The organism is Agromyces sp. Marseille-P2726, assembly GCF_902809835.1.
GTDB lineage: Bacteria > Actinomycetota > Actinomycetes > Actinomycetales > Microbacteriaceae > Agromyces.
On the sequence record NZ_CADDWM010000015.1, the window covers coordinates 684030 to 797226 of the forward strand.

The window sequence follows — 113197 nt, forward strand, 5'->3', positions numbered from 1 at the left end:
GCCCTGCGACCGAGCGACCTCCCGCGACGAAGTCGGCGACCAGCGACTCCATGGCGTCGATCGCCGGCTCGATCGCGGCCTCGAGCAGCGCCTCCTTCGACGCGTAGTGGTACAAGACGCTCGATTTCGAGTAGCCGGCGTGGTCGGCGATCTGCTGCAGGGAGCTCGCGGCGAAGCCGACGGTGGCGAACTGTTCGAGGGCGACCTGCCGCAACTCCTCGCTGGCGTGCACGCGCGTGTGCATCGGGGCATCGGTGGGCATGCCTACGACGGTATTCGACCGATCGGTCAGGTCCTGCACGATCGGTCAGATTCACGGACGACTTCCAGCCCGGTCGCGCCTCCGCCGTGACATCCTGCACCTCGACCCGCCCGCGCAACCCCTCTGCGGGCGGTCGCCGATCCGATAGCGTGGCGGCATGCGCAAGTACCTCTTCAGCGGAGCCGTGCTCAGTTCTCTCTTCGGAGCGGTGGGGGTCATCCGGGCCACCGCAGCCGGCCCGCGCGACTGGCGCCTGCTGCTCATGTGGGTGGCGTGGGCGGCGAGTCTCGCGATCGCGATCGGCACGGTCGCCGATGAGTCGAAGCGAGCAGAACTGATCGAATAGGCGGTTCTCACCGCCGTCGGCCTTGCGCATCGATCGGCCGGCGCAAGCTGGCGCGCGCGGCGTGTCACGCCCGATCGAGAGCTCGAGGCCCGAAACTGAATTGAGACCGTCCGTGCGTCCCGAACCGCACGGCCCGCACACCACGAGAGGGGCACCCGATGTTCCGCCGCTGGCGCAGAGCAAGGCTCGCAGCGCAAGCCTCTGCCCACGCCGCCCCGTCGCCGCGCCCCACCGCGGCAGATCTGCGTGGCGAACACCTCTTCGACCTGCTCAACGCGAAGCTCTCGGAGTTCATCGGACCCACTGGCACCTGGTCGCTCGTGCGCCGCACGCCCGACGACACCGACCAGATCTTCCACGCGATGCTGACCCACCAGATCGCGGCCGACCTCACCCGCAGTGTGCTCGACGAGCGTGACGCGGTCGCGGTCGTCGTACCCGCCGAGAACGAGCCGCTCGCCCTGAGTTGGGAGCCCGCGCCGCTCGTCGTCTGGGCCGAGCCGGTGGTCGTCGACGAGGCCCAGTCGGATGCCGCGGCGGTTCCGTCGATCGCATCGCCGTCGGAGCTTGAGGCCCGCGCCGCCTGACGTCCGGCGCTGCGGTCTCTGCGGGTTGAGGAGGCCGCCCAGCAGCCGTCTCGAAACCGACCCGCCGCGGCCCCCGTCGTCCAAATTCGAGGCGCGTTTCTTGTACGCCCCCCCCGAGCGGCCGCCCCCCCGACTTTCGTAGCGTGAATTCCGGCAGCCACCCGGCTCCGACCGCCACGACCAGGGGGAACGATGTCCGTCGCCCAGACTCCGGCCGCGCGCACGAGAGCGCGCAGCTCCGCCCGCGACCTCGCGCAGATCGCCGTCTTCGCGGCACTCATCGCGGCGCTCACGCTGCCCGGTGCCATCCCGATCGGCATCGGCGTGCCGATCACCCTGCAGACGCTCGGCGTCATGCTGGCCGGGGCGATCCTCGGGGCGCGCAAGGGCGCGCTCGCGGTCACCGTCTACGTGGCGCTCGGGCTCGCAGGGCTGCCGATCCTCTCGAGCGGCGCGGGCGGCCTCGGTGTGCTCGTCGGCCCCACCGGCGGATACCTGCTCGGGTTCATCCTCGGCGCCTTCGTCATCGGGTGGCTCGCCGAGCGCCTCACCCCGCGGCTGAGGTTCTGGACGCTGCTCGTGGCGACCTCGGTCGGCGGCATCCTCGCGGTCTACCTCGTGGGCATCCCGTGGCTCGCCGCGGTGACCGGCATGCCCGTGGGGGCGGCGATCGCGGCCGGCAGCCTGCCCTTCCTCATCGGCGACGCGATCAAGGCCATCGTCGCCGCGCTCGTGGCCGCAGGGGTGCACCGCTCCTGGCCGGGCCTCATCGCCGAGAAGTCCTGGCCCTGGCGTCGGGAGCGTGCCGCCTCGCCGGCCGACCGCCCAGCTTCCCTGTCGACCGAGGCGACGACGACCGAATCCTGATGAGCGAGATCGTCTTCGAGCACGTCACGCATCGCTACGACGGCGATGACGTGCTCAGCGACGTTTCGCTGCGCCTGACCGAGCGCCGCATCGGCGTGATCGGGGCGAACGGCTCGGGCAAGTCGACCCTGGCACGGCTCGTGAACGGGCTGGTCACGCCGACCTCGGGTCGCGTCCTCGTCGACGGACTCGACGTCGCTCGCCGTGGGCGAGAAGTGCGGCGTCGCGTGGGGTTCGTGTTCACGAACCCCGACAACCAGATCGTGATGCCCACGGTGCGCGAGGACGTTGCGTTCTCCCTCCGCCGGCTCAGCCTCGATGCAGCGGATGCCGCAGCCCGCGTCGAGCGCGCGCTCGACCGCTTCGGACTCACCGAGCTCGCCGACCGGCCCGCGCATCGACTCTCGGGCGGGCAGAAGCAGTTGCTCGCGCTGGCGGCCGTGCTCGTCGCGGAGCCCGCGGTGATCGTCGCCGACGAGCCGACCACGCTGCTCGACGCCCGCAACACGCAGCTCGTCGAACGGCATATCGCCGAGCTCGACGAGCAGCTGCTGCTCGTCACGCATCGGCTCGAGGCGGTCGAGTCGTTCGACCGCGTGCTCGTCGTCGAGAGTGGCCGGATCGTCGCCGACAGCAGGCCCGACTCGGCGCTCGGCGTGTACCGGAGCCTCGTCGGATGATCGGGTCGGAGCGGTGATCGGGGCGTACCGGCCGGGCTCGTCGGTGCTGCACCGGCTCGGTGCCGGTGCGAAGCTCGTCGGGCTCGCGCCATCCGTCATCGTGGTGGCCCTGCTGCCCGAGTGGTGGATGCTGCTCATCGCTCTCGGGGTCGCGCTGCTCGGCTTCGCGGTGGCGGCGATTCCTCCGCGAGCCGTCGTGGTCCAGCTCGTGCCGGTGCTGTGGATCCTGCTCATCGCGGCACCGCTGAACGCGCTGTTCTCGGGGTGGGAGTCGGCGCTCGTCATGTCACTTCGAATCACCGTGTGCGTCGCGCTCGCGGCACTCGTGACGCTCACGACGAGGGTGTCGGCGATCCTCGACGCCGTGCGCGCGGGCCTCCGGCCGTTCGGACGCCGGGTCGATTCCGAGCGCGTCGGCATCGTGCTCGCCATGACGATCCGTGCCGTGCCGCTCATGGCCGAGATCGTGCGCGCCGTGCTCGACGCCCGGCGAGCGCGCGGCGCCGAAGGGTCGCTTCGGGCGGTGGCCGTGCCCGTCGTGGTGCGGTCGTTGCAGACGGCCGACGCGATGGGCGAGGCGCTCGTCGCCCGCGGCTTCGACGACTGACGGGCGTTGGGGCGTGGGCAGGCCCGAGGCGAGCGACCGTCAGAATGGGACGGTGAACACCTCGCCGGTCACCGCGCTCGAGCTCGGCGTCGAGCCCGTCGCGTCCGCCGACGACGCGGAGCTCGTCGCCGCGATCGCCGACTTGGTCAACCTGGTGTACGACGATGCGGAAGCGGGCCTCTGGTTCGCCGGTGCGCGCCGCACGGGCCCGCAGGAGATCGCCGAGCTGATCCGCCGCCGGGAACTCGTGACGGCGCGGTCGGGAGGCCGAGTGGTCGGTACCGTGCGTGTGCAGCAGCTCGACGATCGGCTCGCCGAGTTCGGGATGCTCACCGCCGATCCACAGCTCCGAGGCGTCGGGATCGGCCGCGAACTCGTCGCCTTCGCGGAGCGCCGGGCCCGCGAACTGGGGTGCACCGAGATGCAACTCGAACTCCTCGTGCCGAACACGTGGAGCCATCCGTCGAAGGTGTTCCTCCGCGACTGGTACGCACGCATCGGCTACCGACACGTGCGGACGACCCGACTCGACGAGCTCTACCCCGAATTGGCCCCGCTGCTGGCGACCGCCTGCGATCTCGTGATCTCGCGGAAGGATCTCGAGGAGTTCGATCGCTGATCGTCGGCAGTCCGTGGAAGGATCGCCCTGTGGCCGACCGACTGATGCTCCTCGACACCGCCTCGCTGTACTGGAGCCACCAACTACCCGCCGGATCGCCCGGCTCGGTGTGGCGTTGCCGACTACGTCCGACCCACGGTGCACGGTGAACCATGGGCGCTGAGACACCAAGACTTCTGAGTGGTTTGTCTGCCGAGCAGTGGGGACGGCCGCTCAAGTTTCTATCCACGTCACTCGTGGTAATCGCGAGTGCGTTCGGTGCCGGATACTTCCTTTCGGGCGCCACCGCTGAGAGCATCCCCGCGTGGCTCTTCTTGCTCTTCGTTGTCATGGGTGTCAACTTCGCCGCCGTCATCGTTGTAAGCCTGTCGGGGATGATCAAGGCGGTCCGCGAGTCGCGAGCCGGGTATTCAACTACTGCCGGACTGTATCCGGAGCTTCCTCAACTCGACTCAAGAACGGGCGAATTGCTGAAAACACCGGAGGAGCGCGCGAAGCACTTGGCGAATGGGAGATAGGCCCCGTGAGCGACGGTCGAGCCGAAGCCCATACGCTCGCCACCATCGGGCCAGATGGACCAGATGGACCAGATGGACCAGATGGACCAGCGTGCCACCACTCCGCAAGTTCGTTAAGACAGCCATCCCTATGCGAGCCGTAGGCTGACCATCATGTCTACCGCCCGTCGCGAGAAGTTGCTATTACTCGATACCGCCTCGCTCTACTTCCGTGCGTTCTACGGTGTGCCCGATTCGCTGAAGCGCGCCGACGGCACACCCGTGAATGCGGTTCGTGGGCTGCTCGACATGATCGCGCGTCTGGTCACCGACTTCGAGCCCACGCATCTGGTGGCGTGTTGGGACGATGACTGGCGGCCGCAGTGGCGTGTCGACCTCATCCCGAGCTACAAGGCGCACCGCGTCGCCGAGGTGGTCCCCGGCCCTGCTCCCGATGTCGAGGTCGTGCCCGACCCGCTCGAGGTGCAGGTCCCCCTCATCCGTGAGATCCTCGCCCTCCTCGACGTCGCGGTCGTCGGCGCCGCCGAGCACGAGGCCGACGACGTGATCGGCAGCCTCGCGACCCAGGCGCAGATGCCGGTCGATGTCGTCACCGGCGACCGCGACCTCTTCCAGCTCGTCGATGACTCCCGCGACGTGCGGGTCATCTACACCGCGCGCGGCATGAGCAAGCTCGAGGTGCTCACCGACGTTTCGGTCGTCGGCAAGTACGGCGTGCTGCCATCGCAGTACGCCGACTTCGCCGTGCTGCGCGGCGACACCTCCGACGGCCTTCCGGGGGTTGCCGGCATCGGCGAGAAGACGGCGGCCAGCCTGCTGCAGCAGTTCGGCGACCTCGATTCGCTCATCGCCGCTGCCGACGACCCCGCTGCGCCGCTCTCGGCGACGATGCGGGCGAAGATCCGTACTGCCGCCGAGTACCTCGCCGTCGCGCCCACCGTGGTGGAGGTGGTGCGCGACCTCGACCTGGGCGACGTCGATGGTGAGATCAGGCCGCTCGACGCGGCATCCGTCGCCGAAGTGCAGCGCCTCGCAGCCGAGTGGAACCTCGGCGGATCGGCGCAGCGGGTGCTCCAGGCGCTGGGCAACGAGGCCGGCGGATGACCCGATACGTCGTCGATTGCAGCGCCGTGCTGCGGCTGGCCGCCGAGGGCTTCGAAGATCCCGGCGAGCACGAATTGCTCGCGCCGACGCTCATCCGATCCCAGGTGCTCAGCACGCTGCACGAGATGGTCCATCGCGGCGAGCTGCCGGCCGAGATCGCCACAGACCGCCTTGCCCGCGTGGCGCGCATCCCGATGCGGCTCCTCGGCGACTCAGTGCAGCGACGGACGGCGTGGAAGCTGGCCGACGAGCATGAATGGGCGTCGACCTACGACGCTGAGTACCTTGCGCTCACCAAGCTGCAGGGCGACGCGCTGATCACCCTCGATGACGAGCTCACCCGCAAGGCGAGGGGTGTGGTCGCCGTCGCCTCTCTCGATGAGCTGCTCGCCGCGGGGCGGCCATCCACCGGCCGCTGACCGCACGAAAAGCCCCGAACCCCACTGCGCGAGAGGACGCTACTTCGCACCCGTGAGGGCCAGAAGGCTACGCAGACCGACGTTCGTTCCCGGCCAGTGTCGTTCAATTGCTGCCATGCCCGCGTGCCTCACTGCGAATCGCAGAACGATCGCCACGATGATCGCGTCGTCGGCGTACCCGAGCACCGGTATGAAGTCAGGGATCAAGTCGACCGGTATCACGAGATACGCGAGGAGGACGAACAGCCAGATGCGAGGGGCTGGCGGCACGGACGGGTCAGATGCAAGGCGCTTTACTAGCCGGACGACGTCAGGCATGAGCCGAAGGATGTCACGCCATTCGATCTTCTCCCCGAGGTCTCGCTGTTGCATCCATAGCAGCAGGACGAGAGTGACCCAGAGGAGAAGCACCCCACCGACAACACTCAGCACTACGACGAGCCAATCCTGCACGGCCACCCTCCTTCCCCGAGGAATGATAAGCGCGTCAGTGTGCTGAAGACTGAGCCCCTGCCCAGCGCTCCAAGACAGCATTGGCGATCTTCGAGCTCGTCGACGACCGCCTCTCACGCCTTCACCTCCGGGTGGACAGGCGACGAGGATCTCGACGAGCCCGGGGCCCGGCGCTTCGCGCTCCAGCGCCGAGGAGGAGCGCCAACTATGCACGACGCGTGGAGATGCAACCCATCTGGGAGACCACTCGTACTGGGTGCACCCCCAGGGACTTGAACCCTGAACCCACTGATTAAGAGTCAGTTGCTCTGCCGATTGAGCTAGAGGTGCGCGATTCGCGGTGTCTTCGACAACCTGAACCGAGGGACCACGTTAGCAGGAGAACGACTGCCAGCGCGAATCGATTCCCAATCGAGTCGGACATGGGTGATGCGTCCGCCGCCACGACCGGTTGCGCGGTGGAGGACGCGTGCATGAGGTCGTCGGCCCGCAAATGGTCGTGGCGCGATCATCGTCGCCCTCGAGCCCGGCTGACCGTGCGGCGATAGCCTGAATCGGTGACTTCCGCGTACGACGAAGACCTCAGCCTCGCCATCGAACTCGCCGATCTCGCGGATGCCGCGTCGCTCGCGCGCTTCCGTGCCGTCGACCTCGAGGTGCACACGAAGCCCGACCGCACACCCGTGACCGAGGCCGACCTGACGGTCGAGCGGGCGATCCGCGATCGTCTGGCGCAGTCGCGACCGGACGACGGCATCCTCGGTGAGGAATTCGGCACCGCCGGCGACAGCACGCGCCAGTGGATCATCGACCCGATCGACGGCACCTCCAACTTCCTCCGCGGCGTCCCCGTGTGGGGCACCCTCATCGCGCTCGCGGTCGATGGCATCCCGGTGGTGGGCGTCGCATCATCGCCGGCAATGGGTCGTCGGTGGTGGGCGGCCGCCGGCGGTGGGGCATGGACGGATGACGCGAGCGGTGAACCCCGGCGTATCTCGGTCTCGCAGGTCGCCGACCTCGCGGATGCCTCGCTGAGCTTCCAGAGCCTCGCGCAATGGCGGGGCGCGGGATACCTGGATCGCCTGCTGCAACTGTCCGAGCGTGTGTGGCGCGACCGCGCGTACGGCGACCTCTGGTCGTACATGCTGCTCGCTGAGGGCCTCATCGACATCACCGCCGAGTTCGACGTGAAGCCGTACGACCTGGCAGCACTCATCCCGATCGTCGAGGAGGCCGGCGGCCGGTTCACCTCGGTCGACGGGGAGCCGGGCCCCTGGCACGGCAGCTCGCTGGCCACGAACGGTCGCCTGCACGACGCTGTGCTCGCCGCCCTCGACGGGGAGCGCTGAGGTGGAGGTCTGCATCTTCACCGAGCCGCAGCAGGGTGCGAGCTACGACGACCAGCTCGCCCAGGCCAACGCCACCGAACGTCTCGGATTCGACGGATGGTTCCGATCCGACCACTTCCTGCGCATGGGCGCCGGCGATCCATTTCCGGGACCGACGGATGCCTGGACCACCCTCGCGGGGCTCGCACGCGAGACATCGCGCATCCGGATCGGCACGCTGGTCTCGTCGGTCACGTTCCGCCACCCCTCGCTGCTCGCGATCCAGGTCGCGCAGGTCGACGCGATGTCGGAGGGCCGTGTCGAGCTCGGCCTCGGCACGGGGTGGTTCGCCGAGGAGCACGCCGCCTACGGCATCCCGTTCCCTGCGAAGCGGTTCGGGATCCTCGAGGAACAGCTCGAGGTCATCACCGGGCTCTGGTCGACCCCGATCGGGGAGCACTTCGACTACCACGGCGAGCACTACTCGCTCGACGGCGCCCCAGCCCTCCCCAAACCGTTGCATCCCGAGGTGCCGATCATCGTCGGCGGCGCCGGCCCGAAGCGCACGCCCGAGATCGCGGCGCGCTTCGCGTCCGAGTTCAACATCGGCTTCCGCTCCGAGGACACGGTTGCGCGCACCTTCGACGGCGTCCGGCGAGCCTGCGACGCAATGGACCGTGACCCCTCCGACCTGCGTCGTTCGGTCGCACTGACGACGGTCGTGGCATCCGACGACGCCACCTATCTGCGTCGCCTCGAGGCGATCGGGGCCGACCCCGACACGTTCGCCGAAGTGAGCATCGCGGGAACACCGGATTCCGCGATCGAGAAGATCCTCCGCCTGCGTGAGCTCGGCGCAGACCGGGTCTACCTGCAGCTCATCGACCTTCGCGACCTCGAACACCTCGAGCTCATCGCGGCCGAGGTGCTTCCCCACATCCGCTGACCCTGGGCACTGGCCGGAGCAACTTCGGCGATGGGGCGCAGTCCCCATCGCACGGCGTGTCGCGCAGCCGATAGGCTGACGCCGCCGCATGCCGCTCCGGCATCCGCAGCATCCCGACACCCCCTCTCGGAAGGTTCCGCATGCCCGCACTCCGCTCCCACGCCCGCCTGCTCGTCGCTGCTGCCGCACTGGCCGCAGCACTGCCCCTCACCGGATGCAGCGCGCTGGGCAGCCTGCTGTCCGCTCCCGAGCCGCAGCGCGACGAGGTCACCCAGGAGGTCGTCGAGGAAGGACAGGCCGACGTGTTCGCGCTGCGCGTCGGCGACTGCCTGACCATGGTGGAGGGAACGGAGGTGGACGCCGTTCCGGTGGTGCCATGCGGCGAACCGCACAGCGACGAGATCTTCCACGACTTCCAGCTCGACGAGGGCGAGTTTCCTGGCGACGAGGCGGTCGCGACAGCCGCGCAAGACGGGTGCCTCGCCGAGTTCGACGCGTTCGTGGGCCTGGCCTACGAGTCGTCAGCCCTCGACATCGGATGGTACGTGCCCACGGCGGACTCCTGGGAGCACCTCGACGACCGCATCGTGTCGTGCACGATCTACGATCCGGCCGGCGACGTGACGGGCTCGCTCGCCGGAGCAGGGTACTGACCCTTCGCGTCGTTGGTCCCGCCGGCTATGACAGCCCGACGATGCGCCCCTCGTCGTCGACGTCGAATCGCTCGCTCGCGGGCACCCTCGGCAGTCCGGGCATCGTCATGATGGTGCCCGTGAGCGCGACGACGAATCCGGCACCCGTGCGTGGCACGAGATCACGGACTCGGATGGTGAAGCCCTCTGGCACGCCGAGCCTCGTCGCGTCATCCGAGAACGAGTACTGCGTCTTCGCCATGCAGACGGGCAGGTCGGTCCAGCCGTTCCGTTCGATCTCCGCCATCCTGCGCCATGCCGCCGGTGTGAATTCGACGTCCTCTGCGCCGTAGATCCGGCGCGTGATGGTGCGGATCTGCTGCTCGATCGTCGCCGCGTGGTCATTGAGGGGCGCGAACGACATCGACGATGTCGACCGGTCGATCACTTCGAGCACGGCCGCCGCGAGCTCGTCACCGCCGTCTCCCCCACCACCTCGGGCCCAGATGTCGGCCACCGCCGCCGGAACACCGGCGCTGCGAGCCCAGGCGAGCACGCGCTCACGCTCCTCGTCGGTGTCAGTCGGGAAGGTGTTGATCGCGACGACCGGCTCGAGTCCGAAGGCGCGCACGTTCTCGACGTGCCGTTCGAGGTTGGGCAGACCGGCCTCGACCGCGTCGGGATCGGGACGCTCGATGTCGGCGAGCGCGACACCGCCGTGCATCTTGAGTGCCCGCAGGGTCGCCACGACGACCACCGCGTCGGGCACCGTGTCGGCCACGCGGGTCGTGATGTGGAGGTACTTCTCCATTCCGAGGTCGGTACCGAACCCCGCCTCCGTGACCACGACGTCGGCGATCGAGCGAGCAGCACTGGTGGCGATCACCGAACTGCAGCCATGGGCGATGTTGCCGAAGGGGCCGCCGTGCACGAACGCCGCCGTACCCGCAACGGTCTGCACGAGGTTCGGCTTCACCGCATGCACCAACAGGGCTGTGAGCGCGCCCTCGGCGTTGAGGTCACCGGCCGTGACGGGCTGCTTGTCGTACGTGAACCCGACCGTGATGGCCGCGAGGCGGCGCTTGAGGTCGGCCAGATCGGTGGCGAGGCACAGCACGGCCATGATCTCGGATGCCGCCGTGATGTCGAACCCGGCCTCGCGCGGCACGCCCTCGGTCGGCCCACCGAGCCCGATCACGATGCTTCGGAGCGCTCGGTCATTGACGTCGAGCACACGGCGGAACGTCACGCGGCGCGGGTCGATGCCCAGCGGGTTGCCGTGGTGCAGGTGGTTGTCGATGAGCGCGACGAGCGTGTTGTTCGCGGTCGTGATCGCGTGGAAGTCTCCCGTGAAGTGCAGGTTGATGTCCTCCATGGGCAGCACCTGCGACAGACCGCCGCCTGCGCCGGTGCCCTTCATGCCCAGCATCGGCCCGATCGAGGGCTCGCGGAGCGCGACGATCGTGCGGCGTCCGGCCCGGGCGAGTGCGTCGGCGAGTCCGATCGACATCGTCGTCTTTCCCTCGCCGGCGGGCGTGGGGCTCATCCCGCTGACGAGCACGAGCCTGCCACGTCCACCCGAAGTCAACTTCGTGACGTCGACCTTCGCGATGTGCCGGCCGTACGGTTCGATCGCTTCGGGAGGGATGCCGACCTGCTCGGCGACCTGCTGAATGGGCCGCAGTTCCGCGGCACGGGCGAATGCGAGGTCGTCCAATCCCACTCCTTCTGTCGTACGCGACGGGCAACGCGTCACCGAGAGACTGCTCGCCACGCTATCGACCGCACGCGAGAACCCGCAATGTCGAAGGCCCGGCATCACGCAGCAGCTTCCGCATGATTCCGGGCCTTCGGGCCACGACGTGCGACAACGGCTCGACTGCCGGAGGCGGTGCTCCGACGGCATTGTGGAGATGGGGGGAATTGAACCCCCGTCCATCGCTGTGATTCCACGCCTTCTCCGGGCGCAGCCTGTGCAAGCGTTCTGCTCGGCCCCGACCTTTGCCACAGGCACCCAAGTCGACAGGCCCAGCCTGAAGAAAGTCCCGCACGTCGCTCAGGCGACGACGTGCAGCAAGTTCCCTAGATGACGCCAGCGACCGGGGCGGGAACGGACCCGGGCTGACGGACTATCGGGCTCGCTTAGGCAGCGAGGGCGAAGTCAGACTGCTTCTTATTGGCAGTTATTGTTTCGCAGAGATCGTTAACGAGATAACCCTGCATCCTCGGCCCGCTTCTCGTGGTTTCGCAGGCGATGTCGAAACCGATCATCCCCGTGATTCGCCGCGCTGATCGAGTCAGCCTGGCGGGCCGTTGTCGCACGCTGTGGAGTTTCCAACCCGCGCACCACCAAGGTGGGCGCGGCATCACAGACTACAACATACGACCTGCCCCCGTCATTCCCTGCACGCGGATGCCGCGTGGGCACCGACACGGATGCCGCGAGGGCACGCCGTATGCTGTGCACATGCCGACCACCATCGCCGTCACCGGCCGCGCCGAGGAGCGCATCGATCCCGAGCTCGGAGCCGTCACGCTCTCGGTCGGCGCGCAGGGCGCGACCCGCGATGAGGTGTTCACGCGCACCACGGTCGCGCACGAGCGACTCCTCAACGAGGTGCGCGGGCTGGAGGCATCCGGAGCGCTCGACACCTGGTCGGCCGGGCAGCTGCGCGTGTGGTCGTACCGGCCGTGGAACAGCGAGGGCCGGCAGCTGCCACTCGTGCATCAGGCAAGCGCCGAGGTCGAGGTGATCTTCAAGGATCTCGCACGGCTCGGTGACTGGCTCGGTGAGGCCGCGGGAGTGCCCGAGCTCTCGGTCAACGGGGTCGACTGGCGGTTGACGGATGCCACGCGGCGAACGGTGCAGGAGGCGGCGCAGCGCGGGGCCGTCGCCGACGCGCTCACGAAGGCGCGCATCTACGCATCGGCCCTCGGACTCGGGGTGCCGACGCCGATCGAGCTCGCCGACCACGGCCTGCTGAGCGTGCAGCCGCTTCCGGGGGGCGCCCCGAAGATGCTGATGATGCGCACGGCCGCAGAGGTCGGCGGCGGCGGAACCCCGACGGCCGAGTTCGCGCCCGCGCAGCTCGTGATCGAGGCATCCGTTGACGCCCGCTTCACCGCCGAGGCCGCCTGAGCCGGATCAGTCGGCGATCAGCAGGCGTTCGAGCGCCGCGAGATCGGAGAGCTCGAGCCCGGCCGCCAAGAGGTAGTCGCGGGTCGATCCGTAGGTGCGCTCGACGTCGTCGAGCACGCCCTCGATGGCCTCTGGCGGACTGCCGCCCATGAGCACGCGGAGCTCGGGGGAATCGGGTACGCCGTAGCGGCCCACGAGCTCGACCATGCCCTCGAGCCACTCGCCGGCGAGATTCGCCTCGGTGCGCGCATAGTCTTCGACCACGGCGTCGCGGTGCACCCCGACCGCGCTCAGCGCGAGCGCCACGACGACGCCCGTTCGGTCTTTCCCCGCGGTGCAGTGCACGACGACGGACTGGTCGCGGGCGCCGGCGATCTCGCGCAGCGCGCCCACGACGACCGACGTGTGCTGCGTGACGATGCGGTGGTAGAGCGCATCGAGCGAGATGCCGCGGGCACCCTGCGACGCACCGCCCCCCTCGAACACCGGAAGGCGCAGCACCTCGACATCGAGTCCGTCGAGGTCGTCGGGCATGAGGGACGCCTCGTTGTCGTCGCGAAGGTCGATGACCCGGCCGACGCCCAGCCGGCGCAGCTCGGCACGCCCCGCCTCGCCGAGCCGGTGCAATCCGTCGGAGCGGAAGAGCACGCCCTCGCGCACCCGCCCCGTGAGCGCCGGAAGACCGCCGACGTCGCGGAAGTTGTACGTGCCCGGAACCGGGATGCGGGTCGAGGTCTTCATCGCGACGAGCCTACCGGCGTCCGCCGACCGCCCGGCTGGGAGGCTACCGAGTCTTGGTGTCCTCAGGCCGGCGCCGGCTCGCGCTCGGCGATCCGTTCCTCGAGCCATCTCGCGACGCCGGCCGCGCCCTCCGAAGCCCGGATCTCGCGGCCGATGCGCTGCGCTGCTTGGCGGTACGACGGGTCGGCGAGGATGCGATCGACGGCGACGGCGATTCGCCGCTCCTCGGGAATCCGCCTGCCCAAGTCGATCCCCACCCCCGACCACGCCACCCTCGCAGCGGTTTCGACCTGATCGCCGAAGCCGGATCCGACCACGATCGGCACGCCGTAGCCGAGTGCCTCATTGACCGTTCCGAACCCGCCGTTGGTCACGAGCACCGCTGTGCGTTCGAAGAGGCGGTCGTAGGGCAGGTACTCGGCGGCGAACGCGTTCGGCGGGAGCGCCGGAAGCTCGTCGAGCGGTCGCCCGGCGGTCGCGACGACCACCTGCACGGGACGGTCGGCGAGCGCCCGCAAGGTCGGGGCGACCAGGCGCTCGAAGTCGTCGTTGAAGCTGGTGCCCTGGGTCACATGGACCACCGGGCGCTCGTCGAGCCGATCCCACCAGTCGGGCAACGGCGCGAGCGACGGCAGCGAGGGTGCCGGCGGTCCGAAGAACCGCAGGCTCGCCGGCGCGTCGGGCCTCGGATACTCGAAGCTCGTGACCGAGAACTGGGCGAGAAGGTCGGCGTCGGCGATCGCGTCCATGAACAGCCGCCCGTCGAGACCGGGCGCTCCGATCGAGGCGAGGAGCTTCTCGGCAGATCGGTGTATGGGTCGAAGTGCGACGTGCTTCGTGAAGGCGGTGAGCAACCGATACCGGCCTCGACGGGCGGCGGTTGTGGCCGGCGGCAGCCCCGGGCCGAACGGCGCGGTGTCGGGGCCGCTGAGCATGAGGGGGAACACCGAGCAGGAGACGACGATCGGGCGACGCTCAGGCGGGTCGCTCAGCAGCACTCGGGTGCCGATGAAGGCGAGTTCGTTCACGACGGCGTCGGCCGGCTCTTCGGCGAGCAGCCCGCGAAGCAGCCGCACCTGCGCCGGCACCGCACCGAAGAACACGTGGCGTGTGTGATTGAGGCTGGCCCGGCCGTTCTCGGGCGGGGTGAGCACGGTGTCGTACTCGGGGGTGAGCGGCACGAACTCAACGCCGATCTTGCGGACGTCGTCGGCGAACGGGATGCCGGTCACGAATCGAACGCGCCATCCTCGATCTCGGAGGGCCGAGGCGACGGCGAGCATCGGCCGTACGTGGCCGTATGCCGGAACACTGCAGACGATGGCCGATGGCATGATGACCCCCGATGAATATTTGATCTGTATAGAGTAGTATTCACCTGTATAGCGCACCAGTCAATAGAGAAGTGAGCATTCTTCGTGACCTCTCGCCCCTACGACTCCACCCTCCGCCGCCGACAAGCCGCCGCGACGAGACAGCGGGTCATCGAGGCCGCGCTGGAGCTCTTCTCGCGCGACGGCTACGGCGCCACTTCGGTCGCCCGTATCGCGGAGGTCGCGGGCGTCTCCACTGAGACCGTTCGCACGATCGGCCCGAAGCGCCTGCTGCTCGAGGAGGCGACCGTGCTGGCCACCTTCGGCACGACCGAGCATCTCGACCTGGGCGACATCACGACCAGTTCCGAAGCGATGGGCGTCGACGTGCACGACGCCGAGAGCTGGCTCACGGGCATGAGCTCGATCATCGCGCGCCTGAACGCGCAGGCGGCCGGCATCTTCCGTGCCTTCGCCTCCGCGGCGGCAGACGATCCCGAGATCGCGGAAAGCTGGGCCGCCCAGCAGCGAACCGTGCGCAGCGCCTGGGTCGAGTTCATCGCCTGGCTCGACCGTCAGGGGTGGATCACCTCATCGGCCGACCGAGACGACCTCGCGACGACCGTCTGGCTGCTCACGCTCGCCGACACCTATTCCCGGATCGTGGTCACCGGTGTCGATGACGACCGCTACCGACGCTGGCTCGAGGCGTCCTTGCGCGACCTGCTCTTCCCGAGCTGAATGCGCTCACTCGCCGAGGTGCCGGCGGCTCGCGATCGCGCGATCGGCCTCGCGCTTGTCCTGCCGCTCGCGCAGCGCCTGGCGCTTGTCGTACTCGCGCTTGCCCTTTGCGACCGCGATCTCGACCTTGGCGCGACCGTCGACGAAGTAGATCTGCAGGGGGACGATGGTGTAGCCGCCCTCCTTGGTCTTGTGGCTGATCTTCACGATCTCCTGCTTGTGCAGCAGCAGCTTGCGCTTGCGCCTCGGAGCGTGGTTGTTCCACGTTCCCTCGGTGTACTCGGGGATGTGCACGGCATCGAGCCACATCTCGCCGCCGTCGACGAACGCGTACCCGTCGACGAGCGACGCACGCCCCTCACGCAGCGACTTCACCTCGGTGCCCGTCAGCACGAGGCCCGCCTCATAGGTGTCCTCGATGAGGTAGTCGTGCCGCGCCTTGCGGTTGGTCGCGACGACCTTCTGACCGCGTTCCTTGGGCACGGCTCGCTCCTTGCGTTCTCGTGGCGATGACGGATGCCCCGGGGCATCCGGAGCAGCCGTTCAGTCTAGCTCACAGAGCCCGCCCGGGTGGCCCGGGAGCGGCAGCGGGCAGCAGGCACTCAGACCTTCAGGTAGCGGGTGATGGCGATGCCCGCGGAGATCGCGGCGAGCAGCACGCCCACGGCGAGGAGCAGCGGGGCCACGATGAGCGCGTCGCCGAGGTCGACGAACGTGAACGACAGGCTCTCGGCGAGGTATCCCTGCACGAAGAACTGCACGATGGCCACGACGGCCGCAGCCGCGAGGAGCGACCCGAGCAATCCGGCGAACACGCCCTCGAGCACGAACGGCGTCTGGATGAACCGGTTGGATGCCCCGACGAGGCGCATGATGCCGAGCTCGCGTCGTCGAGAGAATGCCGACAGGCGGATCGTCGTCGCGATGAGCAGGGCCGCTGCGACGAGCATGATGGCGGCGATGGCGATGGCGGTGTAGCTCGCCGCGTTCAGCACGTCGAAGATCTGGTCGAGGTACCGGCGTTGGTCGACGACCTGTTCGACGCCGGCGAGCCCGGCGAGGCTCTCGACGAGCACCGCGGCCTGCGACGGATCGACCAGGTTGACCCAGAACGTCTCGTTCAGCACCTCGGGTGTGACGTACTCGGCGGCGGGCGTGCCCTCGAACTGCTCCTGGAAGTTCTCGTACGCCTGCTGGTGATCCTCGAAGTAGAACTCGTCGATGAACGGCTCCAGCGTGTCGGAGGAGAGCTGCGTCTCGACGGCGGCCTTCTGCTCCTCGGTCGCCTCGCCGTCGGTGCAGCCGGCCGCGGTCGACACGGTGGTGCAGAGGTAGACGGCGACCTGGGCGCGGTCGTACCAGTAGTTCTTCATCTGGGCGATCTGGAGCTGCATCAGCGCGGCGGTGCCGACGAACGTCAGCGAGATGAACGTCACCAGCACGACGGACACGACCATCGAGGCGTTGCGACGCAGCCCATTCGCCGCCTCGGCGAGCACCAGCCCGAGTCTCATTTCGTCGGACCCACTTCCTGGTCGTCGTCGCCCTCACGTGGCCCGCTCGGGGCTCGGAGTCCCAGTCGCTGTGCGAGGGTGAGGTGTTCGGATGCCGCACCCTCGTGCCGGCCCGCGGCCGTCGCGTCGTCCCCGCTGTGCCCTGCCGCCGCGCCGTCGGGCATGACGGGCACCGACGCGGTCGCTGCCGCGGTGATGGCGGCCGCGGCATCCGTCACCTCGTCGCGTTCCTCGGGCTCGACGTACAGCGGTTGCTTCTCCTCCATCAACTTCTTGCCGACCTTCGGCGCCGCCGCGGGCTTCTTGCGGGGCTTCGCCGGCGTGGTGCCGCCCGACTCGGGGCCGCGCTTCGCCGCTGCTGCCGTCGTCGACGCGGCCGCGACGGTCGCACCGGCGGGCGACGACGCGGCGTCGGCGATCACGGCCGCGACACCATCGGACGGGATCTCCTCGGCTGCGGGTTCGGCCTCGCCGGACACCCCCGCGACCGGCTCGGACATCTCACCCGGCTCGGGCTCGTCGACCCCGGCGTCGTCGAGCGCCGCGCCGTACCCCGACCCGCGCTCGTCACGCACCACCTCGCCGGCAGAGAGCTCGATCACGCGGCGCTGCATCTCGTCGACGATGCCCGCCTCGTGCGTGGCCATGACGACGGTCGTGCCACCGGCGTTGATGCGTTCGAGGAGGGTCATGATGCCGGCACTCGTGACGGGATCGAGGTTGCCGGTGGGCTCGTCGGCGAGCAGGATCTGCGGCTTGTTCACGATGGCCCGCGCGATGGCGACCCGCTGCTGTTCGCCGCCCGAGAGCTCATGCGGCATCCGCTTGCCCTTGCCGTCGAGGCCGACGAGCCGCAGGGTCTCGGGGACCGCTGACTGGATGAATCCGCGGGACTTGCCGATCACCCGCAGCGTGAACGCCACGTTCTCGTACGCGTTCTTGTTGGGCAGGAGGCGGAAGTCCTGGAAGACGACTCCGAGGTCGCGCCGGAAGTACGGCACCTTGCGGCTCGAGATGCGCCCGAGGTCCTGTCCGAGCACGTGGATCTTGCCCGTGCTCGGCTTCTCCTCCTTCAGGATCAGCCGGAGGAAGCTCGACTTGCCGGATCCGGAGGCGCCCACCAGGAACACGAACTCGCCGCGGAGGATCTCGACATCGATGTCGTGAAGGGCGGGCCGGGACTGACCGGGGTAGGTCTTGGTGACGGAGTCGAATCGGATCATTTCGGATCGAGCCTAAGCAGCCTGCCGCCGATCGTCGCCTGCGACTCGCCCAACTCTCAGGTTGGGCGAGCGCCCCTGGCTGGCGGGATCCCGCGACGCGGCGCGAAACACGTGCGCGAAGCGCGCGGCATCCGTAAGTTGGATCTCGGAGCGACCACGACCGGAGGAGGCGTGATGACCGTTCCCTTCATCGGTATCGTGGCCGATCGCAAGTCCGCGAGTTCGGGCGCCTGGGTCGACATCCCGACCGACGGGATTCCGCACGCGTATGTCGCGGCGATCGAGGAGGCGGGCGGGGCGCCGTTGCTGTTTCCCAGCATCGACGTGCACCTGGACGACCTCGCACGGCTGCTCGACCTCGTCGACGGACTGTTCCTTCCCGGCGGGCGCGACCTCGACGCCGCGCTCTACGGGAGCGAGGCGCACCCGTCGAACGACCCGCCGCTGCGGGTGCGTGATGAGCTCGAGATCGCCCTCACCCGGCTCGCACGCGACCGTGGGATGCCGGTGCTCGGCGCGTGTCGGGGAATGCAGGTCATCAACGTCGCCCTCGGGGGCACGCTCGAGCAACACCTCGGCGACCGGCTCGACCTCACCCCGCACCGCGACGTGTACGGCACACACACCTCCCACCCGGTCTCGATCGCCCCTGGCACGCTGCTCAGCGGCATCACGCACGAGCTCGAGTTCGACATCTCCTCGCATCACCACCAGGGCGTCGACCGGCTCGGCGAGGGCCTCATCGCGTCGGCGAACGCGCCCGACGGGGTCATCGAGGCGATCGAGGCGACGGATGGCGCGTTCTGCCTCGGGGTGCAGTGGCATCCCGAAGAACGCCTCGATCCCGAGGGCATCGCACTCATCCGGGCGTTCATCGCGGCCGCGCGTACGCGGTCGCGCGCGAAGTACGCGATGGTGTCGTAGGGCGGAACTGAGGCCAGCCCCAAGCCGGTCTCGGCGGTGCTGACCTCACCTAGTCGTGCTTCTGCTTGCGCCACTTGATGCCGGCGGCGATGAACCCGTCGAGGTCGCCGTCGAACACTTGACTCGGGTTGCCGACCTCGTACTCGGTGCGCAGGTCTTTCACCATCTGGTAGGGCGCGAGCACGTAGGAGCGCATCTGGTCGCCCCAGCTCGCGGTGATGTTGCCGGCGAGCTCCTTCTTCTGCGCGGCCTCCTGCTCCTTCTGCAGCAGAAGCAGGCGTGACTGCAGCACACGCATCGCAGCGGCTCGGTTCTGGATCTGCGACTTCTCGTTCTGCATCGAGACGACGATGCCGGTGGGCAGGTGCGTGATGCGCACGGCGGAGTCGGTCGTGTTGACCGACTGCCCACCGGGGCCCGACGAACGGAAGACGTCGACCCGGATGTCGCTCTCGGGGATGTCGACCTCCTGCGCCTCCTCCATGAGCGGGATGACCTCGACGGCCGCGAAGCTCGTCTGCCGCTTGCCCGCCGCACCGAACGGGCTCATGCGTACCAGGCGATGCGTGCCGGCCTCGACGCTCAGCGTTCCGAACGCGTACGGCGCGTCGATCTCGAAGGTGGCCGACTTGATGCCCGCCTCCTCGGCGTAGCTCGTGTCCATGACCGTGGCGCTGTGGCCGTGCTTCTCGGCCCAACGCAGGTACATGCGCATGAGCATCTCGGCGAAGTCGGCGGCGTCGACACCGCCCGCGCCTGCGCGGATCGTCACGACGGCCGGGCGGTCGTCCCACTCGCCGTCGAGGAGCGTCTGCACCTCGAGGTCGCCGATGGTCTTCTGCAGTGCAGCGAGCTCATTCCGTGCCTCGGCGGCGGTCTCCTCGTCGCCGGCCTCCTGGGCGAGCTCGACGAGCACCTCGAGGTCGTCGAGGCGGGCGTCGATGCTCTTGACCCGGGCGAGTTCGGACTGCCGGTGGCTCAGCGCACTGGTCACCTTCTGCGCGTTCTCGGGGTCGTCCCACAGGTCGGGGGCACCGGCAAGCTCTGAGAGCCGGGCGATCTCGGCCTCGAGGGCGTCGACGTCGACGACGGCACGGATGTCGCGGAAGGTGGAGCGCAGCGACGCGATGTCCTGCGAGAGATCAAGATCCAACATGGCCTCCCCAGCCTAGTCGCGCAGCATCCGCCGCAGGGCCGGTGAAGCACCCGGCGGCTGGCGCCCGGTGTCAGGGTGACCGCCACGTCGGTGTAGTTTCGACGTGATGACCGACGCGACGCCTGCATTCACCTGGCGTTCGATCATCCTCCCGGCGTACCTGCCGACGTTCCTCTTCTCACTCGGCGAAGGGGCCATGATCCCGGTCATCCCCATCGTCGCGACCGACCGGGGCGCGTCGCTCGCGATCGCGGGTCTCATCGCGGCAATGCTCATGGTCGGCCAGCTCATCGGCGACCTCCCTGCCGGGGCACTCGTCGCGCGCATCGGCGAGCGGAACGCGATGATCGGCGCGGCCATGCTCGCGGTCGTGGGCATCCTCATCGCCCTCGTGTCGGTGACCCTGCTCGCACTCGGCGTCGGCGTGCTCCTGCTCGGGCTCGCGACGGCGGTGTTCGGGCTCGCTCGCCACGCGTTCCTCACGAGCTACGTGCCGGTGCGCGTTCGCGCCCGCGCGCTGTCGACGCTCGGCGGAGTGTTCCGAGGCGGCTGGGCTCTCGGTCCGTTCGCCGCCGCGGCGCTGATCGCGTGGACGGGCTCGTCCGAGGTCGTGTTCTGGATGCTCGTCGCGTCGTGCTTCGCCGTCGTCGCCGTGCTGCTGCTGTTGCCCGACCCCGAACGGGTGTTCGGGGCCGCGCGGCTCGCACGAGCGGCATCCGTCAGCGATGGCGCGCGCACCGTCGGTGAGGCCGAGGCGGATGCCGCGTCGCACGGCGTGTTCCGGGCGATCGTGCGCCATCGCGCTGTGCTGCTGCGCGTCGGCAGCGGAGTCGGGGTGCTCGCCGCGATCCGCGCGAGCCGCACCGTGATCCTGCCGCTGTGGGCGGTGTCGATCGGGATGGCCCCCGAAGCGGCGGCGCTCGTCATCGGCCTGTCGGCGGCGATCGACTTCGCGCTGTTCTACGTGAGCGGTCAGGTCATGGACCGGTTCGGCCGACTCTGGGGCGCGATTCCGGGACTGGTCGGCCTCGGCGCCGGGCACCTGGTGCTCGCGTTCACGCACGACGTGCCCGGGAACGAGATCTGGTTCACGGCGGTCGCGGTGGTGTTCGGCCTGGCGAACGGCCTGACGAGCGGCGTCATCCTCACGCTCGGCGCCGACCTCGCACCGAAGGCGAATCCGGCGCCGTTCCTCGGCGCGTTCCGCACGATCGCCGATGCCGGCGGCGCGGCGGCGCCGCTCATCATCGCCGGACTGACCTCTGCCCTGTCCATCATGGTCGCTACGGGTGCGATGGGCGTGCTTGCGTTCGTCGGCGCCGGAATCCTGTGGCGCTACGTGCCCCGGTTCGTGCCGCCGCGGCCGCGGCGTCCGCGACGGCCCGGGCCTGCGTCTGCACCGCCGGCATGATTCCAGCGGCTCAGCCGAGCCGATCGAGGGCGGCTTCGGCGGCCTCGACGTCATCGCGGGCGCGATCGACGGCGACGGCCGCCTTCGCGCGTACCCGCTCGGCGTCACGCTCGTCGCGCTCGGCGGCGGCGATCTCGGTGCGAAGCTCCTTCAGGCGCGCCTCGAGGTCGTGGCGTTCGTCGCGAAGCTCGTCGGCGTTCCACTCGGCGGCGTGCAGCAGGTCCTCCGCCTCGGCGAGTGCACGATCGGCCGCCTCGGCACGGTCTCGTGCGTCGCGCAGGTCGGCCTCCGCCTGCTCGCGAGCAGCCCGCGCCGCGGCATCCCGCTCCTTCTCTGCGGCGCGCTCAGCCGCTTCGCGATCTTCGTCGCTCTCGCCCTTACGCGCAGCCGGCTTCTTCCCCGACGCCTTGCCGCGCGCGGCCGGTCGCCGCTTCGTGGGGCCCGCAACGGATGCCTCGCCCGCCACCGCCCCGTCGAGGTCGACCTCCTCGAACCCGACGGCCTGGAGGCTCCGAACGAGGCGGCCGGAACGCACCGCGGCCTCGGCGGCCTCGTCGACGGTACCGGCGATCAGGGTCTGCTCGACCTCGTCGAGCACGGCGCGCGAGGGCGAGCGGTCGGCGGCATCCGCCAGCTCGGTCGCGAGGGCGAGCAGCGCCGACACCAGCTTGCGGCGCTGCGAGCCGAGGGTCGTGAGCGCCCGGCCGTCGCCGTGCGCCTGCGCCTCCCGCAGTTCCGCGCCGAGGTCGAACAGCTCGTCGACCTGCGCGGCGTGCTCGCGCACGAGGCGGTTCACGATCCAGGCGGCCGGGGAGGGCTTCTTCAGCTGCGTGATGCGGTCGGACAGTTCGCGGTCGTCGTCCTTCGCCGCCTTGGCGCGGGCGTTGCGCGCCGCCGTGAACTCGTCGGGCACGAGGTCGTAGAGCTCGTCGGCCACAGCGGTGAGCGCGTCGGTCGCCATGGGTTCCATCATGGCGCGGCTCGTTCACCTCCTGAAGAGGAACGCTCCGAGCAGCACCGCCTGACTCAGGGCGACGAACGCGCCGATGACGATGGCGGTGAGCGACACCCACGATGGGCCGGTGCTCGGGTCCTGCTTCAGCTTGCGCCGCGCGAGCACGCCGAGCACGACCGCGGCAGCACCGAGCACGATGGCGCCGACAGCGGGGAGGAAGAACGCGCCGACGGCGAGGATCAGGCCGATGATCGCGAGCAGCGACGTGCGACGCGGCGACGCGCTGCCGAACCGGTCGGTGCTCACCGTCAACGCCCCGCGATCTTCTCGATCTGCATCACGAGGATGACCCGGTCGGCCTTGTCGGCGGGTGCCTGCTGCTCGGCGTTGCCGTACCGGCGCCCGAGATGCACGTAGAACGCGCCTTCGGGGTCGGGGATCACCTCGACGAGTCGGCCGCGCACCTCGACGTAGCGCAGCGGGTTCTCGGGATCGAGCGCCTCGAGCGTCATCCGCGGATCGTCCTGCAGGTTCTTGAACTTGCGGCGCTTGGACGTGTGGGTGAAGCGGATGGTGCCGGATGCCTCGTCGAACTCGAACCACATCGGATTCACCTGGATCGCGCCGTGGCGTCGCATGGTGGCGAGGTGGCCGAAGACGGGCGCGGAGAGGATTCGGCGGAAGTGGTCGGTGAGCTCGGAGGTCATGCCTCCAGTCAACCGCACGGCCGAGGTCGTCGCGGGCCGTGCGCCCGTCGCCGTTCCCGGGGTGGCCGCGCGACGTATGGTGAGCGCATGAGTTCGCCCGAACCGGATGCCGCACCACCGAGTGACGCGACGAATCCGCCCGCTCCCCCGCCCCCTCCCTCGCCGGCGCAGCGCGTCGACACCCGAGGACCTGGAGCGCGCTCGACAGGTGCTCACGACGGAGTACACGGTGCTGATGTCGGCGCTGAGCGCCGCCTGGTCGGCCTCGCTGACCCGAACCAGCCTGTTCCTCGGAGTGCTCTCGGCCGCCGGTGTGGCGTTCGGGTTCGCCTCGGTCGGCGGCCTCGACTCGACCACGGCACTCGTCGTGGCGTTCCTGGTGCTGTTGCTCGTGCTGTTCCTGGGGATCGCGACCTTCGTTCGGCTCGTTGAGGTGCAGCGGGAGTCGATGGTCTACGTGACCGGCATGAATCGGATCCGTCGGTTCATGCAGGAGGCGGCGCCCGCCGCCGGCCCGTATCTCGTGCTGCCCGTCAGCGACGACGAGACGGCGCTCTACCGCAGCATCGGGACCGGCATGCGAGGAAGACCGCCGAGGCTCCGGCTGCTGCACCTCACCGTGCAGACGCAGGGCATCGTCGGCGTGGTCACGGCGGTGGTGGCCGGCGGCTGCGGTGGGCTCGCCGGTGCGGCAGGCGGAGGCGTCGTGGCATGGTCGCTCGCCTCGCTCGCGTTCCTGGTGACGCTCGTGCTGCTCTACGTCTACTGGCACCGGTCGCTGGCCGACATTCGGGCCACCCTCGCTCCGCACTACCCGACGCCGGACGAACCGCACGGCCGGCCTTCGGCCGGGGTCAGTGGAACACCGACCGCGCCGTGACGGTGACCTCGATCGGCACCACGACTGGGAGCAGATCGGTGTGGATCGGCGCCTCCCAGGTCGTGCGCAGCGTGACGGTGGCACTTCGTCCGTCGTCGGATGCCGCGTCCACGAGTCGTACGTCGTCGAGCTCGGTGACCGCGGCCGCCAGGTAGGCCATGGCTGCGCCGCGTACCTCGCCGTCGTCGAGTGCGATGTCGAGCCGGTCGCCGTCGACGCGGACGGAATCGAGGCTCCACGCCTCGGCGGCGGCGAGTGCCGCGCCATCGGCGACGTTGAGCAGGCGCTTCCGTTCGAGGTAGAGCGTCGTCGCCGAGACCACGACCAAGACCAGTGAGAGTCCGAGGAAGCAGTAGAAGATGGTCAGCAGGAGCGTCGAACCGTCGTCGTCGGCGGCATGTCGTCGAGTCATCCGACTCACGGTGCGCTCCCCGCGAAGCGCGAGACGGTCTGGGTCGCCTTCGCCTCGACCGGCACGCTTCCGGCGGCGGTGAGCGCGAGGAAGTCGGGTACCAGGGGCAGCTGAACCTGCGCGCGCACGGTGACGACGATGCGGGTGCCCCGGGCGTGGCAGTCGGCACGGTCGCATTCGACGATCACGGATGCCGTGGTCTCGTCGATCCCGTAGTCGGCGAACGTCGTGCGCACCGCCCGGTCGATGGCGGCATCCGACGCCTCGTCATCGGCAGCAAGCACGGCGATCCGCGCAGCGTGCCGGGCCGCGCCCTCCACACCGAGCGCGCCCGCCTGGATCGCAGCGACCGCGAGCACGAGATAGACGAGGGGCACGAGCAGCACGATGCCGACGGTGAGGAACTCCAGCGACGCCGACCCACGTTCGGCCTCAGCGAGGGATGTCGCCGCGCTACGCCACGCGGCGCATGATCGATCAACCGACCGTCTCGACCACGGCATGGCCCGTGACCTCCAGTCCGCGTTCGACGCCGAGCAGTCCGATGACGGGAAGCGTCGCGCGCACGGTCACCTCGATGGTCGGGCGGCCGCCGACGGTCGAGACGCTCGAGCTCACATCTCGTGCGTACTCCGATGAGACGGCGGCGCCGATCAGATCGACGGTGCGCGCCACGCCGTCGGCGGCCGACGATCCTGCGAGGGCCGCGTGCCGAGCGCCCTCGGCCGCCGCATCGAGCAACGTGTTCCGCACGTGAAGGGCGAGGGCGAGTTGCACCACCGCGAGCGCGAGCACCGTGAGCAGGATGCCGACGAGCGTGAACTCCGCCACGGCGGAGCCGCGTTCGTCGCGAAGCCGGGCTACGACCGACCGCGCACCCGCCCCGATCGGAACGAGATTCAGAATCCCAGCACGCGGCTGATCGCCTGGTCGAACACGCCGCTCAACGCCGGGCCGGCCAGCCCCCAGATCAGGATCACCAACCCTGCCGTCATGAGCGTGATGAGCACCCAGCCCGGAACGTCGCCACGCTCGTCGCGCAGCCGCTGGCCGAATCGTGTTCGCACCCGAACTCCTCGCATCCCTTGCATTCCTCTCGTCGGAGCACCTCTCGGTGCATCGCCGTCGTCGTGCGGCCATCAGAATCCCGCCTGCAGCACCAGGTATCCGGGAAACAGCGCGAAGGCGACCGTGACCGGCAGGATCAGGAAGATCAACGGCACCAGCATGGCGATCTCTTTGCGCCCGGCGAGCTCGATGATCGTGCGCTTCGCTTCCTCGCGGGCGTCTCCGGCCTGAGCCCTGAGTACGGATGCGAGTGGTGCTCCACGCTCGAGCGCACCGAGCACCTGGTCGATTGCTCGAGAAAGGGCGGGATGGTCGAGTCCGTCGCGGAGCTCCACGAGGGCACGGCCGAACGGCACACCGGTGCCAACCGCAGCGACGACGCCTGCGAATTCCCGAGGAAGCACTCCGGAACCGGCGTTCGCCACCCGGCGGATCGCGTCGAGCATTCCCTCGCCGGCGGTGAGGCTCAGCGTGAGGAACTCCAGGACCGTCGGGAGCTCGGCCGAGATGCGAGCGAGCCGACGACGCGCGCGCCGTTGCAGGATCCAGTCGCACAGGGCGGCGCCGATCGCCGCCGCGATGAGCGGCATTGCGAAGCGCACCATGGTCGGAAGGGCGACGAACGTGGGCACGGTCAGTGCTGATGCCGCGGCGATCACCCCTGCGGCTGCCGCCCACGCGAGCTGCTCGCCGCGGAACCGTTCGACGGTCGACGACGATCCCGCCTGCCGAAGGCGCCTCGCGATCACCTCGTGTCCGCCGAGCCAGTCGAAGACCATCTTGCGAACCGCTCCCGCCAGTGGTGCCATGGCGAGGCCGAGCACCGGTGACGGGTCGGCCGGGCGGCGCGCGAGCATGGACCGGGCCTCGGCGGAGAGATCGGCGACGTACGGCGCGACGCGTTCCACCAGGCGGGGTCGCCCGATCCTGGGAACCGCGGCGAGAACCAACCACAGCCCCAGCCCGAGCGTGACGCCCAGGATGACCGCGACGGGAACAGTGGCGCTCAACGGAACCATCGGCGCTCCTCTGGCAGTCGGCCGAGGGTGATCATGGTGCGGTAGGCGACGACCGTCACGACGGCGCCGACCACGATGAGCACGGTGCCTGCCGCCGAGTCATAGGCCGCGAGCGTCTCGTGACGGGATGCGAGCACCAGGAGGAGGAGCCACGGGGCTGCGACGCCGAGACGCGCGGCATTGCGGATCCAGGACTGGCGGGCGACCACCTCCGCGCGGAGCGCTGCGTCTTCGCGAAGGTACCCCGCGAGACCGCGGAGTACCGCCGTCAGATCGCTGCCGCCGACCTCTCGCGCCATGCGGAGCGTCTCGAGGATGCGGTCGGCCACGGGGTCGGCGAGTTCCTCCTTCAATCGGTCGAGGCTGACCGAGAAGTTGCCGGTGCGTCGGTAGTCCGCGTCGAAAGCAGCGAACGCACCGCGTGTCGCGGCCGGGCCGAGTTCGGCCAACGCACCGACACTGTCTGGAAGCGCCATTCCGGAGCGGACCGACGCCACGAGGTGGTCGACGACGTCGGGCCAGACCGCACGATTCGCCGCACGGCGACGGGTCGAGCGGGCCTTCACGAGCACGGGAACGACCGCGCCACCGAGTACCGAACCGATGAGGGTCAGCGCGGCGATTCCGAGCGTCGCCTGTGCCAGCGCTCCGCCGAGGACGGCCAGCACCGCGCTCACGACGACGATGACGGGCACCGGTACGTTGCCGAGCCCGGCGAGGGCGAGCTCGTCGCGAACCCGTTGGAACAGGGGCGGCGAGGTGCGGACACCTCGTGTACCGGGCCAGAGCAGTGGGGAGACGACGAGCATCAGGCCGAGCCCGAAGGCGCCACCGAGGACGATGCTCATGCGGCCTCCGGTGCGAGGACGAGCTCGGGGTCGAGGCCGGCTGCTGCGTACTTCTCGAGGCGCGTCGGCCGCACGCCGGTCGGCTCGAGCGTGGCTGCGCGTCTCACGAAGATCACCTCGAGGTCGACCGCGCCATCCGTCGTCGAACCGGTGGTGGCGGCGATCTCGGCGACCCTGCGGGTGCCCGCGCGGTCGATCTCGAGATGCACGACGAGGTCGACGCAGCTCGCGACCGTCGGCACTACGAATGACGAGTCGATGTTGCGCCCGGCCAGGAGCGGGAGCGTGCACAGCTTCACCAGCGCGTCGCGGGCGGAGTTCGCGTGGATGGTGCACATGCCGGGAAGCCCCGAATTGAGCGCGATCAGCAGGTCGAGGCTCTCGGCCTCGCGCACCTCGCCGACGATCAGCCGGTCGGGCCGCATGCGGAGCGCCTCCTTGATGAGCCGCCGCAACGTGATCTCGCCGGTGCCCTCGAGGCTCGGCTGTCGGCATTGCATCGCCACGAGATCGCGCACGTCGAGGTCGAGTTCGAACGTCTCCTCGACGGTGACGACGCGATCCTCGTCGCGAGCCGCCGACATCAGGGCATTCAGCATCGTGGTCTTGCCCGTGTGGGTGGCCCCCGATACGAGGATGTTGGCGCCGGCGAGCACGGCCATGCGCAGGAACTCCGATGCCTGATGAGTGAGGGAACCGAGTTCGACGAGCTGTGGCAGCGCCCGGATGCGCCGCTGGAACTTGCGGATGTTCACCGCCCAGTGCGCGCGCGTGACATCGGGAATCACCACATGCAGGCGCGACCCGTCGGGCAGCGACGCGTCGACGAAGGGCGACGAGAGGTCGACGCGCCGACCCGAGTGCTGCAGCATCCGCTCGACGAGCTCACGCACCTCACGGTCGGAGAGTACGACGGTCGTGAGCTCGGGCACACCGTCTCGCGCCACGAAGACCCGGGTCGGCCCATTGATCCAGATCTCCTCGACATGCGGATCGTCGAAGAACGGCTGCAGCGGCCCGTACCCGGTGATGGCCGCGACCACGTCGCGCGCGGTGCTGTGCTCGTCTCGGAGTTGGGCATGGGCGCCGGCGAGCGCGCGCTCGCTGTACCGACGCACCTCCTCGTTCGCGTATCTCGCTGCGACGCCGCTGTCGCCCGAGAGGTCGATGCCCTCGCGCAGAACCCTCGTGCGCACGCGGTCGGCGATCGTGCGCACGGGGTCGGTCATGGGTCCATCCTGCGGTCTCCCGGGTGCGGAGCCCGGAACTTATCCACAGCCGCGCACGGGGCTCTCCGGGGTGATCGCCGGCCGAACGACCGGACCGGGCGCCGGTATCGGCTGCTCCCGGCTACTCGACGGGATCTGCGGCGTCAACCCCGACGCTGGGCGGGCGAGTACCCAGTACCGTGGGCACGGCCGGGGGTCAACGCGATCGGAAGGAGAAGACCGTGGGTGCGAGTACGGAAGGGCACGTCGCGAACGTCGCCGATCAGCTCACCGATCGAGCCGCCGCCGGGCTGCTGTTGGCATTCCTGACGGCCGTCATCGTCGTCCTCGGTGTCGGGACCTTTCCGATGAGCGCCAGCGGACCGGATCGAGCCGACGAGAGCGTCGCCACGAGCCACAGCTTCTGACGTCAGAGCCAGGGTCGGCGCCATCCGCCGTGGTCGGCGACGAGCGCGTCGGCCTCGGGTGGCCCCCACGTGCCGGGAGCATACGGGTGCACCGGGCCCGGGTCGTCGATGATCGGCTGCATCACGCGCCAGGCCGCCTCCACGGTGTCCTGCCGGGTGAAGCGGGGCCGGATGCCGCGCACCGCGGCGAGCAGGAGCACCTCGTACGGGGTCGGCCCCTCGCCGCCCTTCGCGGCGAACTCCATGTCGAGCTCGACGGAACGCGGCTTCGGGGCATCCGCTCGCTTGGCATTCAGCACGATGCGCACGCCCGTCGCCGGGTCGAGCCGGATGACGAGCTCGTCGGGCCGGCTGGCCGCGTCGCGCAGGCCGAACCCGAGCCTGGGCGGCTCCTTGAACACGAGTCGCACCTCGGTGGCGGTCACGGGCAGGAGCTTGCCGGTGCGGATGAAGAACGGCACCCCCGACCAGCGCCAGTTCTCGATCTCGAGCCGCAGCGCGCAGAACGTCTCGGTGGTCGAGTCGCATGCCACACCGTCGACGTCGTGGTAGCCGTCGAACTGTCCGCGCACGTAGTGAGCCGGGTCGGCGTCGACCATCGCCCGGAACAGCAGGGTCTGCATCTCGGTGATCGTGCCCGGATCCCCGTGCGCCGGCGCCTCCATCGCCACCGCCGCCACCACCTGCATCAGGTGGTTCACGACCACGTCGCGAAGTGCGCCGACCGGGTCGTAGAAGTGCCCGCGGCCCGGGATGCCGAACTCCTCGGCCATCGTGATCTGCACCGAGTCGACGAAGTTGCGGTTCCACACCGGTTCGAGCATCGTGTTCGAGAACCGCAGGTAGATGATCTCCTCGAGGCCCATCTTGCCCAGGTAGTGGTCGATGCGGAACAGCTGCGACTCGTCGATGTACCGGTGCAGCTCGGCGGCCAGTTCGCGGGCCGACGCGAGGTCGCGTCCGAACGGCTTCTCGACGACGACGCGTCCCTGCTCGGTGAGGCCCGCCCCGGCCAGGCCCTTCACGACCGTCGCGAAGAGGCTCGGCGGGATCTCGAGGTAGAACACCGGCGAACTGGCCCCACCGATGGCCGCGGCCACGCGTGCGTATGTCGCATCGTCGGCGAAGTCGCCGTGCACGTAGCTGAGCCGCGACGCGAGGCGACCGAAGACGGCCTCGTCGAGCGATTCACCGGTGCCGACGATCGAGGTGCGCGCTCGTTCGACGAGCTGGTCGATCGTCCAGTCGTCGAACGCCACGCCGACGATCGGGCACGCCAGGAGGCCGCGCGCCTCGAGCCGGTAGAGCGATCGGAACGTCATCACGCGCGCGAGGTCGCCGGTGATCCCGAAGATCACCAGCACGTCGGCGTTCGCACCGACGCCGGCTGCGGCATCCGTCTGTGCCGCGATACCCGCCCGGGCTGCGGCATCCGTCGTGGTCGCGGCATCCGTGCTCATGTGGCCCGCCGTCCCCTCGTCAGCACCGGATCGACGAAACCCGACCCGTGATCGAGCTGGTAATCGAGGTTCACGGCAGCGTTGATGAGCGAGAGGTGGCTGAACGCCTGCGGGAAGTTACCGAGCTGTTCCCCCGTGAGCCCGATCTCCTCGGCGTACAGCCCGAGGTGGTTGGCGTAGGTCAGCATCTTCTCGAACGTGAGCTGCGCCTCGTCGAGACGTCCCGAGCGCGCCAAGGCGTCGACGTACCAGAAGGAGCAGAGCGTGAACGTACCCTCCGAGCCGCGCAGCCCGTCGGGCGAGGCGCTCGGGTTGTACCGGTAGACGAGGCTGTCGGAGACGAGCTCGGTGTCCATCTCGTCGAGCGTCGAAAGCCACATCGGATCGCGCGGCGCCACGAACCCCATGAGCGGCATCACGAGCAGCGAGGCATCCAGCACCTCGGTGCGGTCGTGTTGCACGAACGCGCCGCGGTCGGCGTTCCAGCCCGTCGCCATGATCTGCTCGTAGATCGCGTCGCGGGTCTCGGTCCAGCGCTCGATCGCCGCGGGCCTGCCTCGGAGCCTGGCGATCCGGATGCCGCGATCCAGGGCCACCCAGCACATGAAGCGCCCGTACGTGAAGTGCTGTCGACCCCCGCGCGTCTCCCAGATGCCCTCCTCAGGCGTGTCCCAGTTGTCGCAGACCCAGTCGAGCATCTCGGCGATCTGGGTCCAGCCGATGTGCGGCAGCTGGAGCCCGTGCGTGTCGGCGAGATGGATCGAGTCCATGGCCTCCCCGTAGATATCGAGCTGTAGCTGGTCGGCCGCGCCGTTGCCGATGCGCACCGGGGCGGAGTCGCGATACCCGGTGAGGTGGTCCAGCGTCTCCTCCACGAGATCCGACGATCCGTCGACCCGGTACATGATCTTCAGCGGACCCGAGCCCGTGCCGACGCTCTCGTGGATCCGGTCCATCAGCCACTGGACGAAGGCCTCGGCCTCCTCGGTGTAGCCGAGGCCGAGCAGGGCGTAGACCGAGAACGACGCGTCGCGGATCCAGGTGTACCGGTAGTCCCAGTTCCGTTCACCGCCCACCTGCTCGGGCAGCCCGGCCGTCGGAGCCGCGACGAGGGCACCGGATGGCGCGTAGGTCATGAGCTTCAGGGTCATCGCCGAGCGGGCGACCATCTCACGCCAGCGCCCGCGATACGTCGAGCGGTTGTTCCAGTCCCGCCAGTAGCGGCGGGTCTGCTGGAACATCTCGAACAGCTCGTCCTCCGAGATCTTCGTCGGCGGCACGCCGCCCGACTCGAGCATCACGCCGCTGATCTCACCGGCGTTCAGGCTGCCGGTGACTCGCAGACCCTGCCCGGCGACCTCGATACGCCCCGCGCGCTGCGAGCCGTGGATGACCGGCTCGCCGACGCGGTGCACCGTGAGCGCAAGGTCGCCGGCCCTGAACATCACGCCGGCATCGGGCACCGGCTCGATCGTGTGCGGCCTGCGCCCGTAGTCGAATCGCGGCTGGATCTCGGCCTCGAAGCTCATCGTTCCACGCACCACACGCACCAGGCGCACCAGGCGGTGCCGATCGGTCGCCTCTCCGTCGGTCACCGGCATGAAGTCGATGACCTCGCCCACACCCGCTTCGGTCATGAAGCGCGTGACGAGGATCGCCGTGTTCGGCAGGTACAGCTGCCGCGTCACGTACTCCGCGTCGGTCGGCCGGATACTGCAGTACCCGCCGTGTTCGGCGTCGAGCAGCGACGCGAAGATGCTCGGGGAATCGAAGCGCGGCGCACAGAACCAGTCGATGGTGCCGTTCACATCCACGAGTGCTGCGGTCTGCAGGTCGCCGATCAGCCCGTGATCGGCGATGTTCGGGTATTCGTCGGCCATGCGAGCGCCCCCCAGTTCTCTCGTGCATCGTCGCACGTCACGGCGTTTCGCGGTAGGTCCCGGGACCCTTCGCGACCGAAGCGCCCGGACGGCGTCGCTCGGAGCACACCGCCTAGACTGTTCGAGCACTCGCGGGAGTGGTGAAACTGGCAGACACGCAGGATTTAGGTTCCTGTGCCTTCGGGCGTGTGGGTTCAAGTCCCACCTTCCGCACGCATCTCACGACCCCTTCTTGGCGGGGCGTTCTCGTCGACGCGAGGCCGTCCGCGGCTCGATCGACCGGGATCGCGGCGCGACGGCGAACCCCGAGGCGTGTGCGGCGCAAGCCTCTGCCGGTGCCTCGGCCTTCGCGCTACCGTCGCAGTCCGATGCCGGCGAAGAGCGCCGGCGCCCTGAGAGGAGCCGATCGTGACCGATTCCAATGGCGGCATGCTGAACCCCGATCGCGACCCCGATGCTCCGCTCGACCCAGACGCCGACGACAACCAGCTGGACTCGGCGGAGGCCGATCGCCGGGCGGCCGAAGAAGGTACGAAGGTGACGAGCGCGAGCGAGGGCGACCCGATGGACGAGGAAACCCCGGTCGACAACCTCGAGTGACCCCAGCGGCTCGGATGCCGCGGCAGCACGGACCGCACCGGATCACCGCAGCGGCGGCCCGGCCGTGATGCGGGCACGTGCGTACGCGGCGACCTCATCGGCCGGCACCTGCCAGTCGGACTCGAGCCACCACGTGACACCCGCATCGGCCCACGGGCGCACCACCGCGGCATCCGCAGCCGGATCGGTGCCGCCCGTCGTGCCCTCCTGCACCACATCGAAGGCGCGGTCGGCGAGGCCGAGTCGCTCGCGTTCGGTGCGGATCCACGCGATCGCCTCGCCGGTGATCTCGGGGGTGTACGTGCGCTGCTGTTCGAGCGGGTCGATGCCGCTTGCGCTCGGCGGTGCATAGTTCGGGATCCACCCGTCGTAGCGCGCGACACGACGCATGGATTTCATTCGCGGCCACACGCCCACGACCCAAGTGGTGATGCGCGGCCGCTGCACGATCGCCGGCGGCAGCATCGTGTCGGTGCGGTGGGCGCGGAAGTGCTCGCCCTCGTACTCGAACGGCTCGCCCTGCCAGAGCCGCTGCATCAGCTCGAGCCCCTCGTCGAGCAACTCGGCACGCACCCTGCGGCCGGGGTCGTCTTCGAAGATCCAGAAGCGCTGTTCGACGTCTTGCGGCACGCCCAGCCCCGCCGAGAGGATGACGCGCCCCTTCGACAGACGGTCGACGGTCATGGTCTGCCCGGCGAGCTCCCACGGCCGCCGCCGTGGCACCGGCGTGAGCATGGTGCCGAGTCGGATGCGCTCGGTCAGCATCGCGGCGGCCGCGAGCGTCGCCCAGGGATCGGTCGCCCAGATGCCCTCCCACACGAAGAACGCGTGCCACCCGGAGGCTTCGGCGAGCGGGGCGAGCTCGACCGCGAGTTCGGGGTCTGTGCCGGTGAAGATGAACCCGTGCTGCATGCGCGCGACGCTATCGCGCACCGCCGACACCCGGCCGAACCGGGATCGCGCGCGCCGGTAGCCTGAGCACACCATGCGCTTCGGAATCCTCGACTTCACGCCCGCCCTTCAGTCGCCCGAGCTGCTCGCCCCGCCGACGGCCGCCGCGCTCAGCGCTGCAGGCGCGATCGGGGCGCCCGACGTGCTCGTCGCGGCGATCGACCCGGCCCTCGCCGACACCGCGGCGTTCTGCGAGCACTACGAGATCTCCATGGATGACGGCGCAAACTGCGTCATCGTGCAGGCGCGCCGAGGCGAGCGCACCTGGTACGCAGCCTGCCTGGTGCGGGGCGCCGATCGGCTCGACGTCAACGGCATCGTGCGGCGCCACCTCGACGCCCGCAGGCTCTCGTTCGCTCCGATGGACGTGGCGGTCGAGCTCACCGGCATGGAGTACGGCGGCATCACGCCGGTCGGCCTCCCCTCCGACTGGCCGATCCTCGTCGACGCGTCCGTCGCGACCCGCGATCGCCTCATCATCGGCAGCGGCATCCGTGGGTCGAAGCTGCTCGCGACTGGCGGATTCCTCGCCGATCTTCCAGGTGCCGAGGTGCTGACGATCGCGCAAGGCAGCTGACCGGCTGGATGATCGGCTGGCCGACGCCCTTCCCTTCGGGCCGCGCAGCCCGTAGCTTGTGAGGTAAGGATTACCTAACTTCGATGGAAGGCCCGCCATGCCCATCGCTCCCCCGCTGGATGCGCCAGCCCCGGTCACCGAACCGCTCGACGTCGCCGCGCTCGTTCGCACCGCGTCCGCCGACGACCATCGCGCGGCCGAGAGCCGCGGATTCGTCACCGCGCTCATGGGGGGCGAGCTCTCGCTCGACGACTACACGGGATACCTCGCACAGCTCGCCTGGGTGTACGACGCGCTCGAGTCGCGCACGGCCCGCTCCGACGATCCGGCCGTCTTCGACCCGGCGCTGGCGCGCATGAGTGCGATCGAGGCCGACCTGCGCGCGCTCGGTGCGCCTGACTGGCGCGAGACGCACGCACCGTTGCCCGAGACCCGCGACTACGCCGATCACCTCAGGGCCATCGCGAGCGACGACGTGCGGTACCTTGCCCACCACTACACCCGCTACCTCGGCGACCTGTCGGGCGGGCAGGCGATCGCCGCACTCGTCACACGGCACTACGGCGCGACGCCCGACCAGCTCACCTTCTACCGTTTCGACGTGGAAGCCGACGGCGTCGTCGGCATCAAGCGCCGTTACCGCCAGTCGATGAACGCCCTGGCGCTCTCGCCTGCCGACGTCGACGTGCTCGTCGACGAGGTGCGGGTGTCCTTCCGCATGAACAGTGCGATCTTCGAGGCGCTCGCGCGCTGAGATCGACGGATGCCGCATGGTCGCGCCGCGGCATCCGATCATTCTCGCGGATGATTTCCGAGCCGCGCCCGGCGCGCCGGTGGCGTCGATCGATAGACTGCAACGACACCCCGCCGCACGTTGACCCGGCATCCGCTGTGTCCCACCACTGGAGCTCTTCCGCATGATCAACACGGCCCTGATCCCATGGCTCGACCCCGAGACCATCATCGCCGGCGCCGGGCCGTGGGCGCTCCTGGTGGTGTGCTTCATCGTCTTCGCCGAGACGGGCCTGCTCGTCGGGTTCCTCCTGCCGGGCGACACCCTGCTCGTGATCTCGGGCCTGCTCTCGCATTCGACGCCGGCCGCACCGAACGGCGTCTTCGGCGTGAGCGTCTGGATCGTCGCCCTGCTCATCGGGCTCTCCGCCTTCATCGGCGGCGAGGTCGGTTACGAGATCGGCCATCGCGGCGGTCCGAAGGTGTTCGAACGAAAAGAGAGCGGGCTCTTCAGCGTCAAGAACGTCGAGCGCACGAACGCGTTCTTCGAGCGGTTCGGCGGCCTCACGATCATCCTCGCCCGCTTCGTGCCGATCGTGCGCACCTTCGCTCCGGTCGCGGCCGGCGTCGGCCACATGAAGCGCGCCCGGTACACGCTCTACAACTTCACCGGCGCCGTCATCTGGGGCTTCGGCCTCACGATGTTCGGCTACCTCATCGGGTTCATCCCGCCCGTCGCGTACCTCGTGCGCGAGTACATCGACGTCATCCTGCTCATCGCCGTCGGCGGCACGGCGGCCGTGACCGCGTGGCACTACTTCCGCGAGCGGGCCAAGGCCAAGCGCGCCGAGCGCGCCGGGGCCGACGTCGTCACCGACCACGACGAGGCCGAGGAGCTCGTGCTCGACCCCGACGTGTTCGAGCGTCCGCCGCACCTCGACGGCGACGACCGGGGTCCCGAGCAGCGCTGAGTCCGCGCCTCTCGAGGCGTCGCCTCCGGCGTGTCGGAGGGCGGGACTACACTCGGCGCCATGGGCTTCCTCTATGAGGAGAAGGCTTCATCGTCCCGATTCGTCGACATCGTCTGGCGTACCGTCGACGTCAGCGACGGCACCTACCTCGCGTCGGCCGACGCGTGCTTCGACCTGATATTCACCCGCATGCCGGTCGGGTCGCGTGTGCTGTTCAGCGGGCCGTCGTCACGGCCGACCGTCGTGCCATACCGTGCCGGCAACCGACACGTCGGCGTGCGGTTCACGCAGGGCACCTTCTTCACCCATGTCGAACCACGCTCGATGTGCGACCGCACCGTGCCCTTGACGATGCCCGACGACGACCACTTCGTACTCGGCGACCGCACCTGGACGATGCCCGACTACGAAACCGTCGACGCACTGCTCGCCGCACTCGAAGACGACGGCCTGCTCGCGCACGACGACGTGATCGATGCCGCGCTGCAGGGAAGTGAACCGCCGGTGTCGCCGCGCACGGTCGAGCGGCACTTCACCCGGGTCACCGGCCGCAGCCTGCGGCAGGTTCGCCAGATCACACGCGCGCGTGAGGCCGCGGCCCGGCTCCGCACGGGCGAGGCGATCGCCGACGTCGCCTACGCGCTCGGATACGCCGACCAGTCGCACCTCACCCGCGACGTGAAGCAGCTCACCGGGTACACGCCCGCGCAGTCGCAGCACCGCGACGAGCCGGTGTAGGGGGCGCGGCCCGCGGCGCCACCACGTGGAAAGTGTCGTTCCGGTTCAAGACAGCGCCCGCGGCATCCGCTTCACTCGACGCGTCGAACCATCGAGAGGATGCCGCCATGGACATCAGGCCGTACACGATCGCGATTCCCGACGCCGACCTCGCCGACCTTCGCGAACGCCTCGAGCGCACGCGATGGCCCGCCGCGCTGAGCGACGACTGGGCGCGAGGCACGCCCGTGCCGTACGCCCGACGGCTCGCGCGGTACTGGTTGGAGGCGTACGACTGGCGAGCACAGGAGGCGCGCCTCAACCGGCTTCCCCAGTTCCACACCGAGGTCGACGGTCAGCCGATCCACGGCCTGCACGTGCGCGCCGCGGACGACGCGGCCGTGCCCCTGCTGCTCCTGCACGGCTACCCGTCGTGCTTCGTCGAGTTCGCAGGAATCGCGCCGATGCTCGCCGAGCGACCCGGCCCGATGTCGGGCGTGGGACCGGCACCCTCGTTCCACGTCGTCGCCCCGTCGATGCCGGGGTTCGGATTCTCGACCCCGCTCACAAGCCACGGCTGGGACATCGTGCGCACGGCCCGAGCGTTCGACGAGCTCATGCAGGCGCTCGGCTACGACCGCTACGCGGTCTTCGGTGAGGACGTCGGCGCCGGCGTCAGTGAGCAGCTCTGCCTCGACGCGGGCGACCGCGTGCTCGGTTCGATCGCCGCCACCGATCCCGGTGCGATCGCCACCCAGTACACGCCGCCGACCGACCACCTCACGCCCGAGGAGCACGAGCGCCACGAGCAGCTGAAGGACGCCCGCACCGAGGACTTCGGCTACTTGGCGCTGCAGACGACGCGTCCGCTGAGTATCGCGTACGGACTGACCGACTCCCCCATGGCGCAGGCGACGTGGATCCTCGAGAAGTTCCAGGAGTGGACCGACCCCACGCCGACCTCCCGGAGGACGCCGTCGCCCTCGATGCACTCCTCACCCTGGTGACGGTCTCGTGGTTCGGGCGAGCCGGTGACGGCGCCGCGAACATGCTCTACGAGGCGGCGCACGCCCAGGCCGCCTGGGGGCGCCACCACGATCGGCCGCAGGGCATGGCGGCTTTCGGCAAGGAGCCGCTCATGCAGCGCATCCTCAACCCCGACGGGCGCCTCGCGTTCTGGAACGAGCATCGTCGCGGGGGCCACTTCCCGGCCATGGAGGCGCCCGACGAACTCGTCGGCGACATCAGGGCCTACTTCGCGAGGCTGCTCGCCGTGTGAGCGCGGTGTGGACGCGGCATCCGACGGTCACGGATGCCACGGCAGCTCGTGTCCCGCACGGCCCGCCGGTTCCAGCTGGAATGTCGAGTGCTCGACATCGAAGTGATCGGAGAGGCATCCGCCGAGCTCATCGAGCAGCTCCCCGGTGCGCCCGGACTCGAACACCTCGGTCTCGACCTCCACGTGGGCGCTGAAGACCGGGGATCCGGAGGTGATCTGCCACACGTGCACGTCGTGCACCGCGACGACGCCGACCGTGCCGAGCAGGTGCTCCCGGATCTCGGCGACATCGGTTTCGACCGGCGCCGACTCGAACAGCACGCGCACCACGTCGCGAAGCAGCGACAGCGCCCGCGGCACGATCAGCGCCGCGATCGCGAGCGACGCGATGGGGTCGGCGGCGTTGAAACCGGTCGTCACGATGACCACGGCCGCGACGATGACCAGCGCTGACCCGATCAGGTCGCCGAGCACCTCGAGGTACGCCCCGCGCATGTTGATCGAGTCCTTCGCGCCGCCGCGCAGCACGAGCAGCGCCGCGAGGTTCGCGATCATGCCGAGCAGCGCGACGACGAGCATCGGCACGCCCTGCACCTCGTGGGCCTCGCCCTCGCCGCCCGTGACGAGCCGGCCGACGGCCGCGACCGCGACCGACACGGCCACCACGACGAGGATGACGCCGTTCACGAGCGCCCCGAGCACCTCGGCACGACGGTAGCCGTACGTCTGCCGGTCGGTCGCCGGGCGGGCCGCGACCATGGCCGCGATGAGGGCGATGACGAGGCCGATGAGATCGCTCGCCATGTGGCCGGCGTCGGCGAGCAGCGCCAGCGAACCGCTCAGCACACCGCCCACGACCTGCACCACGAGGAACGCGCCGATGATCGCGGTGGCGGCGATGAGGCGGGCTCGGTTCGCGGTCGCCCCGTGGGCGTGCGCGTCGTCGAATGAGCAGGTCATGTCCCTTCCAGCGTAGGCTCGGATACCGGAGCTCGGTCGTGTTGGGAATGATCCGCGTTCTCATCGCTCGCCGTCTCGCCGCGGCCCACTCATCCGAGCCCGGTGCGGAATCCCTCCCGCCAGCTCGGGTACGCGAGCTCCCACCCGAGTTCGCGCTTCGCCTTCGCGTTCGATGATCCTCGCACCGTCGTCATCATGGCGACACCGTGCTCGCCGATAAGCGGGCGCGCGGCCCAGGCGGGCAGGTGCCGAGGCGGTTTGGCCCCGATGGCCCGCGCGAGATCGGGCAGCCACTCCGACACCGGTGCCGGGTCATCGTCGACGATGTTGTAGACACCGGGCGCCCCGCGAGTCAACGCGAGCGCGGTGGCGGATGCCGCGTCGTCGATGTGCACGAGCGACCAGACGCCGGTGCCGCCGCCGACGATCGGGAACCGTCGCGCCCGAGCCATGGCGAGGATCTCGCCGTCGCGCGACCCGTCTCGTCCAAGCAGGTTGCCGGGTCCGTACAGGCCGCCGTAGCGCAGGGCGAGCCCGCCCGCCTCGGTGGTCGCCCGCTCGAGGTAGCGGATCGCGGCCAGGGTCTCGCGCGACGGCCCCGTGGGCGACGAATCGAGCGGATCCTCTTCGGTCTTGACCGGGCCGCCGGTGCGTTCATTGGGCCAGCCGGTGAAGCTCTGCGCCACGAGCCGAGGCGAGTCCAGCTCGGCCGCCGCCGCCAGGAGGTGGTCGGTTCCCCGAGTGCGGAGCTCGTTCGTGACGGCGAACCCCCCGTCGAAGTGCTTGAGTTCGAGACCGCCTGCGAGGGCCGTCAGTTGGTGCACGATCGCCTCGGGGCGAGCGGCGACGACAGCACGGCGAACGGATGCCGCATCGAGCCCGTCCATGACCACGCCGGTCGCGCCCGCCCGTTCGATCGCGGCGAGGCGTTCCTCGCTCCTCGACGTTCCGGTCACCTCGTGGCCCTCGGCCACGAGCAGCGGCACCAGGCGTGATCCCACGGCGCCCGTGGCGCCCGCGATGAAGACTCGCATGTCGGTTCTTCCCTTCTCTCACCCCCTCCGACGGATGGGCCGCGGTCGCTGTGACAGCGGAAGGTCACGAATCGCGTCGTCCACGCCGCGGAATCCAGCTCGTGCGCGTGAATCCCCACCGGCGAGGACTCCTGCGCGCGAACGGGATTCCGCCATGGCAGGCACGACGACCATTACCTGTGCGAGGCTCGGAGCATGCCCGCCTCCACCGCGGAGCTCGGCGAACTCCGCCCCCTGATGTTCTCCATCGCCTACCGCATGCTCGGCAGCGTCACCGAGGCCGAAGATGTCGTGCAGGAGGCCTACCTGCGCCTGCACGAGCGTTCGCTCGGCAGCGAACCGATCGAACGGCCCGAGGCGTTCGCGGCGACGGTCGCCACACGCCTTGCGATCGATGCACTGCGTTCTGCTCGACGCACCCGCGAGCTCTACACGGGCACGTGGCTGCCCGAGCCGTTGCCCGACGACGACGCCGATCCGGCGCACCGGATCGAACGCGACGAGACGCTGTCGTTCGCCTTCCTCGCCGTGCTCGAGCGACTGGGGCCGGTCGAGCGCGCTGTGTTCATCCTCCGCGAAGTGTTCGACGTCGACTACGAGGTCATCGCCGACATCCTCGAACGCGACCAGGCAGCCTGCCGCCAGATCATGCACCGTGCGCGGATCCGCATCGCCGCCGGCCGGCCCCGATTCGAGGCGGACGCCGCACGCGACGCCGCCCTCATCGACGTGTTCTTCACCGCGCTCCGCGCCGGCGATGTCGAGGCGCTCGCAGGCGTCCTCGCCGACGATGTCGTCTTCTACGGCGACGGCGGCGGCAAGGCGCCCGCCATCGCGCATCCGATCCATGGCGCGGTGGCCGTGGCACGATTCCTTGCGGGGCTCGTACGCCGCGGCGCCGCCATGGGGGTACGGATGGAACCCACTCGGGTGAACGGCGAACCGGCCGTGCGCGTCGCGACGCCGGCCGGCGAGGCGCTCAGCGTGCTCATGGTGCACGTCGCCGACGGACGCATCGCCGTGATCGGGAACCAGTTGAACCCCGACAAGCTCCGTCATCTCGGCGCGGTCGGCGACCTGAACGCCCTCGTCGCCCGCGAGCGCTGAGCTACGCCCGAATCCCGCTCGATCACTGGAATCCCCATGGATCAGGACTCCAGCGCGATCGGGATTCCTGCGCGGATCGAGCTACGCCGACGTGCCGAGTCGCGCCGCGACCCACTCGAGCTCTGGCAGGAGGGTGGCGAACGCGCGCGCCCGGTGACTTCGGGCGTCCTTCTCCTCGGGAAGCAGCTCGGCCGACGTCACCTCGAGCCCCTCGGGCTCGAAGATCGGGTCGTAGCCGAATCCGTGCGAGCCGCGCGGCTCGTATGCGAGCGCGCCGCGCCAGACGCCGTCGGTCACGAACTCGTGCCCGCCCGACATCACGGCCTCGGGCACGACGAGTGCGATGGTGCAGTGGAAGGACGCACCGCGATTCGGGCGACGGATGTCGGCGAGCTGGTTGAGGAGGAGCCGCACATTCGCCTGGTCTCCAGCGCCGTGCCCCGCCCATCGAGCGGAGAAGATGCCGGGCGCCGCGCCGAGCACATCGACCACGATTCCCGAGTCATCGGCGAGGGCGATGCGCCCGGTGTGCTGGGCCGCGGTGCGTGCCTTGATCAGGGCGTTGTCGGCGAAGCTGAGGCCGTCTTCAACGGGCTCGGGTCCGTCGTACGGATGCACGACCGCCTGCGGCATCCGCTCACCGATGATGCGCTGGAACTCGCGCAGCTTCTTCGGGTTATGACTGGCGACGACGAGGTCGAGGCTCATGAGCCGACCGCCGCTTCCGTCTGGGCGAGCGCCGCCTGCTGCAGGTTCGTCAGGTCGGTGGTGCCGGCGAGCGCGAGGTCGAGCAGTGCATCGAGTTCGCGGCGGTCGAACGGCGCCGCCTCGGCCGTGCCCTGCACCTCGACGAAGAGCCCTCGGCCCGTCGCGACGACGTTCATGTCGGTCTCGGCACGCACGTCTTCGGTGTAGGCCAGGTCGAGCATCGGCGTGCCATCGATGATGCCGACCGAGACCGCCGAGACGGTATCGATGAGCGGCTTCGCGCGCTGCCCGATGAACTTCTGCGCGCGGGCCCACTCCACGGCGTCGGCGAGGGCGACGTAGGCACCGGTGATCGCCGCGGTGCGGGTTCCGCCGTCGGCCTGGAGCACGTCGCAGTCGATCTGGATGGTGTTCTCGCCGAGCCCCTTCGTGTCGACGACGGCACGAAGGCTTCGACCGATGAGCCGGCTGATCTCGTGCGTCCGTCCGCCGATGCGCCCCTTCACCGACTCACGGTCGTTGCGCGTGTTCGTCGAGCGGGGAAGCATCGCGTACTCGGCCGTGACCCAGCCGCGTCCCTTGCCGGTCATCCAGCGCGGCACGCCGTTGGTGAACGACGCCGTGCAGAGCACCTTCGTGCGTCCGAACGAGATCAGCGCGCTGCCCTCGGCATGCGCGCTCCAGCCGCGCTCGATCGTGACCTCGCGCAGTTGGTCGGGGCTGCGCCCGTCGGCCCGGACCACGTCGGCCCCGGTCGCCGAGCCGGTCGAAGGGGTGTCGGATGCCTCGGTCATCTGTTCTCCTGTCGTAGGGTCCCTGGGCTCGTCGAGGGGTGATGCTCAGCGCGCCGAAGGCGGAAGGTTCACGGCGCCGGTGTGCACGAGCTCGACGCTCGGGATCTCGGGCGCGATCAACCGGTGGGCGAGGTCGAGGAAGGCGCTCGTGGAGTCGCCCGTCGCCTCGTAGCGATACGTGGGTGCGGTCGCGGCGCGACGCTCCATGCCGTTCGACACGAGCACGCGGTAGACATCGTTCGCGGTCTCGACATCACTCGACACGAGGGTGACCTCCTCGCCCATGACGTACGAGATCGCGCCCTTGAGGAACGGGTAGTGCGTGCACCCGAGCACGAGCGTGTCGACCGCGGCCGAGCGAAGCGGTGCGAGGTACTCCTCGGCCACCGAGAGCAGTTCGTCGCCGCTCGTGACGCCGGCCTCGACGAACTCGACGAAGCGCGGGCAGGCCGCCGAGAACAGTTCGAGCTGCGGTGCGGCCGCGAACGCATCGTCGTACGCCCGCGACTGGATCGTGCCTGCGGTGCCGATGACCCCGACTCGCCGGTTGCGCGTGGTGGCGACCGCACGGCGCACGGCGGGCTGGATCACCTCGACGACGGGCACGTCGTACCGCTCGCGCGCGTCGCGCAGCATTGCGGCGGACGCGGTGTTGCAGGCGATCACGAGCATCTTCACGCCCTGTGCGACGAGGTCGTCCAGCACCGCGAGCGCGTAGCCGCGGACGTCGGCGATCTTCTTGGGTCCGTACGGCGAGTGCTCGAGGTCGCCGATGTACAGGATCGACTCGTGGGGCAGCTGGTCTTTCACCGCCCGGGCGACCGTGAGTCCGCCGACCCCGGAGTCGAAGATCCCGATCGGTGCATCCGTCACGACATCCAAGCTTAGGTGAGTCCCGCCAGTAGGCTTCTCGTGTGACCGGGTCTGCTGCGCTGTTCACCGACCGCTACGAGCTCACGATGGTGGATGCCGCGCTCCGCGACGGTACCGGCCACCGCGAGAGCCTCTTCGAGGCGTTCGCGAGGCGGCTGCCCGACGGACGCCGCTACGGCGTCGTCGCGGGCACGGGCCGACTGCTCGAGTTGATCGACCGCTTCCGCTTCGAGGACGCCGAACTCGAGTGGCTCCGCGAGCACGAGGTCGTGCAGCCGTCGACCCTCGACTGGCTCGCCGACTACCGGTTCCGCGGTGACATCTGGGGCTACCGCGAGGGCGAGGCGTACTTCCCGGGTTCGCCGCTGCTCACCATCCGGGCGACCTTCGCCGAGGCGGTCATGCTCGAGACGCTCGTGCTGTCGACCCTGAACTACGACTCGTCGGTGGCCAGCGCTGCGGCGAGGATGGTGTCGGTCGCACTCGGCCGACCCATCGCCGAGATGGGCTCTCGGCGCACCAGCGAGCACGCCGCCGTCGCTGCGGCACGTGCCGCATACATCGCCGGGTTCGACGCGACGTCGAACCTCGAGGCCGGACGCACCTGGGGCATCCCGACCATGGGCACCGCCGCCCACGCGTTCACGCTGCTGCACGACACCGAAGAGCGTGCGTTCCGCTCGCAGGTCGAGGCGCTCGGCCCGTCGACCACGCTGCTCGTGGACACCTACGACATCGCCCAGGGCGTCGAGTTGGCCGTGAAGGTCGCTGGCACCGGACTCGGTGCGGTGCGCATCGATTCGGGCGACCTCCCGACCGTCGTCGCGGCGGTGCGCGAGCAGCTCGACTCACTGGGCGCGGTCGACACGAAGATCACCGTCACGAGCGACCTCGACGAGTACACCATCGCGGGCCTGTCCGCCGCACCGGCGGACTCGTACGGGGTCGGCACCTCCGTCGTCACAGGATCGGGTTCTCCAGCGGCCGGCATGGTCTACAAGCTCGTCGCCCGGCGCGACGACTCCGGCGAGTGGATCGCCGTCGCCAAGGCCTCGAAGTCCAAATTGAGCATCGGCGGCCGCAAGAACGCGGCCCGGCGGCTCGACTCGACTCGCACCGCACGTGAGGAGATCGTGTACATCGGCGATGGTCCCGAGGGCGAGGCCGAGTTCGAGCCCGGGAGCCGACTTCGCCCGCTCATGGTGCAGCTCATGGCCGACGGAGTGGCCGACCCGGCCTTTCTCGGTGCCGCGGGCACGCGCGCGGCCCGCGCGCATCGCGCCGAGGTGATGCAGGAGCTTCCGATCGAGGCCTTCCGGCTCGGTCGGGGCGAAGCGGTCATCCCCACGACGTACCGGTGATCTTCGAGGAGCGCGAGCCTCCCGCCGAATGGCGGCCGTTCGTCACCAGACTCTGGTACCTCGAGGCGGCGCGGATTCGAACGTACGAGAAGATCCTGCCGCTGCCGTTCGTGCATGTGATCGTCAACCTCTCGGATCCGTATCGGCTGTTCGATCCGCGAGGGGCGGCGTCGCGCGTCGACGACGCATTCGTCTCGGGCATCCAGTCGGAGTACCTCGTCATCGAGAGCCCGACCCTGATCCGGCACGTCGGGGTCGAGTTCACGCCGCAGGGCCTACGTGCGTTCAGCGAGGCACCGCCCAGCACGGTCACGGCACGCGTGCGACCCGCCGACGAGGTGCTGCCAGGCATCGCCGCGCTCGCGCGACGGCTCCGCGCTGCGGTCGATGCCGCATCCCGATCGCCCGAGGCGGACGATCTCATCGGCGCACTCGCCGCCGTCCTCCGCGACCGGCGTCGAACGGGCGTCCCGGCCGATCCCATCGTCACGACCGCGCTCGACGGTCTCGCGAGCGACCCCCATGCGCGGATCGGCGCGCTCGCGCCGCGCGCGGGCGTGTCGCACAAGACGCTCATCACTCACTTCGTCTCGGCGTGCGGGATCACTCCCAAGCGCTTCGCCGAGGTGCTGCGGTTCCACCGGTTCGTCACCGACCTGCCCATCGGCGACCCCATGCCGTCGTGGGCTGAGCTCGCCGCGGCGTCGCCGTACTACGACCAGCCGCACGTCATCCGAGCATTCCGCCGGTTCAGCGGATACTCCCCCGCCGACTACCTGCGTCGCGTGAGCGAGTTCGGCCCGGATGCCGCGAACTTCGTACCCCTCGACGAGGTGCCCCTGCCCGTGACGCGGGAGCCGGGCGAGCAGGCCTGCGGATCCCGGTGAAATTCGTACAATCACACGCGAACTCGCCCTCGCTAGCCTCCTCACCAACGGGAAGGAGCGGCGCATGGCGGTCGAGATCAATTGGTGGGGTGTGGTGCTCGCGGCGCTGTCGGCGTTCGTGGTGGGCGGGCTCTGGTACTCGCTCCTGTTCGCGAAGCCGTGGCAGCGTGCCGCCGGCGTCACCGACGAGGCGCTCCGGCGCGGGGTGATCCCCGCGTTCGTCGGCACCTTCGTGCTGTCGTTCGTGATGGCGGTGGCACTGGCGGCGTTCATCGGGCCGAGCGGAGCGGCCTTCGGTGCGCTCGCCGGGGCCATCGCCGGCATCGCCTGGGTCGCCGCGGCCTTCGGCGTGACCTACCTCTTCGAACGCCGAGGCGTCACGCTGTTCCTCATCAACGGTGGATACAACGCGCTGACGTTCACCGCCATGGGGGCGATCGTCGGGGCGTTCCAAGCGGGCTGAGCGGCCCTACTCGGCCTTCATCCGCTCGTAGATCTCGCGGCACGTGGGGCACACCGGGAACTTCTCGGGGTCGCGGCCCGGAGTCCACTTCTTGCCGCAGAGGGCCTTCACGGGCTTGCCGGTGATGGCCGACTCGAGGATCTGGTCCTTCTTGACGTAGTGGCTGAATCGCTCGTGATCGCCCGGTTCGATCGCCTCGTCCTCGAGGAGCTTCTCGAGCTCACGGTCGAGCACGGAGGTGCCCCCGCCGGGGGAATCGGGGTCGGCGATGCTCACGCGGACGGGTTCGATCATGGGGTCGATTCTACGCGCGGATGCCGCGGGCACGCCCGCTGAGCGGCATCCGTCATGCCCGCAGGGCCGCCGCGAGCATCTCGGGGCCCCGTCGGTCGAACACCCGACCCCCGAGCAGGACGCCGCCGACCAGCACGAGGACGCCCACAACCGTGCCCGCGGCCAGTGAGGCGAGATGCCATGCGGGGTCGACGAGGAGTCCGGCGGCGCCGAACGCGAGGGCGGGGAGCGCCACGAGGATCGAGCCGAACATCGTGATGGACTGCACGAGTGCCGTGACCGCCCCGGTCGACTGGGGCTGCTGGAACGGGCTGTCGCCCGGTTTCACCGCCGGATACGGGAATCGGGCCGACGTGATGGAACCGATGCCCAGTCCGCCGAGCAGCAGGGCGGTGCTCACCCCGATGACCGAGGGAAGCAGCCGCCAGTCGTCGAGCGCGACCGCCGTCACGGCGCCGCCGAGGCCGATGACGACGATGCCGCCGATCAGCACGGGCACGAGTCGGCCCGCCCGGTCGGCACGGCCCCGCACCCCCGAGGCGATGTGGAGCCAGATCGCCGTGTGGTCGTAGGCCAGATCGTTGTGCAGCGACCAGCCGAGCAGCAGGCACATCAGCGGAACGGGGATGAGCGCGGCGTAGCCCAGCGGGATGCCGGCGAGCCCCAGCGGCACGATGACGAGCAGTGGCACGATCGGCACCATCACGATCGAGACCCAATAGCGTGCGTCGCGGACCCAATAGGTGAAGCTGCGCGCCGCGACAACGCCCGTCGCGTTGTGCGGCATCCGGTCGAACCATCCGAGTCCGCGATAGCTCTTGGCCGACGCCTCGCGTCCGGGAGTGACGAGCATGTGCGCCACGAGCGCCCGCCAGGCGTACCAGAGGCCCGCGAGCGTGGCGGCGGCGATGACGAACTTCAGCAGTGCGGGTCCCCAGTCGCCTGCCGCGGCGTCGCCGGGCGCGGCGAACGCGGCCCCGATCGGCGTCCATCCGAGTACGCCGGCGATCGCTTCGAGCACCAGGAGCCCCGAGTCCGCCCAGTCCAGCGTGGCGAACAGTGCGATGACCGGCGAGATCATGACGATGAGCAGGACACCCAGGACGCTGCTGACCTCACGCGCACGCCGGGTCGCCAGCAGCAGCGACGCAAGCGACGTGGTGACGCGCGCGACGAGCAGACAGGTCGCGAAGGCGATCGCGGCTGCCAACACCGCGATGATCGTCTCGCCCGCACCACGGGACCAGGTGACGACCGTGCCGGCCAGCACGATCGCGAGCACCAGCGCCGGAACACCGATCATCGCGGCGCACGCGAGCCCCAATGCGAGCGTGCGGTCGGGCAGCCCGAAGAGTGCGAAACGACGCGGGTCCATGGTGTCGTCGACGCCGAACGCGAGCGGGAAGATGATGAACCCGAGCACCGTCGCCGCCCCGACGACGATGAAGACATCGCGCAGGAGCAGCACATCATCGGTGAACCGGAGGCCGACCAGCGCAGCGAAGAGGATGACGGCCGCACCGAGCCCGTACACGAGCCCGAGCACGATGCCGACGACCTGCCACGGACTGCGGCGGAAGATGTTCCCGAGCAGGCGCAGTTTCAGTCGGAGAAACTGTGCAACCATTCCATGCCCTCCGCTGCCTTGCGTCCGCCGGCGAGCTCGACGAAGCGTTCCTCGAGGGTCTTCCCGACGCGTACCTCGTCGAGGGTGCCTTGCGCCAGCACTCGGCCGCCGATGATGATGGCAGCCGAGTCGCACACGCGCTCGATGAGGTCCATGCCGTGGCTCGACAGGAGCACGGTGCCGCCACCCTCCACGTAGCGTTCGAGGATGTCGGTCAGATTCGCTGCCGAGACGGGGTCGACCGACTCGAAGGGCTCGTCGAGCACGAGCAGCCGCGGCGCGTGGATCATCGCGCACGCGAGTGCGATCTTCTTCGTCATCCCCGCGGAGTAGTCGGCGACGAGTCGGTCGATCGCGTCCTCGAGCCCGAAGGCCCCGATGAGGTCGGCGCTGCGCTCGCGGACCGTGCGATCGTCGAGGCCGCGGAGCACACCCGAGTAGTACAGCAGTTGCGCACCCGTCAGGCGATCGAACAACCGCAGCCGGTCGGGCAGGGCACCGGTCATGCGCTTCGCGGTCTGCGGATGCTGCCAGACGTCGATCCCGTTGACGTGAACGGTGCCTGCATCGGGTCGCAGCAGGCCGGTGACCATCGACAGCGTCGTGGTCTTGCCCGCGCCGTTCGGTCCGACGATGCCGTAGAACGACCCCGCTCGCACGTCGAGGGAGATGCCGTCGACCGCGGTGTTGTCGCCGAAGCGCTTGACGAGGCCCCGCATGGTGAGCACCCGCGGCGCGTCGGCCGGGGGTGCCACGCGAGCGACACGGAGCGTGCGCTTCTTGCGCGGCGCCGGCCTGCGCGACGCCGGTTTCGCCGGCGCAGGGATGACGACGACGGCCTGGTCGGCGTTGGCGGCGACGGATGCCTCGGGCTCCGCGGTGGGGGCGGCGTCGAGCGTCTCGACGGCGGGCGAACTCGACGTGGAGTCGGCTTCAGACGTCGCCGCCACCTCGTCGACGGGGAGCACCATCGTGGCGGCGGCCTCGCCAAGAGGCGCCACCTCGTCGACCGAGAGCACCTCGGTGACGTCGTCTTCCCGGGGTGCCGGAATGTCGCCCAGCGGGATCACCTTGGTGGCGTCGAGCTCCTCCCCGGCCGGGGCGGGCGCGGCTTCATCGACCGGCGTCTCGGTCGGCTCCGCCGGAGTCGGCGCGGCGTCATCGACGGGCGTCTCGGTCGACTCCGCCGTGACCGGAGCGACTTCTTCGATCGGCGTGGCGTCGGGCGGGGCCGGCGTGGGCTCGGGCTCCGCCGCGGGAACGGCGGCCGTTCGTTCGGGACGCTCCACGATGGCGTCGTCGGCGATCGCGGCCGCCGCGACCGCTGCCGCGGTGGCGCGGGCGGGTCGAAGGGGACGCTCGCGCGTCGTCTCATCGATCGCGTCGACCGCGTTCGCCGCCTCGGCCTCGCCCGGTGCTTCGGGCGCATCGGCCGCCTCAGCCGGCACGGGCGGCGACGGCGGCTTGCGCTCGGCGGCGGTCGTCTCGGCGGTCAGCGCCGCCGCGATCCTCTGCGATTGACGCTTCGTGCTGGCCTCGGCGGCGGCCTTGCTCCGGGCAGCCGGGGTCGTCGATGCGGCCGAGTCCCGCGCAGCCCGTGCCGACTTCGCCGCCGCTCCTCGGGCTGACGCCGCCTTCGTCGAGGCCGCGCGAGAGGCTGCCGTGCGCTTCGACGCGGAGGTCGTCGAGGACTTCGAGGAAGACGACGACTTCGACGAGGACTTGGAGGACGACGACTTCGACGTCGACTTCGACGAGGACTTGGACGTCGTCTTCGGCGACGACTTCGATGTCGACGTGGACGTGGTCTTCGACGAACCCTCGGGCGCCGACGACGACGACTTCGAGGCCGACGCGGTCGTCGTCGACGGGTCGGTGGCGATCGTCGCCTCCCGATCGGCTGACGTACTCGTGGTCGTGCCTTCGGGAGTCTCGTCGTTGTCTGGGCGCGAAACGGAAGTCACCAAGCCAACCTACCAACCGACCTTCCGCAAGCCCTCATACGCCGTTCCGGAATCCTTCGGGCCTGTGCATCTGCTGAGCGTCGCATCACGATCCCGCTACGACCGCGCAACCCCCTCGTGCAAGCATCTGCTCCCCGGATATCCTGAGGAACGGCATAACGGCGTGTCCATATGTGAACTTCCGGATGCACAGCAGACGAATACTCGCGAGAGGGGCCTGCGGCATCCGACCCACCGAAGGAGATGCAGTGACCACCCAGATCGTTATTCTCGCGGCCGGCATGGGGAGCCGGCTCGGGCGATCGCTTCCCAAGCCCCTCACCGAACTCAGCGACGGCCGCACCATCATGCGTCAGCAGTTCGACAACATCGAGCATGCATTCGGCGCCGACGCCGACGTCACCATCGTCGTCGGGTACAAGCTCGAGCACATCATCGAGGCGTTCCCGCAGGCGTCGTTCGTCTACAACGAGGAGTACGACCAGACGAACACCTCGAAGAGCCTCATGCGCGCCCTTGCTGCCTCGCAGCCGGGTGGCGTGCTGTGGATGAACGGCGACGTCGTGTTCGACCCGCGCATCCTCGACCGGGCCCTGCCGCTGATCGCCCGCGACCAGTCGTTCGTCACCGTGAACACCGCGAAGGTGTCCGACGAAGAGGTGAAGTACACCACGACGGCCGAGGGCTACATCAAGGAGCTCTCGAAGACCGTCAAGGGCGGCCTCGGCGAGGCCGTCGGCATCAACTACGTGTCGAGCCGTGACAAGGCGGCCCTGCTCTCGTTCCTGCAGCGCGTCGGCGACCAGGACTACTTCGAGCGGGGCATCGAACTCGCGATCGAGAAGAACGGCATGCTCGTCGAGCCCATGGACATCTCCGACCTCTACGCGGTCGAGATCGACTTCGCCGAAGACCTGGAGCGTGCGAACCACTTCGTGTGATTCAGCACCACAGCAGTGAAGAGCGGATGCCCCGGGCATCCGCTCTTCGCATTCCTGCCGCCGTCGAGCAGGTTCTCGGCCGCGAGAAGACGACGCCAGCCCGACGCTCGTCTACGCCGATTGCGCGATACCGGCCTTCGCCAGTCTCGCGGCGATGAGCCGGCCGAGCCAGGTGAACAGCACCGGGCTGATCACCCAGAGCGGAAGTGCGATAGCCCACGCCCACCAGACGTAGTACTCGGCGCCGAGCGCGAAGAACACGGCCACGGCGATCACGAGTCCTGAGAAGACGGCCGAGAGGTAATACATCCACGGATCCCACCGGCGATATCGGGTGAGGAGGAACGGCAGCTCGAGGAGCGCGCCGACGAGCAGCCCGGTGCCGAGGAAACGGCCGATCCACCACGGAGCGAACGCCGCACCCACGAGGCCGGCCAGCACTCCGGCGAGGATCGCCGTGCCCGGTCGCTTCAGGAGGGCGAGCGCCACGACGCTCGGCAGGAAGTGCGTGCCGACGGTGATGCCGTAGAGCAGCGGACCGAATGCCGCGAAGGCTGCCGCGAGGTATCCGGAGGCACCCGCCACGATGCCGCCACCGACGCCGATCGCAGCGCAACTGAGGAGGATCCGGGTACTGGTGCGGTGCACGACGCTCCTTCTCGAACCGGTCGCGACGTGCGCCGACCGCCTCCTCCAAACCTACCGCGCCGCGGCTGGGCCGTCGCCGCTGGCCTCTACGATGAGGAGCGTGATGAGCGCAGTATCCGTCGGGGGCTCTGGCGACGCGCATCCGCTCCAGCGGACGCCGTGGCTCAGGTACCGGCATTCGCTGTGGCTCCTCACCACCCGCGACCTGAAGGTGCGATACTCGACGTCGGCGCTCGGCTACCTCTGGTCGGTGCTCGACCCGCTGGTGATGGCGGGCATCTACTGGTTCGTGTTCACGCAGGTGTTCCAGCGGATCGCCGGCACGGAGCCGTACATCGTCTTCCTCCTGTCGGCGCTGCTGCCCTGGATGTGGTTCAACGGGGCGGTGTCCGACTCGACGCGGGCCTTCCTGAAGGATGCGAAGCTCGTGCGCTCGACCATGATCCCCCGCACGATCTGGGTGAATCGCATCGTGCTTTCGAAGGGCATCGAGTTCGTCCTCTCGCTCCCGGTGCTCGCGCTGTTCGCCATCGTCTTCGGCGCCCGGGTCGGGTGGGAGCTCGTGTACTTCCCGCTCGCGATGCTCCTGCAGGCGATCCTCACTGTCGGTATCTCGCTGATCGTCGCGCCGCTCGTGGTGTTCTTCCGCGACCTCGAGCGCGCGGTGAAGCTCGTGCTGCGCTTCCTCTTCTACGCGTCGCCCATCATCTACGGGGTGTCGAACCTTCCGTCGGAGCTGCACTTCTGGGCCGCGTTCAACCCGCTATCCGGCATCTTCGGGCTCTATCGCGCGGGATTCTTCCCCGACGAGCTCGACTGGTTCAACGTGATCATCGGCGCGGCGATGTCGGTCGGGTTCCTCCTCATCGGGCTTCTCGTGTTCCGAGGCAGCGTGCGTCAGGTGCTGAAGGAGATCTGATGACGGATGCCCCGGTCGCGACCCTGGCCATCACCGAGCCGTATGCCATCCGCACGGTGGGTCTCGGCATCCGCTTCCGACGCAACCGCCGCGGTCGTCGTTCGTTCAAGGACCTCCTCTCGGGCCGTCGGCGCCGCACGCGCCCCGATGAGTTCTGGGCGCTGCGGAACGTGTCGATCGAGGTCAAGCCCGGCGAGGCGATCGGCGTCGTCGGTCGCAACGGCCAGGGCAAGTCGACGCTGCTCAAGCTCGTCGCGGGGGTCCTCATCGCCGACGAGGGCACCGTCGAGGTCACCGGCGGAGTCGCTCCGCTCATCGAGATCACCGGGGGCTTCGTCGACGACCTCACCGTGCGCGACAACGTGTACCTCACCGCCGGGCTGCACGGCATGACTCGAACCCAGATCGACGCGAAGTTCGACGAGATCATCGACTTCGCAGATATCGGCGACGTCCTCGACACCCCGTACAAGCACCTGTCGAGCGGCATGAAGGTGCGCATCGCGTTCGCCGTGATCGCACAGCTCGAGGAACCGATCCTGCTCGTCGATGAGGTGCTCGCCGTCGGCGACAAGGCGTTCCGCGAGAAGTGCTACCGACGCATCGACGAGCTCCTCGCGGGCGGACGCACGCTGTTCTTCGTCTCGCACAACGAACGCGACCTGCGCCGGTTCTGCACCCGCGGCCTGTACCTCGACCGGGGCCGCCTCGTGCTCGACGCACCCATCGATGACGTGCTCGAGCGGTACAACACCGACCACGGCACCGGGTCCTGACGCAACCCGTCGCCCTGGCGCAACCCGGGGTGAGTGCGAGGGTTGCCCGTCTAGGATCGACCCACAATGAGCGAACGCGTGCACAAGATCACGTCCATGGGGCCCACCGGACCGCGCGAAGGCGAGCCCGGCGCGCCGCCTCAGCCCGGCGCCGATCAGGGTCGCGTCGACGAGGGGCGTGCGCACGGCGTGGAGCGCGGAATCGACGTCGCGCTGTCGATCCAGCGGCCGGTCGTCATCGCGCACCTGCGAAGCATCCGTCGCCGCGTCCCCGGTGCGACGCCCGAGCAGATCGTCCGCATCCTCGAGCGCCGGTATCTCGCCGCGGTGACCACGGGCGGTGCGGCGGTCGGGGCGACCGCCGTCATCCCGGGCATCGGAACGGGCGTGACCCTGGCTCTTTCTGGTGTGGAGACCGCCGGCTTCCTCGAGGCCACCGCGCTGTTCGCCCAGTCCGTCGCCGAAGTCCACGGCATCCCGGTCGAGAACCCCGAACGCGCGAGGGCACTCGTGATGACGCTGATGCTCGGCCGTGAGGGCATCGATCTCGTGCGGCAGTTCGCCGGACAGGCACAGGGAACCGGGGTCGCGACGAACACGTACTTCGGCGAGGTCATCACGAACACCCTGCCGAAGGCGGTCGTGGGCCCGGTCGTCGACCGGCTGCGACGCGCCTTCATCAAGCAGTTCGCCGCGCGCGGCGGTGCGGGCATCATCGGCAAGGCGATCCCGTTCGGCATCGGCGCCGCCATCGGCGGTGTGGGCAACAACATCCTCGGTCGACGCGTGCTGCAGCAGTCTCGTCTCGCCTTCGGGCCTCCTCCCATGGTGCTTCCGAGCGAGCTCGAGCCGCGCGAGCGCGACACCCTCTTGCGCACGACCACGAGGCGACTGACGCGCACGGGCGAGGTCGTCGGCGGGATCGCGGGCGCCACCAGTCGCGGGCTGCGCACCGTCACGGGGCGCGCCCGGCGGAGCATCGGCCGTGGTCGTGACCGCAGCGAGAAGGATGGCGCTCACGGGGCCGACAACGACGGCACGACCACCGCGGGGTGACGGTCACCGCTGCGCCCACAGACTTGTCCACGGCATGGCAGTCGCTATATTCAGAATATGCTGAATCTTGATCGCAGCCTCGATCGTCCCGGTGCCACCCTCCGCTTCGCCGTCCTCGACGGGCCGGCGCAACCCATCGTGCTCGTGCACGGAGCCGGCATGGACCACACGATGTTCCAAGCCCAGGCGAGCGGCCTGCGCCAGGCCGGGCACCAGGTCGTGATCTACGACCAGCGCGGGCACGGGGCATCCGGTCTCGCCTCCGGCACCCGCTTCACCGCATCGGCCGCAATCGACGACCTCGCCGCACTCCTCGACCACCTCGCGCTCGAAGGGCCCGTGCTCATCGGACACTCGCTCGGCGGCAACGTCGCGCAAGCGCTCGTGCGACGAGACCCGCGCCGGGCAGGAGCGCTCATCGTCATCGACTCGACCTGGAACACCGGCCCACTCTCCCGCGGCGAGCGCCTCGCCCTTCGGCTCGCGGCCCCCGCACTGGCACTCGTCCCCGCGTCGCGCCTTCCGGGCCTGCTCGCCCGAGCCTCGGCCGCGACGCCGGACGGTATCGCCGCCACCGAGGCGGTGTTCGCGCGGATGCCGAAGCGCACGTTCCTCGACGTGTGGCGTGCCACCGTCGCGTTCGTCGACCCTGATCCCGACTACCGGGTTCCCATTCCGCTCGGACTCATCCGCGGCGAGCTCGACCGCACGGGGAACATCTCGACGGCGATGCCCGCGTGGGCGAGGGCCGAGGGCGTCCACGAACAGGTGATCGCGAACGCCGGTCACGTCGTCACGCTCGATGCGCCGGACGCCGTGACGGGAGCACTTCTCGAGATCCTCGAGGCGGTGTCGAATGCCTGAACGCGATGAGCGAGCCGAGTTCATCGAGTCGGTCGGCGACGCGCTGGCGGCTTGGCGGCTCTCCCGCGCGACCGGTCGACTGTACGGCCACCTGCTGCTGAGCGCCGAGCCCATGACGTTCGACGACATCGGGCGCGCCCTCGGCATGAGCACTGGCGGCGTCAGCACGGCCGTGCGCGAGCTGGTCTCCTGGGGACTCGCACGCACGATCCCGCAACCCGGGAGTCGACGCCTCCGCGTCGAGGCGGTCGGCGGATTCGAGCAGCTGCTCGCCGCGAGCCACGAACGCACCAGGAACTTCATCCGCACCCTGCGCGCCGGGGAATCGCTCACCGACGATGCGCGCACCAACGAACGACTCCGCTCCGTCACCGAGCTGTTCGAGCGTTACGTCGACGCGGGCGACGAGATGCTGCGACGGCACCGCAGAGCGAGGTGAGCACGCCCGCAACCCTCACACCGCGATCGAATCGCCCTCGTCATCGGCGGCATGCCCGCGCACGTCGGATTCGTCGACCTCGCCGTCGCCCGCGTGCAGCGCCGCGAACCGCTCCCACTCCGCCATGAGCCGATCGACCGCGTCGGTGAACCGTTTCGTCGCGACGCCGGGCGTCACGTCGCCGAAGTACCGTTCGACCCACACGCCGAGACGTGCGAGGGAAGCCTCGTCATGCGCGACATCGTCGACGCGCGCGACCATCGACGCGGCATCCGAGACCTCGAGCCATTCGCAGGCCTGCAGGTACCCGCCGGTGTCGATCACGGCATCGGGGTTCGTCGGGCGCGTCACCAGGAGCGGCTTGCCCGCCGCGAGGCGATCATAGACCATCGCCGAGATGTCGACGACCGCGACGTCGGGAGCCGCGAGCTGCCAGCCGAGTGAGGGACTGTCGTCGTAGACGTGCTGCGCCGACGCGTCGGCCGTGTTCGCCGCCTCGATCGCGGCGATGATCTCCTGGTTCGCCGCCCGATAGACCGGGTCGACGACACCCGATCGCGGGTGCGGCCGGTAGATGACGCGGTGGCGGCCGGTGGCGAGCAGGCCTCGCACGAGGGTCACGCCGTGCGAGGCGATGGAACCGTAGGCCGCCGCGCCTCGGTCGCCCTCCCACGTCGGGGCGTAGAGCACCACTTCGCGTTCGTCGGGCGTGTACGGCAGTCGGGCGTCGTCGAGGTAGTGGTCGGCCTGCGGTCGCCCGATCGGGATCGCCCGCTTGTCGAAGTCGTAGTCCCAGAGCACCCGCTCGAGCCGCGCTCGAGCCGCGTCACCGGCGATGAACGCATAGTCGTATGCCTTGAACTGGTTGGTGGTCATGTACATCTTGTCGGACTCGCCGTGGTTGATGAACACGTGCCATCGGCGCCCGTAGCGCATCATCTGGAAGTTCTTCGCGTTCTGGTTCACGTAGAACACGAGGTGCAGGTCCTGCTCCTGGATCACCTGCTCGAGGTCGGCCACGCGGCGCACGTACGCGACGGGCAAGGGCGACTCGTCGAGCAGGTCGAGCGCCGACCCCGAGGCGCGGCTCAGGATCAGCACCGGATACCGTTCCGCGAGCTCCGCGAGCGGGGCGTACCACTGGCGCACCTGGTACAGGTTCACTCGGCCGTCGGCGAAGTACACGCCGATGCGGAACCGATGGGGTTCGAGTGGTGGCCGCCCCGCCAGGCGCGCCATGAGTTCGCGTTGTGCGCGCCGCGACCGCATGATGTCGCGGACGAGCTTCACGGCACGATCGGCGTCCTGTCGGAATCCCACCGTCCAAGGGTAGCGAGCGATTCGAGACGGGAGTGCGCGGCCGCTCTCGGGCGGCAGCGCGCATCAGACCACCGGCGGCCGGCCGGCGCGCGTCATCCGCCAGACGGTGCGCCAGCGGATCGGTCGACGCTCCCCCGGACTCTCGCGCCAGCCCGCGAGCCACCCGGCGAACCACGCCCGCAGCGCCTTCGGCCGGCGCGCCCACCGCAGGACCTGGATCGCCGTCCACGAGCCGACGTACAACGGCACGAGCACGACGGGCAGGTTCCGACGCGCGAGCCACACCCGGTTCCTCGCGTTCAACCGGTAGTAGTACGCGTGCCTGGCCGGGTCGATGACCGGATGACCCGCCTCGAGGTCGCCCGCGTACCACGCGACGTGACCCGTGTCCCAGACGCGCCACGCGAGTTCGATGCCCTCGTGCGCGTAGAAGAACGGATCCGCCCATCCACCGGTCGCCTCGAACACGGCGCGCGGCGTCAGCACGGCGCCCTCCCAGCACGAGAAGACCGTGCTCGAGTGCGCCGGGTCCCCCTTGCGGATGCGCGGGATCCACCGGCGTGGCGAGACCTTCCCGGCAGGGTCGACGCCGCGAGGCTGGATGAGGCCGAGCTCGGGCCGATCGGCCAGCATGCGGCATCCATCGGCGAGGAATCGCGGGCTCGGCAGGAACGCGTCATCGTCGAGGAAGAACAGCACGTCACCCTCGACGCAGGGCACTCCGCGGGTGCGCCCGGCCGGAATGCCGAGGTTCTCGGGCAGGTGCAGGGTCTTCACGCCGCTGGGCAAGGCCGGCTCGGCGGTCGCCGGGTCCCAGCCGTTGCCCACGCAGACGACGTCGACCGTCACATCCTGCTGGTCGAGCACGCTCCGGATGCCCCGGGCGAGGTCGTCGGGCCGGGTGCCCATGGTGAGCACCACGACCCCGACTCGCGGGCGCGTGCTCGCCGAGCTCATCGAGGCGCCCGGCCCTCGGTCGGGCCCGGCGACCGGCACGTCAGGGTCGGACACGACGGGACGCCATGATCGCCACGAAGTGCCCGATGAGCGAGAGCGCCGCGAGCGGCAGCAGCACCGACACGACGATGCGGTCGACGAGGGGCTGCCCGAGGAACAGTCCGACGACGGCCGCCGCGAACGCGATGAGCGTGAGCTCGACCGAATGGTAGAGGCGGTGGAACGGCAGGAAGCGCGCGGCCTTGCGCAACTTGGCGATGAGGCCGCCGCGGGGGGCGGTCTCGCCGTGGGTGTCGGCGAGTTTCGGGAGCCCGGCGTTGGCACGTGCGACGTGCACCATGTCGTTCAGCGCCTTGTTCAGCACGATGACGAGCGCGAGCAGGGCGCCGACCGTGGTCCAGAGGAAGTCCGCGGGGAACTCGAGCGGGTACGCGGCGGCGCGGATGCCGAGGGCGATCGGGATGAGCGCTTCCGTCGTGTAGTGACCGACCTTGTCGAGGAACACGCCCGCGGGCGACGAGGTGCGGCGCCACCGGGCGACCTCACCGTCGCAGCAGTCGACGAGCATCTGCAACTGGCCCAGCACGACCGCGAGGAGGGCGCCCCAGATGCCCGGGATGAGCAGGGCCGCCGCCGTGGTCCAACCGACGAGGATCATGAGCCCCGTCACGCCGTTCGCCGAGATCGGCGTCTTCAGGAGCAGCCAGGTGAGATACGGCGAGAAACGACGCAGGTACAGCGAGGCGGTCCAGTGCTCGGCGTTGCGGCGGCCACGCACCTCGGGCGGTTGGGTGACCGCGCGCAGCTCATCGATCGAGGTGGGCCTGGCCGAGGCCGGACCGGCATGTGACATCGGTGTCACCTTCCCGTGTGCTTGGCGATGTTGCTCGTCAGCGAGAGGAATCCGAGCACGAAGCCGACGCCCCAGGTGACGTGTATGCAGGGCAACACTACGAGAAACCATGCGGCCGTGCTCGCCCCCTGGCCGCGCGCGAACACGAGCGTCGCCACGACCACGAACAGCACGTAGACGGCGGGCACGGCGAATCCGAGGAGGAGCCACGGTGGCGCGCCCATAGCGGCCTGCACGATGCCGCCGATGCCGAGGAGGGTGCCGACCACCACTCCGATGACCATCAGCGGCGGGATGAAGTAGCGGATGCCGTTGGCCGACGGGAACCGGCGCGCGAGCTCGCCACGCCAGAGACCGGTCGAGATCATCTGGCGGGCGAGGCGTTCGATGGTCGAGCGCGGACGGTAGGTGACCGCGAGCGCGGGCGTGAACCACACGACGCCGCCGGTCTCGCGAAGTCGCTTGTTCAGTTCCCAGTCCTGCCCGCGCTTGATCGTCTCGTCGAAGAGCCCCACCCGCAGCAGCGCCTCGCGCCGGAACACACCGAGGTACACGGTGTCGGCCGGGCCCTCGTGCCCGCCGACGTGGAATGCCGACCCGCCGAGGCCGACCTTCGTGGTGTAGGCCAGTGCCACCGCGCGTTCGAAGGGCGTCTCACCCTGTGCGTCCATGATGCCGCCGACGTTGTCGGCGCCGGTGCGCGTGAGCGTTGCGACGGCGATGCGCGCGTAATCGCGGGGCAGCATCGAGTGCGAATCGACGCGCACGATGACCGGATGCCGCGCGGCACGGATGCCGACATTGAGGCCGGCGGGCGTGGAGCCCACCTCGTTGTCGAGCACGCGCACCCGCCCGTCGCGTGACGCGAGATCGGCGACGAGTTCGGCTGTGCCGTCGATGGACGGACCGAGGGCGATGAGCACCTCCACCGGGCCCGCGTAGTCCTGCTCGAGGATCGATTCGACCGCTGCACGGACGTGCGAGACATCGTTCAGCACCGGCATGACGTACGAGACGCCGACGAGCGGCGACGATGCCGCCTCTGGGTGCTGCTCCGGCATGTTCCTCTCTCGCGCTCGGGTCGATCGAGCCTAGCAGTCACCCGTCGGCGGACGACGACGGGCCGAGGTCCGAAGACCCCGGCCCGCGGCATCCGTTCTGCTCAGCCTTCGAAGGTGCCGACCGTCACGCTGATCGTCTGCGAATCGCCGTCACGGGTGAAGGTGAGGTCGGCTTCCGCGCCGCCCGGCAGCGCCCGCACCTGGGCGGTGAGGTCGGTCTGGTCGGTGATCCGCACGCCGTTGAACTCGGTCACGATGTCACCGCTCTGCAGGCCCGCCTGCTCGGCCGCTCCACCGGGCGTCACCTCGGTGATGAGGGCGCCGACGGTGGTGCTCTCCTCGTCGGCCTGGGCCGACGTGACCGTGGCGCCGAGGAGGCCGTGGGTCGCCGATCCGTTCTCGATGATCTCCTTCGCGATGCGCTCGGCGAGGTTCGACGGAACCGCGAAGCCCACGCCGATGTTGCCCGCCTGCGCCGACGCGCCACCGGCCGACAGGATCGCCACGTTGACGCCGATGAGCCGGCCCTCGGAGTCGAGCAGCGCGCCGCCGGAGTTGCCCGGGTTGATCGCGGCATCCGTCTGGATGACCGGCAGCGACACCTGCCCGGCATTCGTCGGCTCCTGCGGTTGGCTGCCGTCGGGGTTCGGCAGGTCGAAGAAGAAGTCGAACGGGCTGTCGCTCTCGCCCCCGTCGCCCTGCGACTCGTCGGGCGTCGTGGGCGCCGCCGACGACGCCACGTCGATCGACCGGTTCAGCGCGCTGATGATGCCGTTCGTCACCGTGCCGGACAGCCCGAGGGGAGCCCCGATCGCGATCGCCGTGTCGCCGACGTTGAGCTCGTCGGAGTCGGCGAACTCGAGCGGCGTGAGGCCCGAGGCATCCGCCAGCTTGATGACCGCGAGGTCGGAGAGCGGGTCGGTGCCGACGAGTTCGGCGTCGTAGAGTCGGCCGTCGTCGGTCTTCACCTGGATGACGGGGTCGCCCGTCGCGCCGTCGAGCGTGACGACGTGCGTGTTGGTGAGCACGTAGCCGTCGTCCGAGAGGATGATGCCCGATCCCGTGCCGGCACCCTGGCCGCCCGCCACCGAGATGGTGACGACGCTCGGGCTCGCCTTCGCCGCAACAGCGGTGATCTGGTTGACCGAGTCGGTGTCGTTGACGACGATGCTCTGCGAGGTTCCGGCGTTGTCGGTCTGCACCGGTCCATCGTCACTCGTGATGAGCGCCGTGATGCCTGCGCCCGAGGCGCCGCCGATGAGTGCCGCGGCGACGATCGCGGCGGCCACGCCCAGACCGACGCGGCGCTGCTTCGGGGCGGCCGGCTGCGAGGCGGTGCCGGGGCCGTTCGGTCCGTGCGGGCCGTTCGGTCCATTCGGTCCGCCGGGGCCGGCGTGGCCGTTCGGGCCGTAGGGCGGCACACCGGCGAGCGGCGTCGTCGGTTGCGTCTCACCCGGGCGGGGCCCGCCGAAGGCGGGCGGCACGGCGCCGTTCACCGGCTGCATCCGAGACGTCGCACCGGACTGGGGCGGCGAGTCGGGGTGGGGGTACTGCGCGGCGTGGTACGGCTGGGGTGCCTGGCCCGGGTGGTACACGGTCCCGGTGGCCGGAGACGGCGCGCTCGACGCGGCGGGCGCGTTCGGGGAGGCAGCGGGCGCTGCAGGCGCCGCCGGCGCTGCGACGTCGGGCGCGGCCGGTGCGGCAGGCGCGGCGGCTGGTTCGTTCGCGGGGCGGTTGTCGCCCCGGCCGCTCTCGCGCGGGTCCTGCACGGGGCCGTCGGTCGTGTCGGTCATGGTTGCTCCTTCCAAGGCGATGCCAGCTTCCTGCCGCAAGCTGTGGCCAGCATCGGCGGAGTCTATGAGCCGGCTATCCCCGAGCAGTGAGTCATCCGAACACGGATGCCGCGGCGGGGCGTCGCCTCGTCAGCGTAACGCCCGCACCCTGACGTACGGTGAGAACGTGAGCGACTTCTCCCCGGCATCCGACCTCCGTCCGTGGCAGCGCACCGCGGCCGGCGCCGGACTGCTCGCCGCCGACGGCACGATCGCGGCCACCATCTTCGCCGAGATGAGCGCGCTCGCCCTGGCCACGGGCGCGATCAACCTCGGCCAGGGCTTCCCCGACGAGGACGGACCGGCCGAGGTGCTCGAGGCCGCGCGCAAGGCGATTGCCGACGGCGTGAACCAGTATCCGCCGGGCCTCGGCATGCCCGTGCTGCGACAGGCGATCGCGGAGCACCAGCGGCGCTGGTACGGGCTCGAGGTGGATGCGGCATCCGAGGTGCTCGTCACCGCAGGTGCGACCGAGGCCCTCGCCGCGACCCTGCTGGCGCTCGTCGACACGGGCGACGAGGTCGTGACCTTCGAGCCCTACTACGACGCCTACGCTGCGCTCGTCGCACGCGCCGGTGGCGTACATCGCACCGTGCCGCTTCGATGGCCCGACTGGCGACCCGATCACGACGAGCTCCGGCGCGCGGTGACCGATCGCACCCGCGTCATCCTGGTGAACTCGCCGCACAACCCCACGGGGGCCGTGCTCGACACCGAGACGCTGCGGCTCCTGGTCGAGCTGGCCGACCGGCACGACGCCATCATCGTCACCGACGAGGTGTACGAGCACCTCTCGTGGGGAGCCCCCCACATTCCCATCGCGACGCTACCGGGTGCCCGCGAGCGCACGATCTCCATCTCGTCGGGCGGCAAGACCTTCAGCACCACGGGCTGGAAGATCGGCTGGCTGACGGCGCCGGCGCCGCTGGTCACCGCGGTGCTCGCCGTCAAGCAGTACCTCACCTTCGTCAACGGCGCGCCGTTCCAGCCGGCGATCGCGGCGGGCCTCGCGCTTCCTGATGCGGTGTTCACGGATGCCGCGGCCGCCCTCCGCCACCGGCGCGACGTGCTCGCGGCCGGGCTCGAAGCAGCGGGCTTCACGGTGTCGCTTCCCCAGTCGGGCTACTTCCTCGTCGCCGACGCAGCACCCCCCGGAGCCGCCGACGGTGCGGCCTTCTGCCGCGAGCTGCCCGACCGAGCCGGCGTGGTGGGCGTGCCGGTGTCGGCGTTCGTGCATCCCGACCGCCAGGCGACGTATCGCAGCCTCGTGCGGTTCGCGTTCTGCAAGCGGCTCGAGGTGCTCGAGGAGGCGTCGCGGCGGCTCGCCTCGGTGATCGAGGAGCACCGCGCGAAGCGCGATCGGTGATCGAGGAGCACCGCGCGAAGCGCGATCGGTGATCGAGGAGCACCGCGCGAAGCGCGATCGGTGATCGAGGAGCACCGCGCGAAGCGCGATGCGTATCGAGATCAGCGCGGTACGACGCTGAATCGCCGAAGGGCGAGCGCCGGGTTCAGCCGACGAACCGCCTCGATGCGCTCGAGCGAGACCCAGGCGAGCGCGACATCCGTGATCTCACCGACGGTCGCGATCTCGACGCCCATCGGATCCACGACCATGCTGTTCCCGGCGCCGACCGGCGGCGCGTGGTCGGCCGCGGCCACGTACACGGTGTTCTCGAGCGCCCGCGCCGTGGTGAGCACGCGCCAGTGCGCCTCTTTCAGCGGACCGCGGACCCACTCGGCCGGCATGCAGACCACGTCGGCGCCCGCGTCGACGATGCGCCTCGTCACCTCGGGGAAGCGCGCGTCATAGCAGGTCTGGAGGCCGAATCGGATGCCGCCGGCCTCGAACGTCTCGGGATCGCCGAGTTCACCGGGCGCCACCCATTCGGACTCGCGCTGGCCGAACGCGTCGTACAGGTGCTGCTTGCGATACCGCGCCACGACGCCGCGACCGGGGGCGAGCGCGATGACCGTGTTGGAAACGCGCCGCTCCTCTCCCTCGAGGCGCTCGATCATCCCGGCGACGACGTGAAGGTCGAGGCGATCGGCGAGCGCGGCGAGCGCGCGCGGGAACGCACCGTCGTCGACGGTCTCGGCTGCGGTCAGCCAGCTCTCATCGGGCTGGGGCGTGAAGTAGCTCGAGTACTCGGGGAACACGACGAGCCGCGCTCCTCGAGCGGCGGCGAGCTCGGCGAGACGCGTGACCTCGGCGACGTTCGCGTCGCGATCGGCCCCGGGCGCGAACTGGGCGACGGCGATGGCGAACCCCGTGGCATCCGTCTGCATGCGTCCAGCCTACGGCGGGCACGTAGTCAAGCCGATCGCAGAGCGAAAGACAAGATCTGTTCTTGGGCGCTCGCTCGTGGTGTACTGACCGCATTCACGCGCGGCCCACCAGGCCCGCGCTCGATGCATCCTCATGCCCTCGCGCCGTCGCTGGGGCATGAATCACGGAAGAAGGGAACACCGCTGTGCTCAGAGCACGCAGTACCATCGGCGCCCTCATCGGCGCCGCCGCGGCCGCGACACTCGTCGCGGCCGTCGCCGCGCCGGCATCCGCCGACGATCACCTGAACCTGCCGGGCGAGCCCACGATCACGCTGCCGATCAACGACAGCGAGGCCGGCGGCACCTACGAGCAGGACTTCACGCGGGTCTACGCCGGGGTGACCCCCGACGGCACGCCGGTCTACATCTACGTGCCCGAGGGCACACCGCTCGACGGCACGGCGCCGACGGGCGTCGCGAGCCTCGACCCGGCGTTCGACCACAACCCCGACGATGAGTTCGACCCCTGCGCGGATGCCTCGGTCGATGACTACGTGCTCACGCAGGCGCAGATCGACTACATGGGCGACCAGCTGGCGAACCAGATCGTCGCGGTCGACGAGGAGCACTTCGGCCTCATGGGTGCGGCCGATCCCTCGGAGCCGGCGAGCGACTCGCTCGTCATGGTCGTGTACAACGTGCAGGACGCGAACTACTACGACTGCGCCGAGACGAGCTACACGGCGGGCTACTTCGCGCCCGAGTTCATCGAGTCCTCGGGCATGAACGCGATCGTCATCGACGCGTTCGACTGGGCGAACCGAGTCGGTGAGGCCGACGCGCCGTGGAACGACGGTGACGATTCGAACGACCAGCCGACCCTGTACGAGGGCGTCATCGCGCACGAGCTCGAGCACCTGCTGCACAACTACAGCGACGCGGGCGAGCTGTCGTGGGTCGACGAGGGGCTCGCCGACTTCGCGGTGTTCCTGAACGGGTACGACGTGGGCGGCTCGCACCTGACGTACCACCAGGTGTTCTACGCGGACACCTCGCTCACGCGCTGGGGTGGCGGACTGCAGAATTACGGCGCCGCGTACACCTTCTTCCAGTACGTCTGGGAGCAGGCCGGCGGCAACGGTGACGGCAGCTACGACCCCGATCTCGAGTACGACGGCGCCGGCGGCGACCTGCTGATCAAGCTCATCTTCGAGAACCAGGCCGACGGCATGAACGGCGTCCAGGCCGCCATCGACGAGTTCAACGCGCAGACGGGCGCTGACCTCCGCACCGCCGAGGAGCTGTTCCAGGACTGGGCCGTCGCGGTCTACCTCGACGACGAGGCATCCAACCGCTTCGACATCAAGGCCGTGGACTTCGGCGACCCGGCCTCGACCAGCTGGACGATCGACATCGCCGACGACCAGTTCTGGGAAGGCCGCGGCTCGAGCCAGGGCGCACAGCCCCAGTCGAAGTGGCTGAAGCGCACGAACGCCCAGAGCCCGATCGCCGTCCCATACGGCCTGCAGATCGAGCGGTTCCGCAACCCGGGCCCGAGCGTGAACATCGCCCTCGACGGCGAGGACTCCACGCAGGTGGCCCCGCACAGCGGCGACACGCACTGGTACGCGGGATACGAGAGCCAGTCCGACAACATCCTCGACGTGGATGTCGCGGGTGAGGCGACGTCGCTCGACTTCTGGACCTGGCACTTCATCGAGGAGGGCTGGGACTACGGCTTCGTCGAGGCGCTCGTGAACGGCGAGTGGGTCACCGTGCCGCTCGTCGACGACTCGGGAACCGTGGTCACCAGTGACGACGACCCGCACGGCAACAACCCGACCGGCAACGGCCTCACGGGTACGTCGGGCGGCGAGTACTTCGTCGACGAGCCCGAGTACGTGCACTACACGGCGCAGCTGCCCTCGGGCACGACCGACGTGCGGTTCCGCTACTCGACCGACGCGGCATACCTCGACACGGGATGGTTCGTCGACGACGTGCTCGTGAACGGGGCCGAGGCGACGCTGTCGTCGGCCGAGGGCGAGTGGTTCGAGACCAGCGGACTCCAGGACAACAACTGGACGCTGCAGGTGGTCGCGAGCTGCGACCTCACACCCGGCGTGGACTCGTCGTTCGAGATCATCGACGCTGCCGGCAACCACGTGTACCGGCTCGAGGGCGACGCCATCTCGCAGAGCGGCTTCGACACGAAGTGCGCGAACGGCCAGAATCGCGACTTCGCCACGCTCGGGTCGAACATGCCGACCGGTGACCTGACGTACCTGGATGCCGGGGACGACCTGACGGTCACCAACACCGGCAAGGGCAAGGGCAAGGGCAAGGGCAAGGGCAACGGCTGACCCGCACCCGCCACAACGGGAGATCCCGGCCTCCGAGGGGGCCGGGATCTTTCTGTGTTCACTTCCAGGATACCGGCGGTGCGGGGGCTTGCCGCAAGGCCCCGGCAGCGGCGCACAATGGTCGACCGACCGCATGCCACTCGAAGGAGAAGCCCTGACCACGGCAGTCTTCAATCTCCCCGACCGACTCGCACCGAAGGCCGATCCGGCGCTGATCGGTGCCGACCAACAGCACTTCGCGGCCATCGCCCGGAGCCTGGAGCAGGCCGCCGCCGAGACATCCGACCGCCTCGATGCCGCGCAGCGGGCACCCGCGCGACTGGGCCAGGAGGCGGTGGAGCGCGACCTGGAGGTGCGCAGGCTCGGCACTCGGCTGCGCACCCTGCGCCGCTTCGGCCTCGACCTCTGCCTCGGGCGGATGGTCGCTGCCGAGGGCGCCGAGCCGGTGTACGTCGGGCGCCTCGGCCTCGCCGACAGTGCGGGCCGCCGCCTCCTGGTCGACTGGCGCTCGCCCGCCGCCGAGCCGTACTTCAGGGCGACTCGCGCCGATCCGATGGGCCTGGTGAGCCGACGCCGGTATCGGTGGACCCGAGGCCGCATCACCGACTACTGGGACGAGGTGTTCACGCCCGACGCGCTCCAGGGACACGCCGCGCTCGACGACGAGTCGACGTTCATCGCCAGCCTGGGCGGCAGCCGCACGAACCGGATGCGCGACGTGCTCGCGACGATCCAGGCCGACCAGGACGCCATCATCCGTGCCGGATCGCGGGGCGCGCTGGTCGTCGACGGCGGCCCGGGAACGGGCAAGACCGTCGTCGCCCTGCACCGCACCGCCTACCTGCTCTACTCCGACCCTCGCCTGGGACACCGTCGCGGCGGGGTGCTGTTCGTCGGCCCGAGCCGGCCGTACCTCGACTACGTCGCCGACGTGCTGCCCGGGCTCGGCGAGGAGGGCGTGCAGACGTGCACGCTCCGCGACCTCGTTCCCGAGGGGGCGGCAGCGACCGACGATGCCGACCCCGAGGCGGGGCGCCTGAAGTCGTCCATCGACCCCGTGAAGGCGATCGAGCGAGCCGTCGCCTTCTACGAGGCGCCGCCCACCGACGAACTGCTCGTCGAGACCGAGTGGATGGACGTGACGCTCGACCCCGACGGCTGGGCCGAGGCGTTCGACGCGCCCGAACCCGGCACGCCGCACAATGGGGCGCGCGACGAGGTCTGGGCGGCGCTGGTGGCCATCCTGGTCGACAAGTACGCGGAGGACGGCGTCGCGGAGGAGCAGCTGCGCAGGTCCCTGCAGCGTAGCCGACAGCTGCGGGAGGCGTTCACCCGAGCCTGGCCACTGCTCGATCCGGCCAAGGTGGTGGCGGACCTCTGGTCGGTCCCCGCATTCCTGCGCTGGAGCGCGCCGTGGCTGGGTCGGGAAGAGGTCATGGCGTTGCAGCGTCGAGACGCCGAGGCCTGGACCGTGTCCGACCTTCCGATCCTCGACGCGGCACGTCACCGCATCGGCGACCCCGAGTCGCCACGGCTGCAGCGGCGACATGAGATGGAGCTCGCGGCCGACCGTGAGCGCTTCGCCAGCGTCATCGACGACCTCGTCGCTGCCGACGACAGCGACCTGATGGTGATGTCGATGCTGCGCGGGCAGGATCTTCGGAACGCCCTGGTCGACGAGACCGGCGTCCGCACAAGCGACCCCGACGAGCTCGCCGGACCCTTCGCCCACATCGTCGTCGACGAGGCGCAGGAGCTGACGGATGCCGAGTGGCAGATGCTCCTGCTTCGCTGCCCGTCGCGCAGCTTCACCATCGTCGGCGACCGCGCCCAGGCCAGGCACGGCTTCACGGACTCGTGGCAGGAGCGGCTCGCTCGGATCGGTCTGGATCGCGTCGAGGTCGCCTCCCTGGGTATCAACTACCGAACCCCGCAGGAGGTCATGGTCGAGGCCGAGCCCGTCATTCGAGCGGTGCTCCCCGACGCCAACGTGCCGACGTCCGTTCGCAGCACCGGGCTTCCCGTCGAGCACCGAGCCGCCTCGGACCTGCGGCTGATCGTGCAGCAGTGGCTCGCCGAACACGCCGAGGGGACCGCCTGCGTGATCGGCAGCGCCGTGCCTCGACCCGGGTCGCTCCCCGAGTCGTCCCGTGTCCGATGGCTGACTCCCGAACTGGCGAAGGGCCTCGAGTTCGACCTCGTGGTGCTCATCGACCCCGACAGCTTCGGCACCGGTATCGAGGGAGCCGTCGATCGCTATGTCGCGATGACCCGGGCGACCCAGCGGCTCGTCGTCCTCACGGGCTCATGATGCTTCCGCGAGGCCCCGATGCTCAGGGTCCGAAGTGCCGACCGCTGAGTGGCACCGCTGCCTCGAGCACGAGCTCGTCCGCGCTCGTGCCGACGGCGACCTTGGAGGAGCCGGCGACGATATGCCATCGTCCGGTACCGCCGTCGAAGCGTGCAAGCAGCCGGGGATCGGCGGTGAGTGACAGTTCGCGTGACTCACCGGGTTGAAGCTCCACTCGTTCGAACCCGAGCAGCCGCCGCCGCGCCTCGCCGGCGACGTCGGTCAGGTACAGCTGGGGCACGTCGGCGCCCGCCCGGTCGCCGACGTTCGTGACGGTGAACGTCGCGGTGATCGTGTCTCCGCCGTCGACATGGAGGTCGCGGTAGTCGAACGCCGTGTAGCTCAGGCCGTGACCGAACGGGTACATCGGTTCGGCCCCGGTCTTCGCGTACCAGCGGTAGCCGATCTCGGCTCCTTCGTTGTACTCGATTGTCACTGGAGTGCCCCACGGGGTGCCGAGGCCGGGCAGGTCGGGGCGCGGGTGCTGCGCGAGGCTCTCGGGGAACGTGACAGGCAGGCGCCCGGAGGGGTTCACCTTGCCGCTCAGGACTTCGGCGATCGCCTGCGCTCCGGCCTGCCCCGGATACCACGCCTGCAGGATGGCCTTCACCTTGTTCCGCCAGGGCATGGACACCGGGTTGCCGGTCTCCAGAACGACGATCGTGTTCGGGTTGGCGTCCGCGACGGCGTCGATGACGGAGTCCTGCCCCCACGGCAGGGACAGGTCGGCGCTGTCGAAGCCCTCGCCCTCCACGCGGATCGCGAAGGCGATCACCACGTCGCAGCGCTTCGCCGTCAACGCAGCCTCCGCCGGCGTGTAGCCGGGGTCGAAGTCGAACTGCGCCTTCGGGAACGCCTTCTTCAGCTCGTCGAGCGGAGACGGCGGGAAGAGGAAGAGGTTTCGGTGCTTGCCCATGACGCCCGCGCCGCCGATCTTGATCACACCGGCGAAGCCGCCAACGGGGGCGACCGCCCCCGAGCCGGTTCCGCTGATGATTCCTTGCTGTGCATATCCGCCGATCACGGCGATCTTGAGCGGCCGCTCGGTGGGGAGCGGGAGGACGTCGTCGTTCTCGAGCAATACGATTCCCCGTCTGGCGCACTCGAGTGCGAGTCTGTTGTGCTCGGCCATATCGACCTCAGGTGCCGGCCCCCACCTGTCGGCGCCCACCGCGAAGAGCGCACGCAGGATGCGCCGAACCATGTCGGCCAGGCGCTCCTTGGGCAGATCACCCTTGGCGTACGCGGTTCTGAGCTCGTCGGTGAAGGGTTCCTTGCCCCAGAGGAGCGTATCGGCCTGGGCACCGGACTCCTGATCGAGGCCTTTCAGTGCGAAGTCCCACTCCGGCGTCGCGCCCCAGTCGGACATCACGTAGCCCTTGTAGCCCCAGGCCCCCTTGAGGACCTCGTTCAGGAGATGATCGTTCCCGCCGGCGTACTCGCCGTTGATCTTGTTGTAACCGCTCATGATCGAGCCTGGCTGGGAGCGCTCGATCGCGATCTGGAAGGTGAGGAGATCCGACTCGCGATGCGCATCAGGATCGATGACGGCGTCCAACCAGTGACGGTTCGTCTCGTTGCAGTTGAGCGTGTAGTGCTTGAGCGTCGAGACGACGCCCTGGCTCTGGATCCCGTTCACCTGCGCGGCGGCCAGCACGGCACTCAGCAAGGGGTCCTCGGAGAAGTACTCGAAGTTCCGGCCGTTTCGTGGGTCGCGTGCCAGATTGCATCCGCCGGCGAGTTGCACGTTGAACCCTCGCATCCGCGCCTCGCGGCCGATCGCCTCGCCGACCTGCCGCACGAGCTGCGGATCGAAGCTCGATCCCATCGCGATCAGTGCAGGGAATGCGGTGGCGCCCTCGTCGTCGGGCCGATAGCCCGGATTGGTGATGCCCATGCTGGCATCGCTGCTCTGGATCGCCGGGATGCCGAGTCGGGGGATACCGGGCGTGTAGCCCGCGCTCATGTTGGTGAGATCTTCGGGAATGCGCGGATCGCGTCCTCCGGTAGCACTGCCTGGTGTGTGGCCCAGGATGCTGAGGACCAGGGAGAACCGCTCGTCATCCGTCAACTGCGCTTCGACAGCGCGTGCTCGCTCGTCAGCGTCATTCGGCGATGCGGTGGTCGTCTCATTGATGGCCGGCCTCGTCATCATCCCTGCCCCCTCGACGTCGGCGGCCCAGGAAGCGGCAGGCCGCTCTCGGTCATTCTAGATCGGCGGGGAGTGAGAACGGGAGGAGACCGGCCAGGGCCGCCCCGACGAATCGCCCGAGCCACGAGCACCCGTCGGATCGAATTCGGTGGAGTCGGCGGTGAACTCCGCTCAGTCGGGAGCTGCAGGTGCGCCTGGGGCGGATGCACGGCCCAGATTCTCGCGCAGCTGACGTCCGACGAGGCCCGAGAGCCACCATCAGAGAAAGCGAAGAGGCCGGTATCGGATGTCTCCGACACCGGCCCCATTGGTTGCGGGGGCAGGATTTGAACCTACGACCTCTGGGTTATGAGCCCAGCGAGCTACCGAACTGCTCCACCCCGCGGCACGAGAGTTAACACTAACAGGAGCGACATGGCCCGTCCAATCGAGGGCGCTGCGCCACTACGGCGCCCTCTGCGCCCGCCGAAGTGGCGCGCAGAAGCGCGAAATGGCGCGCAGGCGCGCCGCGGTGACCCCGCTCGCCGCGGGTCAGCACGCCGCGGTGACCCGCGCGGCGGGGGTCACCCGAACGTCACTGTCCGCTGGCGGGCGTGGTCTCGGTGATCGCGAGGAGCTGGGCGATGATCTCGGCGAGCTGCGCGTCGGCCGCGCCGTACGCGGCCCAGTCGCCCTCGGCGAGTGCGGCCTGCTTGTTCTTCACCGCCTGCGAGGCCTGGTTCAGCAGGGCCTGCACCTCGTCGCTCGGCGCCGTCGGGGTCGTCGGCTCGGTGGGTTCACCGCCCTCTTCAGGGGGTTCGGTCGGCTCTGGGTTGGGCTCCACCGTGACGTCACCGGCTGCGGCACCCGAGTCGCCGCCGAAGAGGACGTCGAGCGCGGCATCCAGCGTGTCCTGGAATGCGATCTGATCGCCGAATGCCACGAGCACCTTCTGCAGCAGCGGGTAGCTCGTGTTGCCCGTGGACTTCACGTACACGGGCTGCACGTAGAGCAGGCCGCCGCCGACCGGCACCGTGAGCAGGTTGCCGTTGATCACCTCGGACTGCCCCTGCTTCAGCAGGTTGAGCGACTGGGAGACCGTGGGATCGCCGTTGAACTGCGCCTGCACCTGGCCGGGCCCCGGCACGTTGTCATCTTCGGGCAGGGTCAGCAGCCGCAGGGTTCCGTAGCCCTCCGCCCGCTCGCCATCGGTCGACCCCGCGTCGGCATCCACCGCCAGGTAGCCGCGCAGCACGTTGCGGCTCTGGTCGCCACGGGCCTCGGGAATGAACGTCGAGTAGAGCGAGTACGACGGGGCATCCTGCCCGGGCATCTGCATCGTGAGGTAGTACGGCGGCTGCAGGAGCGTCGTGTTGGCGCCCGCCGTCGGGTCGTTCGGGGTTGTCCACGCGTCTTCACGCGAGTAGAACGAGGTCGGGTCGGTGACGTGGTAGCGACCGAGCACGGCGCGCTGCATCTTGAACAGGTCGGACGGGTAGCGCACGTGGCTCATGAGTTCGCCCGACATGTCGCTCATCGGCCTGAGCGAGTTGGGGAAGATCTTCTGCCACGTCTGCAGGATGGGGTCCTCATCGTCCCACGCGTACAGCGTGACCGAGCCGTCGTAGGCGTCGACCGTCGCCTTCACCGAGTTGCGGATGTAGTTGACCTCGTCGAACGGAAGGGCCTGCGGGAGGCCCTCGCTGTCGGCGATGGCCTCGCTCATGCTGACCTTGTTCGAGTACGGGTACTGGTCGGTGAGGGTGTAGCCGTCGACGACCCACACGATGCGCCCGTCGACGACGGTCGGATACGTGTCGGAATCGAGCGTCAGGTAGGGCGCCACCTTTCGCACGCGCTCGATCGGGTCGCGGTCGTAGAGGATCTGCGACTCGTCGTTGACCGCCTCGGACAGGAAGATCTGCTCTGACTGGAACTTCAGTGCGTAGACGAGCTTCGTGAAGATGTTGTCGAGCTTCGGACCGCCGTCGCCCTTGAACGTCGTCTGCGTCTGGCGCTCGCTGTCACCGCCGGCGGGGTAGTCGAGCTCGACCGGGTCGGAGCCCTCGGGTGCGCCGACGATCGAGTACTCGGGCGAACTCTCGCCGAAGTACACGCGCGGCTCGAACTCTCCGAGCGCACCGGTCGACGGGATGCCCGACTGCAGGAACACCGGCTGGCCGTCGACCGACCGCTGGTTGCCGGCCGCCGCCACGAGTCCGTACCCGTGGGTGTAGACGATGTGCGAGTTGAACCAGGTTTCGGCATCGCCCAGGCCCGACAGTGCGAGGTCGCGCACGGCGACGATGGTGTCCTGCGTCGTCCCGTCGATGTCGTACCGGTCGACGTCGAGCTGGTCGGGGAACTGGTAGTACTGGCGGAACTGCTGGAGCTGCTGGTAGGCGGGGCTGATGACGAGCGGGTCCATCAGACGGATGTTGGCCGTCGTCGCGGCATCCGCCCGGAGTGCGCCCGGCTCTGCATCGGTGACCGCCGAGAACGGGATCGTCTCGATGTCGGCGACGCCGTAGGCGTCACGGGTGAGATCGATGGCCCGCTCGATGTAGGGCGCCTCGAGCGACCGGGCGTCGGGGTCGACCTGGAAGCGCTGGATCACCCAGGGGTAGAGCGAGCCGATGAGCAGGCTCGACACGATGAGGAGCGCGGTGCCGACGAGCGGCAGGCGCCAGCGCCCGATGATGGCGGTGACGAAGAAGAGGATGGCGACCACGGCGGCGATCGCAGCGAGGATGCCGCGGCCCGGGATGATCGCGTTGACATCGGTGTATGCCGCACCGGTGATGATCGAACCCGTCTCGGTCACCGTGGCGTACTGGTCGAACCAGATGCTCACGGCCTGCAGGAGCAGGTAGATGCCGGCCGTGACCGCGATCTGCACGCGCGCCGACTTCGAGATGACGACTTCGCGACCGCTCACCCGGATGGAGCCGTAGAGGTAGTTCGTCGCGATCACGAGGAGGAGCGAGAGCAGCACGACCGCCGAGGCGAAGCCGACGATCGACCGGTAGAAGGGCAGCTCGAACACGAAGAAGCCGATGTCGAACCCGAACTGGGGATCGGTGGTGCCGAAGGGCGTGCGGTTCAGCCAGGTGAGGGTGAGCTCCCACCTGGTCGAGACGGAGACACCCGCGAAGATGCCGAGCACCGCCGGGATGCCGTACATCGCCAGCCGTCGGAGCGGTTCGAAGACCTCCTGGTAGCGATCGAGCTGCGAGTTCAGCTTCGCGTAGACGGGTCGCGTGCGGTACGCGATCTGGATCGAGGCCCACACGGGCACGGCCATCGCGATGAAGCCGATGAAGAACAGCACGAGGCGCGCGATCCACTCGGTCGTGAGCACATTGAGGAACCCGAGCTGGCTGAACCACAACACGTCGGCGTAGAGTCCGACGAAGACGAAGAACGCGATGACCAGCAGGGCCACCACCCCGATCGTGATGGCGATCGGCGCGCGGCGGCGCCGCATCCGCGGTTCTTGGGTCTGTGCTGACACTCTCGGCCTCTTGTTCGGTCGCTGTGTGATCGAAACTCCATCCTAGAGTCGCGATGCTTGGAACCACCTGTTCAGGATGTCGGGCAGCCGGCGAATCGCTCGGTGTCGACACCCTCGCCGACCGCCTCGACGATCTCGCGAGCCTGGTCGAGCGTCTCGACCGCGAAGACGCGCATGCCGTCGGGGACATGACCGGTCACCTCGTCGCAGTTCGACGCGGGCGCCAGGAACCACTCGGCGCCGACATCCTCCGCTCCCCAGAGCTTCTGCCGGATGCCTCCGATCGCGCCGACCTGGCCTGCGGAGTCGATGGTGCCGGTGCCCGCGATGATCTCGCCGCCCGTCATCGGCCCGGGCGTCAGCTTGTCGACGATGCCGAGCGCGAACATCATGCCGGCACTGGGTCCGCCGACGTTGTCGAGCTGCAGCTCCACGTCGATCGGGAACTCGTAGGCCATCCGCACGCCGACGCCGAGCACGACGTTGCCGTCGGTCTCGACGGGCGTGACCTCGACGACCCGCTCGGTGCCGTCGCGGACCACGGTGAGCTCGGCCGGCGTCTCGGTGCCGTTCTCGCGCACCTCGGCTCGCAGCTCATCGACCGAGTTCACGTCGGTGCCGTTCACGCCGGTGATGATGTCGCCCTCGATCAGCGATCCGGCGGCCGGTGAATCGTCGAGGACGCCGGCGACCGTGACCTCGCGGGGGAACTCGTAGCCGAGCTCCACGAGCGCCGCTGCCGTGGCGTCCTGCTGGGAGTCGACCATGGCGGCCTCGTTCTGGGCGTCGCGGTCGGCGTCGCTGATCCCCGGGGGGAACACGGCCTCGACCGGCACGACCGAGCGGGTGCGGTCGAACCAGGCGCCGATCACATCGAGCCACCCGGGCGTGGCGCCGGGTCGGCCGCGAACCGAGACAGTCAGCAGGTTGAGCTCACCCTCGGTGGGGAAGGTCTGCTCGTCGGGGATCTCGATGAGCGGGATCTCCTCGCCGTCCTGTCCGGCGACGCCCAGCGTGTCGTACACGGGTCCGGGTTCCTCGATCACGTACGGCGACGGCAGCAGCATGAAGATCACGCCGATGACCACGGCGATCGTCAGCGCGCCCCAGCCGATGCGCTCGCGGCGCGATCGACGAGACGGGCTCGGCGACGAGTCGTCGACGAAGAGTGCCATCCGAGGGATTCCTTCCGGGTGACCGGAGTCGCCGTGCGAGCGCCGAGCCGGCGTTGTTCGCGACGGGCGGACACCCGGAAGGCCCAGCCTAGGCCATTTCCCAGACTGCCGCCGGGGGTGCGGCGCTACGGTTGAATCGACGCGACTGGAGGTGGCCCACGTGGCCGATCACGACGACGAGCCCGACGACCGGAACCCTGAAGACGAGTTCCGCGACATGCTCCGCGAACTCCTCTCGGGAGCCGGGGGAATCGATCCGTCGAAGCTCGCCGGAGCCGCCGGATTGCCGAACGACCCGGCCAGCCTGGCCGCGATCTTCTCCCAGCTCCAGCAGGCGATGAGCCGGGGCGGCGACGGCATCGACTGGAGCCTCGCCCTGCGCCAGGGCGAGGAGCGGGCGGCATCCGGTCAGCAGCAAGTCACCGCCGAGGCACGCGCGAGGCTCGACCAGGCGATGCAGGTCGCCTCGCTCTGGCTCGACGAGGCCGTCGACTTCTCGGCACTGCCCGACACCCCCGAGCTCCTCACCCGGCGGGCGTGGGTCGCGGCCACCATGCCGGTGTGGACGCAGCTCGCCGAGCCGGTGGCTCTCAGCATCTCCGACTCGCTCACCCGTGTGATGAGCGAGCAGGCACCCGAAGAGCTCCGCTCGATGATCCAGGGCGCGAGCCAGATGGTGCGCGGCATCGGCGGCGCCCTCTTCGCCATGCAGCTCGGCCAGGTGGTCGGGCAGCTCGCCACCGAGGTGGTGTCGGGCGGTGACATCGGAATTCCGCTCCACAAAGACGGTCGCGCGGCGCTGCTTCCCCAGAACGTCGCCGCCTTCGGCGAGGGCCTCGACATCCCCTCCGACCAGGTGGAGCTGTACCTGTCGGTTCGCGAGATCGCGCACGCGCGCCTGTTCCGGCACGCCCGCTGGCTGCGCCTGCACCTCATCTCGGCGATCACCGCGTTCGCCCGCGGCATCGACATCGACACCGATCGACTCGAGCAGCTGGCCGAGACGTTCGACCCGACGAACACCGACGAGTTGCGCGAGGCGGTGGTGAACGGTGCCCTCATCCGCCCCAAGAGCGAGTCGCAGGATGCCGCGCTCGGGCGCCTCGAGACCACGCTCGCCCTCGTCGAGGGGTGGGTCGATGCCGTCACCGCCGATGCGACGACCCGCCTGCCCAGGTCCGACGCGATCGCCGAGTCGATCCGGCGGCGCAGGGCGTCGGGCGGCCCCGCCGAGTCGGCGCTGGCGACGCTCGTCGGTCTCGAGCTGCGTCCGCGTCGCCTCCGCGATGCGGCGGCGATGTGGCGGGCGATCACCGAGGCCGTCGGTGTCGAGGCACGCGACGCCCTGTGGGCGCATCCCGACATCCTGCCGACGGCAGCCGATCTCGACGACCCGAGTTCCCTGATCGCCCGACTCACCGGCACCGAGACGGCGAGATCCGAGGCCGACGACGAGTTCGACCAGGCCCTCGAGGAGTTGCTGCGCGGCGAGACGCCGGCCGCCCCGAGCGAAGACGGAGAGGAGCCCTCGGGAGCCTGACCCCGGTCTGCCGGGCCTGTGGAGGGATTCCACACCCTTCGGCGTCGCTCGGGCATGCTCTGGGCCATGGTCCCGCGCATCGACCCCGCCCTGCCCCTGGTGTGGCGTTCGCCGACCGACCTCCAGCTCGGCGCGGCGGTGCCGCGGGTCGTCATCCCGAACGCGGGTCGGGTCGAGACCGGCCTGCTGTCGGCGTTGCGGCACGGAGCGAGCGTCGCGACGCTCATCACGATCGGCACGGCGCTCGGTGAGACGGCCGACGGCGTCCGGCGCTTCCTCGGCACGCTCGAGCCGGCGTTCATTGCCGAGGCTACGACGCCGGGCGCCGATGCCCGCCCCGCCGGTGATCGGATGCCGGTGGTGGCCGTCGATGCGAGCGACCCGTTCGCCCACCATCTGCGGGCGACGCTCGAGACACTCGGGCACGCCGTGGTCGCTCCCGACGACGAATTGGGCGAGCAGGCCGTGCTCGCCGTGCTGGCGGCGACGTGGGCCGTGCCGCCGGCGAGCCACCTGCCGTGGCTTCGGCGCGACGTGCCGCATCTCGCGGTGGTCTTCGACGACACGGGAGTGCGCGTCGGGCCGCTCGTCGAGCCGGGCGACGGGCCGTGCCTGCGCTGCCTCGACCTCGCTCGACGCGACGTCGACGCCGCGTGGCCGGCCATCGCGGCCCAGTTGACGAGGCGCCCTGCTGCGACGTACACGTTGCGTGCCGCACTCGACGCCGGCGCCCTCGCGGCGGCCATCGTCGACGACCGTATCGCGCACGGCGCGACCGGCTTCGCGGCCGCATCCGTCACCCTCAGGCCCGGCGGTGCACGCCCCCGGCGCCGACGGCACGACTCGCATCCCGAGTGCGGGTGCCGAGCTCCTGGAGGAATCGCGAGGGCTCCCGTTCGCCTCGATGACCGCCGCCCGAGCGCGACCAGCTCAGCGTCAATCGGCGTCGCGCCCGCGTGATGCCGACGTAGAGCAGGCGCCGTTCCTCGTCGATCGCCTCGAATCCCTTCGCATAGGCGATCGGCAGCATCCCCTCGGTGAGGCCGATGATGAACACCTCGTCCCACTCGAGCCCCTTCGCCGAGTGCAGCGTGGCGAGCGTGACTGCCGACACGGTCGGCTCGTGCTGCGCCTCTGCGCGGGCCCGAAGATCGTCGGCGAAGGCCCGGAACGTCGTGTCGGCGGGCGCGTCGTCGACGAGTCGGGCGATCGCGTTGAGCGACTCCCACCTGGCCCGCACGGCACCGGGTCCGTCGGGGGCCTGCACAGTCCAGCCGAGCGAGCGCAGCACGTCGCTCACCGACTTGAACAGCGGCTCGCCTGAGATCGTGAGCGCCGCCGCCCGAAGCGCATGCACCGCTTCCCGCACCTCGGGCCGGTCGAAGAACCGGATGGCGCCACGCACTCGCGAGCTCACGCCGACCTCGTCGAGCGCCTGCTCGAGTATCGCCGACTGCGAGTTCACGCGCATGAGCACGGCGATGGACTCGGGCGGCACGCCGGATTCCGTGCGCTCGCGGATGCGTTCGGCGACGCCTCGTGCCTCGGCGAGCTCGTCGGAGTACTCCACGATCGTCGGCTGGTCGTCGGGTGTCGCCGATGCGGCATCCGCTCGCTTCGGATCGACACCGGTCGGAGCGACCGGGGCCTGGCCCTCACCGGCCGACCCGGCCCCGGCGGCCTGCAACTGCAGCGCGCCGGCCCGTCCGCGCATGAGGCGGTTGGCGACACCGACGATCGCGGCCGTGGAGCGGTAGTTGCGCTCGAGCCGCACCACCGTCGCGCCCTCGTATCGGCGCTCGAAGCCGAGCAGGTAGTCGGGCGTCGCTCCGGCGAACGTGTAGATCGTCTGGCTGGCGTCCCCGACGACGCACACCTCGCGTCTGCCCCCGAGCCAGAGGTCGAGCAACTGCTGCTGCGCCGGCGAGACGTCCTGGTACTCGTCGACGACGAAGTACCGGTAGGTCTCGCGCACGTGCAGCGCGACGGACGGCTCGGTCTCGATCATCCCGGCGGTGACGAGCAGCACGTCCTCGAAGTCGAGCATGCGGCGCTCGTCCTTCAGCTGCTCGTACGCGGCGATGAGGGCGAGCACCTGGTCGACCGTCAGGTTGCCCGGTGCGCCGCGACTGGCAAGGCGCCGTTCGTACTCGTCCATGCCGAGAATGCTCACCTTGCGCCACTCGATCTCGGCGGCGACATCGCGGAGCGTCGGAACGTCGGTGCGGAGCCGCAGGCGCTCGGATGCCTCGCCGAGCAGTCGACCCTTGAACTCGAGCACGCGCGGCGCCGAGCCGCCGACCACGAGCGGCCAGAAATGGTTGAGCTGGGCGAGGGCTGCCGCGTGGAACGTGCGCGCGTGGACTCCTCGGGCACCCAGCTGCGCGAGACGGGCGCGGAGTTCGGCGGCCGCTCGGGTCGTGAAGGTGAGCGCCATGATCCGCGCAGGGTCGTATGCCCCGGAGGCGACACCGTACGCGATGCGATGGGTGATGGCCCGGGTCTTGCCCGTCCCGGCGCCGGCGAGGACGCAGACCGGACCCAGGAGCGCTTCGGCGACGATGCGCTGCTCATCGTCGAGCGGGTCGAGAAGCGGGTCGGATGCCGCGCTCACGTCGTCGTCCACGGAACCGGATCATCGATCGGACCGCCGTACCACCGCTCGAGCATCCAGCGGGCGATGGAAGTCTCGCCGGGTAGTGCGATCTCGGCGAGGGCCTCGGTGAGGGCCTCCCTCGTGAACCAGCGCAACTGGAGGATCTCGACGCCGTCGGGTGCCGCGGCCGCGGGCGGCGTGCCCGATGCCACGCGCGCCGTGAACCCGAGCATCAGGCTCGCCGGGAAGGGCCACGGCTGCGACGCGGCGTACTCCACGCGGTCGACGGGAAGCTTCGTCTCCTCGCCGATCTCCCGCACCACCGCCGCCTCGAGGGACTCGCCGGGCTCGACGAACCCGGCGAGCAGCGAGAACCGGTTCTGCTCCCAGAGGGCGTTCGAGCCGAGCAGGACCCGATCATCGTCGTCGGTGATGAGCACGATGACCGCGGGGTCGGTTCGCGGGAACAGCAGGGTGTCCTCCCGGTCGCACTGGCGCGCCCATCCGGCCTGCACCACCGACGTGCTCGATCCGCAGCGCGGGCAGAACGGGCTCGACTCGTGCCAGTTCGCGATGGCGAGGGCCTGGGTGAACAAGGCCGCGTCGGGATCGCCGAGCACGGGCACGGCGGGGCGGAGCGCGATCCAGCGGGCCCGTTCGGGTTCGATCAGTTCCGCCGCATCCGCGTCGTACACCCTGGCCTCGATCGGCGTTCCTGCCGCCTGACCGCCCTCGGTGCTGACGCCGAGACGCCCCCGGGAGCAGCGCAGCTGCGGCTCAGGCGACTCCGCGGGGCGGAGGAAGCGGAGGGCGGGCGGCGAGCCGTCGACCTGTTGGGCGAGGAGGGCGCGGCCACGGTGCAGGGCGAGGATGCGCGCGGCGGGATCAGCGTCGAAGTGGGCAGCGAAGTCGTCGTCGGAGCGGGCGTCGCCGTCGCGATCGATCGCGCCTCGTGCCAGCGGAGGAGCGGTCGGTTCGCGCACTGGCCCCCTCTCTTGCGCTCGGGTGTACTCGAGCCTGCATTCTCGGTCACCGGCTCGCTCGGGCGCCAGCGCTCTCGGTCACCCGCCTGCTCGATCACCGATCGGAGTCGGCCGGAAGGCGTGGCGGTCGCTCGGCAGGCCTTGAAGCCTGCTTAAGCTGTGTGCCATGGCCAGACCCCCTCTCACTCTAGCCGCGTTGGCCACGGCGGCCGTGCCCGGCCTCGAGGTCTGCGCCGCCCGGGCGCACACCCGCCGGAGCAACGGGGGGTACGACGCCGTGGCGCTCGAATCGGCGGATGGTCGACGCCTCGTCATCCGCACACCGCGATCGCAGGTCGCCGAGACCGAGCAGTCCGCCGACCTCGTCGCCATCCGCGCGATGACGCCCGGCATCCGTGCCCGCCTCCCCTTCCGGGTTCCCGCGTTCGTCGGGCAGGCGCCGATCGACGGCACGCGGGCGATCGTCACCGAGCTGCTGCCCGGCGCCGTCAGGACCGCCGACGAACTCACCGAGCACGCCGCCCTTGCACATCGTGTCGGCGCGGCGATCGCCGCGGTGCACTCGTTGCCGAGCGGGTTCGTGGGCGAGGCCGGGCTGCCCCGCCAGACCGCCGACGAGTCACGCGACGCCGTGGTCGACCTGATCGGACGCGCCGTCGACACCGGCCGGTTGCCGACCGCCATCCTCCGCCGTTGGGAACAGGCCACCGACGACGAGGCGCTCTGGCGATTCCGGCCGACCGTGATCAACGGCTCCCTCACCGCCGACTCGATCCTCGTCGAGGGCGACGAGGTGACGGCCATCATCGGCTGGTCGGGCCTCTCGATGGGCGACCCTGCGCGTGACCTGCACTGGCTGCTCACCTCGCGGGGAGCTGCCGCCGAGTCGGCGCTCGACGCGTATCTCTCGGGGCGAAACGGCACGGCCGACGGGCACCTGCCCCAACGGGCGCTGCTCTACGGCGAGCTCGAGCTCGCGAGGTGGCTGCTGCACGGCATCGAGCAGCACGACGCAGCGATCATCGACGACGCCGTGCAGCTGCTCGACGGGCTCGTCGCAAGCGTGCACGACGAGTCCACCGACTCGCTCTCACCCGAGACCGGACCGGTGCTCACCGTGGGCGACGTCGAGCGCCTGCTCGACGACACCCCTCGCGATCGCGCACCGCGAGAGGCCGGGGCAACCCTGCTCACCGACAGCTACGACTTCTCGGAGCTCGAACGCCGCGAGGCCGGTGAACGACCGGCGGCGGCGTTCGACGCGACGGCACCGATCCCCCTCGATCTCAGCGATTGGGGTGATGCGACGCCACCGCCGGTGCCTGCTCAGCGCGACGCGGCCGACACCGAGTCGACGGCCGCCGACGGGTCGCGGCCGCCGGCCACCGCCGCCCACGAACGCCGCAACGCCGCCTCGTCGTAGAGCCGATCGGGTCGGATCACTCGGTCGTCCTCGACGAAGTAGAACGCCGCGTCGACGGCCTCGGGATCCACGCCCGCCCAGGCCGCGTACGCGAGCCGGTAGAGCGCCAGCTGGGTCTGCTTGAGTTCGAGGTCGCGGGCGTCGCCGGGCGCTCGCCCCGTCTTCCAGTCGACGACCTGGTATCGGATGCCGCGAGCGGCCAGCTCGCTGGATTCGGGCACCTCGTACACGGCATCGATCTTGCAGACGAAGACCTGGGCGTCGATCGGCAGGTGGAGCTCCAACTCAACCGCGATCGGCCGGCGATCACCCCATTCGGACGCCTCGAAGGTCGCCTGCAGCGCACGCAGCCGTTCGGGTGCGGCATCGTTCAGCAGCTCGTCGCGACCGTCGACGACCTGCGCCCCCAGACCCGGAAGACCGTCGTCGATCGCCGATGCGTCACCCTCGCCCGAGGAGCGGTGCTCGACCCAGGAGTGGAAGAGCGTGCCGATGCGGGTCGCGCGATGCGGGCGTTGCGGCATCGGCCGACGTGATTGCGCCGCCACGGCGGCGGGGTCGTCGACGTAGTCCTTGAACCGCGATGCGGGAACCCGCGTGGGAACGGGAGGGGTCACCGGGCCCTCGAGCCGACGTCGCCGTTCCTCGATCAGCATGCGCAGTTCGCTGGACAATCGCGGCCCGATGCCGGTTCCGGTGGGACGCTCGGCGGCGGCGCGCACGGCGTCGGCAGCGGTGTGGACGGCACTGCGGCGCGCCCCGAGGGGATCGAGCGGCCATCGCTCCCGCGAGGTGGCGCCAGCCCGAGGATTGGCATCGTGTTCGGAGGCGGCAGGGAGGCAGGCTGCGTCGAGGATGCCTGCCTGCACGAGTTCTCGGAGGAACGGGCTGGGCTTGCGCGGCGCCTTCTGCGTCGACCACCACGAGCCGGTCAGCAGGAGGTCGGACCGCGTGCGGGTGAACGCGACGTACGCGAGCCGTCGCTCCTCCTCGGCATGCCGTTGACGGTTCTCGGCGGCGAAGGCCATCGCGGCCGCGTCGAACTCCGCCTGGCTCTGCGCACCCCGCCACTGCAGCTCGGGGAGTTCGTCGGCGTCGCCCTTGAACTCGTTCGGCAACTCGCCGAAGGTGAGCCACCCCTTGGTTGATCGTGGCTTCGAGGGAAGTTCCTCGTCGACCATGCGGGGAATGGCGACGACGTCCCACTCGAGGCCTTTCGACCCGTGGATCGACAGCACCTGCACCGCACCCGGCTCGGGCTCGTCCTGTCGGGGCGCGAGCCGATCTCGCTGTTCGGCCTCGGTGAGCCAGCCGAGGAATGCGCCGAGGGTGGGGCGTTCGGCCATCGCCGCGAAGCCCGCGAGAAGCTCGTCGAACGCCTCGAGGCTCGGCGCGCCCAGCGGCTGGTCGTCGTTCGCGGCGACCTCGATGTCGAGCAGGAGCTCCTGCTCGACCAGGTGCACGAAGTCGACGAGGCCGAGTCCGGCGCGCCTGCGCAGCGACTGCAGTTGGGCGCCGGCCCGACGCATGCGACCCAGGCCGGTCGTGCTGAAGCCGCGGAGCGCGGCGTGGTCGTCGGGTGCAGTGAGGACGAAGTCGAGGGCATCGACGATCGAGGGCGACTCCTGGGGCGCGATGGACGAACGGAGGCCCTGCCGCACGCCATCGTCGAGCTTGCGGTTCGCCACATCGCGGTCGGCGAGCCATCGAGCGAGCCCGTGCAGGGCCGCCAGGTCGGCGGGCCCGATGCGCCAGCGCGCACCGCCGAGAACCCGCACGAGTTCTGATCCGGCGGTGGGATCGTGCAGGACCCGCAGCGCGCACACGAGATCGGCGATGACGGGCTGGTCGAGGAGGCCGGCGAGGCCGAGGACGTGGACGGGCACGCCATGGGCGCGAAGCGCCGACGTGAAGACACCGACGTTCGCGAGCGTGCGGCAGAGCAGCGCCCCACTGCGTTCAGCGCCCCCGACGCCGTCGCCGTCGCCCGAGCGGAGCCGCTGCGCGAACCACCGGGCGACGAGGTCGGCCTCCTGCTCGATCGTCTCGGCCCAGGTGGCCTCGAGGCGGCCCCGGGAGGCGAAGGACGCGGGCGACAACGGCGCCTTGGCGATGCCGTGGTCGAGTGGGCGGATCAGGGCGTTCGCGGCGTCGAGCACGACCCGGGGGTTGCGCCAGCTCGTGGAGAGGTCGAAGACCCCCGCGACCCCGTCTGGCGAGAAATCGGTCGCGAACCGCGCCAGGTTCGCCGAACTCGCTCCGCGCCAGCCGTAGATCGACTGGTCGGGGTCACCGACGGCCATGACCGGGTGACCGCGGAACAACGTGGCGAGCAGGCGGGTCTGCACGACGCTGGTGTCTTGGTACTCGTCGAGGAGCACGGTTCGGGAGCGCTCGCGGAACGCCGCGACGACGTCGGGATGCCGCTCGCAGATGGCGAGGGCCAACGCCACCTGGTCGGAGAATTCGACGTAGCCGCGTTCGCGCTTCGCCTGCGCATAGGCATCGGCCAGGTCGAGGAGGGGCGGGAGCGCACCCACCACCCCGAGCGCATCGGTGAAGGTCGCGAAGTCGGTGCGCTTGCGGGGTGCGTCGATGGGCAGCCCTTCCATCGCGAGGAAGTCGCGGGCGAACGCCCGCACGTCGCGACTGTCGACGACGTTCTCGGCGAGCGCCCGGCTGAGCGTGAGCACCGCTCCGGTGACGCGATCGAGTGATGCGTCGAGCTCGACGAGGCGGGAATCGGCGGAAGCGCTCGCCCCCGAGCGCGCCAGCAGCCAGGCGGGTGCCTCGCCGAGCACGGAGGCGGCGGGCTCGCGCCCGATGAGCATCGCGTGTTCGCGGTAGATGCCACTGGCGAACGCGTTGTACGTGCCCACCTGCGCGGACTCGAGGGCATCGAGTTCGACCGTGGCCACGCCTTGGGCGACGAGTTGCGCGATGCGCTCGCGCACACGGTCGGCCAACTCGCCGGCGGCCTTCCGGGTGAAGGTCAGCCCGAGCACCTCGGGCACCGCGACGTACCCGTTGGCGAGCAGCCAGACCACGCGGTTCGCCATGGTCTCGGTCTTGCCGCTGCCGGCACCCGCGACGACGATGCTCGCCCCGAACGGGTCGGCCTCGATCACGGCACGCTGCTCGTCGGTCGGCGCATGCAGGCCCAGGCGAGCTGCGAGATCGACGGCGCGGAGCCGGGGCGGCGGGGTGCTCACGCGCTCACCGCCGGCACGAGGTGCACCCGGTACAGCCACGTGCCGAACCGGGAGCGGAAGCCGAGTTCGCCCGGACCCTCGAACTCCGCAGCCGCCATGGTGCGCGCCACCGCCGCGAGCCGATCGCGGAACCCCGCCTCGGCCTCGTCGTCGAACGGCTGCTGCACCCGCTCGGTGTACGGCAGGCCCCGCGACGGCTTCGCGAGATAGACCAGCTTCGCGCCTCCGAGGCGCCCGGCGCTCGGCACCTGGCCGGATCGTGCGGCGAGCTGATAGGCCGCCAGCTGAGGATGCGTCGAGGTCTGCTCGGCGGTGGGTGGCGTGCGGCCCGTCTTCACGTCGACGATCACCGTCGTGCCGTCGGGCGACGCCTCGACACGGTCGATCGTTCCGGAGAGCCGCACCCGGTCGACGACGAGCGTGAATCGGCCCTCAGCGCCGAGCAGCATCTTGGCGTCATCATGGAAGTTCGCGAGATAGCCCGCTGCCCCCTCGGCCATTCTGCGGGCACCGCGTCGTTCGCGCTCGGCGACCCACCCAGCCTCGAAGCGGAGCTCCTTCCAACGCTCCTCGACCGCCGCCCACAGCGTTTCGATGCTCGTGTCGCCATCGGCGCGAGTGCCGGCCTCCTCGACGACCGCGTGCACGAGCGTGCCGATCGATGCGGCGATCCCCGACGGCGGGGAGGCGACCTGGTCGATGAACCATCCGAGCGGAGATTCCTCGACGCGGTCGATCTGCGACGGTGACACGGCGACGACCGCGTCGGGGTCGCCGTCGAGGTCGACGAGCGGAGCGGTCGTCGATGGGTCGAGGAGCCCGTACCAGTCGTCGGGGTGAGCTCCGGGTACGCCCTCTTCGGCGAGGAGTGCGAGGGCCGAGGCCGCTTCGGCGTCGCCACCGGACACCAGCTCGCGACGGAGGGCGCCGACGAGCCCGCGCAGGTGCAGGGGCCGGCGCCGCGGTCGGACACGTTCAGCGGCGTAGCCCATCAGCGCGGACGGCTGCTCATCGTCGTTCGCGGTGCAGCTCAGCACCAGCTGCCGTCGGGCTCGGGACACGGCGAGGGCGAACAGCCGGAGTTCGTCGCTGCGAACGGACATGCGAGCCTCGGCGACCGACTCGGGCCCGGGGAGCGGCGCACCGGCCCGAGCGGCCGCCACCACCCTCGGAAGGAGCGCCGGATGCAGCAGCGTCCCCCGGGGTCGAAGGTTGGGCCAGACTCCATTTTGCAGGCCCGCGACGACCACGATGTCGAACTCGCGACCGATCAGGGTCGGCGGGGTCGTGACCAACACCGACTCGGCGCTGCGCCGCGGGGCGAGCGAGTCCTCGGGGAGCTCGCTCGAGAGCATCTCGTCGATGAACCGGGCCGCTGGCGCTTCGGGCTCACGCTCCACGAACCTGGTGGCCGCCGCGAACAGCGCCACGACGGCATCGAGAGACCGGTTCGCCTCTTCGGCGAGCACGCCGGTTCCGCGCGCGTTCGTGCCCCATTCCGCCGCCAGTCCACTGCCCTCCCAGATCGCCCACAGCACCTCCTCGACGGTGCCGTCGGTGGCAACGCGGCGCGCCTCGGCCAGCAGTTTCGCCAGACGTGCGGCGCGGCGGCCCACCGCCGCGTCGATCGTCTCGAAGCCGCCAGGAGCAGACAACGCCTCGACCAGCAATTCATCGGCCGTGCGGATGCCGCCGGCAGCCAGCTCCTGGTGCCGAAGCGCCAACCGAAGGCGTCGAAGTGCCACCCCGTCGAACCCGCCGATCGGACCGGTCAGCATTTCGACGGCGCGGTCGGCCGAGAGCGGTTCGCGATCGAGCGCGGTCGCGGCGGCGGCCAGCAGCGCCGCTGCGGCTGGGGCATCGCGCAGCGGCGCTCGAACGGCGTCGCCCGCGGTCGGGACGTCGGCGAGCGCCAGCCCCCGTTCGAACGCGGGAACGTCGGCGCCGGAACGGAGCACGACCGCCATCGACGACCACGGCACGCCGTCGAGCAGGTGTCGCTCACGGAGGACCGCCGCGACAGCCTGGCACTCGGCGGCGTGCGAGGCTGCCTCGATGCCGAGCACCGCGCTCGTCTCATGACCGCCGCCGGCGAGCGGCGCGCGTCGGTGGGTGCCGCGGAGGGCGGTGCCGATGTGGGCCGTCACCGAACGCACCACGTCGCGGATCGCGGGAGTACCGCGGTGCACGTGGGGCAGGTCGAGGCGGTGCACCGGCGCACCGAGCACGCTCTCGAGCGCGCCCAGCAACTCGGGCCGGCCCCCGCGGAATCCGTTGCTCGCCACATCGGGGTCGCCGAGCGCGACCACCGCGGCCCCTCGTGCGGCGAACGCGCCGAGCAGCGCCGCCGTCGCCTCGGTCGCCTCGTGCGCGTCGTCGACGACGATGAGCCGGAGCTGCCCCAGCGTGCCGAGCGCGGCGGCGGCCGCGGGATCGGTTCCGCTCCGTCGCACGATCGCGGCGGCGAACGCGCCGAGCTCCGCCGAGTCGAACTGCGTCGGACGCAGCTGTTCCTTCACCTCGGCGTACTCGGCCAGGAACTCGGCCGCCGCGCCCCACTCGGGCCGTGCCGCGCCTTCGGCGAGCCGAGCCAGCGCCGGTGCGTCGACCCCGTGCTCGACCGCTCGCATCATCAGGTCTCGCAGCTCGGAGCGGAATCCGCGGAGCCCGCGCACCTCGGCGGTCAGCGGTTCGGGCCACGCGGGCCCGAACCCGTCTCGGATGCCGCCCTCGATCAGCTCGGCGACGATCTGGTCGTGCTCCGCCCCGGTGAGCAGCGTGACGGGTGCACCGGTGTAGGCGCGCACCAGCTGGAAGGCCACCGAGTTCGCCGTGCGGGCGAGCGGACCGCGGGTGGTGACGCCCAGACGCACGGCGAGTTCGTCGCGGAGGGCGGTGGCAGTGGCCCGAGTCGCGCAGAGCACGAGCACCTCGTCGGTGGTGTAGCCGCGGGCCTCGACGCGCTCTGCGACCAGCTCGATCGCGAGTCGCGTCTTGCCGCTGCCCGGCGCACCGAACACGGCCGCGTGCGCGGAGTCGGGCAGGACCGCGACGGGGTCCGGGGCGGTCCTGATGGCGGGCATGCCTGAACGGTAACGGGTTCCGCCGACAGTGAACGCGTCGGGCTCGGCGTGGCCCGTGTCGTAGGGTTTCAGCAAGAGCAGAAAGGCGCACTGTGGACGTTCGTATCGGCATCCAGAACTCCCCCCGTGAACTCTCGTTCGAGACCTCGCAGACGGCGGCGGAGGTGCAGAAGGCCGTGGCGACGGCGCTCGCGGGCCAGTCCGCGCTGCTCGAGCTCACCGACGAGAAGGGCACGATGTACGTCGTTCCGGCCGCCGCGCTCGCCTACGTCGAGATCGGCTCGGAGGAGTCCCGCCGCGTCGGATTCGTCGCCTGACGATGGAGCTCATGTTCGTCGTGCTCGGCGGCGCGATCCTCGGCCTCGTGGCAAGGTACTCGCTGCCCCGCCGGCACACCTACGGCACCGTCCTCGTTCCCGCCGTCGGCGCGGCCGTCGCTGCGATCGTGTGGGTCGCCCTGACGTGGCTCGGCTGGCCGTGGGACGGCGGCTGGATCTGGGTCGTTTCCCTGGTGGCCGCGGGTCTCGCGTCTGCGGCATCCGCCCTGCTCATCGGGCCCCGCCGTGAACGCGGCGACGCAGCGCTGTTCGAGCGTCTGGCACGTCCGGGGGCCGGCGGCCGCGGCGCTTAGGAGCGTCAGGCGGTCAGGCCGAGCGCGTCCATGCGACGCGTGTGGTCGGCGATGAGGTCGGTGAAGACGGGTTCGACCTGCTCGCCGTCGCGCACCGGCGACTCCGACGCACGGAGCGCCGAGCGCGCGATGAGCAACGTGTCGCCGACGAGGCTCCTCCCCCACAGCGCCAGCCGATCGGCCAGCTCGGGATCGGCGTCGAGGGCCGATCGCAGCTCGGACTCGAGCACCACCGCCGCTCCCTCCTCGTCGAGGATCGCCCGAACGCGCGCCCCGAGCTCGGCAGGCAGCCCTTCCGCGAGGCGAGAGAAGTAGGAGTCGAGCATGCCCGCGGTGACATGGATCCCGAGCAGGAGCTCGTACCAGTCACCTCCGGCGCTCACCTGGCGGAAGCGGTCGGTGGCGGGGGCGAACGGCGCCATGACGTCGTTCGGTTCGACGTCGAGCCGGCGCAGCTCGGCGATGAGGGCATGGTGCTTGCGCAGCGCGACGCCCGCGGCGGCACTCAGCCCCTCCTTCGACGGCAGCGTCGGCGCCGACGCGACCGCCCTGGCGAGGCTCTCGAAGAACTCGAGCTGGATGTAGGCGGCCTGCCCGAGGAACGGCACCGGTTCGGGCACGAGCTCGGCGAAGTCGACCTTGGCGAAGTCGGTGGGCGGGACGCGCGGTCGGAAGCGCGGCGCGTCGGCTCGCGGCCCACGCCGATTCGTCCAGAACACCACGGCACTCAGCCTAACGGAGGCTCTCAGGCAGTCTCGGTTAGGCTGGAGGGGCATGTGGGCGTTGGACCCGCGGCCGTGCGCCTGGAGTTGAGACGGGGCGCACCTCATCATCAACCTTCGACAGGCAGATCCCTCTTGACTTCTTTCAGTGAGCTCGGCGTCGCATCCGACATCGTCGATGCCCTCGCCGGGAAGGGCATCGTCGATGCCTTCCCCATCCAGGAACAGACCATCCCCCTCGCCCTCTCCGGCCAGGACATCATCGGCCAGGCCAAGACCGGCACGGGCAAGACCTTCGGCTTCGGCCTGCCGCTCATCCAGCGCCTGGGCGACGCCCCCGCGCCCGGGGTGAAGGCGCTCATCGTGGTGCCCACGCGCGAGCTCTGCGTGCAGGTGACCGAGGATCTCGAGCTCGCCGCTTCGAACCGCCCCACCACCGTGGTGTCGATCTACGGCGGCAAGGCCTACGAGGGCCAGATCGCGCAGCTGAAGGCCGGTGCGCAGATCGTGGTCGGAACCCCCGGTCGGCTCATCGACCTCGCCAACCAGCGCATCCTCGATCTCGCCGACGCGCACGAGGTCGTGCTCGACGAGGCCGACAAGATGCTCGACCTCGGGTTCCTCGCCGACATCGAGAAGATCTTCTCGAAGGTTCCCGCGACGCGCCACACCATGCTGTTCTCGGCGACCATGCCCGGACCGATCGTCGCCCTGGCGCGCCGGTTCATGTCGCGACCCATCCACATCCGGGCGAACGATCCCGACGAGGGCCTCACGCAGGCGAACATCAAGCACCTCGTGTACCGGGCGCACTCGCTCGACAAAGACGAGGTGATCGCTCGGATCCTGCAGGCCGAGGGACGGGGCAGGACCGTCATCTTCACGCGCACGAAGCGCGCCGCCGCCAAGCTCGTCGAGGAGCTGAACGATCGCGGCTTCAACGCCGCCGCCGTGCACGGCGACCTCAACCAGGACCAGCGCGAGCGTGCCATGGCCGCGTTCAAGGCCGGCAAGAAGGACGTGCTGATCGCCACGGATGTCGCAGCCCGAGGCATCGACGTCGACGACGTGACCCACGTCATCAACCACACCATCCCCGACGACGAGAAGACCTACCTGCATCGCGCCGGACGCACCGGCCGTGCCGGCAAGACCGGGATCGCCGTGACGTTCGTCGACTGGGACGACCTCCACAAGTGGGCGCTCATCAATCGCGCACTCGAGTTCGGCCAGCCCGAGCCGACCGAGACGTACTCGTCGAGCCCCCACCTCTACACCGACCTCGACATCCCCGAGGGCACGAAGGGGCGACTGAAGCCCGCCGCCACGGCCGCGCCCGCCCGCTCGAGCACCGCAGGTCGCAGCGAGGGCCGTGCCGAGGGCGACGCCGAGCGGGCGCCCCGGTCGCGGTCGCGCCGTCGCACGCGCGGCGGTCAGCCGACGGGCGAGGCCGCCGAGCCGGCCCCCAAGTCCGACGCGGCGGTCGCCGCCGCCAAGGAGCCCGGAACCGGCACGCACGACGGCGGTGGCCGCGAGCACCACGACGGGAGGCCGGCCCCGCAGCGCCGGCGTCGGCGTCGGCGTCCTCGCACGGGCGGCGCAGCACCGCAGGCCTGAACGGTGACAGGGGGGCTTGCAGGTCCCCCGCCCACCTGAACGGGAGCGTCCCGGTGTTCAGGGCAGCACGGGTGAGGAGCCTCGGCCCTCCTCGATGATGCGCTCGACCACCTCGGGCGCGGTGCGGCACTGACCGAGCCGGTTCGGCTTGCCGGTGCCGTGGTAGTCGCTCGATCCCGTCACGGCGAGCCCGAAATCGTCGGCGAGCGTGCGCAGCCTCGCCTTCGCGTCGCGACGGTTCTCGGGATGATCGATCTCGAGGCCGAACAGCCCCGCCTCCACGAGCTGGGCCAGCCGTCGCGGCGGGATCACCTGCTCGGCGCCTCGCGTGCCGGGGTGCGCGAGCACGGGAACCCCGCCGGCGGCGCGGATGAGCCGCACCCCGGTGAGCGGATCGGGCGCGTAGTGCGGCTGCGCGTAGCCCGCGCGCGGGTGCAGGATCCCCTCGACCGCCGCCGATCGCGTCGCCACGTGTCCGCGCGCGACCAGGGCATCGGCGATGTGCGGTCGCCCGATCGTGGCGCCCTCGGTGGTCTGGGCGAGCACGTCGTCCCAACTGAGGTCGTAGTCCTTCCCGATGCGCCGCACGATCGCCTCGGCGCGAGTGAGCCGCGACTCCCGGATGCGCGACGTCTCGGCGAGGAGCGGCTCGTCGAGCGGGTCGATGAGGTAGCCGAGCACGTGCACGCTCATGAAGCCCTCGCGGGTCGACAGCTCCATGCCGGGAATGAGCGCAACGCCCGCCTCGGGCACGGCCGCGGCGGCCTCGGCCCACCCGCTCGTCGCATCGTGATCGGTCAGCGCGACACCCCAGAGCCCGACGGCTGCGGCCTGCGCCACGAGCCGCGACGGCGAATCCGTGCCGTCGGAGACGGTCGTGTGCGCATGCAGATCGGCGGCACCAGCGACTTCGGCTCGTGGCATCCCATCATGCTAGCCGCGGCCCCGGCCCTGCCGACTCCCGGCTGATCCGCGGGCGAGTCGAGGGTCGACCGCGGACGCTGCCCGTACGCTGGATGGGATGCTCCCCCGCTTCCTGGGCTGGGCCCTCGTGCTCGGCTGCACCGCCGTCGCCGCCATCCTCGTGTGGCCGCAGGCCTTCGGGTTGCAGAACCAGTGGGTGGCCGCGCACGTCGTCGCCCTACGAGGTACCGCCGCGTTGTGCGCACTCATCGCCGCGGCCGCCATCGCGCTCGCCGCCATTCCCCGGGCCACGCGATCGCTCGGCATCGCGATGACGATCGTGCTGCTCCTCTTCGCCGCGGCCAACGCGGCGATCCTCTGGGCCCGCGGCGCCGGCGGGTCGGATGCCGCGAGCCACGAGGCATCCGTCACCGTCCTGTCCTGGAACACCCTCGGCGAGGTTCCCGACGCATCCACGATCGCGGGCCTCGCCCTCGATCAGGACGCTGACGTGGTGGTGCTCCCCGAGACCACGGTGCCGCTCGGTGAAGCGGTGGCCGTCGAGATGCGCGAGGGCGGGCGACCGATGTGGGTGCACACGGTCGCGTTCGACGACATCGCGAAGGCGCGTTCGACGACCCTGCTCATCTCGCCAGACCTCGGCGACTACGCCGTCGCGTCCGAGCTCGTGCCCGGACCGCCCGGGAACACCAACACGCTCCCGTCCGTCGTGGCCGAACCCGTCGACGGCGACGGACCGCGCATCGTCGCGGTGCACGCGGTCGCACCCATCCGCTGGGAGTTCCGCAACTGGCGGAGCGATCTCGACTGGCTGGCCGAGCAATGCGGCGGCGACGACGTGATCATGGCCGGTGACTTCAATGCGACGGTCGACCACTTCGCCGGGCGCGGCACCGACGGCGGCGACCTCGGCCGTTGCCGGGATGCCGCGGTGCAGGCGAACGCCGGTGCGCTCGGCACCTGGCCCACTGCGGTTCCGCAGGTCCTCGGCAGCCCGATCGACCACGTGCTCGCGACCCCCGGATGGCGGGTCGACGCGTTCCGCGTGCTCGACGGCTACGACGACGCGGGCAGCGACCACCGCCCGATCGTGGCGACGCTCTCGCCGGCGGTTTGAGAGAATGTCAGGCATGGCGAACACGAGCGACACCTCCACGACCGAGACGGCGGCACAGGCCACGAGGAGCACCGAGGAGCCGGCCCGGAACGCCAATCGCTCGACGACCCCCGGATCCGAGGGCTTCAAGCGGTTCATCGGCAGCAACTGGGCCGAGCGCGATGAGTCGCTTCCCGCCGCGCGTGAGCAGGCCCCGTACGCCGCCGAACGACGCGCCAGGGTCTCGGCGGCGTTCACCGGCATCCGCCTGATCATTCCGGCCGGCGACATGAAGCAGCGGGCGAACGACACGGAGTACCCGTTCCGTGCGCACTCGGCGTTCGCCCACCTCACCGGATGGGGCGCCGACTCCGAGCCCGGTGCGGTGCTCGTCTTCGAGCCGAGCGACGACGGGCACGACACGACCGTCTACTTCCGGGAGCGGGCAGGCCGAGACTCCGAGGAGTTCTACGCGAATCCCGCGATCGGCGAGTTCTGGATCGGGGCTCGACCGTCGCTCGCGCACGTCGCCGCCGACCTCGCGATCGACACTCGGGGCATCGAGGAGTTCGACCGGGTCATCGACGCGGTCGACACGTCGACGCTGGTGCTGCGCGAGGCCGACCCCGCGATCACCGAGCGCGTCGACCACGCCCGCATCCGCTTCGCCGCCGAGGCGGCCCTGTCGACGAATGCATCGGATGCCCCCTTCTCGATCGAGGTGGGCGCCGAGCACGAGCCCGACGGCGAGCTCGCCCGCGTGCTCTCCGAGCTCCGCCTCGTGAAAGACAAGTTCGAGATCGCCGAGCTCCGCGCCGCGATCGACGCCACCCAGCGCGGGTTCACCGAGGTCATCGAGGAACTGCCGCGCATCACCTCCGAGGTGCGCGGCGAGCGCGTCATCGAGGGCGTCTTCGCCACCCGGGCCCGCCTCGACGGCAACGACGTCGGCTACGGCTCGATCGCCGCGGCCGGCCCCCACGCGACGATCCTGCACTGGACGCGCAACGACGGCCCGGTCGTGCCGGGCGATCTCGTGCTGCTCGACGCGGGCGTCGAACGCGACAGCTACTACACCGCAGACATCACCCGCACGTTCCCGGTCAACGGCACCTTCTCCGAGGTGCAGCGCCAGGTCTACGACGCCGTGCTCGAGGCCGCGGATGCCGCGTTCGCGGTCGTGCGGCCCGGCGCGATCTTCCGCGAGGTGCACGCCGCCGCCATGGAGGTCATCGCGAAGAAGACGGCCGAGTGGGGCTTCCTCCCCGTCTCGGCCGAGGAGTCGCTCCGGCCCGAGAACCAGTTCCACCGGCGGTACATGGTGCACGGCACGAGTCACCACCTGGGTCTCGACGTGCACGACTGCGCCCAGGCCCGTCGCGAGATGTACCTCGACGGCGAGCTCCAGCCCGGCATGGTGTTCACGATCGAGCCCGGACTGTACTTCCAGCCCGACGACCTCACCGTCCCCGTCGAGTTCCGCGGCATCGGCGTGCGGATCGAAGACGACATCCTGGTCACGCCCGACGGCGCCGAGAACCTGTCGGCGGGCATCCCTCGCACGGCCGACGAGGTCGAGGCCTGGGTGCGAGGCGACGCCGCACGATGAGCTGACTGGGGCTGGCGGTCGGCTTCTCCGGGCGTCTACATTGGCTGCACTGCCGATCGCTGGAGGACCAATGCCGTTCCGTCGCCGTCCCGCTCTCGTCGCCACAGCCACCGGGGCCGTCGCGCTCGCCATCCTGGCCGGTCCGTCGCTGGCGGTCGCCGCGCCGGGCAATCCCGGCTCGCCCCGTTACAGCGCCGGCGCCGACGGCGCTGGCGACCCGTACTTCCCGCTCGCCGGCAACGGCGGCATCGACGTGCTGCACTACGACCTCGATCTCGACTACACACCCCCCGAGCCCGCACCGGCACCGCTGGAAGGCGAGCTCCAGGGCATCGCGACGATCGACCTCGTGGCGACGCAGGACCTCGATCGGTTCAACCTCGACCTGCGCGGGCTCACCGCGACCGAGGTCGTCGTCAATGGCAAGCCGATGTCGTTCGACCAGGTCGAGAACGAGCTGGTCATCACACCCCGGCCGAAGCTCAAGACGGGATCGCACGCCCAGGTGATCGTGACCTACGGCGGCACGACGACCCGGCCGACCGACATCGAGGGTGCCCTGTACGGCTGGGTCACCACCCGCGACGGCGCGATGGTGGTATCGGAGCCCGACGGTTCGGCCACCTGGTTCCCCGTCAACGACCACCCGACCGACAAGTCCACGTACACGTTCGAGATCACGGTTCCCCAAGGTCTCGTGGCCGTGGCGAACGGGCTCCCCTCGGCCGATCCGACCACCGCCGGCGGCTTCACCACCTGGTACTGGGACGCACCCGACCCGATGGCCGCATACCTGGCGACGGCGAGCGTCGGCGACTACGTCGTGAACGAGTACGTCGCGGCGAACGGAACGCCGATCTTCGACGCGGTCGACCCCGCACGGCTGGGAGCGCCGTCCGCCGCGCTCGCGCTGACGAGCGACATGCTGGTGTTCTTCGAGGAGCGGTACGGCTCCTACCCGTTCAACTCCTACGGTGCCATCGTCGACGACGACTCCGTCGGGTATGCCCTCGAGACGCAGACGCGCTCGTTCTTCTCGCGCACCGCGGGCGAGGGCACGGTGGCGCACGAGCTCGCCCACCAGTGGATGGGCGACCACGTCAGCCCCGAGCGGTGGGCCGACATCTGGCTCAACGAGGGGTGGGCGACCTACTCGACGTGGATGTGGAACGAACACCGCGACCGCGCGACCGCGCAGGAATCCTTCGACGAGATCCTGGCGATCCCGGCCGACGACGAGTTCTGGGCCTCGGAGGTCGCAGACCCCGGCCCGCTGGGACTCTTCACCGATCCGGTCTACGATCGGGGCGCGGCGACGCTGCACGCGCTGCGGGTCGAGATCGGCGACGCCGCGTTCTTCGAGCTGGCGAAGACCTGGGTCGAGCGCTACGGCGGCGGCACCGCGAGCACCGAGGACTTCATGGCGCTCGCGGAGGAAGTGTCAGGACAGCAACTCGACACGCTGTTCAAGGTGTGGCTCTCCACGCCCAGCAAGCCGACCACCTGGTGAGCTGAGACGACGCCGGCCGCTGCGGAGTCAGCGGTCGGCAGGCCGCTCGGGGCTGCCGCCGTCGTCGGCCTGGGCAGCGGATGCCGCATCGTCGGCCTGCTCGGTGGCGAGCTCGCCGTAGCGCGGCCGTGCCGGCTGGGCGCGGCCCGCGGCCGCGGCACGGGCCCGCTTCGCGGCATCCTGCGCCTCGCCGTAGCTCATCGGCTGGGAGTCGCGCACGGGCGATGTGCGCGGCGTCGGCGATGATGGCGTACCTCGTGGCGAGCACCTGCATCACCGAGGTGAAGTCGCGCCGGCGGCGATTCACCGAGTACGACACCACGCTGAAGATCATGCCGAACCCGGCACCGATGAGCACCGCCGAGATGAGGATGCCGAGCGAGGCGCCGGTCGGCGCGAAGATGAAGAACAGCAGACCCAGGAACGTGCCGAACCACGCGCCCGAGAGCGCCCCCGCACCGGCGGCGCGTCCCCAGCTGAGCTTGCCCGTGATGCGTTCGACGCTCGTGAGATCGGTGCCGACGATCGCCAGCTCCTTCACGGGGAACTCCGCCTTGGCGAGCTTGTCGACCGCCGACTGCGCCTCGGCGTAGGTCTCGAACGACGCGACGGTCTCGCCCTTCGGCAGGGTCGGGAACTGGCGTGCCATGCGGCCGCCGAACGGAGATTGGGTGCTCACCGGGCCATTGTCCCACGCATCCCCGTCGCGCCGCGGCGAGGGCCCGGAACGGGCTCCGGGGGCTAAGTTGGAAGAGTGAGCGCCACGAGAGTGTTCGTCGCCCGCCTCGCCGGGCGTCCCGTGTTCGATCCCGCCGGGGATCGGGTCGGCAAGGTGCGCGACGTCCTCGTCGTGTACCGCAAGAACGACCCGCCGCGCGTCGTGGGGCTCATCGTCGAGATCCCCGGCAAACGCCGGGTGTTCGTGTCGATCGGGCGGGTGACCTCGATCGGCGGCGGCCAGATCATCACCACCGGACTCATCAACCTGCGTCGCTTCGAACAGCGCGGCGGCGAGGTGCGCGTGATCGCCGAGATGCTCGGCCGCAAGGTCATCTTCAACGACGGATCCGGCGAGGCGACGATCGAAGACGTCGCGATCCAGGAGCGCGAGCCGGGCGAATGGGAGGTCGACCAGCTGTTCGTGCGTCGACCCAAGGGCGCCTCGCCGTTCTCGAAGGGTCAGTCGGCGTACGTCACGTGGCGCGAGGTACGCGAGGCGTCGCAGGCCGGCGAGGCGCAGTCGGCCGAGCAGCTCATCGCCACGTATTCGGAGCTGAAGCCGGCCGACCTCGCGAACACGCTGCTCGACCTTCCGATCCAGCGACGGCGCGAGGTCGCCGCAGAGCTCCCCGACGACCGGCTCGCCGACGTGCTCGAGGAGATGGTGGAGTCCGACCAGATCGAGATCCTCGCCGGTCTCGGCGACGACCGCGCAGCCGACGTGCTCGACCACATGCAGCCCGATGATGCGGCCGACCTCATCGCGCAGCTCCCCGAGGAGCGCGGCGAGCATCTCCTCGAACTGATGGAGCCCGAAGAGGCCGACGACGTGCGGTTCCTCCTCTCCTACGGCCCCGACACCGCGGGCGGACTCATGACCACCGAGCCCATCATCGTGTCGGCCGATTCGACGGTCGCCGAAGGGCTCGCGCTCATCCGGCGGCACGACCTCCCCCCTGCACTCGGCGCGGCGGTCTGCGTGACGCTGCCCCCGTACGAACCTCCCACCGGACGGTTCCTCGGTGTCGTGCACTTCCAGCGGATGCTCCGCTACCCGCCGCACGAACGGCTCGGTACGCTCATCGACCAGGGCCTCGAGCCCGTGCGTGCCGACACGTCGGCCGCCGAGGTCAGCCGCATCCTCGCGAGCTACGACCTCGTGTCGGTCCCCGTCGTCGACGAGAAGCATCGACTCGTCGGGGTGGTGACGATTGACGACGTGCTCGACTACCTCCTGCCCGATGACTGGCGAAGTCATCCCGACGAGACCGAGGTGGGGCGCCGCGCTGCGGCGCGGGCCCAGCTGACGACGGGAAGCATCCCGATCGCGCATGGAAGGAGGGCAGGAGATGGCACGCGTTGACGTCGAAGACCGCCGGTTCGACACCCCGAAGGGCATCCGCCGATCGCCCTCCTTCCGCGGCACCGGTGACAGCGACCGCTTCGGCCGCTTCACCGAGTGGGTCGCACGCGGCATGGGCACGCCGTGGTTCCTGCTCGCCCTCTCGATGTTCGTCGTGGCGTGGATGCTGTGGAACACGTTCGCCCCATCGCACCTGCAGTTCGACCGCGCCGACTACGGATTCATCGCACTGACGCTCGTGCTCTCACTGCAGGCCTCGTACGCCGCACCGCTCATCCTGCTCGCGCAGAACCGGCAGGACGACCGCGACCGCGTGCAGATCGAGCAGGACCGGCAGCGCGCCGAACGCAACCTCGCCGACACCGAGTACCTCGCGCGCGAGGTCGTCGCCCTCCGGCTGGCAGTGCGCGACCTGGCGTCGAAGGAGTTCATCCGGGCCGAACTGCGCGCCATCCTCGACGAGCTCGAGCGCCGAGACGAAGAAGAGCCAGAGCATGCCGCGAGCTGATTCCGCGGCCCTCGAACGCGCGGTTCTCGACGCCCTGAACGGCGTCATCGATCCGGAGATCCGCAAGCCGATCACCGAGCTCGACATGGTGGATTCCGTCTCGGTGGCCGAGAACGGCCGCGTGCACGTCGGCATCCGCCTCACGATCGTCGGATGCCCCGCCAGCGACCGCATCGAACGCGACGTGCTCCAGGCGGCCGAGAGCATTGCCGGCCCAGGCAACGCCGACGTGACCCTCTCGGTGATGACCCCCGAGCAGCGCGCGGCGCTCACCGAGCGGCTGCGCGGGGGCCGGGCCGCCCGCGGCAACCCCTTCGGTCCGGGCAGTCTCACTCGCGTCATCGCGATCACCAGCGGCAAGGGCGGCGTCGGCAAGTCGACGATCACGGCGAACCTCGCCGTGGCGCTCGCGGCCCGGGGCCTCTCGGTGGGGCTGATCGACGCCGACGTGCACGGCTTCTCCATCCCTGGCCTGGTCGGTCTCGTCGACGCTGCGGGCGTCGCGGCGCGGCCGACGCGGGTCGACGACATGATCCTCCCGCCTGTCGCGCACGGCGTGAAGGTGATCTCGATCGGGATGTTCGTCGAGCCGTCCGAACCCGGCGGGCGGGCGTCATCCGTCGCCGTGGCCTGGCGCGGGCCGATGCTCCATCGCACCCTGAACCAGTTCCTCACCGATGTGTACTTCGGCGACCTCGACCTCCTGCTCGTCGACCTCCCGCCCGGCACGGGCGATGTCGCGATCTCGCTCGGCCAACTGCTGCCGAACGCCGAGGTGGTCGTGGTCACCACTCCCCAGCCGGCGGCGGCGGATGTCGCGGAGCGCTCGGGCCTCGTGGCCCGCCAGACGGGCCAGCAGATCGTCGGCGTCGTCGAGAACATGGCCGGCTTCGCCGCACCCGACGGCTCGACGGTGGAGTTGTTCGGATCAGGGGGCGGCGCCATCGTCGCCGAGCGCCTGTCCGAGGGGGAGCCCGGGCCGGTGCCCCTGCTCGCGAGCGTGCCGCTCAGCATCACCCTCCGCCAGGGCGGCGACGAGGGCCTTCCGGTGGTCGTGGCGGCGCCCGACGACCCGGCGGCTCGCGCGATCGAGGATGTCGCGGCCCGGCTCGCAGCGCTCCCCCGCTCGCTCGACGGCCGACGACTCGACTTCTCGGTGCGCTGAGGTGACGATGCGTCGCATGCCTGGTGCCCGCCTCGCCCGCACACTCGCGCTCGCCATCGGCCTCACGGTCGCCGGAGCGGTGCTCGCGGCGTGCTCGGCGTCGCCGGGCGACTCGGAGGCGTCGCCCGATAGGCTCACCGTCTCCATCAAGCAGGGCCGACTCGATGTCGTCAACCGGCGGCTGGTGGTGCGATTCGAGAACTCGGGCGACGGGCCCGTGACCGTCACCCGGTTCGACGTGCGGACGCCCACCTTCGCCGAACCGCTCGAGCGCACCAACCCGGTCGAGCTCGCTGCCCACGACGCCCTCGACGTGCGCCTCGACCTGCCGGCCAGCGACTGCGACGCCGAACCTGCTCCGGTGGTCGTCACGGTCGAGTACCCGACCGACGCGGGCTCCCGCACCGCCGAGCTCGTCGCCGACGATCCGTTCGAGGTGGTCGAGTATGTGAGCTCGGCCGACTGCCTCGCCGAATCGGTGGCGGATGTCGCGACGATCGTGATGCCCGAACACCTGCGCTCCACCGGGGCGGGCGTCGATCGGCGCGCCTTCATCGACGTCGCGATCGAGCCCGCGGCATCCGCTCGATCTCAGGACGATGACGACGACGGGAGCGCGTCGATGCACCTCGAGCGAGTCTGGGGTACGACGCTGCTGAACGCCGAGGACGGCACCGACTGGCCCCTCGGGCTCGACATCGTCGCGGGCGCCGACCCGTTCGTCGTCAGCCTCGCGGTTCGCCCGGCGCGATGCGACGCGCATGGCATCGCCGACGACAAGCGCGGCACGATCCTGCCGTTCGAGATCGAGACGGGCGATGGTCGCGCGGGCCGTCTCGACATGCCCGCCGGCGACACGCTGAAGAACGAGCTGTACGGCTACTACACGGAACGCTGCGGCCTCTAGGTGTTGCTGGCCATGAGGTTGTTGACGGTCGGGTCATTGATCGTCGGTTGATGCCTCCGACTTCTGGAGTGCCGCACGTTGCCCAGCGGAGAGACGGTCGGGTCGGGCTTGTAGGCAGTAGCCTGCGTTGTTCTCGTGGACTGTGAACGGATCGGCGAGCACTGGATGTTGCCGTAGCTGCTGTAGTGCGTCGTCGAGTCGGTGAAGATTCCATTCGAGTGCGATGGCCAGTTGTGCGCGGGTCATCCGGTGCCGCATGTGGCCGAGCGCGGCGACGATGGTCATGGCGTCGTCGACCGTCGGGTCCGCGAGGTCGCTGCCGCGGAGTTGCTCGGTCAGGGTCGCGAAGAATCGGCCCATGTGGGCGAGCCGGACACCGACCGGGCTGTCGTCGCCGAAGAGGGTGATGCCGCGATCGGCCACCTCGGCGACGCTCGCGTGGCCGCTGGAATCAGCGCGGACTGCTCGTGTCCACACGTCGTCGCCGACCCCGTACCGCTCTTTGCGACTCCCGGGCTCGACGTGGCGTTCGACGAGCTCCATGCCCTCGAGATACCCGATCGCTTTCGACACCGATGCAGGGCTCACGCCCAGGGCGCGCACAAGGTTGGCAGCCGTCATGGTGTCGGCTGTGGAGGTGGCCAGGCTGGCGAAGACGCGCGAGGCCATTCGGGGCATTCCCGTCGCGGCGAGTGTGGAGGCAAGTTCCGTGATGAATGCGTGCTGGACGTCCTCGGCGGTGTTCGCCGGTGTTTCGGAGACTCGTTTGCGGGGGCCGCGCCGTCGCGCCTGTTGCGCTGCGGCGGCGTCGTAGTCGCGATGCCCATTGCGGGCTACCTCGCGGCTGACAGTCGACGTGGGGCGTCCGATCTGTCGCGCGATCTGCGCGTAGGACCGTCCTTCGGCGAGCCCGGCCGCGATCGTCTGCCGGTCCTCGAGACTGAGCCGGCCCACCGCCATTCCGTCCTCCGATCACACTGCAACGCACCGATTGCGTTCACCAACATCATCTCGCAACGATTCCCTAATTTCTGGAACATTACGTTGACGCCTGAAGAAACGCAACGTAGCGTTTCGGAGATCCGAAACATGAAGGAGGGTGTCGTGTATGTCTTGGCAATCTCGACCGTGAACGATAGCGACCGGTTCTGGAGCGGCTTGAAGAAGGCGCATGCGCGCCTGCCCAAGGGCGCGGCGTGGGTGTTCGCCGTCGCGAGCACGGACGGGACGAAGGCGGTGAACGTGATCCGACACGACTCGATCGACGCGGTGCGCGATCTGCTCGATGGGTATGCCGGATCCGCGGCGGTGACCGAGTACGCCGAAGCCGACGCAGCGAACGCCATCGGACTCGGCAAGTAGGGCTCGCGCGTGAGCCCGCTGGCAGAGCTGGAATCTCGGATCGGACTGATTCTGGACAGGTACCAGACCCCCGGCGCCGTGATCGGCGTCCTGCACCGGGGCGAGGTGACCGAGCTCGCCTACGGCGTGAAAGACATCAGTACCGGGAAGCCGGTGAAATCCGACACGGTGTTCCAGTGCGGGTCGTTGACGAAGTCGTGGACGGCGCTGGCTTTCCTGCAACTCGTCGACGAAGGCAAAGCCGCCCTAGATGAACCGGTGCGGAGCTATCTGCCGCGCTTTCAGGTGGCGGACCCGGCCGTGAGCGCCCAGGTGACGCCACGGCAGTTGCTCGATCACACGAGCGGGATCGAGGAGTCCTACGGGGACCCCGGCGAGGACGACGACGTGTATGAGCGGATGGTCGCAGCGATCCTGGATGCGCCCCAGGTCAGCCCGCTCGGCTCCGTGCACGGATACAGTGCCGCGCTGGGCTACGCGATCCTCGCTCGGATCATGGAGGTCATCGACGGGAGGCCTTGGCATCTGATCATGACCGACCGGATCTTCACCCCGATGGGTGCCACCAGCACGCACGCGTGGCGCGAAGAGGTCGACCCGGCCCGTGCGGCCCGCGGTCATCTGATCCGGTCGCTCGAGGAGGGCCCGATCCCTACGCCGGTGGACGACCTGCCTCGTGCGTTCGGGGCCGGCGGCGGCATCACCTCCACCGCCAGCGACGTGCTCGCCCTCGCCCACGTCTACCTGCACGCTGGCCTCGCCCCGAACGGACACCGCCTCGTCTCGCCAGCCGCGATACGAGAGATGATGACCTCACGTGTGCCGATCCCCGATCCCTACACCCTCGGCACGGAGTGGGCGCTCGGCCTGGTCGTGGACAACTGGCACGGGCACACCGTCTACGGGCACGACGGGAGCACGATCGGGCAGAACGCGCGTGTGCGCATCCTGCCCGACGACGAACTCGCCCTCGTGCTGCTCAGCAACGGGGACCCACGTGAAGGCCGCCACAGCGAGATCTTCAATCTCATCCTCGCGCAGTTGGGTACCGTCACCATCCCACCCCTGCCGATCCCCGACCTTGCACTGACCCTGGACCCGGCACGCTACATCGGCGTCTACGAACGACCCGGTACCCGTTTCGAGGTCACCTGCGAACACGGCGGCCTCCAGGTTCACCTCGACGTCGACCCAATGCAGGCCGCGATCATGGGCACGTCCGACCGCATCACCCGCGACCTGCTACCCGTCGACGACACACACTTCCTCCTGCCGCCGAACACGCCGCTCGAGGACATGCAGACGGCCGCGATCTTCGGCTTCCGCGACGGGCGCGCCCGATACCTCCACACCAACGCGCGTCTCCATCCGCGCGAATCATGAGGAGCTGCACGGCGCACCGCAACGCACCGCTCACCCCCGAAGCACGCCGCCGGCTCATCGAACGCTGCCGCACCTGACCGATCGCGCATGTCGCTGCCGAGATGGGCATCTCCCGCGCAACCGCATCGATGTGGGTGGACCGGTATCGCCAGTACGGGGAGCTCGGTCTCCTCGAACGCCCGTCGACACCCCTACGGCAGCCGACTGCCACGCAAGGCCACATCGTCGCCAGGACCGAGTCGATGCGGCGTGACCGCAAATGGCCGGCATCCCGCATCGCCTTCGAACTCGAACAAGCGGGAACAACAGTCAGCCGTCGCACGATCACGAGGCTCCTCGCCGAGCTCGGCTTGAATCGGCGCAAGTTCATCGACCCGAACGGCGAGACAAATCGGCAGCCGCAGAAGATCGTCGCGGCACGGCCGGGGCACATGGTTCATCTCGACGTGAAGAAGGCGGGCCGCATCCCTGACGGCGGCGGCTGGCGCGCACGGAAGAGACAGCGCTCAGGCCAGAGCCGTCGCCCGAACGAAGGAGCGAGGTACGCGCACCGGATACGTCTATCTGCACCGCGATCGACGGCACACACGCCTGGCTCATACCGAGGCCCTCGAGAACGAGCAGGCAGCGACCGCGGTCGCTTTCCTCGACCGAGCGCGCGAGTGGTTCCCCCGGCACGGCATCACGAAGATCGAGCGAATCGTCACTGACAACGCCGCCTGCCACCGCGCCCAGGCATTCACGGATGCTCGACGGCGCAGAGCACCGCCTCACGAGGCCGTACACGCCCGAACACAACGGTGAAGTCGAGCGCTACAACCGCATCCTGGCCGACGAGTTCCTGTTCGCCGGGATGTGGAGCTCAGAGACCGAACGCTCCGGTGCGCTCACGACCTGGAACCGGCACTACAACTACCACCGGCCCTACGGCGCGCACGGCGGAGAGCCGCCGGCCTCGGCGACGCCGTTGCGCGTCGACAACGTCCTGGCCTCCTACATCTCGGCCTCTTCGCCGACGGGAGCGTCGCGCGGTTCGACCACCCGCGCCAACAGCTCGATGAGCAACCGCTCGGTCAGCGGACCGGGCAGCGCCTCGACGAGGGTGAGCACCGGCGCGAGCTGATCGGGCAGTGCTCCGCCATCGCCTCCACCGCCGAGCAGGCCGAACGCCCGGAGCAGCGCGGCGGCGCCATCGGAATCGAGACTCGAGGATGCCGCGGCCAGGCCCTCGGCGCCCGCAGGCAGGTGTGCGGCGAGGCCGTCGAGCAGCTCGTCTCCCCGGACACGCGGAATGCCTCGCACGGAATCCGCGGCGGCGACGAGCGCAGACGTGAGGTCGGGAAGCAGCGATTCCGTGACCGGCGTGACGGTGAGATGCGTGGTGTGCGGCAGCAGCGTCCCGTCGGGCTGGACCATCCCGGGCTGCAGCTGCAGCTGCCAGCCCGCTCGGCGTGCGGCATCCGCCCAGTGGTGGGGATCGACCCGGCGAGCTGCGTCGACCTCCTCGTCGGCGGCGACGGCCAGCAACGGACCGGTCGGCGCGCCCACCACGCGGAGGCCCTCGATGCCGTCGACCACGGTGCGCAGGGCGGCGGTGGCGCGCGCGGCTCGGGCCGTGAGCTCCGTGAACCCCTCCACGCCGATCGCCTCGATGATCGACCAGGCTGCGGCGAGCGGACCGGCCGGCTTCGAGCCGGCGAGGGTCGGATTGACGACCGGATACCCCGGCCACGCCGTCGTGGCGAAGTACTGATGCCGCTGGCGGTCGCGTCCGCGGGTGAGCAGGACCGATGTCCCCTTCGGCGCGTAGCCGTACTTGTGCAGGTCGGCCGAGAGGCTCGTGACGCCGGCGACCCGGAAGTCCCAGGCGGGCAGCTCGTCGGGCCAGAAGGCGAGCGCGAATCCTCCGATGCAGGCATCGACGTGCAGGGCGATGCCGCGAGGGGCGGTGATCGCCGCCACGTCACCGACGGGGTCGAGCGTCGCAAACGGATACGACGGTGCGCTCACGACCACGAGCGCGACATCATCGCCGAGTCGGGACTCGATGTCCCCGACATCCGGCGCACCGGTTGTCGGTTCGACCGGCACGAGATCGAGCACGACGCCGAGCAACTCGGCCGCCTTGTGGAACGCCGCGTGCACGGTCACGGGGGCGACGATCCGTGGGGTTCGAGGAGTGCCCGCGCGTGCGGAACGCCACGCGTCGCGCGCGGTCTTCACCGCGAGCAGGCAGCTCTCCGTGCCGCCCGAGGTCACGGATCCGACGACTGGTTCGGGCGCGGCATCCGCCCCATGGAAGATGCGCCGCGCGAACCCGACGACGCCCGCTTCCATCGCGGCGACCGACCCGAACGTGGTCGGGTCGAGTCCGTTCACCGGCTGCACGAGGCGAGCCGCATCGGCCGCCAGCTCGTCGAGCTCGGGGACGCCCGAGTCGTAGACGTACGAGAGCACCCGACCGCCATGGGTCGGCGCATCGCGCCGGCGCAGCTCGGCGAGTTCGTCGAGCACATCGGCCGGCTCCCGTCGGAACCGCATCATCGGAGGACCGCCTCGGCGCCGGCATCGGCCTCGATGTCGCCCTTGCGAAGCGGGTACCGACCGAGGGGCACGAGGCTCAGCAGCACGAGTGCCGCGGGGAGGAGGCTGAACGCGACGGTGATCGCGGCGATCGCGGCGTCGGGCTGCGCGACCTCGGTCGCGCCGCGCGACTCGACGTAGCCGGTGACCGCGAGCACGAGCGTGAGCAGGGTCGCACCAAGGGCCATGCCGGCCGTCTCGCCCGCCGTCCAGACTCCGCCGAAGCTCCCGGCGCGGCCGTCGCCGTGCTCCCGTGCGTCATGCGAGATGACGTCGGGCAGCATGGCCATCGGCAGCGACTGCATGCCGGCGTAGGCCGCACCCGCGAGCGCGACCGGGGCGTACACCCACGACCCGGGGGCCCACAGCATGCCCACGAGCGAGGCGGCCGCGACCGCGAAGAGCACGCTCGCCATGCGGAACCCACGTTCCTTGCCGACCCTGCCCGCGACGGCCTGCCAGATCGGGGCGCACAGTACGGCGGGCGCGATCAGCGCGACGAAGAGCACCGTGACGAGCCGCTGGTCGCCGAGCACCCAGGTGGCGACGAATTGCGCGCCGGCGAGCATCGCGCCGGTCGCGAGCCCCTGCAGCACGAACGCGGCCAGCAGAACCCGGAAGGCGGCGCTTCGGCGAAGCGCCGCGAGCCCCTCGGCGTAGCCGGCACGCAGGCTCCGCCCGGGCGCTGCCTTCGTCGCCGTGACCCCGCGCGCAGCGGTCGTCGACGCGATCAGCATGCCGACCCCGATCACGAGACCCGCGACGAGCGCCATCACGAGGTACCCCACGTGCTCATCGGCGAACGCGGAGCGGATCTCGGGGCCGCCCGCGCCGAAGAGCAGGATCGCGATCGTGAGCACCACGACCCGCCACGTGAGCAGCCGAGTCCTCGCGTCGTAGTCGGGTGTCAGCTCGGCGGGCAGCGCGATGTAGGGCACCTGGAAGAAGCTGAAGGCCGTGGCCGTCGCGAGGAACGCCAGGAAGACCCAGATCCCGGATGCCGCGGGGGCGAGCCCGGCCGGAACCGCGAACGTCAGCACGAATCCGACGGGCAGCGCTAGTGCACCGACCACCATCCACATGCGCCGCGTCCCGGTGCGGGCGAGGGCCCGGTCGCTGCGCTCGCCGATCCAGGGATCGACCACCACGTCCCACACCTTCGCAGCGGTGACGACGAGCCCCGCGATGAGTGCGGCGACGCCGAGCGTGTCGGTGAGGTAATAGACGAGGACGAGGCCCGGCAGCGTCGCGAACCCGCCCGTGCCGATCGAGCCGATCGCATACCGGGTGACGACGCCGCGGGAGAGGGATCGCTCCGGTGCGGTCATGGGGGCAGTGTAGCCGTGCGGAGGCGAAGTGGGACAACTGACCTAGACTGTGCCCATGCGTGCCCCCACGGCTCCCGATCGCTCGATGGCGACTCCCGAGCTCTTCGCAAGCCTCACCGACGATGTCGTCGCATCCGGGTCCGTGACCGTGACGGTGCCGACCCCCTCGACCGGCGAGCCGTTGCACGAGCTGCCGCACTCGAGCGCCGATGACGTCGGGGAGGCGGTTGCCCGTGCGCGCCTCGCCCAGCTCGCCTGGGCCCGAGCGGGATTCGCGGAGCGTCGCCGCATCCTGCTGCGCGCCCACGATCGCCTGCTCGACCGGAACGCCCTGCTCCTCGACCTCGTGCAGCTGGAGAGCGGCAAGACGCGCGGACAGGCGGTCGAGGAGGTGTTCGAAGCGGCATCCGTCACGAGGTACAACGCCCTCGCCGCCAGGCGAGTGCTGCGCGGCCGGTCGCGGCGGGCAGGGGTGCCGCTGGCCGTGACCACGCGAGTCCGGTACCGCGCGAAGGGCGTCGTCGGCGTCATCACGCCGTGGAACTACGCGTTGAGCCTCGCCGCCATGGACGTCGTGCCCGCCCTCGCCGCCGGCTGCGCCGTGGTGCAGAAGGCCGACGATCAGGGCGCCCTCTCGATCCTCGCGCTCCGCAGGGCCTTCATCGAGGCGGGCGTGCCCGAGGCGGCCTGGGCGGTGGTGACCGGTTCCGGCACCGTCGTCGGCGAGGCGCTCACCGACCGGGTCGACTACATCTGCTTCACGGGCTCGACCGCAACAGGGCGGGCCATCGCCGAGAAGGCCGGGCGCCGACTGGTCGGCGCATCGCTCGAGCTCGGCGGCAAGAACGCGATGATCGTGCTCGACGACGTCGATCCCGTCCAGGCGGCGGCGGATGCCGCGTATGGATGCTTCTCGGCGATGGGTCAGCTGTGCGTGTCGATGGAGCGCATCTACGTCCACCGCAGGATCGCGGCACCGTTCACCCGCGCGCTCGTCGAGCACCTCGGCGCGGCGCGGCTCGGCTCATCGCTGGAGTACACGAGCGACTTCGGATCGCTCGCGACCGCCGCACAGCTCGAGCGCGTCGAAGAGCACCTCGACGACGCGCTCGCAAACGGCGCCACGGTGCTCGTCGGCGGGCGCCCCCGTCCCGACGTCGGCCCGTGGTTCTTCGAGCCCACCGTGCTCACGGGCGTCACATCCGAGATGCGAGTGCACGCCGAGGAGACCTTCGGCGCCATCGCGTCGCTCTACCTGGTCGATTCCGACGAGGAGGCGATCCTGGCGGCGAACGCCAGCGAGTACGGGCTCAACGCCTCGGTGCTCACCCGATCGCCGCGACGCGCGCGCCGTGCCGCCGAAGCGCTCGAGGCCGGCAGCGTCAACATCAACGAGGGGTACCGCGGCAGCTTCAGCTCGGTCGATGCACCCATGGGGGGCGTGAAGGCGTCGGGGCTCGGTCGTCGGAACGGACCCGAAGGCCTCCTGCGGTTCGTCGACCCCGTCACCGTCTCGACGTCGACCGGACTGCTGCGGTTGCCTCGCACGGCACGCGAGTTCTCGGCGCTCGCGGGCCCGTTCGTGCTCCTGGCGCGCGTGCTCCGAGCCATCCGTCGACGCTGAACCGAGGTCGAGCGGACGGCGTGCAGCTCAGGTCGCCTCGGAGTCGAACGGCGCCGGCTCACCCGACCCGAGGGCCTCGCGCTTGCGCTTGCGCTGCAGGTAGGCCGAGTTCTCGTTCACGGCCGCCCGCGCCACGACGGGCTTCACGGGCTCGGCGAACGGGTCGACGTCGGAGAGGGCCTCGCGGATGATGCGACGGGGGTCGTACTGGCGAGGGTCGAGCTTGCGCCAGTCGACGTCGTCGAAATCGGGACCCATCTCCTCGCGCATCCTCGACTTCGCCCCGTTCGCCATGTCGCGCAGGGAGCGCACGAACCGCCCGAGCTGCGAGGCGTAGTACGGCAGTCGTTCCGGTCCGAGCAGGAAGACGGCGATCACCCCGATGATGAGGAGCTTCTCGAACGTCAGACCGAACACCACTACAGGATAGTCGGCGGCGAGGCGTGCGAACGCCGAGAGGCCGGGGCCTAGGCTTGGGGGTCGAGATGAATCCCTGGAGTCGCCACGTGTCCGATCGAGACCTGAACTGGAAGTACGTCGACGAGGCCGTCGTCGAGAGCGACGCCATCGCGAGAGCCCGTCAGCAATCGCTCGAGCTCGGCATCGACCCCGTGTCACCGGCCGTGGGCGCCCAGCTCGCGGTCATCGCGGCGGCGGCGCGCGCCGAGTCCATCATCGAAGTCGGCACCGGGGTGGGCGTGTCAGGGCTCTGGATGCTCCAGGCTGTGCGGGGCGCGATGTTGACGTCCATCGACACCGAGAACGAGTACCTGCAGCACGCCCGCGAGCACTTCGCCGACGCCGGAATCGCACCTGCCCGGGTGCGCCTCATCGCCGGCCGGGCGAGCGAGGTGCTCCCCCGCATGAACGAGATGTCGTACGACGTGGTCGTCATCGACGCCGACGCTGCGTCGGTGATCGAGTACGTCGAGCACGGCCTGCGCATGGCCAAGCCCGGCGGGTCGGTGCTGGTCGCCCGGTCGCTGTGGAAGGGCCGCGTCGCCGATCCCGCGCGCCGTGATGACACCGCGACCGCATTCCGGGAGCTCATCGCCGAACTCGCGGCGTCATCGGCCGTGGCGACGGCCGTCTCGCCTGCCGGAGACGGCCTGCTCCAGATCGTGAAGCTCGACGCCTGAGCGTCGATCAGGCGGCGTTCACGACGCCGCCGAGGACGTCGTACAGCTCCTTGGCCTCGGCGTCGTTCACCGACACGACCAGACGACCACCGCCTTCGAGCGGCACCCGCACGATGATGAGGCGACCCTCCTTCACAGCCTCCATAGGTCCGTCTCCGGTGCGTGGCTTCATGGCCGCCATTGAGCTACCCCTTTCGTGGCTTCCCTTCCATTATCGGGCATCCCGAGCGGTGCTGGGAAATCGCGGTGAGCCTTGTGCACGACTCGCCCCGAATCGCGGGCGTCGCCGGCACGGATCAGGGCGGAGTCCAGTCCCGCCCGTCGATGCCCCAGCAGATGAGCAGCCAGCCCACCTGCAGCGCGAGGAACGCGACCACGACCGCCCAGCGATACCACCTGCGCCGAGGCAGTGCCAGGGCACCGAGGAGCGGGAACAGCGGAGCGACGATGCGGAACGTGCTCGACTGCGGGAAGAACACCGCGAGCAGGTAGAGCGCGTAGCTCGCCGACCACAGGCGGATGTCGACGCCGAGGCGGCGCACCGCCGGCGACAGGAGCGCAAGCGCGAACCCGATCACGAGCGCGACGACGACGATGGTGCCGAGCGGTTGTCCGAGCCACCAGTCGCCCGACTGGAACCACGGGGTGAACGGCACGAGCTCCCGGTAGCCGATGTAGGCCGACCGCCACGCGAGCTCGGTCTCGGTGTAGGCCTGCAGGTCGCCCGTGGCCGCCCACGCGACGCCGGGCCACGCCAGCCCCGCGAGCCCGGAGAAGACGGCGGCGGATGCCGCGAGCACGCGCTCTCGCATCGGGAACGCCTCCCGGTGCCGCCGGAACCAGCGCCACGCCCAGTGCAACGCGAGCGTCAACGCGAACGCCAGCGCCCCGGGCCGCGTGAACGACCACACCGCGATCACCGGGAAGAGCCACTCGTACCGCCGATCGACGAGCAGGAGCAGCGCGAGCGCGAGCCAGAGGAAGCCGAGCGACTCCGCGTAGCCGAACTGCATGATCGGAGCGACCGGCGCGACGCAGAACAGCACCACGGCGAAGAGCGCCCGGTCGGACTCCAGGAAGCGGGACATGAGACGGTGGAAGACCAGTGCGGCGCCGAGTCCGGCGGCGAACGCGATGACGACGGACGCGACGTTCCACGGCACGCCGAGCCAGGTGAGTCCCCCGACGATCGCCGGATACACCGGCAGGAACGCCCAGGCGTTCTCGGCGACATGCCCCGAGTCCGTGAGCGGCAGCTCGGTCGGGTATCCGTTGGCGAGGATGATCTGGTACCAGCGGGCATCCCACAGGTTCGCGTACTCGAAGTAGCCCGGCCGGGCACCGGTCCACGCGTTGGGACCCTGCACGCTCGCGAGCACGAGCACGATCATCGTCGTCACGGCGCGCGCCCCCACGTAGACGAGTGCGACCTTCGCCCACCACGGCAGCAGGCGCCACCGTACCCTCGGCGACCGCCTCGTCGCTCGGAACGGATCGCGCTCGCGTTCGAGCGGGGTGCTCGTCATCGCCGCCTCAGGCCGCTCCGGTGAGCCACGCGCGCAGGGCGCGCTCGCACGAGAGGATCTGGTCGCAGGCGACGCGTTCGTCGTCGGCGTGCGCCTTCAGCGGGTCGCCCGGCCCGAAGTTCACCGCGGGGATGCCCAGGGCACTGAACCGCGCGACATCCGTCCAGCCGTACTTCGGGCGCGCCTCGGCCCCCACTGCGCGCACGAAGTGCTGCGCGAGCGGGTCATCGAGTCCGGGCCGGGCGCCTTCGGCCTCGTCGACGACGGTGAGCTCGTACTCGGGGAAGATGCCCCGGACGTGCTCGATGGCCTGCGCGACCGTGCGATTCGGTGCGAACCGGTAGTTGACGTGGAGCATCGCCTCGTCGGGGATCACGTTGCCGGCGATGCCGCCGGAGATGCCCACGGCATTCAGGCCCTCGCGATAGGCTAGGCCCTCGACCTCGACGGTGGGCGCCTCGTATGCCGCGAGTCGCTCGAGCGCCGGCGCCAGCTTGTGCACCGCATTCTCGCCGACCCAGCTCCGCGCCGAGTGTGCCCGGAGGCCGTACGCTCGGAGCTCGACGCGCAGGTTGCCGTTGCATCCACCCTCGACGTGGCCGTTCGACGGCTCGCCCAGGATCGCGAAGTCGCCTGTGAAGAGGTCGGGGCGGCGGCGGGCGAGGCGGCCCAGCCCGTTCAGCTCCGCCGAGACCTCCTCGTGGTCGTACCACATCCAGGTGATGTCGACGATGGGTTCGGTGAGCTCGACCGCGAGTTTCAGCTGCACGGCGACGCCCGACTTCATGTCGACGGTGCCGCGACCCCAGAGGTATGGCTGACCGTCGAGCGTCTCGATGCGGGTGGGAAGGTTGCCGTTGATCGGCACGGTGTCGAGGT

At 70.0% G+C, this 113197-nt stretch carries 108 protein-coding genes, 3 tRNA genes, 1 other RNA gene and 2 pseudogenes (2 of these 114 only partly in view); 56 read left to right on the top strand and 58 right to left on the bottom strand.

The genetic code is table 11. From position 1 onward, the window contains the following. Positions 1–262, bottom strand: the start of a protein-coding gene (locus HUS56_RS15815) for a TetR/AcrR family transcriptional regulator (RefSeq protein WP_254431489.1). The gene continues 344 nt to the left of window position 1, outside the view; the window shows 262 of its 606 coding nt (coding positions 1–262); the start codon lies at positions 260–262; the stop codon falls past the left edge of the window. A gap of 157 nt (positions 263–419) precedes the next feature. Between HUS56_RS15815 and HUS56_RS15820 the strand changes: the two genes are divergently transcribed. The 9 genes from HUS56_RS15820 (at position 420) to HUS56_RS15855 (ending at position 6009) form a co-directional block, all read left to right on the top strand. Continuing rightward, positions 420–608 (top strand): hypothetical protein, encoded by a 189-nt coding sequence (locus HUS56_RS15820; protein WP_173924353.1) that lies wholly within the window; start codon positions 420–422, stop codon positions 606–608. A gap of 158 nt (positions 609–766) precedes the next feature. Continuing rightward, the gene (locus HUS56_RS15825; protein WP_173924354.1) at positions 767–1195 is read left to right on the top strand and encodes a hypothetical protein; all 429 of its coding nucleotides are present in this window, start codon (positions 767–769) and stop codon (positions 1193–1195) included. Positions 1196–1387: 192 nt separating this feature from the next. Then, entirely contained in the window at positions 1388–2062 is a 675-nt protein-coding gene (locus HUS56_RS15830; protein ID WP_173924355.1) for a biotin transporter BioY, read from the top strand. Next, on the top strand, positions 2062–2742 hold the full coding sequence (locus HUS56_RS15835) for an energy-coupling factor ABC transporter ATP-binding protein (RefSeq protein WP_173924356.1): 681 nt from the start codon (positions 2062–2064) through the stop codon (positions 2740–2742). The genes HUS56_RS15830 and HUS56_RS15835 overlap by 1 nt, the downstream gene beginning before the upstream one ends. 13 nt (positions 2743–2755) lie before the next feature. After that, the gene (locus HUS56_RS15840; RefSeq protein ID WP_173924357.1) at positions 2756–3349 is read left to right on the top strand and encodes an energy-coupling factor transporter transmembrane protein EcfT; all 594 of its coding nucleotides are present in this window, start codon (positions 2756–2758) and stop codon (positions 3347–3349) included. A gap of 52 nt (positions 3350–3401) precedes the next feature. Beyond that, positions 3402–3968: a GNAT family N-acetyltransferase gene (locus HUS56_RS15845; protein ID WP_173924358.1), complete on the top strand. Its 567-nt coding sequence runs from the start codon at positions 3402–3404 to the stop codon at positions 3966–3968. Between the two features lie 185 nt (positions 3969–4153). After that, positions 4154–4486, top strand: coding sequence for a hypothetical protein (locus tag HUS56_RS17190; RefSeq protein WP_217424035.1), 333 nt, complete (start codon positions 4154–4156; stop codon positions 4484–4486). A gap of 153 nt (positions 4487–4639) precedes the next feature. Next, on the top strand, positions 4640–5590 hold the full coding sequence (locus tag HUS56_RS15850) for a 5'-3' exonuclease (protein WP_173924359.1): 951 nt from the start codon (positions 4640–4642) through the stop codon (positions 5588–5590). Beyond that, positions 5587–6009 carry a type II toxin-antitoxin system VapC family toxin gene (locus HUS56_RS15855; protein WP_173924360.1) on the top strand — a complete coding sequence of 141 codons (423 nt, stop codon included), beginning with the start codon at positions 5587–5589 and terminating at the stop codon, positions 6007–6009. Before HUS56_RS15850 ends, HUS56_RS15855 begins: the two co-directional genes overlap by 4 nt. Positions 6010–6048: 39 nt before the next feature. Here the strand turns inward: HUS56_RS15855 and HUS56_RS15860 are convergent, their stop codons facing one another. Then, on the bottom strand, positions 6049–6462 hold the full coding sequence (locus HUS56_RS15860; RefSeq protein WP_173924361.1) for a YkvA family protein: 414 nt from the start codon (positions 6460–6462) through the stop codon (positions 6049–6051). A gap of 257 nt (positions 6463–6719) precedes the next feature. Beyond that, positions 6720–6792: transfer RNA gene (locus tag HUS56_RS15865), tRNA-Lys, on the bottom strand. A 227-nt stretch (positions 6793–7019) separates the two neighbouring features. On the opposite strand from HUS56_RS15865, the gene hisN reads away from it, so the two are divergent. The 3 genes from hisN (at position 7020) to HUS56_RS15880 (ending at position 9389) form a co-directional block, all read left to right on the top strand. Then, positions 7020–7811, top strand: a complete 792-nt coding sequence (hisN, locus tag HUS56_RS15870; RefSeq protein WP_173924362.1) for a histidinol-phosphatase — start codon at positions 7020–7022, stop codon at positions 7809–7811. Position 7812: 1 nt separating this feature from the next. Continuing rightward, entirely contained in the window at positions 7813–8736 is a 924-nt protein-coding gene (locus tag HUS56_RS15875; protein WP_173924363.1) for an LLM class F420-dependent oxidoreductase, read from the top strand. Positions 8737–8876: 140 nt separating this feature from the next. Then, complete coding sequence (locus HUS56_RS15880) at positions 8877–9389, top strand: septum formation family protein (RefSeq protein ID WP_173924364.1); 513 nt, start codon at positions 8877–8879, stop codon at positions 9387–9389. A 25-nt stretch (positions 9390–9414) separates the two neighbouring features. On the opposite strand, the gene HUS56_RS15885 is transcribed toward HUS56_RS15880, so the two are convergent. Further along, the gene (locus HUS56_RS15885; protein WP_371808318.1) at positions 9415–11085 is read right to left on the bottom strand and encodes a formate--tetrahydrofolate ligase; all 1671 of its coding nucleotides are present in this window, start codon (positions 11083–11085) and stop codon (positions 9415–9417) included. A 188-nt stretch (positions 11086–11273) separates the two neighbouring features. Further along, positions 11274–11643: a transfer-messenger RNA gene (gene ssrA, locus HUS56_RS15890) on the bottom strand. Between the two features lie 192 nt (positions 11644–11835). Between ssrA and HUS56_RS15895 the strand changes: the two genes are divergently transcribed. Further along, complete coding sequence (locus HUS56_RS15895) at positions 11836–12507, top strand: SIMPL domain-containing protein (RefSeq protein WP_173924366.1); 672 nt, start codon at positions 11836–11838, stop codon at positions 12505–12507. Positions 12508–12513: 6 nt separating this feature from the next. On the opposite strand, the gene HUS56_RS15900 is transcribed toward HUS56_RS15895, so the two are convergent. Further along, positions 12514–13248: a tyrosine-protein phosphatase gene (locus tag HUS56_RS15900; protein WP_173924367.1), complete on the bottom strand. Its 735-nt coding sequence runs from the start codon at positions 13246–13248 to the stop codon at positions 12514–12516. Between the two features lie 62 nt (positions 13249–13310). Next, entirely contained in the window at positions 13311–14582 is a 1272-nt protein-coding gene (locus HUS56_RS15905; RefSeq protein WP_173924368.1) for a glycosyltransferase, read from the bottom strand. Between the two features lie 84 nt (positions 14583–14666). On the opposite strand from HUS56_RS15905, the gene HUS56_RS15910 reads away from it, so the two are divergent. Then, positions 14667–15302 (top strand): TetR/AcrR family transcriptional regulator, encoded by a 636-nt coding sequence (locus tag HUS56_RS15910; RefSeq protein WP_173924369.1) that lies wholly within the window; start codon positions 14667–14669, stop codon positions 15300–15302. Positions 15303–15308: 6 nt separating this feature from the next. Here HUS56_RS15910 and smpB read toward each other — a convergent pair whose 3' ends face one another. The 3 genes from smpB to ftsE all read right to left on the bottom strand — a co-directional run bounded on the left by smpB (position 15309) and on the right by ftsE (position 18039). Further along, complete coding sequence (smpB, locus tag HUS56_RS15915; RefSeq protein WP_173924370.1) at positions 15309–15785, bottom strand: SsrA-binding protein SmpB; 477 nt, start codon at positions 15783–15785, stop codon at positions 15309–15311. A 119-nt stretch (positions 15786–15904) separates the two neighbouring features. Beyond that, a complete protein-coding gene (ftsX, locus tag HUS56_RS15920) occupies positions 15905–16816 on the bottom strand; it encodes a permease-like cell division protein FtsX (RefSeq protein WP_173924371.1) in 912 nt (303 codons plus the stop codon). Further along, positions 16813–18039 carry a cell division ATP-binding protein FtsE gene (gene ftsE / locus HUS56_RS15925; protein ID WP_173924372.1) on the bottom strand — a complete coding sequence of 409 codons (1227 nt, stop codon included), beginning with the start codon at positions 18037–18039 and terminating at the stop codon, positions 16813–16815. The genes ftsX and ftsE overlap by 4 nt, the downstream gene beginning before the upstream one ends. 174 nt (positions 18040–18213) lie before the next feature. On the opposite strand from ftsE, the gene HUS56_RS15930 reads away from it, so the two are divergent. Continuing rightward, a complete protein-coding gene (locus tag HUS56_RS15930; RefSeq protein WP_173924373.1) occupies positions 18214–18963 on the top strand; it encodes a gamma-glutamyl-gamma-aminobutyrate hydrolase family protein in 750 nt (249 codons plus the stop codon). 49 nt (positions 18964–19012) lie between these two features. Here the strand turns inward: HUS56_RS15930 and prfB are convergent, their stop codons facing one another. Next, positions 19013–20119, bottom strand: a complete 1107-nt coding sequence (prfB, locus tag HUS56_RS15935; protein ID WP_173924374.1) for a peptide chain release factor 2 — start codon at positions 20117–20119, stop codon at positions 19013–19015. 106 nt (positions 20120–20225) lie between these two features. Here prfB and HUS56_RS15940 point away from each other — a divergent pair, with 106 nt between their 5' ends. Continuing rightward, positions 20226–21530 carry an MFS transporter gene (locus HUS56_RS15940; RefSeq protein ID WP_173924375.1) on the top strand — a complete coding sequence of 435 codons (1305 nt, stop codon included), beginning with the start codon at positions 20226–20228 and terminating at the stop codon, positions 21528–21530. A 10-nt stretch (positions 21531–21540) separates the two neighbouring features. Here HUS56_RS15940 and HUS56_RS15945 read toward each other — a convergent pair whose 3' ends face one another. The 3 genes from HUS56_RS15945 to HUS56_RS15955 are packed head-to-tail and all read right to left on the bottom strand — an operon-like array spanning position 21541 to position 23192. After that, positions 21541–22503: a hypothetical protein gene (locus HUS56_RS15945; protein WP_173924376.1), complete on the bottom strand. Its 963-nt coding sequence runs from the start codon at positions 22501–22503 to the stop codon at positions 21541–21543. 12 nt (positions 22504–22515) lie between these two features. Beyond that, on the bottom strand, positions 22516–22791 hold the full coding sequence (locus HUS56_RS15950; protein ID WP_173924377.1) for a hypothetical protein: 276 nt from the start codon (positions 22789–22791) through the stop codon (positions 22516–22518). Positions 22792–22793: 2 nt separating this feature from the next. After that, positions 22794–23192 carry a PPOX class F420-dependent oxidoreductase gene (locus HUS56_RS15955; protein WP_173924378.1) on the bottom strand — a complete coding sequence of 133 codons (399 nt, stop codon included), beginning with the start codon at positions 23190–23192 and terminating at the stop codon, positions 22794–22796. Positions 23193–23313: 121 nt separating this feature from the next. Between HUS56_RS15955 and HUS56_RS15960 the strand changes: the two genes are divergently transcribed. After that, on the top strand, positions 23314–24072 hold the full coding sequence (locus HUS56_RS15960; protein WP_217424036.1) for a hypothetical protein: 759 nt from the start codon (positions 23314–23316) through the stop codon (positions 24070–24072). Here the strand turns inward: HUS56_RS15960 and HUS56_RS15965 are convergent. From HUS56_RS15965 to HUS56_RS15995, 7 genes are all read right to left on the bottom strand, one after another. After that, positions 24047–24484, bottom strand: coding sequence for a pilus assembly protein TadG-related protein (locus tag HUS56_RS15965; protein ID WP_173924380.1), 438 nt, complete (start codon positions 24482–24484; stop codon positions 24047–24049). The two genes, HUS56_RS15960 and HUS56_RS15965, sit on opposite strands and share 26 nt — an antisense overlap. Before the next feature lie 5 nt (positions 24485–24489). Beyond that, a complete protein-coding gene (locus HUS56_RS15970; protein WP_173924381.1) occupies positions 24490–24987 on the bottom strand; it encodes a TadE family protein in 498 nt (165 codons plus the stop codon). Then, positions 24962–25315, bottom strand: coding sequence for a TadE/TadG family type IV pilus assembly protein (locus tag HUS56_RS15975; protein WP_254431491.1), 354 nt, complete (start codon positions 25313–25315; stop codon positions 24962–24964). The genes HUS56_RS15970 and HUS56_RS15975 overlap by 26 nt, the downstream gene beginning before the upstream one ends. 68 nt (positions 25316–25383) lie before the next feature. Then, entirely contained in the window at positions 25384–25566 is a 183-nt protein-coding gene (locus tag HUS56_RS15980) for a hypothetical protein (RefSeq protein WP_217424037.1), read from the bottom strand. 57 nt (positions 25567–25623) lie between these two features. Further along, positions 25624–26571: a type II secretion system F family protein gene (locus HUS56_RS15985; protein WP_173924383.1), complete on the bottom strand. Its 948-nt coding sequence runs from the start codon at positions 26569–26571 to the stop codon at positions 25624–25626. After that, positions 26559–27419 carry a type II secretion system F family protein gene (locus tag HUS56_RS15990; protein ID WP_173924384.1) on the bottom strand — a complete coding sequence of 287 codons (861 nt, stop codon included), beginning with the start codon at positions 27417–27419 and terminating at the stop codon, positions 26559–26561. The genes HUS56_RS15985 and HUS56_RS15990 overlap by 13 nt, the downstream gene beginning before the upstream one ends. Beyond that, positions 27416–28648 (bottom strand): CpaF family protein, encoded by a 1233-nt coding sequence (locus tag HUS56_RS15995; protein WP_173924385.1) that lies wholly within the window; start codon positions 28646–28648, stop codon positions 27416–27418. Before HUS56_RS15995 ends, HUS56_RS15990 begins: the two co-directional genes overlap by 4 nt. 221 nt (positions 28649–28869) lie before the next feature. Here HUS56_RS15995 and HUS56_RS16000 point away from each other — a divergent pair, with 221 nt between their 5' ends. Beyond that, a complete protein-coding gene (locus tag HUS56_RS16000; RefSeq protein WP_173924386.1) occupies positions 28870–29055 on the top strand; it encodes a hypothetical protein in 186 nt (61 codons plus the stop codon). A gap of 2 nt (positions 29056–29057) precedes the next feature. Here HUS56_RS16000 and zwf read toward each other — a convergent pair whose 3' ends face one another. Continuing rightward, a complete protein-coding gene (zwf, locus tag HUS56_RS16005) occupies positions 29058–30515 on the bottom strand; it encodes a glucose-6-phosphate dehydrogenase (RefSeq protein WP_173924387.1) in 1458 nt (485 codons plus the stop codon). After that, on the bottom strand, positions 30512–32395 hold the full coding sequence (locus HUS56_RS16010; RefSeq protein WP_173924388.1) for a glycoside hydrolase family 15 protein: 1884 nt from the start codon (positions 32393–32395) through the stop codon (positions 30512–30514). The genes zwf and HUS56_RS16010 overlap by 4 nt, the downstream gene beginning before the upstream one ends. Before the next feature lie 131 nt (positions 32396–32526). On the opposite strand from HUS56_RS16010, the gene HUS56_RS16015 reads away from it, so the two are divergent. Beyond that, positions 32527–32608 (top strand) — tRNA-Leu (locus HUS56_RS16015). A gap of 195 nt (positions 32609–32803) precedes the next feature. After that, on the top strand, positions 32804–32995 hold the full coding sequence (locus tag HUS56_RS16020) for a hypothetical protein (protein WP_173924389.1): 192 nt from the start codon (positions 32804–32806) through the stop codon (positions 32993–32995). A gap of 42 nt (positions 32996–33037) precedes the next feature. Here the strand turns inward: HUS56_RS16020 and HUS56_RS16025 are convergent, their stop codons facing one another. Then, positions 33038–33907 carry an LLM class flavin-dependent oxidoreductase gene (locus HUS56_RS16025; protein WP_173924390.1) on the bottom strand — a complete coding sequence of 290 codons (870 nt, stop codon included), beginning with the start codon at positions 33905–33907 and terminating at the stop codon, positions 33038–33040. Positions 33908–33980: 73 nt separating this feature from the next. Between HUS56_RS16025 and HUS56_RS16030 the strand changes: the two genes are divergently transcribed. The 6 genes from HUS56_RS16030 (at position 33981) to HUS56_RS17195 (ending at position 38222) form a co-directional block, all read left to right on the top strand. Beyond that, complete coding sequence (locus tag HUS56_RS16030) at positions 33981–34523, top strand: YbaK/EbsC family protein (RefSeq protein WP_173924391.1); 543 nt, start codon at positions 33981–33983, stop codon at positions 34521–34523. Positions 34524–34620: 97 nt separating this feature from the next. Continuing rightward, positions 34621–35277 carry a heme oxygenase (biliverdin-producing) gene (locus HUS56_RS16035; protein WP_173924392.1) on the top strand — a complete coding sequence of 219 codons (657 nt, stop codon included), beginning with the start codon at positions 34621–34623 and terminating at the stop codon, positions 35275–35277. A 163-nt stretch (positions 35278–35440) separates the two neighbouring features. Continuing rightward, positions 35441–36226: a DedA family protein gene (locus HUS56_RS16040; RefSeq protein WP_173924393.1), complete on the top strand. Its 786-nt coding sequence runs from the start codon at positions 35441–35443 to the stop codon at positions 36224–36226. A gap of 60 nt (positions 36227–36286) precedes the next feature. Further along, positions 36287–36964 (top strand): helix-turn-helix domain-containing protein, encoded by a 678-nt coding sequence (locus HUS56_RS16045; RefSeq protein ID WP_173924394.1) that lies wholly within the window; start codon positions 36287–36289, stop codon positions 36962–36964. Between the two features lie 107 nt (positions 36965–37071). Continuing rightward, the gene (locus HUS56_RS16050; protein ID WP_217424038.1) at positions 37072–37950 is read left to right on the top strand and encodes an epoxide hydrolase family protein; all 879 of its coding nucleotides are present in this window, start codon (positions 37072–37074) and stop codon (positions 37948–37950) included. Then, positions 37884–38222, top strand: a complete 339-nt coding sequence (locus HUS56_RS17195; RefSeq protein WP_217424039.1) for a hypothetical protein — start codon at positions 37884–37886, stop codon at positions 38220–38222. The genes HUS56_RS16050 and HUS56_RS17195 overlap by 67 nt, the downstream gene beginning before the upstream one ends. Before the next feature lie 27 nt (positions 38223–38249). Here HUS56_RS17195 and HUS56_RS16055 read toward each other — a convergent pair whose 3' ends face one another. Together HUS56_RS16055 and HUS56_RS16060 are read right to left on the bottom strand one after the other, a co-directional pair. After that, positions 38250–39182, bottom strand: coding sequence for a cation diffusion facilitator family transporter (locus tag HUS56_RS16055; RefSeq protein WP_173924395.1), 933 nt, complete (start codon positions 39180–39182; stop codon positions 38250–38252). An 89-nt stretch (positions 39183–39271) separates the two neighbouring features. After that, positions 39272–40216 carry an NAD(P)-dependent oxidoreductase gene (locus tag HUS56_RS16060; protein WP_173924396.1) on the bottom strand — a complete coding sequence of 315 codons (945 nt, stop codon included), beginning with the start codon at positions 40214–40216 and terminating at the stop codon, positions 39272–39274. 195 nt (positions 40217–40411) lie between these two features. Between HUS56_RS16060 and HUS56_RS16065 the strand changes: the two genes are divergently transcribed. Beyond that, positions 40412–41323 carry an RNA polymerase sigma-70 factor gene (locus tag HUS56_RS16065; protein ID WP_173924397.1) on the top strand — a complete coding sequence of 304 codons (912 nt, stop codon included), beginning with the start codon at positions 40412–40414 and terminating at the stop codon, positions 41321–41323. 81 nt (positions 41324–41404) lie between these two features. Here the strand turns inward: HUS56_RS16065 and rdgB are convergent, their stop codons facing one another. From rdgB to murI, 3 genes are read right to left on the bottom strand one after another with little or no spacing between them, the layout of a single operon-like run. Next, positions 41405–42031 carry an RdgB/HAM1 family non-canonical purine NTP pyrophosphatase gene (gene rdgB / locus HUS56_RS16070; protein WP_173924398.1) on the bottom strand — a complete coding sequence of 209 codons (627 nt, stop codon included), beginning with the start codon at positions 42029–42031 and terminating at the stop codon, positions 41405–41407. After that, positions 42028–42825: a ribonuclease PH gene (gene rph / locus HUS56_RS16075; protein WP_173924399.1), complete on the bottom strand. Its 798-nt coding sequence runs from the start codon at positions 42823–42825 to the stop codon at positions 42028–42030. Before rph ends, rdgB begins: the two co-directional genes overlap by 4 nt. Positions 42826–42870: 45 nt before the next feature. Beyond that, positions 42871–43698, bottom strand: a complete 828-nt coding sequence (murI, locus tag HUS56_RS16080) for a glutamate racemase (RefSeq protein ID WP_173924400.1) — start codon at positions 43696–43698, stop codon at positions 42871–42873. 41 nt (positions 43699–43739) lie between these two features. Here murI and HUS56_RS16085 point away from each other — a divergent pair, with 41 nt between their 5' ends. From HUS56_RS16085 to HUS56_RS16095, 3 genes are all read left to right on the top strand, one after another. After that, on the top strand, positions 43740–45059 hold the full coding sequence (locus HUS56_RS16085) for a nicotinate phosphoribosyltransferase (RefSeq protein WP_173924401.1): 1320 nt from the start codon (positions 43740–43742) through the stop codon (positions 45057–45059). Next, positions 45056–45946, top strand: coding sequence for a helix-turn-helix domain-containing protein (locus HUS56_RS16090; protein WP_173924402.1), 891 nt, complete (start codon positions 45056–45058; stop codon positions 45944–45946). The genes HUS56_RS16085 and HUS56_RS16090 overlap by 4 nt, the downstream gene beginning before the upstream one ends. Before the next feature lie 64 nt (positions 45947–46010). Next, positions 46011–46409 (top strand): DUF1761 domain-containing protein, encoded by a 399-nt coding sequence (locus tag HUS56_RS16095; RefSeq protein ID WP_173924403.1) that lies wholly within the window; start codon positions 46011–46013, stop codon positions 46407–46409. 6 nt (positions 46410–46415) lie between these two features. On the opposite strand, the gene HUS56_RS16100 is transcribed toward HUS56_RS16095, so the two are convergent. Genes HUS56_RS16100 through HUS56_RS17510 form a run of 3 tightly spaced genes read right to left on the bottom strand, consistent with a single transcriptional unit; the run spans position 46416 to position 50294 of the window. Beyond that, a complete protein-coding gene (locus HUS56_RS16100; protein ID WP_173924404.1) occupies positions 46416–46703 on the bottom strand; it encodes a DUF3039 domain-containing protein in 288 nt (95 codons plus the stop codon). Positions 46704–46755: 52 nt separating this feature from the next. Continuing rightward, positions 46756–48330 carry a hypothetical protein gene (locus HUS56_RS16105; RefSeq protein WP_173924405.1) on the bottom strand — a complete coding sequence of 525 codons (1575 nt, stop codon included), beginning with the start codon at positions 48328–48330 and terminating at the stop codon, positions 46756–46758. Next, positions 48306–50294 carry an ATP-binding cassette domain-containing protein gene (locus HUS56_RS17510; RefSeq protein ID WP_371808319.1) on the bottom strand — a complete coding sequence of 663 codons (1989 nt, stop codon included), beginning with the start codon at positions 50292–50294 and terminating at the stop codon, positions 48306–48308. Before HUS56_RS17510 ends, HUS56_RS16105 begins: the two co-directional genes overlap by 25 nt. Before the next feature lie 248 nt (positions 50295–50542). Here HUS56_RS17510 and HUS56_RS16115 point away from each other — a divergent pair, with 248 nt between their 5' ends. Then, positions 50543–51235: an NTP transferase domain-containing protein gene (locus tag HUS56_RS16115; RefSeq protein WP_173924406.1), complete on the top strand. Its 693-nt coding sequence runs from the start codon at positions 50543–50545 to the stop codon at positions 51233–51235. A gap of 111 nt (positions 51236–51346) precedes the next feature. On the opposite strand, the gene HUS56_RS16120 is transcribed toward HUS56_RS16115, so the two are convergent. Beyond that, on the bottom strand, positions 51347–51883 hold the full coding sequence (locus HUS56_RS16120; protein WP_173924407.1) for an ECF transporter S component: 537 nt from the start codon (positions 51881–51883) through the stop codon (positions 51347–51349). A 103-nt stretch (positions 51884–51986) separates the two neighbouring features. Between HUS56_RS16120 and HUS56_RS16125 the strand changes: the two genes are divergently transcribed. From HUS56_RS16125 to HUS56_RS16145, 5 genes are all read left to right on the top strand, one after another. Beyond that, complete coding sequence (locus HUS56_RS16125) at positions 51987–52802, top strand: ABC transporter permease (RefSeq protein WP_173924408.1); 816 nt, start codon at positions 51987–51989, stop codon at positions 52800–52802. Continuing rightward, entirely contained in the window at positions 52802–53578 is a 777-nt protein-coding gene (locus tag HUS56_RS16130) for an ABC transporter ATP-binding protein (protein ID WP_173924409.1), read from the top strand. The genes HUS56_RS16125 and HUS56_RS16130 overlap by 1 nt, the downstream gene beginning before the upstream one ends. Before the next feature lie 66 nt (positions 53579–53644). Continuing rightward, positions 53645–54634 (top strand): hypothetical protein, encoded by a 990-nt coding sequence (locus tag HUS56_RS16135; protein ID WP_173924410.1) that lies wholly within the window; start codon positions 53645–53647, stop codon positions 54632–54634. A gap of 57 nt (positions 54635–54691) precedes the next feature. Next, a complete protein-coding gene (locus tag HUS56_RS16140) occupies positions 54692–55498 on the top strand; it encodes an alpha/beta fold hydrolase (protein ID WP_173924411.1) in 807 nt (268 codons plus the stop codon). Further along, positions 55491–55937: a GbsR/MarR family transcriptional regulator gene (locus HUS56_RS16145; protein WP_173924412.1), complete on the top strand. Its 447-nt coding sequence runs from the start codon at positions 55491–55493 to the stop codon at positions 55935–55937. Before HUS56_RS16140 ends, HUS56_RS16145 begins: the two co-directional genes overlap by 8 nt. Before the next feature lie 15 nt (positions 55938–55952). On the opposite strand, the gene HUS56_RS16150 is transcribed toward HUS56_RS16145, so the two are convergent. From HUS56_RS16150 to HUS56_RS16170, 5 genes are all read right to left on the bottom strand, one after another. Then, the gene (locus HUS56_RS16150; RefSeq protein ID WP_254431492.1) at positions 55953–57257 is read right to left on the bottom strand and encodes a CDP-glycerol glycerophosphotransferase family protein; all 1305 of its coding nucleotides are present in this window, start codon (positions 57255–57257) and stop codon (positions 55953–55955) included. 63 nt (positions 57258–57320) lie between these two features. Further along, on the bottom strand, positions 57321–58214 hold the full coding sequence (locus tag HUS56_RS16155; RefSeq protein WP_173924639.1) for a glycosyltransferase family 2 protein: 894 nt from the start codon (positions 58212–58214) through the stop codon (positions 57321–57323). A gap of 40 nt (positions 58215–58254) precedes the next feature. Continuing rightward, positions 58255–59067 (bottom strand): CDP-alcohol phosphatidyltransferase family protein, encoded by an 813-nt coding sequence (locus tag HUS56_RS16160; RefSeq protein WP_173924413.1) that lies wholly within the window; start codon positions 59065–59067, stop codon positions 58255–58257. A gap of 5 nt (positions 59068–59072) precedes the next feature. After that, positions 59073–60128 carry a glycosyltransferase family 2 protein gene (locus tag HUS56_RS16165; RefSeq protein ID WP_254431493.1) on the bottom strand — a complete coding sequence of 352 codons (1056 nt, stop codon included), beginning with the start codon at positions 60126–60128 and terminating at the stop codon, positions 59073–59075. A 101-nt stretch (positions 60129–60229) separates the two neighbouring features. Continuing rightward, a complete protein-coding gene (locus HUS56_RS16170) occupies positions 60230–61921 on the bottom strand; it encodes a S1C family serine protease (protein WP_173924414.1) in 1692 nt (563 codons plus the stop codon). Between the two features lie 166 nt (positions 61922–62087). On the opposite strand from HUS56_RS16170, the gene HUS56_RS16175 reads away from it, so the two are divergent. Further along, complete coding sequence (locus tag HUS56_RS16175) at positions 62088–63326, top strand: aminotransferase class I/II-fold pyridoxal phosphate-dependent enzyme (RefSeq protein WP_254431494.1); 1239 nt, start codon at positions 62088–62090, stop codon at positions 63324–63326. Positions 63327–63427: 101 nt separating this feature from the next. Here the strand turns inward: HUS56_RS16175 and HUS56_RS16180 are convergent, their stop codons facing one another. After that, on the bottom strand, positions 63428–64249 hold the full coding sequence (locus tag HUS56_RS16180; protein ID WP_173924416.1) for a carbon-nitrogen hydrolase family protein: 822 nt from the start codon (positions 64247–64249) through the stop codon (positions 63428–63430). Positions 64250–64434: 185 nt separating this feature from the next. Between HUS56_RS16180 and HUS56_RS16185 the strand changes: the two genes are divergently transcribed. Together HUS56_RS16185 and helR are read left to right on the top strand one after the other, a co-directional pair. Further along, complete coding sequence (locus HUS56_RS16185) at positions 64435–66594, top strand: hypothetical protein (protein WP_173924417.1); 2160 nt, start codon at positions 64435–64437, stop codon at positions 66592–66594. 133 nt (positions 66595–66727) lie between these two features. After that, positions 66728–68905, top strand: coding sequence for an RNA polymerase recycling motor ATPase HelR (gene helR / locus HUS56_RS16190; RefSeq protein WP_173924418.1), 2178 nt, complete (start codon positions 66728–66730; stop codon positions 68903–68905). 22 nt (positions 68906–68927) lie between these two features. Here the strand turns inward: helR and HUS56_RS16195 are convergent, their stop codons facing one another. The 4 genes from HUS56_RS16195 to HUS56_RS16210 all read right to left on the bottom strand — a co-directional run bounded on the left by HUS56_RS16195 (position 68928) and on the right by HUS56_RS16210 (position 75764). Continuing rightward, positions 68928–70910 (bottom strand): beta-glucosidase, encoded by a 1983-nt coding sequence (locus tag HUS56_RS16195; RefSeq protein ID WP_217424040.1) that lies wholly within the window; start codon positions 70908–70910, stop codon positions 68928–68930. 494 nt (positions 70911–71404) lie between these two features. Further along, positions 71405–71481, bottom strand: a tRNA-Met gene (locus tag HUS56_RS16200). A gap of 189 nt (positions 71482–71670) precedes the next feature. Beyond that, on the bottom strand, positions 71671–74562 hold the full coding sequence (locus tag HUS56_RS16205; protein ID WP_173924642.1) for a UPF0182 family protein: 2892 nt from the start codon (positions 74560–74562) through the stop codon (positions 71671–71673). Between the two features lie 98 nt (positions 74563–74660). After that, positions 74661–75764: a PDZ domain-containing protein gene (locus HUS56_RS16210; protein ID WP_173924419.1), complete on the bottom strand. Its 1104-nt coding sequence runs from the start codon at positions 75762–75764 to the stop codon at positions 74661–74663. A 217-nt stretch (positions 75765–75981) separates the two neighbouring features. Between HUS56_RS16210 and HUS56_RS16215 the strand changes: the two genes are divergently transcribed. Next, positions 75982–77304 carry a zinc-dependent metalloprotease gene (locus HUS56_RS16215; RefSeq protein WP_173924643.1) on the top strand — a complete coding sequence of 441 codons (1323 nt, stop codon included), beginning with the start codon at positions 75982–75984 and terminating at the stop codon, positions 77302–77304. An 802-nt stretch (positions 77305–78106) separates the two neighbouring features. Here HUS56_RS16215 and HUS56_RS16220 read toward each other — a convergent pair. Both HUS56_RS16220 and nudC read right to left on the bottom strand, forming a co-directional pair. Beyond that, on the bottom strand, positions 78107–79930 hold the full coding sequence (locus HUS56_RS16220) for an ATP-dependent helicase (RefSeq protein ID WP_254431495.1): 1824 nt from the start codon (positions 79928–79930) through the stop codon (positions 78107–78109). After that, positions 79915–80883: an NAD(+) diphosphatase gene (gene nudC / locus HUS56_RS16225; RefSeq protein ID WP_173924420.1), complete on the bottom strand. Its 969-nt coding sequence runs from the start codon at positions 80881–80883 to the stop codon at positions 79915–79917. The genes HUS56_RS16220 and nudC overlap by 16 nt, the downstream gene beginning before the upstream one ends. 166 nt (positions 80884–81049) lie before the next feature. On the opposite strand from nudC, the gene HUS56_RS16230 reads away from it, so the two are divergent. After that, on the top strand, positions 81050–82306 hold the full coding sequence (locus tag HUS56_RS16230) for a phosphotransferase (protein ID WP_173924421.1): 1257 nt from the start codon (positions 81050–81052) through the stop codon (positions 82304–82306). Here HUS56_RS16230 and HUS56_RS16235 read toward each other — a convergent pair. Both HUS56_RS16235 and HUS56_RS16240 read right to left on the bottom strand, forming a co-directional pair. Further along, positions 82210–85518, bottom strand: coding sequence for an ATP-dependent DNA helicase (locus tag HUS56_RS16235; RefSeq protein WP_173924422.1), 3309 nt, complete (start codon positions 85516–85518; stop codon positions 82210–82212). The genes HUS56_RS16230 and HUS56_RS16235 overlap by 97 nt on opposite strands. Next, a complete protein-coding gene (locus HUS56_RS16240) occupies positions 85515–88601 on the bottom strand; it encodes a UrvD/REP family ATP-dependent DNA helicase (protein WP_173924423.1) in 3087 nt (1028 codons plus the stop codon). The genes HUS56_RS16235 and HUS56_RS16240 overlap by 4 nt, the downstream gene beginning before the upstream one ends. Positions 88602–88693: 92 nt before the next feature. On the opposite strand from HUS56_RS16240, the gene HUS56_RS16245 reads away from it, so the two are divergent. Beyond that, positions 88694–88918 (top strand): DUF3107 domain-containing protein, encoded by a 225-nt coding sequence (locus HUS56_RS16245; protein ID WP_173924424.1) that lies wholly within the window; start codon positions 88694–88696, stop codon positions 88916–88918. A gap of 2 nt (positions 88919–88920) precedes the next feature. Beyond that, positions 88921–89232 (top strand): hypothetical protein, encoded by a 312-nt coding sequence (locus tag HUS56_RS16250; RefSeq protein WP_217424041.1) that lies wholly within the window; start codon positions 88921–88923, stop codon positions 89230–89232. A gap of 5 nt (positions 89233–89237) precedes the next feature. Here HUS56_RS16250 and HUS56_RS16255 read toward each other — a convergent pair whose 3' ends face one another. Further along, complete coding sequence (locus tag HUS56_RS16255; protein WP_254431496.1) at positions 89238–89954, bottom strand: ferritin-like fold-containing protein; 717 nt, start codon at positions 89952–89954, stop codon at positions 89238–89240. Between the two features lie 135 nt (positions 89955–90089). Here HUS56_RS16255 and HUS56_RS16260 point away from each other — a divergent pair, with 135 nt between their 5' ends. Next, positions 90090–91571, top strand: a complete 1482-nt coding sequence (locus HUS56_RS16260) for a DEAD/DEAH box helicase (protein ID WP_173924427.1) — start codon at positions 90090–90092, stop codon at positions 91569–91571. Between the two features lie 57 nt (positions 91572–91628). On the opposite strand, the gene HUS56_RS16265 is transcribed toward HUS56_RS16260, so the two are convergent. Beyond that, positions 91629–92495, bottom strand: coding sequence for a PHP domain-containing protein (locus HUS56_RS16265; RefSeq protein ID WP_173924428.1), 867 nt, complete (start codon positions 92493–92495; stop codon positions 91629–91631). Between the two features lie 97 nt (positions 92496–92592). On the opposite strand from HUS56_RS16265, the gene HUS56_RS16270 reads away from it, so the two are divergent. The 3 genes from HUS56_RS16270 to HUS56_RS16280 all read left to right on the top strand — a co-directional run bounded on the left by HUS56_RS16270 (position 92593) and on the right by HUS56_RS16280 (position 96710). Further along, complete coding sequence (locus HUS56_RS16270) at positions 92593–93612, top strand: endonuclease/exonuclease/phosphatase family protein (protein WP_173924429.1); 1020 nt, start codon at positions 92593–92595, stop codon at positions 93610–93612. 4 nt (positions 93613–93616) lie between these two features. Next, entirely contained in the window at positions 93617–95200 is a 1584-nt protein-coding gene (locus HUS56_RS16275; RefSeq protein WP_371808320.1) for an aminopeptidase P family protein, read from the top strand. A gap of 70 nt (positions 95201–95270) precedes the next feature. Further along, a complete protein-coding gene (locus HUS56_RS16280) occupies positions 95271–96710 on the top strand; it encodes a M1 family metallopeptidase (protein WP_173924431.1) in 1440 nt (479 codons plus the stop codon). Here the strand turns inward: HUS56_RS16280 and HUS56_RS16285 are convergent. Beyond that, positions 96667–97389, bottom strand: coding sequence for a general stress protein (locus HUS56_RS16285; RefSeq protein WP_173924432.1), 723 nt, complete (start codon positions 97387–97389; stop codon positions 96667–96669). The genes HUS56_RS16280 and HUS56_RS16285 overlap by 44 nt on opposite strands. 75 nt (positions 97390–97464) lie before the next feature. Between HUS56_RS16285 and HUS56_RS16290 the strand changes: the two genes are divergently transcribed. From HUS56_RS16290 to HUS56_RS16305, 4 genes are read left to right on the top strand one after another with little or no spacing between them, the layout of a single operon-like run. Then, entirely contained in the window at positions 97465–98793 is a 1329-nt protein-coding gene (locus HUS56_RS16290) for a magnesium transporter MgtE N-terminal domain-containing protein (protein ID WP_173924433.1), read from the top strand. After that, the gene (locus HUS56_RS16295) at positions 98780–99301 is read left to right on the top strand and encodes a DUF1003 domain-containing protein (RefSeq protein WP_173924434.1); all 522 of its coding nucleotides are present in this window, start codon (positions 98780–98782) and stop codon (positions 99299–99301) included. Before HUS56_RS16290 ends, HUS56_RS16295 begins: the two co-directional genes overlap by 14 nt. Next, positions 99288–100466, top strand: a complete 1179-nt coding sequence (locus HUS56_RS16300; protein ID WP_173924435.1) for a P-loop NTPase — start codon at positions 99288–99290, stop codon at positions 100464–100466. The genes HUS56_RS16295 and HUS56_RS16300 overlap by 14 nt, the downstream gene beginning before the upstream one ends. Before the next feature lie 16 nt (positions 100467–100482). After that, complete coding sequence (locus HUS56_RS16305) at positions 100483–101373, top strand: hypothetical protein (RefSeq protein WP_173924436.1); 891 nt, start codon at positions 100483–100485, stop codon at positions 101371–101373. A gap of 33 nt (positions 101374–101406) precedes the next feature. On the opposite strand, the gene HUS56_RS16310 is transcribed toward HUS56_RS16305, so the two are convergent. Next, positions 101407–102042: a GbsR/MarR family transcriptional regulator gene (locus HUS56_RS16310; protein WP_254431521.1), complete on the bottom strand. Its 636-nt coding sequence runs from the start codon at positions 102040–102042 to the stop codon at positions 101407–101409. A gap of 213 nt (positions 102043–102255) precedes the next feature. Beyond that, positions 102256–102333 (bottom strand): annotated as a pseudogene (locus HUS56_RS17515) (hypothetical protein); the annotation flags it as partial. 84 nt (positions 102334–102417) lie between these two features. On the opposite strand from HUS56_RS17515, the gene HUS56_RS16315 reads away from it, so the two are divergent. From HUS56_RS16315 to HUS56_RS16325, 3 genes and pseudogenes are all read left to right on the top strand, one after another. Next, positions 102418–102735 (top strand): hypothetical protein, encoded by a 318-nt coding sequence (locus HUS56_RS16315; protein WP_217424042.1) that lies wholly within the window; start codon positions 102418–102420, stop codon positions 102733–102735. A 9-nt stretch (positions 102736–102744) separates the two neighbouring features. Further along, positions 102745–104118: a serine hydrolase gene (locus HUS56_RS16320; protein WP_217424043.1), complete on the top strand. Its 1374-nt coding sequence runs from the start codon at positions 102745–102747 to the stop codon at positions 104116–104118. Beyond that, positions 104115–105118 (top strand): annotated as a pseudogene (locus HUS56_RS16325) (IS481 family transposase); the annotation flags it as partial. The gene HUS56_RS16320 and the pseudogene HUS56_RS16325, both read left to right, overlap by 4 nt. On the opposite strand, the gene HUS56_RS16330 reads toward HUS56_RS16325, so the two are convergent. Both HUS56_RS16330 and HUS56_RS16335 read right to left on the bottom strand, forming a co-directional pair. Continuing rightward, positions 105112–106662 carry an aspartate aminotransferase family protein gene (locus HUS56_RS16330; protein WP_371808321.1) on the bottom strand — a complete coding sequence of 517 codons (1551 nt, stop codon included), beginning with the start codon at positions 106660–106662 and terminating at the stop codon, positions 105112–105114. The pseudogene HUS56_RS16325 and the gene HUS56_RS16330 overlap by 7 nt on opposite strands. Then, positions 106659–108029: an MFS transporter gene (locus tag HUS56_RS16335; protein ID WP_173924438.1), complete on the bottom strand. Its 1371-nt coding sequence runs from the start codon at positions 108027–108029 to the stop codon at positions 106659–106661. Before HUS56_RS16335 ends, HUS56_RS16330 begins: the two co-directional genes overlap by 4 nt. A 55-nt stretch (positions 108030–108084) precedes the next feature. Between HUS56_RS16335 and HUS56_RS16340 the strand changes: the two genes are divergently transcribed. Continuing rightward, positions 108085–109653: a succinic semialdehyde dehydrogenase gene (locus tag HUS56_RS16340; protein ID WP_254431497.1), complete on the top strand. Its 1569-nt coding sequence runs from the start codon at positions 108085–108087 to the stop codon at positions 109651–109653. Between the two features lie 27 nt (positions 109654–109680). On the opposite strand, the gene HUS56_RS16345 is transcribed toward HUS56_RS16340, so the two are convergent. Next, the gene (locus HUS56_RS16345; protein WP_371808322.1) at positions 109681–110073 is read right to left on the bottom strand and encodes a twin-arginine translocase TatA/TatE family subunit; all 393 of its coding nucleotides are present in this window, start codon (positions 110071–110073) and stop codon (positions 109681–109683) included. Between the two features lie 86 nt (positions 110074–110159). Here HUS56_RS16345 and HUS56_RS16350 point away from each other — a divergent pair, with 86 nt between their 5' ends. Next, positions 110160–110792, top strand: a complete 633-nt coding sequence (locus tag HUS56_RS16350; RefSeq protein ID WP_173924440.1) for an O-methyltransferase — start codon at positions 110160–110162, stop codon at positions 110790–110792. A 7-nt stretch (positions 110793–110799) separates the two neighbouring features. On the opposite strand, the gene HUS56_RS16355 is transcribed toward HUS56_RS16350, so the two are convergent. From HUS56_RS16355 to dapE, 3 genes are all read right to left on the bottom strand, one after another. Beyond that, positions 110800–110973 carry a DUF3117 domain-containing protein gene (locus tag HUS56_RS16355; protein WP_019179788.1) on the bottom strand — a complete coding sequence of 58 codons (174 nt, stop codon included), beginning with the start codon at positions 110971–110973 and terminating at the stop codon, positions 110800–110802. A 115-nt stretch (positions 110974–111088) separates the two neighbouring features. Beyond that, on the bottom strand, positions 111089–112318 hold the full coding sequence (locus HUS56_RS16360; RefSeq protein WP_254431498.1) for a hypothetical protein: 1230 nt from the start codon (positions 112316–112318) through the stop codon (positions 111089–111091). A gap of 7 nt (positions 112319–112325) precedes the next feature. Next, a protein-coding gene (gene dapE / locus HUS56_RS16365; RefSeq protein WP_173924441.1) for a succinyl-diaminopimelate desuccinylase crosses the window boundary here: on the bottom strand, positions 112326–113197 show its 3' portion. The gene runs 208 nt beyond the window's last position; the window shows 872 of its 1080 coding nt (coding positions 209–1080); its start codon lies beyond the right edge, outside the window; it ends in the stop codon at positions 112326–112328.

Bases quoted from the DNA above. Each gene is read 5' to 3' on its own strand.
- HUS56_RS15820 (WP_173924353.1), top strand. From the start codon at position 420: ATGCGCAAGTACCTCTTCAGCGGAGCCGTGCTCAGTTCTCTCTTCGGA.
- HUS56_RS15825 (WP_173924354.1), top strand. From the start codon at position 767: ATGTTCCGCCGCTGGCGCAGAGCAAGGCTCGCAGCGCAAGCCTCTGCC.
- HUS56_RS15830 (WP_173924355.1), top strand. From the start codon at position 1,388: ATGTCCGTCGCCCAGACTCCGGCCGCGCGCACGAGAGCGCGCAGCTCC.
- HUS56_RS15835 (WP_173924356.1), top strand. From the start codon at position 2,062: ATGAGCGAGATCGTCTTCGAGCACGTCACGCATCGCTACGACGGCGAT.
- HUS56_RS15850 (WP_173924359.1), top strand. From the start codon at position 4,640: ATGTCTACCGCCCGTCGCGAGAAGTTGCTATTACTCGATACCGCCTCG.
- HUS56_RS15855 (WP_173924360.1), top strand. From the start codon at position 5,587: ATGACCCGATACGTCGTCGATTGCAGCGCCGTGCTGCGGCTGGCCGCC.
- HUS56_RS15880 (WP_173924364.1), top strand. From the start codon at position 8,877: ATGCCCGCACTCCGCTCCCACGCCCGCCTGCTCGTCGCTGCTGCCGCA.
- HUS56_RS15895 (WP_173924366.1), top strand. From the start codon at position 11,836: ATGCCGACCACCATCGCCGTCACCGGCCGCGCCGAGGAGCGCATCGAT.
- HUS56_RS15900 (WP_173924367.1), bottom strand. From the start codon at position 13,248: ATGAAGACCTCGACCCGCATCCCGGTTCCGGGCACGTACAACTTCCGC.
- HUS56_RS15905 (WP_173924368.1), bottom strand. From the start codon at position 14,582: ATGCCATCGGCCATCGTCTGCAGTGTTCCGGCATACGGCCACGTACGG.
- ftsX (WP_173924371.1), bottom strand. From the start codon at position 16,816: ATGAGACTCGGGCTGGTGCTCGCCGAGGCGGCGAATGGGCTGCGTCGC.
- ftsE (WP_173924372.1), bottom strand. From the start codon at position 18,039: ATGATCCGATTCGACTCCGTCACCAAGACCTACCCCGGTCAGTCCCGG.
- HUS56_RS15930 (WP_173924373.1), top strand. From the start codon at position 18,214: ATGACCGTTCCCTTCATCGGTATCGTGGCCGATCGCAAGTCCGCGAGT.
- prfB (WP_173924374.1), bottom strand. From the start codon at position 20,119: ATGTTGGATCTTGATCTCTCGCAGGACATCGCGTCGCTGCGCTCCACC.
- HUS56_RS15940 (WP_173924375.1), top strand. From the start codon at position 20,226: ATGACCGACGCGACGCCTGCATTCACCTGGCGTTCGATCATCCTCCCG.
- HUS56_RS15945 (WP_173924376.1), bottom strand. From the start codon at position 22,503: ATGATGGAACCCATGGCGACCGACGCGCTCACCGCTGTGGCCGACGAG.
- HUS56_RS15955 (WP_173924378.1), bottom strand. From the start codon at position 23,192: ATGACCTCCGAGCTCACCGACCACTTCCGCCGAATCCTCTCCGCGCCC.
- HUS56_RS15965 (WP_173924380.1), bottom strand. From the start codon at position 24,484: ATGACTCGACGACATGCCGCCGACGACGACGGTTCGACGCTCCTGCTG.
- HUS56_RS15970 (WP_173924381.1), bottom strand. From the start codon at position 24,987: ATGCCGTGGTCGAGACGGTCGGTTGATCGATCATGCGCCGCGTGGCGT.
- HUS56_RS15980 (WP_217424037.1), bottom strand. From the start codon at position 25,566: ATGCGAGGAGTTCGGGTGCGAACACGATTCGGCCAGCGGCTGCGCGAC.
- HUS56_RS15985 (WP_173924383.1), bottom strand. From the start codon at position 26,571: ATGGTTCCGTTGAGCGCCACTGTTCCCGTCGCGGTCATCCTGGGCGTC.
- HUS56_RS15990 (WP_173924384.1), bottom strand. From the start codon at position 27,419: ATGAGCATCGTCCTCGGTGGCGCCTTCGGGCTCGGCCTGATGCTCGTC.
- HUS56_RS15995 (WP_173924385.1), bottom strand. From the start codon at position 28,648: ATGACCGACCCCGTGCGCACGATCGCCGACCGCGTGCGCACGAGGGTT.
- zwf (WP_173924387.1), bottom strand. From the start codon at position 30,515: ATGAGCACGGATGCCGCGACCACGACGGATGCCGCAGCCCGGGCGGGT.
- HUS56_RS16010 (WP_173924388.1), bottom strand. From the start codon at position 32,395: ATGGCCGACGAATACCCGAACATCGCCGATCACGGGCTGATCGGCGAC.
- HUS56_RS16025 (WP_173924390.1), bottom strand. From the start codon at position 33,907: ATGCAGCACGGGTTCATCTTCACCGGCACAGACCCCGAACTCGCGGTC.
- HUS56_RS16030 (WP_173924391.1), top strand. From the start codon at position 33,981: ATGCGCTTCGGAATCCTCGACTTCACGCCCGCCCTTCAGTCGCCCGAG.
- HUS56_RS16035 (WP_173924392.1), top strand. From the start codon at position 34,621: ATGCCCATCGCTCCCCCGCTGGATGCGCCAGCCCCGGTCACCGAACCG.
- HUS56_RS16040 (WP_173924393.1), top strand. From the start codon at position 35,441: ATGATCAACACGGCCCTGATCCCATGGCTCGACCCCGAGACCATCATC.
- HUS56_RS16045 (WP_173924394.1), top strand. From the start codon at position 36,287: ATGGGCTTCCTCTATGAGGAGAAGGCTTCATCGTCCCGATTCGTCGAC.
- HUS56_RS16050 (WP_217424038.1), top strand. From the start codon at position 37,072: ATGGACATCAGGCCGTACACGATCGCGATTCCCGACGCCGACCTCGCC.
- HUS56_RS16055 (WP_173924395.1), bottom strand. From the start codon at position 39,182: ATGACCTGCTCATTCGACGACGCGCACGCCCACGGGGCGACCGCGAAC.
- HUS56_RS16060 (WP_173924396.1), bottom strand. From the start codon at position 40,216: ATGCGAGTCTTCATCGCGGGCGCCACGGGCGCCGTGGGATCACGCCTG.
- HUS56_RS16065 (WP_173924397.1), top strand. From the start codon at position 40,412: ATGCCCGCCTCCACCGCGGAGCTCGGCGAACTCCGCCCCCTGATGTTC.
- rdgB (WP_173924398.1), bottom strand. From the start codon at position 42,031: ATGAGCCTCGACCTCGTCGTCGCCAGTCATAACCCGAAGAAGCTGCGC.
- rph (WP_173924399.1), bottom strand. From the start codon at position 42,825: ATGACCGAGGCATCCGACACCCCTTCGACCGGCTCGGCGACCGGGGCC.
- HUS56_RS16095 (WP_173924403.1), top strand. From the start codon at position 46,011: ATGGCGGTCGAGATCAATTGGTGGGGTGTGGTGCTCGCGGCGCTGTCG.
- HUS56_RS16100 (WP_173924404.1), bottom strand. From the start codon at position 46,703: ATGATCGAACCCGTCCGCGTGAGCATCGCCGACCCCGATTCCCCCGGC.
- HUS56_RS16105 (WP_173924405.1), bottom strand. From the start codon at position 48,330: ATGGTTGCACAGTTTCTCCGACTGAAACTGCGCCTGCTCGGGAACATC.
- HUS56_RS16125 (WP_173924408.1), top strand. From the start codon at position 51,987: ATGAGCGCAGTATCCGTCGGGGGCTCTGGCGACGCGCATCCGCTCCAG.
- HUS56_RS16130 (WP_173924409.1), top strand. From the start codon at position 52,802: ATGACGGATGCCCCGGTCGCGACCCTGGCCATCACCGAGCCGTATGCC.
- HUS56_RS16135 (WP_173924410.1), top strand. From the start codon at position 53,645: ATGAGCGAACGCGTGCACAAGATCACGTCCATGGGGCCCACCGGACCG.
- HUS56_RS16140 (WP_173924411.1), top strand. From the start codon at position 54,692: ATGCTGAATCTTGATCGCAGCCTCGATCGTCCCGGTGCCACCCTCCGC.
- HUS56_RS16145 (WP_173924412.1), top strand. From the start codon at position 55,491: ATGCCTGAACGCGATGAGCGAGCCGAGTTCATCGAGTCGGTCGGCGAC.
- HUS56_RS16155 (WP_173924639.1), bottom strand. From the start codon at position 58,214: ATGAGCTCGGCGAGCACGCGCCCGCGAGTCGGGGTCGTGGTGCTCACC.
- HUS56_RS16160 (WP_173924413.1), bottom strand. From the start codon at position 59,067: ATGTCACATGCCGGTCCGGCCTCGGCCAGGCCCACCTCGATCGATGAG.
- HUS56_RS16165 (WP_254431493.1), bottom strand. From the start codon at position 60,128: ATGCCGGAGCAGCACCCAGAGGCGGCATCGTCGCCGCTCGTCGGCGTC.
- HUS56_RS16170 (WP_173924414.1), bottom strand. From the start codon at position 61,921: ATGACCGACACGACCGACGGCCCCGTGCAGGACCCGCGCGAGAGCGGC.
- HUS56_RS16180 (WP_173924416.1), bottom strand. From the start codon at position 64,249: ATGCAGACGGATGCCACGGGGTTCGCCATCGCCGTCGCCCAGTTCGCG.
- helR (WP_173924418.1), top strand. From the start codon at position 66,728: ATGCCACTCGAAGGAGAAGCCCTGACCACGGCAGTCTTCAATCTCCCC.
- HUS56_RS16195 (WP_217424040.1), bottom strand. From the start codon at position 70,910: ATGAGCGCGGGCTACACGCCCGGTATCCCCCGACTCGGCATCCCGGCG.
- HUS56_RS16205 (WP_173924642.1), bottom strand. From the start codon at position 74,562: ATGCGGCGCCGCCGCGCGCCGATCGCCATCACGATCGGGGTGGTGGCC.
- HUS56_RS16210 (WP_173924419.1), bottom strand. From the start codon at position 75,764: ATGGCACTCTTCGTCGACGACTCGTCGCCGAGCCCGTCTCGTCGATCG.
- HUS56_RS16215 (WP_173924643.1), top strand. From the start codon at position 75,982: ATGCTCCGCGAACTCCTCTCGGGAGCCGGGGGAATCGATCCGTCGAAG.
- HUS56_RS16230 (WP_173924421.1), top strand. From the start codon at position 81,050: ATGGCCAGACCCCCTCTCACTCTAGCCGCGTTGGCCACGGCGGCCGTG.
- HUS56_RS16240 (WP_173924423.1), bottom strand. From the start codon at position 88,601: ATGCCCGCCATCAGGACCGCCCCGGACCCCGTCGCGGTCCTGCCCGAC.
- HUS56_RS16250 (WP_217424041.1), top strand. From the start codon at position 88,921: ATGGAGCTCATGTTCGTCGTGCTCGGCGGCGCGATCCTCGGCCTCGTG.
- HUS56_RS16265 (WP_173924428.1), bottom strand. From the start codon at position 92,495: ATGCCACGAGCCGAAGTCGCTGGTGCCGCCGATCTGCATGCGCACACG.
- HUS56_RS16270 (WP_173924429.1), top strand. From the start codon at position 92,593: ATGCTCCCCCGCTTCCTGGGCTGGGCCCTCGTGCTCGGCTGCACCGCC.
- HUS56_RS16275 (WP_371808320.1), top strand. From the start codon at position 93,617: ATGTCAGGCATGGCGAACACGAGCGACACCTCCACGACCGAGACGGCG.
- HUS56_RS16280 (WP_173924431.1), top strand. From the start codon at position 95,271: ATGCCGTTCCGTCGCCGTCCCGCTCTCGTCGCCACAGCCACCGGGGCC.
- HUS56_RS16295 (WP_173924434.1), top strand. From the start codon at position 98,780: ATGGCACGCGTTGACGTCGAAGACCGCCGGTTCGACACCCCGAAGGGC.
- HUS56_RS16300 (WP_173924435.1), top strand. From the start codon at position 99,288: ATGCCGCGAGCTGATTCCGCGGCCCTCGAACGCGCGGTTCTCGACGCC.
- HUS56_RS16305 (WP_173924436.1), top strand. From the start codon at position 100,483: ATGCCTGGTGCCCGCCTCGCCCGCACACTCGCGCTCGCCATCGGCCTC.
- HUS56_RS16310 (WP_254431521.1), bottom strand. From the start codon at position 102,042: ATGGCCTCGCGCGTCTTCGCCAGCCTGGCCACCTCCACAGCCGACACC.
- HUS56_RS16330 (WP_371808321.1), bottom strand. From the start codon at position 106,662: ATGATGCGGTTCCGACGGGAGCCGGCCGATGTGCTCGACGAACTCGCC.
- HUS56_RS16335 (WP_173924438.1), bottom strand. From the start codon at position 108,029: ATGACCGCACCGGAGCGATCCCTCTCCCGCGGCGTCGTCACCCGGTAT.
- HUS56_RS16340 (WP_254431497.1), top strand. From the start codon at position 108,085: ATGCGTGCCCCCACGGCTCCCGATCGCTCGATGGCGACTCCCGAGCTC.
- HUS56_RS16355 (WP_019179788.1), bottom strand. From the start codon at position 110,973: ATGGCGGCCATGAAGCCACGCACCGGAGACGGACCTATGGAGGCTGTG.
- HUS56_RS16360 (WP_254431498.1), bottom strand. From the start codon at position 112,318: ATGACGAGCACCCCGCTCGAACGCGAGCGCGATCCGTTCCGAGCGACG.